General features: G+C 72.7%; 93 protein-coding genes, 1 tRNA gene and 3 pseudogenes (1 of these 97 only partly in view). 43 read left to right on the plus strand and 54 right to left on the minus strand.

Annotation, left to right across the window (positions count from 1 at the left end; all coding sequences use genetic code 11):
* The 5 genes from rbsD to ACIRS4_RS26690 all read right to left on the minus strand — a co-directional run.
* Window positions 1-24, minus strand: partial view of a D-ribose pyranase gene (gene rbsD / locus ACIRS4_RS26670; RefSeq protein ID WP_404200771.1) — the start only. It extends 366 nt beyond the left edge of the window; only the first 24 of its 390 coding nucleotides appear in the window; its start codon is at window positions 22-24; the stop codon falls past the left edge of the window.
* Entirely contained in the window at window positions 21-923 is a 903-nt protein-coding gene (locus tag ACIRS4_RS26675) for a ribokinase (protein WP_130436676.1), read from the minus strand. The genes rbsD and ACIRS4_RS26675 overlap by 4 nt, the downstream gene beginning before the upstream one ends.
* 73 nt (window positions 924-996) lie before the next feature.
* Window positions 997-2,946: a substrate-binding domain-containing protein gene (locus ACIRS4_RS26680; RefSeq protein WP_404200774.1), complete on the minus strand. Its 1,950-nt coding sequence runs from the start codon at window positions 2,944-2,946 to the stop codon at window positions 997-999.
* Entirely contained in the window at window positions 2,936-4,510 is a 1,575-nt protein-coding gene (locus tag ACIRS4_RS26685; RefSeq protein WP_404200776.1) for a sugar ABC transporter ATP-binding protein, read from the minus strand. The genes ACIRS4_RS26680 and ACIRS4_RS26685 overlap by 11 nt, the downstream gene beginning before the upstream one ends.
* A complete protein-coding gene (locus tag ACIRS4_RS26690; RefSeq protein WP_404200778.1) occupies window positions 4,507-5,535 on the minus strand; it encodes a LacI family DNA-binding transcriptional regulator in 1,029 nt (342 codons plus the stop codon). The genes ACIRS4_RS26685 and ACIRS4_RS26690 overlap by 4 nt, the downstream gene beginning before the upstream one ends.
* A 217-nt stretch (window positions 5,536-5,752) precedes the next feature.
* On the opposite strand from ACIRS4_RS26690, the gene ACIRS4_RS26695 reads away from it, so the two are divergent.
* The 3 genes from ACIRS4_RS26695 to ACIRS4_RS26705 all read left to right on the plus strand — a co-directional run bounded on the left by ACIRS4_RS26695 (window position 5,753) and on the right by ACIRS4_RS26705 (window position 10,100).
* Window positions 5,753-6,076 (plus strand): hypothetical protein, encoded by a 324-nt coding sequence (locus ACIRS4_RS26695; protein ID WP_404200780.1) that lies wholly within the window; start codon window positions 5,753-5,755, stop codon window positions 6,074-6,076.
* Between the two features lie 216 nt (window positions 6,077-6,292).
* A complete protein-coding gene (locus ACIRS4_RS26700; RefSeq protein ID WP_404200782.1) occupies window positions 6,293-8,539 on the plus strand; it encodes an ATP-dependent RecD-like DNA helicase in 2,247 nt (748 codons plus the stop codon).
* A gap of 262 nt (window positions 8,540-8,801) precedes the next feature.
* Window positions 8,802-10,100, plus strand: a complete 1,299-nt coding sequence (locus tag ACIRS4_RS26705; RefSeq protein ID WP_404200784.1) for a citrate synthase — start codon at window positions 8,802-8,804, stop codon at window positions 10,098-10,100.
* Window positions 10,101-10,870: 770 nt separating this feature from the next.
* Here the strand turns inward: ACIRS4_RS26705 and ACIRS4_RS26710 are convergent.
* The 3 genes from ACIRS4_RS26710 to ACIRS4_RS26720 form a co-directional block, all read right to left on the minus strand.
* Window positions 10,871-13,147, minus strand: a complete 2,277-nt coding sequence (locus ACIRS4_RS26710) for a heavy metal translocating P-type ATPase (RefSeq protein WP_404200786.1) — start codon at window positions 13,145-13,147, stop codon at window positions 10,871-10,873.
* A 176-nt stretch (window positions 13,148-13,323) separates the two neighbouring features.
* Window positions 13,324-13,563, minus strand: a complete 240-nt coding sequence (locus ACIRS4_RS26715; RefSeq protein ID WP_404200788.1) for a heavy-metal-associated domain-containing protein — start codon at window positions 13,561-13,563, stop codon at window positions 13,324-13,326.
* 126 nt (window positions 13,564-13,689) lie between these two features.
* Complete coding sequence (locus ACIRS4_RS26720) at window positions 13,690-14,415, minus strand: TetR/AcrR family transcriptional regulator (RefSeq protein ID WP_404200790.1); 726 nt, start codon at window positions 14,413-14,415, stop codon at window positions 13,690-13,692.
* Window positions 14,416-14,596: 181 nt separating this feature from the next.
* Between ACIRS4_RS26720 and ACIRS4_RS26725 the strand changes: the two genes are divergently transcribed.
* Both ACIRS4_RS26725 and ACIRS4_RS26730 read left to right on the plus strand, forming a co-directional pair.
* Complete coding sequence (locus ACIRS4_RS26725; RefSeq protein WP_404200792.1) at window positions 14,597-16,828, plus strand: MMPL family transporter; 2,232 nt, start codon at window positions 14,597-14,599, stop codon at window positions 16,826-16,828.
* 94 nt (window positions 16,829-16,922) lie between these two features.
* Window positions 16,923-17,966, plus strand: coding sequence for a zinc-dependent alcohol dehydrogenase family protein (locus ACIRS4_RS26730; protein WP_404200794.1), 1,044 nt, complete (start codon window positions 16,923-16,925; stop codon window positions 17,964-17,966).
* Here the strand turns inward: ACIRS4_RS26730 and ACIRS4_RS26735 are convergent.
* From ACIRS4_RS26735 to ACIRS4_RS26745, 3 genes are all read right to left on the minus strand, one after another.
* Window positions 17,947-18,510, minus strand: a complete 564-nt coding sequence (locus tag ACIRS4_RS26735) for a GNAT family N-acetyltransferase (RefSeq protein WP_404200796.1) — start codon at window positions 18,508-18,510, stop codon at window positions 17,947-17,949. The two genes, ACIRS4_RS26730 and ACIRS4_RS26735, sit on opposite strands and share 20 nt — an antisense overlap.
* A 50-nt stretch (window positions 18,511-18,560) precedes the next feature.
* Window positions 18,561-18,761: an AlpA family transcriptional regulator gene (locus tag ACIRS4_RS26740; RefSeq protein WP_130436688.1), complete on the minus strand. Its 201-nt coding sequence runs from the start codon at window positions 18,759-18,761 to the stop codon at window positions 18,561-18,563.
* A gap of 458 nt (window positions 18,762-19,219) precedes the next feature.
* Complete coding sequence (locus ACIRS4_RS26745) at window positions 19,220-20,164, minus strand: sugar phosphate isomerase/epimerase family protein (protein WP_404200798.1); 945 nt, start codon at window positions 20,162-20,164, stop codon at window positions 19,220-19,222.
* A 171-nt stretch (window positions 20,165-20,335) separates the two neighbouring features.
* Between ACIRS4_RS26745 and iolC the strand changes: the two genes are divergently transcribed.
* The 8 genes from iolC (at window position 20,336) to ACIRS4_RS26785 (ending at window position 31,828) form a co-directional block, all read left to right on the plus strand.
* The gene (iolC, locus tag ACIRS4_RS26750) at window positions 20,336-21,286 is read left to right on the plus strand and encodes a 5-dehydro-2-deoxygluconokinase (RefSeq protein WP_404200800.1); all 951 of its coding nucleotides are present in this window, start codon (window positions 20,336-20,338) and stop codon (window positions 21,284-21,286) included.
* A 167-nt stretch (window positions 21,287-21,453) separates the two neighbouring features.
* Window positions 21,454-22,290 (plus strand): deoxyribose-phosphate aldolase, encoded by an 837-nt coding sequence (locus tag ACIRS4_RS26755; protein ID WP_404200956.1) that lies wholly within the window; start codon window positions 21,454-21,456, stop codon window positions 22,288-22,290.
* Between the two features lie 7 nt (window positions 22,291-22,297).
* Window positions 22,298-23,125 (plus strand): 5-deoxy-glucuronate isomerase, encoded by an 828-nt coding sequence (gene iolB, locus ACIRS4_RS26760; RefSeq protein ID WP_404200802.1) that lies wholly within the window; start codon window positions 22,298-22,300, stop codon window positions 23,123-23,125.
* A complete protein-coding gene (iolD, locus tag ACIRS4_RS26765; protein ID WP_404200804.1) occupies window positions 23,122-24,999 on the plus strand; it encodes a 3D-(3,5/4)-trihydroxycyclohexane-1,2-dione acylhydrolase (decyclizing) in 1,878 nt (625 codons plus the stop codon). The genes iolB and iolD overlap by 4 nt, the downstream gene beginning before the upstream one ends.
* 14 nt (window positions 25,000-25,013) lie before the next feature.
* Window positions 25,014-26,516, plus strand: coding sequence for a CoA-acylating methylmalonate-semialdehyde dehydrogenase (mmsA, locus tag ACIRS4_RS26770; protein WP_404200806.1), 1,503 nt, complete (start codon window positions 25,014-25,016; stop codon window positions 26,514-26,516).
* Window positions 26,517-26,648: 132 nt separating this feature from the next.
* Window positions 26,649-29,285: a CocE/NonD family hydrolase gene (locus ACIRS4_RS26775; RefSeq protein ID WP_404200808.1), complete on the plus strand. Its 2,637-nt coding sequence runs from the start codon at window positions 26,649-26,651 to the stop codon at window positions 29,283-29,285.
* Complete coding sequence (locus tag ACIRS4_RS26780; RefSeq protein WP_404200958.1) at window positions 29,282-30,160, plus strand: ABC transporter permease; 879 nt, start codon at window positions 29,282-29,284, stop codon at window positions 30,158-30,160. The genes ACIRS4_RS26775 and ACIRS4_RS26780 overlap by 4 nt, the downstream gene beginning before the upstream one ends.
* Before the next feature lie 147 nt (window positions 30,161-30,307).
* Window positions 30,308-31,828 carry a von Willebrand factor type A domain-containing protein gene (locus tag ACIRS4_RS26785; RefSeq protein WP_404200810.1) on the plus strand — a complete coding sequence of 507 codons (1,521 nt, stop codon included), beginning with the start codon at window positions 30,308-30,310 and terminating at the stop codon, window positions 31,826-31,828.
* Between the two features lie 88 nt (window positions 31,829-31,916).
* On the opposite strand, the gene ACIRS4_RS26790 is transcribed toward ACIRS4_RS26785, so the two are convergent.
* Together ACIRS4_RS26790 and ACIRS4_RS26795 are read right to left on the minus strand one after the other, a co-directional pair.
* Window positions 31,917-32,315: a rodlin gene (locus ACIRS4_RS26790; protein WP_404200812.1), complete on the minus strand. Its 399-nt coding sequence runs from the start codon at window positions 32,313-32,315 to the stop codon at window positions 31,917-31,919.
* A 257-nt stretch (window positions 32,316-32,572) separates the two neighbouring features.
* Window positions 32,573-32,974, minus strand: coding sequence for a rodlin (locus ACIRS4_RS26795; protein WP_404200814.1), 402 nt, complete (start codon window positions 32,972-32,974; stop codon window positions 32,573-32,575).
* 323 nt (window positions 32,975-33,297) lie between these two features.
* On the opposite strand from ACIRS4_RS26795, the gene ACIRS4_RS26800 reads away from it, so the two are divergent.
* Together ACIRS4_RS26800 and ACIRS4_RS26805 are read left to right on the plus strand one after the other, a co-directional pair.
* A complete protein-coding gene (locus tag ACIRS4_RS26800; RefSeq protein ID WP_404200816.1) occupies window positions 33,298-33,525 on the plus strand; it encodes a chaplin in 228 nt (75 codons plus the stop codon).
* A 106-nt stretch (window positions 33,526-33,631) separates the two neighbouring features.
* Window positions 33,632-34,594, plus strand: coding sequence for a chaplin family protein (locus ACIRS4_RS26805; protein ID WP_404200818.1), 963 nt, complete (start codon window positions 33,632-33,634; stop codon window positions 34,592-34,594).
* A gap of 78 nt (window positions 34,595-34,672) precedes the next feature.
* Here the strand turns inward: ACIRS4_RS26805 and ACIRS4_RS26810 are convergent, their stop codons facing one another.
* Window positions 34,673-36,034, minus strand: a complete 1,362-nt coding sequence (locus ACIRS4_RS26810; RefSeq protein ID WP_404200820.1) for an ATP-grasp domain-containing protein — start codon at window positions 36,032-36,034, stop codon at window positions 34,673-34,675.
* Between the two features lie 162 nt (window positions 36,035-36,196).
* Here ACIRS4_RS26810 and ACIRS4_RS26815 point away from each other — a divergent pair, with 162 nt between their 5' ends.
* Entirely contained in the window at window positions 36,197-37,816 is a 1,620-nt protein-coding gene (locus ACIRS4_RS26815) for a glycosyl hydrolase (protein ID WP_404200822.1), read from the plus strand.
* Window positions 37,817-37,844: 28 nt separating this feature from the next.
* Here ACIRS4_RS26815 and ACIRS4_RS26820 read toward each other — a convergent pair whose 3' ends face one another.
* The 8 genes and pseudogenes from ACIRS4_RS26820 to ACIRS4_RS26855 form a co-directional block, all read right to left on the minus strand.
* Window positions 37,845-38,990 carry a GNAT family N-acetyltransferase gene (locus tag ACIRS4_RS26820; RefSeq protein ID WP_404200824.1) on the minus strand — a complete coding sequence of 382 codons (1,146 nt, stop codon included), beginning with the start codon at window positions 38,988-38,990 and terminating at the stop codon, window positions 37,845-37,847.
* A complete protein-coding gene (locus tag ACIRS4_RS26825; protein WP_404200826.1) occupies window positions 38,987-39,670 on the minus strand; it encodes a lipopolysaccharide biosynthesis protein in 684 nt (227 codons plus the stop codon). The genes ACIRS4_RS26820 and ACIRS4_RS26825 overlap by 4 nt, the downstream gene beginning before the upstream one ends.
* Window positions 39,667-40,833 (minus strand): glycosyltransferase, encoded by a 1,167-nt coding sequence (locus tag ACIRS4_RS26830; protein ID WP_404200828.1) that lies wholly within the window; start codon window positions 40,831-40,833, stop codon window positions 39,667-39,669. The genes ACIRS4_RS26825 and ACIRS4_RS26830 overlap by 4 nt, the downstream gene beginning before the upstream one ends.
* Window positions 40,830-41,588, minus strand: coding sequence for a polysaccharide deacetylase family protein (locus ACIRS4_RS26835; RefSeq protein WP_404200830.1), 759 nt, complete (start codon window positions 41,586-41,588; stop codon window positions 40,830-40,832). The genes ACIRS4_RS26830 and ACIRS4_RS26835 overlap by 4 nt, the downstream gene beginning before the upstream one ends.
* Entirely contained in the window at window positions 41,572-43,449 is a 1,878-nt protein-coding gene (gene murJ, locus ACIRS4_RS26840) for a murein biosynthesis integral membrane protein MurJ (RefSeq protein WP_404200832.1), read from the minus strand. Before murJ ends, ACIRS4_RS26835 begins: the two co-directional genes overlap by 17 nt.
* Window positions 43,446-44,759: an O-antigen ligase family protein gene (locus ACIRS4_RS26845; RefSeq protein ID WP_404200834.1), complete on the minus strand. Its 1,314-nt coding sequence runs from the start codon at window positions 44,757-44,759 to the stop codon at window positions 43,446-43,448. Before ACIRS4_RS26845 ends, murJ begins: the two co-directional genes overlap by 4 nt.
* Before the next feature lie 8 nt (window positions 44,760-44,767).
* The gene (locus ACIRS4_RS26850) at window positions 44,768-46,186 is read right to left on the minus strand and encodes a sugar transferase (RefSeq protein WP_404200836.1); all 1,419 of its coding nucleotides are present in this window, start codon (window positions 46,184-46,186) and stop codon (window positions 44,768-44,770) included.
* A gap of 230 nt (window positions 46,187-46,416) precedes the next feature.
* A pseudogene (locus tag ACIRS4_RS26855) lies at window positions 46,417-47,649 on the minus strand (glycosyltransferase); the annotation flags it as partial.
* A 411-nt stretch (window positions 47,650-48,060) separates the two neighbouring features.
* Here ACIRS4_RS26855 and ACIRS4_RS26860 point away from each other — a divergent pair.
* The 6 genes from ACIRS4_RS26860 (at window position 48,061) to ACIRS4_RS26885 (ending at window position 52,119) form a co-directional block, all read left to right on the plus strand.
* Window positions 48,061-48,303 carry a chaplin gene (locus ACIRS4_RS26860; RefSeq protein WP_404200838.1) on the plus strand — a complete coding sequence of 81 codons (243 nt, stop codon included), beginning with the start codon at window positions 48,061-48,063 and terminating at the stop codon, window positions 48,301-48,303.
* Between the two features lie 177 nt (window positions 48,304-48,480).
* On the plus strand, window positions 48,481-49,521 hold the full coding sequence (locus ACIRS4_RS26865; protein WP_404200840.1) for a hypothetical protein: 1,041 nt from the start codon (window positions 48,481-48,483) through the stop codon (window positions 49,519-49,521).
* Between the two features lie 129 nt (window positions 49,522-49,650).
* Window positions 49,651-49,929, plus strand: coding sequence for a hypothetical protein (locus ACIRS4_RS26870; protein WP_404200842.1), 279 nt, complete (start codon window positions 49,651-49,653; stop codon window positions 49,927-49,929).
* Between the two features lie 186 nt (window positions 49,930-50,115).
* Window positions 50,116-50,616 carry a DUF5949 family protein gene (locus ACIRS4_RS26875; RefSeq protein ID WP_404200844.1) on the plus strand — a complete coding sequence of 167 codons (501 nt, stop codon included), beginning with the start codon at window positions 50,116-50,118 and terminating at the stop codon, window positions 50,614-50,616.
* A gap of 170 nt (window positions 50,617-50,786) precedes the next feature.
* Window positions 50,787-51,269, plus strand: coding sequence for a tyrosinase cofactor (locus ACIRS4_RS26880; protein ID WP_404200846.1), 483 nt, complete (start codon window positions 50,787-50,789; stop codon window positions 51,267-51,269).
* Window positions 51,253-52,119, plus strand: coding sequence for a tyrosinase family protein (locus ACIRS4_RS26885; RefSeq protein ID WP_404200848.1), 867 nt, complete (start codon window positions 51,253-51,255; stop codon window positions 52,117-52,119). The genes ACIRS4_RS26880 and ACIRS4_RS26885 overlap by 17 nt, the downstream gene beginning before the upstream one ends.
* 134 nt (window positions 52,120-52,253) lie before the next feature.
* On the opposite strand, the gene ACIRS4_RS26890 is transcribed toward ACIRS4_RS26885, so the two are convergent.
* The 4 genes from ACIRS4_RS26890 to ACIRS4_RS26905 all read right to left on the minus strand — a co-directional run bounded on the left by ACIRS4_RS26890 (window position 52,254) and on the right by ACIRS4_RS26905 (window position 55,977).
* Window positions 52,254-52,574, minus strand: a complete 321-nt coding sequence (locus tag ACIRS4_RS26890) for a chaplin (RefSeq protein WP_404200850.1) — start codon at window positions 52,572-52,574, stop codon at window positions 52,254-52,256.
* Between the two features lie 138 nt (window positions 52,575-52,712).
* Window positions 52,713-53,006, minus strand: a complete 294-nt coding sequence (locus ACIRS4_RS26895) for an acyl carrier protein (protein ID WP_404200852.1) — start codon at window positions 53,004-53,006, stop codon at window positions 52,713-52,715.
* On the minus strand, window positions 53,003-54,124 hold the full coding sequence (locus tag ACIRS4_RS26900) for an HAD-IIIC family phosphatase (protein WP_404200854.1): 1,122 nt from the start codon (window positions 54,122-54,124) through the stop codon (window positions 53,003-53,005). Before ACIRS4_RS26900 ends, ACIRS4_RS26895 begins: the two co-directional genes overlap by 4 nt.
* A complete protein-coding gene (locus ACIRS4_RS26905; protein WP_404200856.1) occupies window positions 54,121-55,977 on the minus strand; it encodes a GNAT family N-acetyltransferase in 1,857 nt (618 codons plus the stop codon). Before ACIRS4_RS26905 ends, ACIRS4_RS26900 begins: the two co-directional genes overlap by 4 nt.
* Before the next feature lie 399 nt (window positions 55,978-56,376).
* On the opposite strand from ACIRS4_RS26905, the gene ACIRS4_RS26910 reads away from it, so the two are divergent.
* Window positions 56,377-56,757, plus strand: coding sequence for an S-adenosylmethionine decarboxylase family protein (locus ACIRS4_RS26910; protein ID WP_404200858.1), 381 nt, complete (start codon window positions 56,377-56,379; stop codon window positions 56,755-56,757).
* Between the two features lie 60 nt (window positions 56,758-56,817).
* Window positions 56,818-57,582, plus strand: coding sequence for a 4'-phosphopantetheinyl transferase family protein (locus ACIRS4_RS26915; protein ID WP_404200860.1), 765 nt, complete (start codon window positions 56,818-56,820; stop codon window positions 57,580-57,582).
* A 447-nt stretch (window positions 57,583-58,029) separates the two neighbouring features.
* On the opposite strand, the pseudogene ACIRS4_RS26920 reads toward ACIRS4_RS26915, so the two are convergent.
* Window positions 58,030-58,653: pseudogene (locus ACIRS4_RS26920) on the minus strand (GyrI-like domain-containing protein); the annotation flags it as partial.
* Between the two features lie 26 nt (window positions 58,654-58,679).
* On the opposite strand from ACIRS4_RS26920, the pseudogene ACIRS4_RS26925 reads away from it, so the two are divergent.
* Window positions 58,680-59,439: pseudogene (locus tag ACIRS4_RS26925) on the plus strand (phytanoyl-CoA dioxygenase family protein); the annotation flags it as partial.
* A gap of 357 nt (window positions 59,440-59,796) precedes the next feature.
* Here the strand turns inward: ACIRS4_RS26925 and ACIRS4_RS26930 are convergent.
* Window positions 59,797-59,869: transfer RNA gene (locus ACIRS4_RS26930), tRNA-Arg, on the minus strand.
* Between the two features lie 321 nt (window positions 59,870-60,190).
* Here ACIRS4_RS26930 and ACIRS4_RS26935 point away from each other — a divergent pair.
* From ACIRS4_RS26935 to ACIRS4_RS26950, 4 genes are all read left to right on the plus strand, one after another.
* Complete coding sequence (locus tag ACIRS4_RS26935) at window positions 60,191-61,801, plus strand: dynamin family protein (protein ID WP_404200862.1); 1,611 nt, start codon at window positions 60,191-60,193, stop codon at window positions 61,799-61,801.
* A 3-nt stretch (window positions 61,802-61,804) separates the two neighbouring features.
* Entirely contained in the window at window positions 61,805-64,228 is a 2,424-nt protein-coding gene (locus ACIRS4_RS26940; RefSeq protein WP_404200864.1) for a GTPase, read from the plus strand.
* A 281-nt stretch (window positions 64,229-64,509) separates the two neighbouring features.
* A complete protein-coding gene (locus tag ACIRS4_RS26945; protein WP_404200866.1) occupies window positions 64,510-65,004 on the plus strand; it encodes a single-stranded DNA-binding protein in 495 nt (164 codons plus the stop codon).
* A gap of 346 nt (window positions 65,005-65,350) precedes the next feature.
* Entirely contained in the window at window positions 65,351-66,757 is a 1,407-nt protein-coding gene (locus ACIRS4_RS26950) for a Cys-Gln thioester bond-forming surface protein (protein WP_404200868.1), read from the plus strand.
* 21 nt (window positions 66,758-66,778) lie between these two features.
* On the opposite strand, the gene ACIRS4_RS26955 is transcribed toward ACIRS4_RS26950, so the two are convergent.
* The 3 genes from ACIRS4_RS26955 to ACIRS4_RS26965 form a co-directional block, all read right to left on the minus strand.
* Window positions 66,779-67,555 carry a DUF2637 domain-containing protein gene (locus tag ACIRS4_RS26955; RefSeq protein WP_404200870.1) on the minus strand — a complete coding sequence of 259 codons (777 nt, stop codon included), beginning with the start codon at window positions 67,553-67,555 and terminating at the stop codon, window positions 66,779-66,781.
* A 14-nt stretch (window positions 67,556-67,569) separates the two neighbouring features.
* On the minus strand, window positions 67,570-67,827 hold the full coding sequence (locus tag ACIRS4_RS26960) for a hypothetical protein (protein ID WP_404200872.1): 258 nt from the start codon (window positions 67,825-67,827) through the stop codon (window positions 67,570-67,572).
* Window positions 67,828-68,061: 234 nt separating this feature from the next.
* A complete protein-coding gene (locus ACIRS4_RS26965; RefSeq protein WP_404200874.1) occupies window positions 68,062-68,310 on the minus strand; it encodes an SCO4226 family nickel-binding protein in 249 nt (82 codons plus the stop codon).
* A 256-nt stretch (window positions 68,311-68,566) separates the two neighbouring features.
* On the opposite strand from ACIRS4_RS26965, the gene ettA reads away from it, so the two are divergent.
* Genes ettA through ACIRS4_RS26980 form a run of 3 tightly spaced genes read left to right on the plus strand, consistent with a single transcriptional unit; the run spans window position 68,567 to window position 71,337 of the window.
* Window positions 68,567-70,231: an energy-dependent translational throttle protein EttA gene (ettA, locus tag ACIRS4_RS26970; RefSeq protein ID WP_404200876.1), complete on the plus strand. Its 1,665-nt coding sequence runs from the start codon at window positions 68,567-68,569 to the stop codon at window positions 70,229-70,231.
* 6 nt (window positions 70,232-70,237) lie between these two features.
* Window positions 70,238-70,648 (plus strand): acyl-CoA thioesterase, encoded by a 411-nt coding sequence (locus ACIRS4_RS26975; protein WP_404200878.1) that lies wholly within the window; start codon window positions 70,238-70,240, stop codon window positions 70,646-70,648.
* The gene (locus ACIRS4_RS26980; protein WP_404200880.1) at window positions 70,645-71,337 is read left to right on the plus strand and encodes a hypothetical protein; all 693 of its coding nucleotides are present in this window, start codon (window positions 70,645-70,647) and stop codon (window positions 71,335-71,337) included. Before ACIRS4_RS26975 ends, ACIRS4_RS26980 begins: the two co-directional genes overlap by 4 nt.
* Before the next feature lie 113 nt (window positions 71,338-71,450).
* Here ACIRS4_RS26980 and ACIRS4_RS26985 read toward each other — a convergent pair whose 3' ends face one another.
* Window positions 71,451-71,864 carry a globin gene (locus ACIRS4_RS26985; protein WP_404200882.1) on the minus strand — a complete coding sequence of 138 codons (414 nt, stop codon included), beginning with the start codon at window positions 71,862-71,864 and terminating at the stop codon, window positions 71,451-71,453.
* 101 nt (window positions 71,865-71,965) lie between these two features.
* On the opposite strand from ACIRS4_RS26985, the gene ACIRS4_RS26990 reads away from it, so the two are divergent.
* Complete coding sequence (locus ACIRS4_RS26990; protein WP_404200884.1) at window positions 71,966-73,003, plus strand: methyltransferase domain-containing protein; 1,038 nt, start codon at window positions 71,966-71,968, stop codon at window positions 73,001-73,003.
* Window positions 73,004-73,025: 22 nt separating this feature from the next.
* On the opposite strand, the gene ACIRS4_RS26995 is transcribed toward ACIRS4_RS26990, so the two are convergent.
* From ACIRS4_RS26995 to ACIRS4_RS27030, 8 genes are all read right to left on the minus strand, one after another.
* Window positions 73,026-74,807, minus strand: coding sequence for an FHA domain-containing protein (locus ACIRS4_RS26995; RefSeq protein WP_404200886.1), 1,782 nt, complete (start codon window positions 74,805-74,807; stop codon window positions 73,026-73,028).
* Window positions 74,808-74,854: 47 nt separating this feature from the next.
* Entirely contained in the window at window positions 74,855-76,201 is a 1,347-nt protein-coding gene (locus ACIRS4_RS27000; RefSeq protein ID WP_404200888.1) for a VWA domain-containing protein, read from the minus strand.
* 148 nt (window positions 76,202-76,349) lie between these two features.
* A complete protein-coding gene (locus tag ACIRS4_RS27005) occupies window positions 76,350-77,921 on the minus strand; it encodes a protein phosphatase 2C domain-containing protein (protein WP_404200890.1) in 1,572 nt (523 codons plus the stop codon).
* Window positions 77,922-77,924: 3 nt separating this feature from the next.
* Window positions 77,925-80,396 carry a tetratricopeptide repeat protein gene (locus ACIRS4_RS27010; protein ID WP_404200892.1) on the minus strand — a complete coding sequence of 824 codons (2,472 nt, stop codon included), beginning with the start codon at window positions 80,394-80,396 and terminating at the stop codon, window positions 77,925-77,927.
* Entirely contained in the window at window positions 80,393-81,715 is a 1,323-nt protein-coding gene (locus ACIRS4_RS27015) for a hypothetical protein (protein ID WP_404200894.1), read from the minus strand. Before ACIRS4_RS27015 ends, ACIRS4_RS27010 begins: the two co-directional genes overlap by 4 nt.
* Before the next feature lie 57 nt (window positions 81,716-81,772).
* Entirely contained in the window at window positions 81,773-82,804 is a 1,032-nt protein-coding gene (locus tag ACIRS4_RS27020; protein WP_404200960.1) for a glutamate ABC transporter substrate-binding protein, read from the minus strand.
* A gap of 14 nt (window positions 82,805-82,818) precedes the next feature.
* On the minus strand, window positions 82,819-84,222 hold the full coding sequence (locus ACIRS4_RS27025) for a hypothetical protein (RefSeq protein WP_404200962.1): 1,404 nt from the start codon (window positions 84,220-84,222) through the stop codon (window positions 82,819-82,821).
* Between the two features lie 414 nt (window positions 84,223-84,636).
* The gene (locus tag ACIRS4_RS27030) at window positions 84,637-85,740 is read right to left on the minus strand and encodes a mechanosensitive ion channel family protein (RefSeq protein WP_404200896.1); all 1,104 of its coding nucleotides are present in this window, start codon (window positions 85,738-85,740) and stop codon (window positions 84,637-84,639) included.
* 314 nt (window positions 85,741-86,054) lie between these two features.
* Between ACIRS4_RS27030 and ACIRS4_RS27035 the strand changes: the two genes are divergently transcribed.
* Complete coding sequence (locus ACIRS4_RS27035; protein WP_130436740.1) at window positions 86,055-86,591, plus strand: HNH endonuclease; 537 nt, start codon at window positions 86,055-86,057, stop codon at window positions 86,589-86,591.
* 67 nt (window positions 86,592-86,658) lie between these two features.
* On the opposite strand, the gene ACIRS4_RS27040 is transcribed toward ACIRS4_RS27035, so the two are convergent.
* From ACIRS4_RS27040 to ACIRS4_RS27055, 4 genes are all read right to left on the minus strand, one after another.
* Window positions 86,659-87,402, minus strand: a complete 744-nt coding sequence (locus ACIRS4_RS27040; RefSeq protein WP_404200898.1) for an ABC transporter ATP-binding protein — start codon at window positions 87,400-87,402, stop codon at window positions 86,659-86,661.
* Window positions 87,399-87,974 carry a hypothetical protein gene (locus tag ACIRS4_RS27045; protein ID WP_404200900.1) on the minus strand — a complete coding sequence of 192 codons (576 nt, stop codon included), beginning with the start codon at window positions 87,972-87,974 and terminating at the stop codon, window positions 87,399-87,401. The genes ACIRS4_RS27040 and ACIRS4_RS27045 overlap by 4 nt, the downstream gene beginning before the upstream one ends.
* A complete protein-coding gene (locus tag ACIRS4_RS27050; RefSeq protein ID WP_404200902.1) occupies window positions 87,974-89,104 on the minus strand; it encodes a hypothetical protein in 1,131 nt (376 codons plus the stop codon). Before ACIRS4_RS27050 ends, ACIRS4_RS27045 begins: the two co-directional genes overlap by 1 nt.
* A gap of 221 nt (window positions 89,105-89,325) precedes the next feature.
* Window positions 89,326-89,754 carry a hypothetical protein gene (locus tag ACIRS4_RS27055; protein ID WP_404200904.1) on the minus strand — a complete coding sequence of 143 codons (429 nt, stop codon included), beginning with the start codon at window positions 89,752-89,754 and terminating at the stop codon, window positions 89,326-89,328.
* 392 nt (window positions 89,755-90,146) lie between these two features.
* On the opposite strand from ACIRS4_RS27055, the gene ACIRS4_RS27060 reads away from it, so the two are divergent.
* The 5 genes from ACIRS4_RS27060 to ACIRS4_RS27080 all read left to right on the plus strand — a co-directional run bounded on the left by ACIRS4_RS27060 (window position 90,147) and on the right by ACIRS4_RS27080 (window position 96,194).
* Window positions 90,147-90,380, plus strand: coding sequence for a hypothetical protein (locus ACIRS4_RS27060; protein WP_404200906.1), 234 nt, complete (start codon window positions 90,147-90,149; stop codon window positions 90,378-90,380).
* Window positions 90,381-92,492, plus strand: a complete 2,112-nt coding sequence (gene malQ, locus ACIRS4_RS27065; protein WP_404200908.1) for a 4-alpha-glucanotransferase — start codon at window positions 90,381-90,383, stop codon at window positions 92,490-92,492.
* A 71-nt stretch (window positions 92,493-92,563) separates the two neighbouring features.
* A complete protein-coding gene (locus tag ACIRS4_RS27070) occupies window positions 92,564-92,845 on the plus strand; it encodes a hypothetical protein (protein WP_404200910.1) in 282 nt (93 codons plus the stop codon).
* A gap of 172 nt (window positions 92,846-93,017) precedes the next feature.
* Complete coding sequence (gene pepN / locus ACIRS4_RS27075) at window positions 93,018-95,585, plus strand: aminopeptidase N (protein WP_404200912.1); 2,568 nt, start codon at window positions 93,018-93,020, stop codon at window positions 95,583-95,585.
* Between the two features lie 120 nt (window positions 95,586-95,705).
* On the plus strand, window positions 95,706-96,194 hold the full coding sequence (locus ACIRS4_RS27080) for a DUF1203 domain-containing protein (RefSeq protein ID WP_404200914.1): 489 nt from the start codon (window positions 95,706-95,708) through the stop codon (window positions 96,192-96,194).
* Window positions 96,195-96,204: 10 nt separating this feature from the next.
* Here the strand turns inward: ACIRS4_RS27080 and ACIRS4_RS27085 are convergent, their stop codons facing one another.
* On the minus strand, window positions 96,205-97,221 hold the full coding sequence (locus tag ACIRS4_RS27085; RefSeq protein ID WP_404200916.1) for an aspartate-semialdehyde dehydrogenase: 1,017 nt from the start codon (window positions 97,219-97,221) through the stop codon (window positions 96,205-96,207).
* A gap of 377 nt (window positions 97,222-97,598) precedes the next feature.
* Here ACIRS4_RS27085 and ACIRS4_RS27090 point away from each other — a divergent pair, with 377 nt between their 5' ends.
* Complete coding sequence (locus ACIRS4_RS27090) at window positions 97,599-98,129, plus strand: RNA polymerase sigma factor (protein WP_404200918.1); 531 nt, start codon at window positions 97,599-97,601, stop codon at window positions 98,127-98,129.
* A gap of 1 nt (window position 98,130) precedes the next feature.
* Window positions 98,131-98,940, plus strand: a complete 810-nt coding sequence (locus tag ACIRS4_RS27095) for a hypothetical protein (protein WP_404200920.1) — start codon at window positions 98,131-98,133, stop codon at window positions 98,938-98,940.
* 80 nt (window positions 98,941-99,020) lie between these two features.
* Here the strand turns inward: ACIRS4_RS27095 and ACIRS4_RS27100 are convergent, their stop codons facing one another.
* Window positions 99,021-102,329, minus strand: a complete 3,309-nt coding sequence (locus ACIRS4_RS27100) for a S8 family serine peptidase (RefSeq protein WP_404200922.1) — start codon at window positions 102,327-102,329, stop codon at window positions 99,021-99,023.
* A gap of 300 nt (window positions 102,330-102,629) precedes the next feature.
* On the opposite strand from ACIRS4_RS27100, the gene ACIRS4_RS27105 reads away from it, so the two are divergent.
* The gene (locus ACIRS4_RS27105) at window positions 102,630-103,094 is read left to right on the plus strand and encodes an NUDIX hydrolase (protein ID WP_404200924.1); all 465 of its coding nucleotides are present in this window, start codon (window positions 102,630-102,632) and stop codon (window positions 103,092-103,094) included.
* 91 nt (window positions 103,095-103,185) lie between these two features.
* Here the strand turns inward: ACIRS4_RS27105 and ACIRS4_RS27110 are convergent, their stop codons facing one another.
* Entirely contained in the window at window positions 103,186-104,271 is a 1,086-nt protein-coding gene (locus ACIRS4_RS27110; RefSeq protein WP_404200926.1) for a hypothetical protein, read from the minus strand.
* 236 nt (window positions 104,272-104,507) lie between these two features.
* Window positions 104,508-107,111, minus strand: coding sequence for an aminopeptidase N (gene pepN / locus ACIRS4_RS27115; protein WP_404200928.1), 2,604 nt, complete (start codon window positions 107,109-107,111; stop codon window positions 104,508-104,510).
* A 137-nt stretch (window positions 107,112-107,248) separates the two neighbouring features.
* On the opposite strand from pepN (ACIRS4_RS27115), the gene ACIRS4_RS27120 reads away from it, so the two are divergent.
* Window positions 107,249-107,908, plus strand: coding sequence for a DsbA family protein (locus ACIRS4_RS27120; RefSeq protein WP_404200930.1), 660 nt, complete (start codon window positions 107,249-107,251; stop codon window positions 107,906-107,908).
* A gap of 285 nt (window positions 107,909-108,193) precedes the next feature.
* Here ACIRS4_RS27120 and ACIRS4_RS27125 read toward each other — a convergent pair whose 3' ends face one another.
* The 6 genes from ACIRS4_RS27125 to ACIRS4_RS27150 form a co-directional block, all read right to left on the minus strand.
* Window positions 108,194-109,570, minus strand: coding sequence for an amino acid permease (locus tag ACIRS4_RS27125; protein WP_404200932.1), 1,377 nt, complete (start codon window positions 109,568-109,570; stop codon window positions 108,194-108,196).
* Between the two features lie 112 nt (window positions 109,571-109,682).
* Window positions 109,683-110,621, minus strand: a complete 939-nt coding sequence (locus ACIRS4_RS27130) for a TauD/TfdA dioxygenase family protein (protein WP_404200934.1) — start codon at window positions 110,619-110,621, stop codon at window positions 109,683-109,685.
* 12 nt (window positions 110,622-110,633) lie between these two features.
* Window positions 110,634-111,971, minus strand: a complete 1,338-nt coding sequence (locus tag ACIRS4_RS27135; RefSeq protein ID WP_404200936.1) for an LLM class flavin-dependent oxidoreductase — start codon at window positions 111,969-111,971, stop codon at window positions 110,634-110,636.
* Window positions 111,972-112,016: 45 nt separating this feature from the next.
* Window positions 112,017-112,751 carry an ABC transporter ATP-binding protein gene (locus tag ACIRS4_RS27140; protein ID WP_404200938.1) on the minus strand — a complete coding sequence of 245 codons (735 nt, stop codon included), beginning with the start codon at window positions 112,749-112,751 and terminating at the stop codon, window positions 112,017-112,019.
* Window positions 112,727-113,572: an ABC transporter permease gene (locus ACIRS4_RS27145; RefSeq protein ID WP_404200940.1), complete on the minus strand. Its 846-nt coding sequence runs from the start codon at window positions 113,570-113,572 to the stop codon at window positions 112,727-112,729. The genes ACIRS4_RS27140 and ACIRS4_RS27145 overlap by 25 nt, the downstream gene beginning before the upstream one ends.
* Window positions 113,573-113,577: 5 nt before the next feature.
* Window positions 113,578-114,645 carry an ABC transporter substrate-binding protein gene (locus tag ACIRS4_RS27150; RefSeq protein WP_404200942.1) on the minus strand — a complete coding sequence of 356 codons (1,068 nt, stop codon included), beginning with the start codon at window positions 114,643-114,645 and terminating at the stop codon, window positions 113,578-113,580.
* Between the last annotated feature and the right edge of the window lie 105 nt (window positions 114,646-114,750).

The raw sequence follows: 114,750 nt of genomic DNA on the forward strand, positions 1-114,750 counted from the left end.
ATTGAGGATCCCCGCCTTCCTCACAGCGCGGCCACCTCCTGCGCCGTCGGGAACGACTCCTGCGCGCCCCGCCGGGTGACCGCCGCCGCCCCGACCCGCGCCGCGTACGCCGCCGCCTCGGCCAGCGACGATCCCGTCCCCAGCTTCCAGGCCAGCGCCGCCGTGAAGGAATCGCCCGCGCCCGTGGTGTCCACCGCGTCCACCGGCACCGACGCCACCCGGACCACGCCCTCGGCCGAGGCCGCCAGCGCGCCGTCCGCGCCCAGCGTCACGACCACCGACCGCGGCCCCTTCGCCAGCAGGATCCGCGCCCAGTCCTCGGGCTCGTCGCCCACCGCCGCGTCCCCGAGGATCACTCTCGCCTCGTGCTCGTTGACGATCAGCGGATCGCACGCCGCCAGCACCTCGGCGGGCAGCGGGCGCGGCGGGGAGGGGTTGAGGACGAAACGGCTGCCGGGCGCGAGACAGCGCACGACCTCCACCACCGTCTCCAGCGGGATCTCCAGCTGCGCCGACACCACCCGCGAGGCGTGGAAGAGACCGGCCGCCGCCCGCACGTCCTGGGGCGTCAGCCGGCCGTTCGCGCCCGGCGACACCACGATGCTGTTGTCGCCCGACGGGTCCACCGTGATCAGCGCGACCCCGGTCGGCGCCCCGCCCACCAGCAGGCCCACCGTGTCCACCCCGGCCGCCCGCTGCGCGTCGAGAAGCAGCCGCCCGTGCGCGTCGTCGCCGACCCTGGCCAGCAGCGCCGTACGGGCGCCGAGACGGGCCGCCGCCACCGCCTGGTTGGCGCCCTTGCCGCCCGGATGGACGGCCAGGTCCGAGCCGAGGACCGTCTCCCCGGCCCCCGGCCGCCGTTCGACGCCGATCACCAGGTCGGCGTTGGCCGACCCCACGACCAGGAGGTCGTAGTCGTACATGAAGAAACTCCCCTGAAGCGTGGCCCGGGGCGGGCGGCCCCCACCGTGGTGACCGCCCGCCCGCGTGCCGGTGTCAGCCGCTGAACCCGGCCACGTTCTGCTTGGTGACCACCTTCACCGGCACCTTCACCGTCTGCTCGACCTTTTCGCCGCGCAGCGCCTTGAGCGCGTTGTCCACGGCGATCCGGCCCAGCTGCGACGGCTGCTGCGCGACGGACGCGTACAGCGTCCCCTGTTCAACGGCCTTCAGCCCGTCCGGAGTTCCGTCGAAGCCGACGACCTGCACCGACGTGCCCGCCTTGGCGCCCAGCGCCTTGATCGCGCCGAGCGCCATCTCGTCGTTGGCGGCGATGACGCCCTGGACGTCCGGGTGCGCCTGGAGCAGGTTCGACATCACGTCGAGTCCCTTGGTGCGGTCGAAGTCGGCCGGCTGCTCGGCGAGGACCTGGATGCCGGGGAAGGCCTTCAGCCCCTTGGCGAACCCTTCCGCCCGCTCCCGGGCCGCCGAGGTGCCCGCCTGCCCCTGAAGGATCACGATCTTGCCGTTGCCGCCCAGCTTCTCGGCGACCGTCTTCGCGGCCAGCTCACCGCCGGCGACGTTGTCGGAGGCCACGAGCGCGTCCGTGGTCGCCTTGTTGACGCCGCGGTCGACTGCGATCACCGGGATGTCCGCCTTGTCCGCGGCCCGCACCGACGGTCCCGCCGCGTCCGAGTCCACCGGGTTGACGATGATCGAGTCCACGCCGGAACTGGTGAAGTTCTGCAGCTGGTTGGCCTGCTGCGAGGCGTCGTTCTGCGCGTCGGTGACCGTCAGGTCCACGCCCAGCTTCTTCGCCTCGGCCTTCGCGCCGGACTGGATCTGCACGAAGAACGGGTTGTTGAGGGTGGACAGCGCCAGCCCGACCCTGGGGTTCGCCGTCGCGGAGGAACCGCCGTGCAGGAACGAGGTCGCGCCGACGATCGCCACGGTGACCACGGCCGCGAGCCCGTACGTCGCCGCCTGCCTGCCCTTGCCGCCGCCGGCCCCGGCGGCCACCGGGGTCGCCCCGGCCTTGCGGCGCACGGTGTCCAGCAGCACCGCCAGCGCGATGACGACGCCGATGACGACCTGCTGCCAGAACGCCGACACGCTCAGCAGGTTGAGCCCGTTGCGCAGCACCGCGAGGATCAGCGCGCCGATCAGGGTGCCGGAGGCCTTGCCCGTACCGCCCGCGAGGGAGGCGCCGCCGATGACGACGGCGGCGATCGCGTCCAGTTCGTAGCCGTCGGCGGCCTGCGGCTGCGCCGAGGACAGCCGGGAGGCGAGCACGACGCCCGCGGCGGCGGCGAACACGCCGGACAGGGCGTAGATGGCGAGCTTCTGCTTCTTCACCCGCAGCCCCGACAGCCGGGCCGCCTCCTCGTTGCCCCCGATGGCGTACATCGAGCGGCCTATGTAGGTCCGGCCGAGCACGAACGCGGCGACCAGACCCATGACGATCATGACCAGCACCGGTACGGGCAGCCAGCCGCCCAGCGTGTCGCCGAGGTGCGAGACCGAGTCGGGGAAGGCGATCGGGGAGCCCTCGGAGATCACCAGCGACAGACCGCGCGCCACCGACAGCATCGCCAGCGTGGCGATGAACGGCGGGAGTTTGCCGTACGCGATGAGGAAGCCGTTCACCAGACCGCACACGACGCCGGTGACGACGGCCAGGGCGACGGCGATCGCCACGGGCACGCCCTGCTGGGTGGCGCTCCACGCCAGCACGGTCGCCGACAGGGCCGCCACCGAGCCGACCGACAGGTCGATGCCCGCCGAGACGATCACGAAGGTCACGCCGAAGGCGAGGATGGCGGTCACGGCCGCCTGGACGCCCACGTTGAGCAGGTTGTCCGTGGTGAGGAAGTCGCCCGACAGCGCCGACATGGCGACGACGAGGACGATGAGCGCGGTGAGCGCGCCGTTGTCGAGGAGCAGACGGCGGACCGCCGCGGCGCCGCCACCGGCGCCCGTGGTGCTCTTGAGCGTGTCAGCGGCCACGGCCGGCCTCCACTTCGGTCGTAGGGGTGATAGGGGTGGTAGGGGTCGTACGGGTATCGGCAGCGCCCTCGTCGCCGGGGGTGCTCACCGCGAGGGCCATCACCGCGTCCTGCGTCGCCTCGCCGGCCGGCAGTTCCCCGGCGATCCGGCCCTGGGCCATCACCAGCACCCGGTCGCTCATGCCGAGCACCTCGGGCAGGTCGCTGGAGATCATCAGGACGGCGGCCCCGGCGGCCGTCAGTTGGTTGATCAGCTGGTAGATCTCGACCTTCGCGCCGACGTCGATGCCGCGCGTCGGCTCGTCGAGGATCAGCACCCGGGTCTTCGCGAGCAGCCACTTGCCGATGACGACCTTCTGCTGGTTGCCGCCGGACAGGGTGCGCACATGCTGGCTGAGGCCCGCCATCCGCACCCCGAGCTGCTCTGCGATCCGGTCGGCGGCCTCGTGCTGCCCCTTGAGGTCGACGAGCCCCGCGCGCGTGGCCGACCTCAGGGTCACCAGACCGAGGTTCTCCTCGACGGAGGCGTCCAGCACCAGCCCCTGGCCCTTGCGGTCCTCCGGTACGAGACCGATCCCGGCCGCCATGGCCGCGTTCACGTCATGCCGCCTCAGGGCGGCGCCTTCGACCCTCACGGCTCCCCGGTCGTAGGGGTCCGCCCCGAAGACGGCCCGTACGACCTCGGTGCGACCGGCGCCGACGAGCCCGGCGACGCCGACGACCTCACCGGCGCGCACCTCGAAGCTGACGTCGTGGAAGACGCCGTCGCGGGTGAGACCCTCCACGGACAGCAGGACCTCGCCGGCGCCGGGGCGCTCGCGCGGGTACTGCTGCTCGATGGAGCGGCCCACCATGAGCCGGACGAGTTCGTCCTCGGGGGTGGAGGCGGGCACCTGGCCGACGCTCCTGCCGTCGCGGATGACGGTGACGCGGTCGCCCAGGGCGGCGATCTCCTCCAGGTGGTGCGTGATGAACACGACGCCCACGCCGTCCTCGCGCAGCCTGCGCACGATCGCGAAGAGCCTGTCGACCTCCTCGGAGGTGAGCACGGCGGTCGGCTCGTCCATGATCAGCACGCGCGCGTCCAGGCTCAGCGCCTTCGCGATCTCGACCATCTGGAGCCGGGCGATGCCCAGTTCGCGCACCCGCGCGCGGGGCGACACCTGGACGCCGACCCGCTCCAGCAGGACGGCCGCCTCGGCCTCCATCCGCCGCCGGTCGATCATCCCGAAGCGGCGCGGCTGCCGTCCCAGGAAGATGTTCTCGGCGACCGTCAGGTCGGGGACGAGGTTGAACTCCTGGTAGATGGTGGCGATCCCGAGGCGTTCGGCGTCCTGCGCGCCCTGGATGCGCACCTCCTTGCCACCGGCCAGGATCCGCCCGGCGTCGGGCGTGTAGGCGCCGGAGAGCATCTTGATGAGGGTGCTCTTGCCCGCGCCGTTCTCACCGAGCAGCACATGCACCTCGCCCCGGCGGAGGTCGAAGTCGACGCCGTCGAGCGCGACCACACCGGGGAAGGTCTTGCGTATGCCTTCGATGCGCAGCAACTCGTCCGGGTTGCTCACGACGTACTCCTTCGTACGGGGGACTGTGAGGGGCCCGGCTCGCCGCACGAGCGGCGTACGACGAGACGGGCGGTGAGGGTGACGGACAGCGGGGGCCGCCCCTCGATGCGGTCGACGAGCGCGCGCACGGCGGCTCGGCCCAGTTCGCCGGTGGGCTGGGCGATGGCGGTGATGGGCGGATCGGTGTGCACGAACCAGCGGATGTCGTCGAACGCCGCCAGCGCGATGTCGTCCGGGACGCGCAGTCCACGCGCGCGTACGGCGTCCAGCGCGCCCAGCACCATCAGGTTGTCCGCGGCGAAGACCACCTCGGGCGGCTCGGGCAGGTCGAGGAAGCCCTCGGTGACCCGCCGTCCGCTCTCGGCCTGGAAGTCGCCCTGCCCTATGTAGGCGTCGGGCAGCGGGAGTCCGTATTCGGCCATGGCGGCCCGGAAGGCCTCGACGCGCTCGCTGCCGGTGGTGGTGGCGGCCGGGCCCGCGATGATGGCGAGCTTGCGGTGCCCCAGCCCGTGCAGATGCGCGACCAGGTCCCGCACGGCCTCCCGGCCGTCCGCCCGTACCACCGGCACGTCGACGCCCGGAATCCACCGGTCGACGAACACCATCGGCGTCCCCGCGAGCGCGGCGTCCAGCATCAGCGGGGAGCCGCCGTCGGTGGGGGAGACGAGCAGGCCGTCGATGCGGCGGTCGAGCAGGTTGCGGACGTGGTGGTCCTGGAGGTCGGGCCGCTCGTCGGCGTTGCCGATGACGACGCTGTAGCCGAGCGCGCGGGCCTCCTCCTCGACGGAGCGGGCCAGTTCGGTGAAGTACGGGTTGAGCACGTCGCTGATGACCAGGCCGAGGGTGTGGGTCTGGTCGGTGCGCAGCGACCGGGCGACGGCGTTGGGGCGGTAGCCCAGCGTCTGGACGGCGGCCAGCACGCGCGTGCGTGCGTCGGCGCTGACGGACGGGTGGTCGTTCAGGACGCGCGAGACCGTGGCGACGGAGACCCCCGCCTCGGCGGCGACGTCCTTGATGCTCGCCATCGCCGGTCCACCTCCTCGTGGAACTGGATGCAGTCGTGGAATCGATTACATCGACGTGTGCGGACGATTGGAATCGATTACATGGGGGGAATCAAGTCCCTGAAGTGGCCGAAACCGAACCGTGATGAAGTCCGAAGGCGTCCGCGCCCGGGATCTAGGCTGCCCCTGTCCGATGCGGGTGGCATGCCCGCGCCAATCCATAGGGGAGCAATCAGCTATGCGCGCAGCTCGGATACTCGGTGTGGCCATGGGGGCCGCCGGCCTGGTCGGGACCTCGTTCGTCGTCGCCGGGCCGGCGGCCGCCGCGGGGTGCACGGCCAAAGCCCTGGAGACGGTGGTCATCCGGTCCACGACGAGCACGGGCGGCACGGCTCTCGCCCAGCTCAACAGGGGTCAGAGCGCGTCCGCGTCCTGCACCATGTACTACGGCAGCGCCTCGTACGAGAAGTGCGACATCGTCAGCAAGCGCTGGGTGAAGGTCACGAGAAGCGGCGTCACCGGGTATGTGGTCGGCACCTGTGTGACGATCACGGAGAACTGACCCGGCCGCCCGGCGCCGGCGGGCGGCCCGCCCTGTCGGTGCCGGGCGGTACCGTCGGATCATGTCCGACAAGGCGGGGGCCTCCCAGGCGGGAGAGCGGCGACTGGCCACGCTCGAAGGCATGCTCGAGCGGATCACATGGTTTTGACAAGCCGGTGATCGGGCTGAAGGGCGGGAGCCGCTCACGCTGTCAGAGCCGGCCGGTACCGTCGGATCATGTCCAGGCAAGAGGCAGAGTCGGACCGCCGGTTGGCGACGTTGGAAGGCGTGCTCGAGCGCATCACGTACGCCAACGAGGAGAACGGCTACACGGTCGCGCGCGTGGACACCGGCCGGGGAGCCGGCGACCTTCTCACGGTCGTCGGCGCGCTCCTCGGCGCGCAGGTGGGGGAGTCCCTGCGCATGGAGGGCCGCTGGGGCTCCCACCCGCAGTACGGCAAGCAGTTCACCGTCGAGAACTACACGACCGTCCTGCCCGCCACCGTCCAGGGCATCCGCCGCTACCTGGGCTCCGGCCTGGTCAAAGGCATCGGCCCGGTGTTCGCCGACCGCATCACCCAGCACTTCGGCACCGACACCCTGAAGATCATCGAAGAGGAGCCTAAGCGCCTCGTCGAGGTGCCGGGGCTCGGCCCCAAGCGCACCAGGAAGATCGCCGACGCATGGGAGGAGCAGAAGGCGATCAAGGAGGTCATGCTCTTCCTCCAGACCGTCGAGGTCTCCACCTCCATCGCGGTGCGCATCTACAAGAAGTACGGCGACGCCTCGATCTCCGTCGTGAAGAACCACCCCTACCGGCTGGCCGCCGACGTGTGGGGCATCGGCTTCCTCACCGCCGACAAGATCGCCCAGTCGGTCGGCATCCCGCACGACAGTCCCGAGCGCGTCAAGGCGGGCCTGCAGTACGCCCTTTCGCAGTCCGCCGACCAGGGGCACTGCTATCTGCCCGAGGAACGGCTCATCGCCGACGCGGTCAAGCTCCTCCAGGTCGACACCGGGCTCGTCATCGAGTGCCTCGCCGAGCTGTCCCAGCCGGACGAGGACTCCGGCGAACCCGGTGTCGTACGCGAGAAGGTGCCCGGCCCCGACGGCGGTGAGGAGGTCAGCGCCGTCTACCTCGTCCCGTTCCACCGCGCCGAACTCTCCCTCTCCGCCCAGCTGTCCCGTCTGCTGCGCACCGGCGAGGACCGGATGCCGGGCTTCCGTGAGGTGGACTGGGACAAGGCGCTGGCGTGGCTGAAGGGTCGCACCGGGGCCGACCTCGCGCCCGAGCAGCAGGCCGCCGTCAGGCTGGCGCTCACCGAGAAGGTCGCCGTGCTCACCGGCGGCCCCGGCTGCGGCAAGTCCTTCACCGTCCGCTCGGTCGTGGAGCTGGCCCGCGCGAAGAAGGCGAAGGTCGTGCTCGCCGCCCCGACCGGTCGCGCCGCCAAGCGGCTGGCCGAGTTGACCGGTGCCGAGGCCTCGACCGTCCACCGCCTGCTGGAGCTCAAGCCCGGCGGCGACGCGGCATATGACCGCGACCGCCCGCTCGACGCCGATCTGGTGGTCGTCGACGAGGCCTCGATGCTGGACCTGCTGCTCGCCAACAAGCTGGTGAAGGCCGTTCCGCCGGGCGCTCACCTGCTCTTCGTCGGGGACGTCGACCAGTTGCCCAGCGTCGGCGCGGGCGAGGTGTTGCGCGATCTGCTCGCCGAGGGCGGTCCCGTTCCCGCGGTGCGCCTGACGCGTGTGTTCCGCCAGGCCCAGCAGTCCGGCGTGGTGACCAACGCCCACCGGATCAACGCCGGTCAGCATCCGCTCACCGACGGCATGAAGGACTTCTTCCTCTTCGTCGAGGACGACACGGAGGAGGCCGGCCGGCTCACCGTGGACGTGGCCGCCCGCCGCATCCCGGCCAAGTTCGGGCTCGACCCGCGCCGTGACGTCCAGGTGCTGGCCCCCATGCACCGTGGACCCGCCGGCGCCGGCGCCCTCAACGGGCTGCTCCAGCAGGCCATCACGCCGGGCCGCCCCGATGTGCCCGAGAAGCGGTTCGGCGGCCGGGTCTTCCGCGTCGGCGACAAGGTCACCCAGATCCGCAACAATTACGAGAAGGGGGAGAACGGTGTCTTCAACGGCACGGTGGGCGTGGTCACCGCGCTCGATCCGGTCGACCAGCGCCTCACGGTGGTGACGGACGAGGACGAGGAGGTGCCGTACGAGTTCGACGAACTGGACGAACTGGCCCACGCGTACGCGGTCACCATCCACCGTTCACAGGGAAGTGAATATCCCGCCGTGGTGATCCCCGTCACCACCGGGGCATGGATGATGCTGCAGCGGAACCTGCTGTACACGGCGGTGACCCGGGCCAAGCGGCTGGTCGTCCTCGTCGGTTCGCGCAAGGCGATCGGCCAGGCCGTGCGCACGGTGTCGGCGGGGCGTCGCTGCACGGCGCTCGACTTTCGTCTCGCGGGCTCGTGACCTCGCCTCGCAGCCCGGTGGCAAGCCCTTGCTGAGGCCTCGGTGGAGGCACGGTGAAAAATGATCGATCAAATGAGTCGTGAAGGTCACAGAGCACTTCCGCAAGCGTGACGCAGACGGCAGGATGAGCAAGTTGGCGGCACTGAGTGCCGTCGGCAAGCCCAATGGTCGACCCCGAGTGCACTCTCCTGCGCCAAATGGGGGATGGTAGAGACAGTCAGGGCAACCTCGAAGAAGAGGCACAACGTCGGTGAGGGATGACGTGAGCGAGCACACCAACAACGCTGTAGTACTGCGGTACGGCGACGGCGAGTACACCTACCCGGTGATCGACAGCACCGTCGGCGACAAGGGCTTCGACATCGGGAAGCTCCGCGCTCAGACCGGTCTGGTGACCCTGGACAGCGGATACGGCAACACCGCCGCCTATAAATCCGCCGTCACCTACCTCGACGGCGAGGCCGGCATCCTGCGGTACCGCGGCTACCCGATCGAGCAGCTGGCCGAGCGCTCCACCTTCCTGGAGGTGGCCTACCTGCTGATCAACGGTGAGCTGCCCACCGTCGACGAGCTCTCCTCGTTCAAGAACGACATCACGCAGCACACCCTGCTGCACGAGGACGTCAAGAACTTCTACCGGGGCTTCCCGCGCGACGCCCACCCGATGGCCATGCTGTCCTCGGTCGTCTCCGCGCTGTCCACCTTCTACCAGGACAGCCACAACCCGTTCGACGAGAAGCAGCGCAACCTCTCGACCATCCGGCTGCTCGCCAAGCTTCCGACGATCGCGGCGTACGCGTACAAGAAGTCGATCGGTCACCCGTTCGTCTACCCGCGCAACGACCTCGGCTACGTCGAGAACTTCCTGCGCATGACCTTCTCGGTCCCCGCGCAGGAGTACGAGCTCGACCCGGTCGTCGTGTCCGCCCTGGACAAGCTGCTCATCCTGCACGCGGACCACGAGCAGAACTGTTCGACCTCCACCGTCCGCCTGGTCGGCTCCTCGCAGGCGAACATGTTCGCCTCGATCTCCGCCGGCATCAACGCGCTCTGGGGCCCGCTGCACGGCGGCGCCAACCAGTCGGTGCTGGAGATGCTGGAAGGCATCCGCGACTCCGGCGGCGACGTCGACACCTTCATCCGCAAGGTGAAGAACAAGGAGGACGGCGTCCGCCTGATGGGCTTCGGCCACCGGGTCTACAAGAACTTCGACCCGCGCGCCAAGATCATCAAGGCCGCCGCGCACGACGTGCTGTCCGCCCTCGGCAAGTCCGACGAGCTGCTGGACATCGCGCTGAAGCTGGAGGAGCACGCGCTCTCCGACGACTACTTCGTCTCGCGCAGCCTCTACCCGAACGTCGACTTCTACACCGGCCTGATCTACCGGGCCATGGGCTTCCCGACCGAGATGTTCACGGTCCTGTTCGCCCTGGGCCGCCTCCCGGGCTGGATCGCCCAGTGGCACGAGATGATCAAGGAGCCCGGCTCCCGCATCGGCCGTCCCCGCCAGATCTACACCGGAGTGGTGGAGCGGGACTTCGTCCCGGTCGAGGAGCGCTGAGTCCTGCGGGGCTGAGCGCGGTGGCTGTGCCGGCCGGGCCGCGAGGCTTCGGTCGGCGGCGGGCCGAGCGCACTGTTTGATCGTCCGCGGCGCCGTCGTGGCTGGTCGCGCAGTTCCCCGCGCCCCCAGGGGTGCTGCCGAACCGGAGTGAAGCGGGAGCCGTCCGTCAGGGCGGCTCCTTTGCGTGTCGGTGCATACAGAAGGCGCCCTGGTGCGCCGGTCCCCCCACGGGCCGACGACCAGGGCGCCTTCCCATGTCCCGGTGCGGATTCCCCCCACGGGATCCGGCCGGGCGCTTGTGAGGACACAGCGCCTGAATCGCTGATGCCGATATGCGGTTGTCGTGCCGACGGGAGTTGAGCAGAACGAGCGGAACTCGCCGTACTCCTGCCGTGTGCGGTCTGCCGGGACAACGCACGCTGGGAGGGCCGCTCAAAGCTTCCCGGTGTGCGTGCCCCGGCAACGCATCTCTGAGGAAGTCCCCCAAGACATCCCCAGATGTCAGGTCGCGCCCCCCAAGACGCTTGCTGACATCGTCAACTTAGACCGTCGAACCCCTTCGATGGTTACGTTCGCATCACTGTGATCTGTGTCTCTTGCGTATGTCCTGAAAGATGCGCAAGAGCCCGGATACAGCGACCGAGGCCCAAGCGTAAGGATGATGCGCGAGCCTTGTGAAGAGCTTATGTGAGGCTCGCGCCGGACTCCAGGGGGACTGTTGTTTCGAGTTGGCCTAACCGTGGGTAACTTCCGGGGTCGCCCCGGTCGTGTCAGCGGAACGTCCGCAGCCGCAGACTGTTCGTCACCACGAACACCGACGAGAAGGCCATCGCCGCCCCGGCCAGCATCGGGTTCAGCAGCCCCGCCGCGGCCAGCGGCAGCGCGGCCACGTTGTACCCGAAGGCCCACACCAGGTTCCCCTTGATCGTGGAGAGGGTCCGCCGGGAGAGCCGGATGGCGTCCGCGGCGACCCGCAGGTCACCGCGGACCAGGGTGAGATCGCCCGCCTCGATCGCCGCGTCCGTGCCTGTCCCCATGGCCAGGCCCAGATCGGCCGTGGCGAGCGCGGCCGCGTCGTTGACGCCGTCGCCGACCATCGCGACGACCCGCCCCTCGCGCTGCAGCCGCTCGACGACGGCGACCTTCTCCTCCGGCAGCACCTCGGCCACCACCTCGTCGATCCCGACCTGTGCGGCCACCGCCTCGGCCACCGCCCGGTTGTCGCCGGTCAGCAGCACCGGCGTGAGCCCCAGTGCGCGCAGCCGCCGTACCGCCTCGGCGCTGGTGTCCTTCACCGCGTCGGCGACCGCGAGCACCCCGCGCGGGGCCCCGTCCCAGCCGACGACGACCGCGGTGCGTCCGCCCCGCTCGGCCTCGTCCTTGGCGCGGGCCAGCTCCGCCGGGAGACTCCCGGCGTGCTCGGCGAGCCGCCCCACGGCCACCTCGTGGCCCTCCACGCGCCCGCGTACGCCACGCCCTGGCACGTTCTCGAAGTGCTCGGCCGCCGGCAGCCGCCCGGCCCGCTCCTCCGCGCCCGCGGCCACCGCGCGGGCGACCGGGTGCTCGGAGGCGTGCTCCAGGGCGCCCGCGAGCCGCAGCAGCTGCTTCTCGTCGACGCCCTCGGCGGCGTACACCTCGTGGAGGGTCATCCGGCCGGTGGTCACCGTGCCCGTCTTGTCCAGGACGACGGTGTCCACGCGCCGCGTGTTCTCCAGGACCTCCGGCCCCTTGATGAGGATGCCCAGCTGGGCGCCGCGCCCCGTCCCCACCAGCAGCGCGGTGGGCGTGGCGAGCCCCAGGGCGCACGGGCACGCGATGATCAGCACGGCGACCGCCGCCGTGAACGCGGCCGCGGTGTCCCCGGTGAGCGCGAGCCACGTCCCGAAGGTCGCCGCCGCGATCAGCAGCACCACGGGGACGAAGACCCCGGCGACCCGGTCGGCCAGCCGCTGCACCTCGGCCTTGCCGTTCTGCGCGTCCTCGACCAGCCGCGCCATCCGCGCGAGCCGGGTGTCGGCGCCGATCCGGGCGGCCTCGACGACGAGCCGCCCGCCGGCGTTGACGGTGGCGCCGGTGACGGCGTCGCCCGGTCCGACGTCCACCGGGACGGACTCGCCGGTCAGCATCGACGCGTCGACCGCGGACACGCCCTCGACGACGGTCCCGTCGGTGGCGATCTTCTCGCCGGGCCGTACGACGAACCGGTCCCCGACGGCCAGGCGGTCCACCGGGATGCGCACCTCGCGCCCGTCCCGCAGCACGGCGACGTCCTTGGCGCCCAGCTCCATCAGCGCCCGCAGCGCCGCTCCCGCGCGGCGCTTGGAGCGGGCCTCCAGATAGCGGCCGAGGAGGATGAAGGCGGTGACTCCCGCGGCGACCTCCAGATAGATCGCCGACGCGCCGTCCGTCCGCGAGACGGTCAGCTCGAAGGGGTGCCGCATGCCGTCCATGCCCGCGTCGCCGAAGAACAGCGCCCACAGCGACCAGCCGAACGCGGCCAGGGTGCCGACCGAGACGAGCGTGTCCATGGTGGAGGCGCCGTGCCGCAGATTCGTCCACGCCGACCGGTGGATCGGCAGGGCGCCCCACACCACCACGGGCGAGGCCAAGGTGAGCGACAGCCACTGCCAGTTGTCGAACTGCAGCGCCGGGACCATCGCGAGCAGCACGACGGGCGCGGCGAGGAGGGCGGAGACGACGAGCCGGCCGCGCAGCGCGGCCAGTTCGGGGTCGGCCGGGGCCTCGTCCGCCCGCTCGGGGTCCGGGGCGGGGGGCGCGGGCTCCTCGGCGGTGTACCCGGTCTTCACGACGGTGGCGATCAGGTCGGCGACCTCGGTCCCGGCGGGGTAGGCGATCTTCGCCTTCTCCGTGGCGTAGTTGACCGTGGCGGTGACGCCGTCCATGCGGTTGAGCTTCTTCTCCACGCGGGCCGCGCAGGAGGCGCAGGTCATCCCGCCGATGAGCAGCTCGACCTCCGTGGTTGCGCCCCCGTCGGGAAGGCTGGTGGCGCCGGCTATCGGGGTCCCTGTGGCTGTGGTGCTGGACATGTCCGTACTCCAGAGAGCGAACGGGCCGTACGGACCCGGCGACGCGGTCGGTGCGGCCCGGTGCGGGGGAGGGCGAGGGGGGGAGCGCCCGAGGCGGCCCGGGGAGCTCAAGGGGGCTCGGGGTGTGGCGCCCGGGGAGCGGGCGCCGCGGGAACGGGTGCCCGGGGAGGGGCGTCTCAGGCGCGGCCGACCAGTTCGAAGCCCGCCTCGTCGACGGCGGCGCGCACGGCCTCCTCGTCCAGCGCGTCGGCGGAGACGACGGTGACCTCGCCGCTGGAGGCGACGGCCTGCACCGAGCTGACGCCGGGAATCTCCGAGATCTCGCCGGAGACGGCGCCCTCGCAGTGGCCGCAGCTCATGCCGCTCACCTTGAAGACGGTGGTGACGGAGCCCGGGGTGTCGGTGTGGGCGGTCATGTCGTTACTCCTCGTTGGGGCGTGGGGCTGAGGGGGCCTGTGAGGGCCTCCGCTTACCACACTATACCCCTAGGGGGTATTTCTCCAAGGAACCTCGGCCCGGGCGGTGCGAGGCGGAGGGGCTCTTCAGTCCTGGCCGGGGCGGTCGTCCGTCAGCGGCCGCAGGTAGCGGATGAGCACGTCCTTCAGCTCCTCGACGTACGCGTCCCGCTCGGCGCCCTCGTGGCCGAGGACCAGTTCCAGCCCCGACTTGTAGATGCCGAGGCACATGTGGGCGGTGCGGGTGAGGGCGGCGGGCGGCGTGTCGGGCAGGAGCGAGGCGAGCAGGTCCTCGATCCGGGAGAGCAGCGTGGTGTGCAGCGCGTCGTGCTGCTCGGCCACGCGGCCCGGGATGTCGGGGCCGTGCATCAGGGCGAAGAACACCGGGTGCTCGCAGTTGAAGGCGATGAAGCGGTCGACGGCGGCGCCGACGGCCTCCTCCAGCGGGGTCGCGGGATCGACCGGGGCGAGCGCCTCGCCGTAGGTCTCGCGCATCTCGTGCATGAGCCGGCCGCCCAGCTCGATGGCGATCGCTTCCTTGTTCGGGAAGAACTGGTAGAGCGTCCCCGGGGAGACGCCGGCCTCGCGGGCGATGGCGTTGGTGCTGGCGGCCGTGTAGCCGGTGCTGCAGAAGACGGACGCGGCGGCTTCCAGGAGCTGGGCGATACGGCGCTCGCCGCGGGCCTGGCGGCGGCGCGGCTGCTCCTTCTCCTGGCTCCCGGCGGCGTCGGGTGCGGTGTCGGGCGCGGTCTCGGGCACGCGTTTTCCCCAGTTCTCCGAACGCGATTGACAAACGCGAGCGGTCGCTCGCATTCTGGGTGAGGTAAAACGCGAGCGACATCTCGTGTTCGCCAGTCTATGGCTGTGCCTGTGGCTGTGGCAGATCCATGCTGCCTGTTCGGGGCCGCCGGGGCGCGACGCGCTCCGCGGTCGCGGCGCGTCCGCCGCGTTCAGCGAGTCCAGTAGGGGAGTCAAGGTGAAGGGGCACCGCACGATGACCGAAGTCGACGGCCCACCGCGCGTCGGGGGCTGGACGCGGCGCGTGACCGCGCGCCCCCGGCTGATCCTGCTCGCCGCGCTGGTGCTCACCGCGCTCGCGGTGCTGGCCGGCAGCGGGGTGGCCGACCGCCTGGGCAGCGGCGGCTGGCAGGACCCGGCCGCGCAGTCCACGTACGCGACCGAGGCCCTGGAGCGCGAGTTCCCCGACTCCCAGCCGAATCTGCTGCTGCTCGTCGACACCGGCCGGGCCTCGGTCGACGATCCGGCGGTCGCCGCCGAAGCCGGCCGTCTCGTGAAGCGGCTGGCCGCCGAGAAGGGCGTCGTCGGCGTGGGCTCCTACTGGCAGGCGCCGGCCGGCCGGGCCCCCGCCCTGCGCGCCGAGGACGGCCATGAGGCGCTGATCGCCGCCCGGCTCACGGGCGACGAGAAGACCACGGGCGAGACCCTGGAGCGCATCGCCCCCACCTACCGGGGAGCGCACGGCCCGGTGAAGGTCACGCTCGGCGGCATGGTCGCCGTCCGGCACGAGATGCAGACGACCATCCAGGAGGACCTCCTCCGCGCCGAGATCATCGCTCTGCCGATCACCCTGGTGCTGCTGGTGATGGTCTTCGGCAGCGCGGTCGCCGCCCTGCTCCCCCTCGGTATCGGCATCGTCGCCATCCTGGGCACCAACGCGGTCCTCAGCGGCCTCGCGGAGTTCACCGACGTCTCGATCTTCGCGATGAACCTCACCACTGCCCTCGGCCTCGGACTCGCCATCGACTACGCCCTGTTCATCGTCCGCCGCTTCCGCGAGGAACTGGCCACCGGCGCCGAACCACCGACGGCCATCGCCACCACCCTGCGCACGGCGGGCCGCACCGTGCTGTTCTCGGCGCTCACCGTCGCGGTCTCCCTCGCGGCGATGCTCGTCTTCCCCCAGTACTTCCTGCGCTCCTTCGCCTACGCGGGCATCGCGGTCGTGCTGCTGGCCGCCGCGGCGGCCCTGGTCCTGCTGCCGGCCGCCCTGATCCTGCTCGGCCACCGCGTCGACGCCCTGGACCTGCGCCGCCTGTTCCGCAGGCGCGGGCCGGCGGCGAAGCCCGCAGGCGAGACCGGCCCGGAGGGCGGCGCGGCCTGGGGGCGCACGGCCACACTGGTGATGCGCCGTGCCCCCTTCTTCGCCCTGGGCACCACGGCCGTCCTCGTCCTCCTCGGCCTGCCCTTCCTGGGCGTCAGGTTCGGCACCGCCGACGACCGCCAACTGCCCGCCTCCGCCGAGTCCCACGTCGTGCAGCAGCACATCCGGGACGGTTTCCCGGGCAGCCCCGGCGGCGCCCTGGAAGTCCTCGCCGAGGGCAGGGCGAGCGCGCCCCAGTACGCGGAGTACGGGCAGCGCGTCGCCGCCCTGCCCGAAGTGGCCCGGGTGGACGGCCCGTTGGTGAAGGGCGACACCGCCTACTTCACGGTGCAGCCCGAGGGCGAGGCCGTAGGCGACTTGGCCCAGCGCCTGGTCGGCGACCTGCGCGCCCTCGACGCTCCCTTCGACACCAAGGTGACCGGCACGGCGGCCGTCCTGGTCGACTCCAAGCACGCGATCGCCGAGCGGCTCCCCTGGGCGCTGGCCGTCATCGCGATCGTCACCCTGCTGCTGGTCTTCCTGCTCACGGGCAGCGTGCTCATACCGCTTCAGGCGGTTCTGCTGAACGCGCTCAGCCTGACGGCGATGTTCGGCGCGGTGGTCTGGGTCTTCCAGGACGGCCATCTCTCCGGCCTCCTGGGCTTCACCAGCCCCGGCTCCATCGAGACGACCCTGCCCGTCCTGATGTTCTGCGTCGCCTTCGGCCTCTCCATGGACTACGGCGTCTTCCTGCTCTCCCGGATCAAGGAGGAGTACGACCACACGGGGGACCACGAAGGGGCGGTCCGCCTGGGCCTCCAGCGCACGGGCGGTCTGATCACCGCCGCGGCCGTCATCCTGGCCGTGGTGATGGTCGCGATAGGCACCTCACGCGTGACCAACACCAAGATGCTCGGCCTGGGCATCGCGCTGGCGGTCCTGATGGACGCGATGGTCGTCCGCAGCCTCCTGGTACCGGCGATCATGCGGCTCACGGGCAGGGCGACCTGGTGGGCGCCGGCGCCTCTGCGGCGGTTCCACGCCCGCTTCGGCGTCAGCGAGGGAGGACCGGCCCCGGCCGCCGAGACCGCACCCGAGCACGACACGGTGGGGGCGCGCGGCTAGCGTTCGCGGTGGTCCCGGTGTCCCGGTGATCCGGGGTGAGCCCGGTGGTCCTGGGCGCTGCGGGCGGCGACGGCGAAGGCGAGGGTGAGGGCGCATGCGGGCTGTGGTGTTCGAGCGGTACGGCGAGCCGGCCGAGGTGCGGGAGGTGGCCGACCCGAGGCCCGCCCCGCACGGAGTGGTCGTGCGCGTGGAGGCCACCGGCCTGTGCCGCAGCGACTGGCACGGCTGGATGGGCCACGACCCCGACATCACGTTGCCGCACGTCCCCGGTCATGAACTCGCCGGTGTCGTGGAGGAGGTGGGCGTCCGGGTCACCCGCCGGCGTCCGGGCGACCGGGTGACCGTGCCGTTCGTGTGCGGCTGCGGCGCCTGCCCGTCCTGCGCGGCGGGGGACCACCAGGTGTGCGAGCGCCAGACCCAGCCCGGTTTCACCCACTGGGGCTCCTTCGCCCAGTACGTGGCCCTGGACCACGCCGACGTGAACCTGGTCGCGATCCCGGAAGACCTGTCGTACGCCACCGCGGCCTCGCTCGGCTGCCGGTTCGCGACCGCGTTCCGGGCGGTCGTGCGGCAGGGCCGGGTGGCGCCGGGGGAGTGGGTGGCCGTGCACGGCTGCGGCGGAGTGGGTCTGTCGGCGGTGATGATCGCCGCGGCCTGCGGGGCGCGGACGGTCGCCGTGGACGTCTCCCCGCAGGCCCTGGACCTGGCGCGGCGGTTCGGCGCGACAGTGTGCCTGGACGCGCGGGAGACGCCGGACACCGCTTCGGCGATCCGCGAGCTGACCGGCGGCGGCGCCCACCTCTCCCTGGACGCGCTCGGCTCGCCCGCCACCTGCGCGGCGTCGGTGAACGGCCTGCGCCGCCGCGGCCGGCACGTCCAGGTCGGCCTGCTGCCCTCGGCGGACGGCACGACGCCCGTCCCGCTGGCCCGAGCGGTCGCCCTGGAGCTGGAACTCCTCGGCAGCCACGGCATGGCTGCCCACGCCTACCCGCAGATGCTGGAACTGGTCCGGGCCGGGGTGCTGCGCCCCGACCTGCTGGTGACGTCGACGATCGGGCTGGACGCCGTGCCGGGGGCGCTGGCCGCGCTGGGGACGGCGCCGGGAGCGGGAGTGACGGTCATCGAGCCGTGGCGGTGAGGGCGGCCCACTCCCGGTCCAGGAGCGCCATCAGCACCTCGTCCACCCACACCCCGCCCCGGAACGCGGCTTCCCGCCGCACGCCCTCGACCGTGAAGCCGACCTTCTCGTAGACCCGCCGGGCGCGTGCGTTGTCGCCGTACAGCTCCAACTGCACGCGATGCAGGCCCAGTCGATCGAAGGCGTGACCGACGATGAGCCGGGTCGCCTCGGTGCCGAGGCCCCGGCCGCGCCCCTGGGGCCCGATCAGCGTGCGGAAGGTGCAGGAGCGGGCGTCCGGGGCCCACTCGTGCAGGACGACCTCGCCCACGAGGAGTCCGGTGGCGCGATCGGTGACGGCGAGGTCGAGCCGGTCGGTCTGCGCGGAGCGGCCGGCGTACCAGGAACGCACGCTGTCCAGGGTGAGGTCGCCGCTCGCCGGGAAGGTGAAGCGGACCACCTCGGGGTCGCCGATGATCTCCCACATGGTCTCCGCGTCGGCCTCGGTGAAGGGCCGCAGCACGGTCTTCTCGCCGGTGAGAGTCGGCTTGACGGTGAAGTCCATGGGCAGCACTGTGCCCCACCCGAAGGCGGGGCACAGAACGCTTTTCGCTGTCAGCCCTGGCCGCGACCGCGGTTGCCGGGCCGGGACGCGACCCAGGCCCGGACGGTGTCCGCGTACCAGAACGGTTTACCGCCCTCCACGTGGTCGGGCGCGGGCAGCAGCCCGTGTTTGCGGTAGGACCGCACGGTGTCGGGCTGCACGCTGATGTGCGCCGCGATCTCCTTGTAGGACCACAGCCGTCGGTCGGTCATGGGCCGCACCTCCCTGCGCGCGCCGGGGCGGCGGCCGGAAGGCCGCCCGGGGGAGCCCGGCACTGCGTCGACGATCACCAAGCCATCGCCCGCCCAACGACACACGGCGACGGCGCGGCTACGGCTGTGGACGGCCTGTGACACTCCACCCGCAAAACAAGGACATGCGTGACAAAGACCCGACTTTGTAACAGAGCCGAGCCACCCCGAAGAAGTGCAGGGCCCAGCCCCGAAGGAGCACGGCGACCAGCCCCGAAGGAGTACGGGGCCAGCCCCGAAGGGGCGCGGAGGCCAGCCCCCGAAGAAGCGCCGGCACCAGCGCCCAAGGGGCGCGGGGAACTGCGCGACAGGCCACAGTCAACCCGCACCCGCCGAACAACACCCCCCGGCAGAACCTCACGCGCCCGGCAAACCGCCGGAGGCCCCCTCACACGCCCGGCAAACCGCCGGAGGCCCCCTCACGCCCCGCAGGATCGCAGAAACGCCCGGGTCCGCTGAGCGATCGGCAGCGGGGTGTCCGGCTCGCACGGGTACATGTCCTGCTCGACGATCGCGAACAGGTCGACGTCCAGCTTCCGCGCCGCCTCCAGCACGGGCCCCAGGGCCGGCACCCCGGACGGCGGCTCGCACATCACGCCCTGCGCGACGGCGGGGCCGAACGGCGTGCCCTTCGCCCGCACGTCCGCGAGGATCTCCGGGTCCACCTGCTTGAGGTGCAGGTAGCCGATCCGCTCCCCGTAGGTCTCGATCAGCTTGACGCTGTCGCCGCCGCAGTACGCGTAGTGCCCGGTGTCGAGGCAGAGGGACACCAGGTCGGAGTCGGTGCCGTCGAGGAAGCGGACCACGTTCTCCTCGCTGTCGATGTGGGTGTCGGCGTGCGGGTGGACGACGATCTGCAACCCGTACCGCTCCCGCACCTCCTTGCCCAGCCGCTCGGTCAGCGAGGTCAGGTTGCGCCACTGCTCGGGCGTCAGCGTGTCCGGCTCCAGCACCTCGCCGGTCTTGTCGTCCCGCCAGAAGGACGGGATGACGACCAGGTGGGAGGCGCCCATGGCCTGCGCGAGCACCGCGTTGTCCGCGACGTGCGCCCAGGTCTTCTCCCAGACGGCCTCCCCGTGGTGCAGCCCGGTGAAGACCGTGCCGGCCGACACCTTCAGGCCACGCTCGGCGGTCTCCTCGGTGAGGATCGCCGGGTCGGTCGGCAGGTACCCGTAGGGGCCCAGCTCGATCCATTCGTAACCGGACTGCGCGACCTCGTCGAGGAAGCGCCGCCAGGGCACCTGCTGCGGGTCGTCCGGGAACCAGACGCCCCAACTGTCGGGGGCCGATCCGATCCGGATGCGGGACGCGCCGGAACCGGGAGCGGGGGACTGGGGCGAGGGCTGAGGTGACAACGACGTCATGGCCGTCAGCGTGAAGTCTGGCCGTCAGGGGTGTCAAGGCCCTGGTCCGAATGTCTGGACAAAACATTGACAGGGCGCACCGTGCGGGACTAGAAAGCCGTGGAGAGCCGACACGGCGGCGCACCCGGCGACACATCCGACGAGGGTGCGGGCCGACACGAAGGGAACTCGATGGCGTACGACCTGATCACCATGGGGCGGATCGGGGTGGACCTGTACCCGCTGCAGACGGGCGTGCCGCTCCCGCAGGTCACGTCCTTCGGGAAGTTCCTCGGCGGCTCGGCCGCGAACGTCGCCGTCGCCGCGGCCCGTCTCGGCCTGGACACCGCGGTGATCACCCGCACCGGCGACGACCCGTTCGGTCTGTACCTGCACGAGGCGCTGCGCGGCTTCGGCGTCGACGACCGCTGGGTCACCTCGGTCCCCGGGCTCGCGACGCCCCTCACCTTCTGCGAGATCTTCCCGCCGGACGACTTCCCGCTCTACTTCTACCGCCGGCCCAAGGCGCCCGACCTGGAGATCGACGCCCACGAGCTCGACCTGGACGCCGTCCGCGACGCCCGCGTCTTCTGGGTCACGGGCACCGGCCTGAGCGAGGAGCCCAGCCGCACGGCGACACTGGCGGCCCTCGCGCACCGCGCAAAGGCCGGCACCACGGTCTTCGACCTCGACTGGCGCCCCATGTTCTGGACCGACCCCGACGCGGCCCGCCCCTTCTACGCCGAGGCCCTCAAGCACACCACCGTCGCCGTCGGCAACCTGGACGAGGTGGAGATCGCCACCGGGGTGCGCGAACCGCACGCCGCGGCGCGGGCCCTGCTGGACGCCGGCGTGGAGCTGGCCGTCGTCAAGCAGGGGCCCAAGGGCGTTCTCGCCGTCGACCGCCACGGCGAGTCGGCCGAGGTGCCGCCGCTGCCCGTCGACGTCCTCAACGGCCTCGGCGCGGGCGACGCCTTCGGCGGCTCCCTGTGCCGCGGGCTGCTGGCCGGCTGGGACCTGGAGAAGACCATGCGCCACGCCAACGCCGCCGGCGCCATCGTCGCCTCCCGGCTGGAGTGCTCCTCCGCGATGCCGACCCCGGCCGAGGTCGAGGCCGCGCTCACCGCCGGAGCGGTGCGGTGAGGGCGGACCGCAGGGAAGAAGCCGCCCCGCCGGCGCCCCGAACCCCCGCCCCGGGCGACAGCGCCCCCGGCGCGACCGCCGCCGCCTCGGGCGCCTCCGCCACCGCGACCCTCCCCAAGGTCGACGTCTCCGAGCTCGTCCGTCTTCGCACGCGCCATCCCGAGGCGATCGCCGAGGCCGCAGCCCGCCGCCCCCGCCGCCCGCTGATCGACGACTCCGGCCGGCTGATGATCGTCGCCGCCGACCACCCGGCCCGCGGCGCGCTCGGCGCCGGCGGCGACCGGCTCGCCATGGCCAACCGCGCCGACCTGCTCGACCGCCTCTGCCTCGCGCTGAGCCGCCCTGGCGTCGACGGCGTCCTCGCGACCGCCGACATCCTCGACGACCTGCTCCTCCTCGGCGCCCTCGACGGCAAGGTCGTCATGGGCTCGATGAACCGGGGCGGCCTGCAGGGCGCGGTCTTCGAGCTCGACGACCGCTTCACCGGCCACCGCGCCCAGGACATCGAGCGCCTGAACTTCGACGCGGGCAAACTGCTGCTGCGCATCGACTACGACGACCCGGGCTCCCTCACCACCCTGGAGACCACGGCCCGCGCGATCGACGACATGGCGGCCCGCCGACTGCCCCTGTTCGTCGAGCCGTTCATCAGCCGCCGCGCCCCCGACGGCACGCTGAAGAACGATCTCTCGCCCGAGGCCGTCACCAAGTCCATCGCCATCGCCTCGGGGCTGGGCGGCAGTTCGGCCTACACATGGCTGAAGGTGCCGGTCACCGACGACCCCGACGACATGGCCGAGGTCATGGAGACCTCCACCCTCCCCGCCGTGCTCCTCGGCGGCGAGGTCGGCGGCTCCGTCGAGGACCAGGACGCCGCGTACGAGAAGTGGCGGGGGGCGCTGCGACTGCCCACCGTCCGGGGGCTGGTCGTCGGCCGCTCCCTGCTGTACCCGGCGGACGGGGACGTCGCCGCCGCCGTGGACACCGCCGTAGGACTGCTGTGAGGGTGGCATGACGAACAAGCAGAGCGAGAACCTCCACGTTCCCGCGGGCACGACCGCCGACGGCGCCTACTCCCTCGCCATCGACCCCGAGCGGGCCGGCTGGACCCACAGCGGTCTGCGGATCGTCGAGCTGGAGCCGGGCGGCGCGCACGACCTCGCCACCGGCGACAGCGAGTGGATCGTCCTCCCGCTCGAAGGCGGATGTACGGTGCGCACGGACGGAAACGAGTTCCAACTCCTGGGCAGGGAAAGCGTGTTCGCGTCGGTCTCCGACTTCGCGTACGTTCCCCGGGACGCCCGGGTCCAGATCGCCTCCGGCGCGGGAGGCCGCTTCGCCCTGGCAGGAGCGAAGTGCGAGCGACGACTCCCCGCCCGCTACGGCCCCGCGCCGGAGGTCCCCGTCGAAGAGCGCGGCAGCGGCGACTGCGCCCGTCTGGTGCGCAACTTCGCCTCCGCCGACGCCTTCGAGTGCGACAAGCTGATCGCCGTCGAGGTGATCACCCCCGGCGGCCACTGGTCCTCGTACCCGCCGCACAAGCACGACGAGCACCGGCCGGGCGAGGAGGCGGAGCTCGAGGAGATCTACTACTTCGAGATCGACGGCCCCCGCGGCTTCGGCTACCAGCGGGTGTCCCCCTCGCGGGAGGGCGGCGCCGACGTCCTCGCCGAGGTCCGCTCCGGCGACGCCGTCCTCGTCCCCGACGGATGGCACGGCCCGTCGATCGCCCAGCCCGGCCACGCCATGTACTACCTGAACGTCATGGCGGGTCCGGGCGAGACCCGGGAGTGGCGGATCTGCTTCCACCCGGACCACGCAGAAGGGGGTTACCGATGACCACCAGGCTCACCGTGGCCCAGGCACTGGTGCGCTTCCTCGCCGCGCAGCACACCGAGCGCGACGGCGTACGGCAGCGGCTGATCGGCGCGACCTGGGGCATCTTCGGCCACGGCAACGTCGCCGGCCTCGGCCAGGCGCTCGTCGAGTACGCGGACGACATGCCCTTCCACCAGGGGCGCAACGAGCAGTCGATGGTCCACGCGGCCGTCGGATACGCCCGCCAGTCCGGCCGCCTGTCCACGCACGCCGTGACGACGTCCATCGGCCCCGGCGCGACCAACCTGGTCACCGGCGCCGCGCTCGCCACGATCAACCACCTCCCGGTGCTCCTCCTGCCCGGCGACGTCTTCGCCACGCGGCCCGCGGACCCGGTGCTCCAGCAGCTCGAAGTCCCCTACGCGGGCGATGTGTCCGTCAACGACTGCCTGCGGCCGGTGTCCAGGTACTTCGACCGGATCACCCGCCCCGAGGCCCTGATCCCGGCCGCCCTCCAGGCGATGCGCGTGCTCACCGACCCCGTGGAGACGGGCGCGGTCACCCTCGCCCTGCCCCAGGACGTCCAGGCCGAGGCCTACGACTGGCCGGAGGAGTTCTTCGCCGAGCGCACCTGGGCCGTACGGCGCCCGGGGGCCGATCCGGCCGAACTCGCCGAAGCGGTCCGGGCGATCAGGTCGGCCCGGCGGCCCCTGCTCGTCGCGGGCGGCGGCGTCCACCACAGCCGTGCCGAGGAGGCCCTCGCCGAGTTCGCCGGCGCCACCGGCATCCCGGTCGCCTCCACCCAGGCCGGCAAGGGCTCCCTGCGCCACGACCACCCGCAGGACGTCGGCGGCGTCGGCCACACCGGCACCGCGACCGCCGACGAACTGGCCCGCACCGCCGACCTGGTCATCGGCGTGGGCACCCGGTACACCGACTTCACCACCGCCTCCAACACCCTCTTCGCCGCCGACGGCGTCCGCTTCCTCAACCTCAACATCGCCCCCTACGACGGCCACAAGCTCGCCGGCCTGCCGCTGGTCGCGGACGCCCGCAGCGGTCTGCAGGAGCTGACCGCGGCGCTGCTGACGCACGGCCACCGCGTCGCGGAGGAGTACGCCACCCAGTACACCGAGGACAAGGAGCGCTGGGAGCAGCGCGTCGACGCCTGCTACGAGGCCGAGGAGCCGGACGTGCGCCCGACGCAGCCGCAGGTCCTCGGCGCGCTGGACGCACTCGTCGACGAGTCGGACGTGATCATCAATGCGGCCGGTTCGCTCCCCGGCGACCTGCACAAACTGTGGCGGGCGCGCTCGCGGGACCAATACCACCTGGAGTACGGCTACTCCTGCATGGGCTACGAGATCCCCGCAGCGATCGGCGTGAAGCTCGCGGCTCCCGAACGTAACGTCTGGGCGCTGGTCGGCGACGGCACCTACCTGATGATGCCGACGGAGATCGTCACGGCGGTGCAGGAGGGGATCGCGATCAAGATGGTCCTCGTGCAGAACCACGGGTACGCCTCGATCGGCGGGCTGTCGGAGTCGGTGGGCGGCGAACGGTTCGGCACCGCGTACCGGTTCACCTCCGACGACGGCACGTTCACCGGCGCGCCGCTGCCCGTCGACCTGGCCGCGAACGTGGCCAGCCTGGGCATGCGGGTGCTGCGCGCGAAGACCGTCCGCGAGCTGCGCGAGGCGCTCGCCGAGGCGCGCGCCGCCGACACTCCCACTTGTGTCTACGTCGAGACCCAAACGGCAGACACAGTGTCGGGCCCGCCTCCGGCGCAGGCCTGGTGGGATGTACCCGTGGCCGAGACCGCGACCCGCCCGTCGGCGGTCAAGGCCCGTGAGCTGTACGAACGGCACGTCTCAACCCGACGCCGCCATCTGTGAAGGAGCACTCGGTCATGACGAAGATCGTCAACCACTGGATCGGCGGCAAGTCCGTCGAGGGCGCGTCGGGTACGTTCGGGCCGGTCACCGACCCGGCGACCGGCGCGGTCACCACCAAGGTCGCGTTCGCCTCTGTCGACGAGGTCGACGCCGCCGTCGCCGCCGCCAAGGACGCCTACGTCACCTGGGGCCAGTCCTCGCTGGCCCAGCGCACGTCGATCCTGTTCAAGTTCCGCGCGCTGCTGGACGAGCACCGCGACGAGATCGCGGAGCTGATCACCGCCGAGCACGGCAAGGTGCACTCCGACGCGCTCGGCGAGGTCGCCCGCGGCCTGGAGATCGTCGACCTGGCCTGCGGTATCAGCGTGCAGCTGAAGGGCGAGCTGTCGACGCAGGTCGCGAGCCGCGTGGACGTCTCCTCGATCCGCCAGCCGCTGGGCGTGGTCGCCGGCATCACGCCGTTCAACTTCCCGGCGATGGTCCCGATGTGGATGTTCCCGATCGCCATCGCGACCGGCAACACCTTCGTGCTGAAGCCGAGCGAGAAGGACCCGTCGGCGTCGCTGAAGCTCGCCGAGCTCCTGTCGGAGGCCGGGCTGCCCGACGGCGTCTTCAACGTCGTCCACGGCGACAAGGTGGCCGTCGACCGTCTGCTGGAGCACCCCGACGTCAAGGCGGTGTCCTTCGTCGGCTCCACCCCCATCGCCCGCTACATCCACACCACGGCCTCCGCGAACGGCAAGCGCGTCCAGGCTCTCGGCGGCGCGAAGAACCACATGCTGGTGCTGCCGGACGCGGACCTCGACGCGGCGGCCGACGCCGCGGTGTCCGCCGCGTACGGCTCGGCGGGCGAGCGCTGCATGGCGATCTCCGCGGTCGTCGCCGTCGGCGCCGTCGGCGACGAACTCGTCGACAAGATCCGCGAGCGCGCCGAGAAGATCAAGATCGGCCCCGGCAACGACCCCACGTCGGAGATGGGCCCCCTGATCACCGCGGCCCACCGCGACAAGGTGGCGTCCTACGTCACGGGTGCGGCGGCCGAGGGCTCGGAGGTGATCCTCGACGGCACCGGCTACACGGTGGAGGGCCACGAGGACGGCCACTGGATCGGCATCTCGCTCCTCGACAAGGTGCCCACGTCGGCGAAGGCCTACACGGACGAGATCTTCGGCCCGGTCCTGTGCGTCCTGCGCGTCGACACCTACGAAGAGGGCGTCGCGCTGATCAACAGCTCCCCCTTCGGCAACGGCACCGCGATCTTCACCCGCGACGGCGGCGCGGCCCGCCGCTTCCAGCTGGAGATCGAGGCCGGCATGGTCGGCGTCAACGTCCCGATCCCGGTCCCCGTCGGCTACCACAGCTTCGGCGGCTGGAAGGACTCCCTCTTCGGAGACCACCACATCTACGGCAACGACGGCACCCACTTCTACACCCGGGGCAAGGTCGTCACCACCCGCTGGCCCGACCCGGCCGACACCCCGACCGGAGTGGACCTGGGCTTCCCCCGCAACCACTGACGCCGGCCGCCCGACCGCCCCGGCATACCGCGCCCGCGGTATGCCGGGGCGGTCGTGTCCGCCTTCAGGAGCATCTCGGCTTCGGTCTTCGGTCGACAACTCCCCGACAGGTTGACCCCGTACCGTTGGAGCATGGATCTTCGACTGCTCGGGCGGTCCCGGCGTGCGCTCGTCGGCGCCGCTGCCGCCGTCGTCGTGCTCGTCGGTGCGGGGACCTGGACGGCCGTCGCCGACGACGACCCGCCGAAGGTCCGTCGCGCCGAGCAGGTCATGGACATGGGCGGCGGAGTCCGGCTCGACACCTCGTACTTCACCGCCGGCGGCGACGGCCGCCGGCCCGCGGTGCTGCTCGCGCACGGCTTCGGGGGCAGCAAGGACGACGTGCGGCGGCAGGCCGAGGATCTCGCACGGGACGGGTACGCCGTGCTGACCTGGTCAGCGCGCGGGTTCGGCGCATCCACCGGGCGGATCGGGCTCAACGACCCGAAGGCCGAGGTCGCCGACGTCTCGAAGCTGATCGACTGGCTGGCCAAGCAGCCGCAGGTGCGGCTCGACAAGGCGGGCGACCCCCGCGTCGGCATGGCCGGCGGCTCCTACGGCGGCGCCGTCTCGCTGCTGGCCGCCGGGCACGACAGCCGGGTCGACGCCATCGCCCCGTCGATCACCTACTGGAACCTCGCCGACGCCCTGTTCCCCGACGGCGTGTTCAAGAAGCTGTGGGCCGGCGTGTTCTTCAACAGCGGTGGGGGGTGCCACCGGTTCGAGCCCGCGCTGTGCGCGATGTACCAGCGGGTCGCCGAGTCCGGTGTCCCGGACGAGGCGGCACGCCGACTGCTCGAAGCGCGTTCGCCGTCCGCCGTCGGCGATCGCATCAAGGTGCCCACCCTCCTTTTCCAGGGGCAGACCGACTCCCTCTTCACGCTCGCCCAGTCCGACGCCGCCGCGAAGGCGATCAAGGCCAACGGCGCCCCCGTCGACGTCGACTGGATCGCGGGCGGTCACGACGGCGGGGACATGGAGAGCGGGCGCGTGCAGGCCCGCGTCGCCGACTGGTTCGACCGGTACCTCAAGGACGACAAGAGCGCCGGCACCGGCCCGGCCTTCCGCGTCACCCGCACCCTCGGCACCGGCACCGGCGACGGCGAACCGCGTCTGCGCGGCGTGAGCGCCGACAGCTACCCCGGCCTGGAGGGCAAGCCTCGCGCGGTCCCGCTCAGCGGCCGCGAGCAGCGCGTCGACAACCCGGCCGGCGCCTCCCCGCCCGCCGTGTCGGCCCTGCCCGGCCTCGGCGCGGGCAGCGGCCTCTCCCAGCTGTCCTCCCTCGGCGTGGGCGTCTCCCTCGACTTCCCCGGCCAGTTCGCCGCCTTCGAGTCGGCGCCCTTCCGCGACGACGTCCGCATCACCGGCTCGCCCGAGGTCACCGTCCATGTGAAGTCGACGGCCGACGACGCCGTCCTCTTCGCCAAGGTGTACGACGTCGGCCCCGGCGGCCAGCGACAGCAGGTGCTGCCGTCCCAGCTGGTGCAGCCCGTCCGCGTCACGGGCGCCAAGGCCGGCAAGGACGTCACGGTGACCCTCCCCGCGATCGACCACGAGGTGGACGACGGTCACCGCCTGCGCCTCGTCCTCGCCTCCACCGACCTCGGCTACGCCTCCCCGACGGCCCCGGCGACGTACACCGTCTCGCTGAAGAGCGACCTGACGGTGCCGACCGCCCTCAGCGAGGCCGACCCGCCGCCCGCGCTGCCCGCGTGGGTGTGGTGGCTGCCGCTCGCCGGCGCGGGCGTCGCCCTCGCCCTGCTGCTGACCGCCCGCCGCCGCACCGCCGCGCCCGCCCCCGCGGACCCCGCGCTGGCCGACGTGCCCCTCCAGATCACCGGTCTGAGCAAGCGATACGCCAAGGCGGCCGACCGCTACGCCGTCAAGGACCTGTCCTTCCGCGTCGAGAAGGGCCAGGTGCTCGGACTGCTCGGCCCCAACGGCGCCGGCAAGACGACCACCCTGCGCATGCTGATGGGGCTGATCAGGCCGGACGGCGGCGAGATCCGCGTCTTCGGGCACGCCATCGCGCCCGGCGCGCCGGTGCTGTCCCGGGTCGGCGCGTTCGTCGAGGGCGCGGGCTTCCTCCCGCACCTCACCGGCCGCGAGAACCTCGACCTGTACTGGCGGGCCACCGGCCGCCCGCCGCAGGACGCCCACCTCGAAGAGGCCTTGGAGATCGCGGGACTCGGCGACGCCCTCGCCCGCGCGGTGCGCACCTACTCCCAGGGCATGCGCCAGCGCCTCGCCATCGCTCAGGCCATGCTGGGTCTGCCCGACCTGCTCATCCTCGACGAGCCGACCAACGGACTCGACCCGCCCCAGATCCGCGAGATGCGCGAGGTGATGATCCGCTACGCGGCGGCCGGCCGCACGGTGATCGTCTCCAGCCATCTTCTGTCCGAGGTGGAGCAGTCCTGCACACATCTGGTCGTCATGGACCATGGGCAGCTCGTCCAGGCCGGCCCGGTCGCCGAGATCGTCGGCTCCGGCGACACCCTCCTCGTCGGCACGGCGACGCCCGTGGAGGACCCGGTCGTCGACAAGGTCGCCGCGCTGCCGGGCGTGGCCTCGGCCGTCCGCGCCGACACCGGTCTGCTGGTCCGCCTCGACGCCGGCGGCAGCGCGTCGGGCCTGGTCGCCGAACTCGTGCGCCTGGAGGTGCCGGTGGAGTCGGTCGGCCCGCACCGCCGCCTCGAAGACGCCTTCCTCACCCTGATCGGAGACTGAAGTTGAGCACGGTGACCGACCGCGCCGAGCCCGTCGAGGTCGCCGACGGCTACCGCGCCGCGCGCACACTGCCCCTCCGGGTCGAACTGGTCCGCCAGCTCAAGCGCCGCCGCACCATGGTCATGGGCGGCGTCCTGTTCGCCCTGCCGTTCGTGCTGCTCGTCGCCTTCCAGGTGGGCGGCGGCCCCGGCTCGGGAAACAACCGCGTCAACCTGATGGACACGGCGACGCTGTCCGGCACCAACTTCGCCGCGGTGAACCTGTTCGCCGCGGCGGGCTTCCTGCTGGTCATCCCCGTCGCGCTGTTCTGCGGCGACACCGTCGCCTCCGAGGCCGGCTGGTCCTCGCTGCGCTACCTGCTCGCCGCCCCCGTGCCCCGCGCCCGCCTGCTGTGGTCCAAGCTCGTCGTCGGGCTCGGCCTCAGCCTGGTGGCGATGGTGCTGCTGCCCGTGGTCGCCCTCGCCGTCGGCACTGCTGCCTACGGCTGGGGCCCACTTGAACTGCCCACCGGCGGCTCGATGCCCGCGGGCACCGCCGCCCAGCGCCTGGCCGTCACCGTGGCGTACATCTTCGTGTCCCAACTGGTGACCGCCGCCCTCGCGTTCTGGCTCTCCACGAAGACCGACGCCCCGCTCGGCGCGGTCGGCGGCGCCGTCGGGCTGACCATCGTCGGCAACGTCCTCGACGAGGTGACGGCCCTCGGCGACTGGCGCCACTTCCTGCCCGCGCACTGGCAGTACGCCTGGCTCGACGCCGTACGGCCCCAGCTCGACTGGACCGACATGATCCAGGGCATTTCCCTGTCGATAACGTACGCGCTCGTGCTGTTCGCCCTGGCCTTCAGGGGTTTCGCCCGCAAGGACGTCGTCTCCTAGGTCAACGGAAGATCACCCGCCGGTCTCGACGGGTGTCCGCCGTGCCCTCTTCGAGACCCTTCCGCAACGCCCCGTGACGCACGTATCGGGCCCCCGTGCCGTCACAGTCACGTACGGCGACGTCAACGGACCAAGGGGGCACGGGAGATGGACCACCACCGGACGCGACGACTGATCGCTGGCGCGGCCGCCGCGCTGGCGCTGCTCACCGGCTGCGCCGCGGGCGGCTCGGGCGCCCCGGACGGGAGCGGCGCCCAACGGGCCTACCACGAAGGCGGCTTCCCGGCCCCGAGCGCGCCCCGCCTCGAGGGCGAGGGCGCCGCCCGGGGAGACGACCCGTCCGCCGGCCGCCTGTCCACCTTCGCCCTCGACGTCGACACCGCCTCCTATGGCTACGCGCGCCGCGCCCTCGCCGACGGCGAGCTGCCCGAGCCGTCGACGATCCGCCCGGAGGAGTTCGTCAACAGCTTCCGCCAGGACTACGAACGCCCCGACGGCCACGGCTTCTCCGTGACCGTCGACGGCGCCCGCACCGGCGAGGACGACTGGTCCCTGGTCCGTGTCGGCCTCGCCACCCGCACCGCGAGCACGACGGGCGAACGCCCGCCCGCCGCCCTCACCTTCGTGATCGACATCTCCGGCTCGATGGCCGAACCCGGGCGCCTCGACCTCGCCCAGCGGGCCCTGGGCACGATGACCGACCGTCTGCGCGACGACGACTCCGTCGCCCTCGTCACCTTCAGCGAGGAGGCCGAGACCGTCCTGCCGATGACCCGGCTCGGCGAGGCGAGCGACCGCGCCCGCGTCCACGACGCCATCGACAGTTTGGAGCCCGCCGACTCCACCAACCTCGGCGCGGGCGTCGAAACCGGCTACGCCACCGCGGTCGAGGGGCTGCGCGCGGGCGCCACCAACCGCGTCGTCCTCGTCTCCGACGCCCTCGCCAACACCGGTGACACATCCGCCGATTCCATCCTGGAACGCGTCTCCACGGCCCGCCGAGAGCACGGCGTCACCCTTTTCGGCGTCGGCGTCGGCAGCGACTACGGCGACGCCCTCATGGAACGCCTCGCCGACAAGGGTGACGGCCACACCGTCTACGTGTCGGACGAGACGGATGCCGAGAAGGTCTTCGCCGGGCAGCTCCCGCGTCACGTCGACCTCACCGCCCGCGACGCCAAGGCGCAGGTCGCCTTCGACCCGCACACGGTCGAGGAGTTCCGCCTCGTCGGCTACGACAACCGCCGGGTCGCCGACGAGGACTTCCGCGACGACAGCGTCGACGGGGGGGAGGTCGGCCCCGGCCACACGGTCACCGCCTTCTACGCCGTCCGCACCACGCCGGGCGCACGGGGCCTCCTCGCCACGGCTACCGTGCGCTGGCTCGACCCCACGACCCGCGCCCCGCACGAGACCTCGGGCCGCCTGGAGACCGCCGCCCTTCACGACTCACTGGCCGACGCCCCCGTCCGCTTCCAAGTCACCGCTATCGCCGCTTACTTCGGCGACGCCCTGCGTCGAGGGCCGGGCGGAAGCGGCACCTTGCCGGCCGCACCCCCCCTGAGCCGGCTGAGGGAGCGCGCCGACGACCTGGTGAGGAAGACCGAGGACGAGGAAGTACGGGCCCTCGCCAAGGCCATCGGCGAGGCGAGCCGGCTCCGTTCGTAGAGCCTGATTGGCGGGCCGATCGGAGGCGGACACCAGAACGGCGGGGCACCGGGTGACCGGTGACCCGCCGTCGTGGCGCCGAGGCGGCTCAGCCGTTGCCCGCGCCGTTGCCGGTCAGGAGCGAGACGTCGTCCAGGATGTGCGACAGCGGCTCGTCGCCCTTGGCCTGGGTGGAGTTCTCGACGCACTGCTGGTTCTGCGGGGCCGAGAGGATCGGGACGTCCTGGGCGCCGATCGCCGCGGGCACCTGGTTGTTGAGCTTCACGGGAATGCCGAGGCACGGCTTGTTCAGCGAGCCCTGGACCAGCGAGAGCTGCGGGCTCATGTCGCCGGACGTGGCCGAGTTGCCGAACTCGGACCGGGCGCCGTTGCCGCTGGCCGAGGTGGTGCCGCTGTCGTCGCCGATGGCGAGAGCCTGGGGGGCGGTCACCGCCGTGAATCCGGCGAGCGAGGCGGCGACAGCCGCGGTTGCCCACAGCTTCTTCATGTTCGTTCCCTTCGAAAAGCGGACTCCGGTGAGGAGTTGCGTGCTGGTCAACGCCAGGACACCGGCCCGGGTTGCGTGCTGTGCCCCGATCGGCCCAGCGCATCGGCCGCGCCGCGCACGCGCCCCTCGTCGACGCGTGAGCGCGCACACGAAGGAGCGGGCCGCCGGTCATCGGCGGCCCGCTGCCGGGGCCCGCAAACAGCCCCGAGGGCTCGGAGGGCGAGCCCGTTCACCTCGTCGGTCGTACGGTCAGGCCGTCACTCGTTCTCGACCCCGTTGCCCGAGAAGAGCGCGAGGTCGTCCAGGATGTGCGACAGCGGCTCGTCGCCCTTGGCCTGGGTGGAGTTCTCGACGCACTGCTGGTTCTGCGGGGCGGACAGGATCGGGACGTCCTGGAGGGCGAGCCCCGTGGTCGCCTGGGTGTTGAACTTGGCCGGCAGACCGATGCAGGGCTTGTTGAAGGAGCCCTGGATGAGCGCCATCTGCGGGCTCATGTTGCCGTAGGTGGCCGAGTTGCCGAACACCTGGGAGGCGCCGTTGCCGCTGGCGGACGTGGTGCCGCTGTCGTTGCCGATGGCGAGCGCCGGGGCCGCCACCGCGACGGAGGCGCCCATGGCGGAGGCGGCGACCGTGACGGCGGCCAGAACCTTCTTGATCACTTGCTTGTCCCTTCTGGAAAAACCCCGTCCACCGGAGCGTCTTGGTCAACTCGGCCGGGCGGGCTTGGTTGCTCTGATTCACCCCGATGGCTCACACCGGACCGCCGATCCGCCGTCCGTCCGCCGCTGAATCGTTCCCCCCTCGGGGGGACCAGTCGTATGAACGCCGCGAACGCGTTCGGGTGAATTGACCTGCGGCCCGCGTTCGCAGGCTTCCTCCACCGTCTATCTGTCGTGTGCAGCCTGCAGGTCATGGTGCGAGCTGATCCGGCTGCGCTCGCTCGGTTTCGACCGCCAGGCATGACCGCACAGAAGGGAACGACATGAAGAAGACCGCCGCCGTCGTCGCGGGCCTGATCCTGGGTCTGGGCGGAGCCGCCCCTGCCTTCGCGGACTCCACTGCCGAAGCCGTGGCCATCGGCTCCCCCGGATTCCTCTCCGGCAACGTGACGCAGTTCTCGCTCCACACCCAGATGAACGTCTGCGGGAACACGTTCGGCGCGACCGGCCTGCTGAGCCCCGCCTTCGGCACCCTCTGCGTCAACGACTGACGATGCTCCGCCACCAGCCCACGGCTGGGTCGAGGCCGGCCTTGGACGACTGCTCCACTGTTCCAGGGTCGGCTTTCCCCGTTTCTCCCACCAGGAAGACGATCAGATGCGACAGACCCTGACCAGGGGAATGATCGCGGCGGCCGCCGCGACGAGTCTTCTGTCCCTGTGCGGCGGCGCCGCCTATGCCGACTCGTCCGCGGACACGACCACCGCGGGCTCTCCCGGCGTCGTGTCGGGCGACGACGCCCAGGCCCCGGTGACCCTGCCGGCGAGCCTGTGCGGCAACACGGCCGGCCTCGCCGCCGCGTTCGGCCAGGCCTTCGGCGACTTCTGCACGAACACCTCCGACGAGACGAACACCTCCGAGGAGACGAGCACCTCCGACGCCGCGGGCACCTCCGACGAGGCGGCCACCGCCGAGGACGCGGGCACATCCGCCCCGGCCGACGGCGCGGCCCGCGCGGACGAGGACTCCTCCGCCGAGGCCGACACTGACACCGACAAGAGTGACGGCGACCCGGGCTACGGCGACCCGGGCTACGGGGATCCCCAAGGAAACGCACATCACCAAGACGACGACTCGGGCTACGGCGGCTCGGGCCAGGGCGGCGACGAGGATCCGGGCTACGGCGGTCACCACGACGGCGACCCGGGCTACGGCGGTGACGAGGGCCCGGGTTACGGCGGTGACGACGACTCGGGTTACGGCAGCGACGACGGTCCCGGCTACGGCGACGACGGCCCGGGCTACGGGGACGACGACTCCGGTTACGGCAGTGACGACGGCCCCGGCTACGGGGGCGACGACCCGGGCTACGGGTCGACGCCGCCGCCCCCCGGCGGACCCGTCACGCCCCCGGAGGGCGGGCACACCACGCCGCAGAACCCCCCGCCCCCCGGTGACGACGATCACGGCACTCCGCCCGGCGAGGAGAACAACGAGCCTCGTCCGCAACTGCCCGAGACCGGCAGCGAGAGCCTGCTCGCCGCTTCCGGCGTGAGCGCGGCGCTGATCACCGCGGGCGCGCTCCTCTACCGACGGGGACGGGCCGCCTCCCGGCGCTGACCGTACGGGCGTCGGCCGCCCCCGCGTCCGGCACCCTCGACGCACCTTCGACCCCTTCACATGACGAGGCGGGGAGCTTCAGCGGCTCCCCGCCTTCTCGTCGTCCGCGTGACCGCCCGCGTCCGGCACGCCGGGCAGCCCCGCCTGCGGCGAACCCTCACGGGCCGCCCCCTGCCGGATCACGCGCGGAGGAACCTCGCCACAGGCCTTCGCACCGGCGTCCGCGACGGCGACCGCACCGGAGCCGGCGTCCGCCCGCGCGCCGGAGCGACGCAGCCGCCCCCACAGCCGCCGGGTGACATGGGCGCACCACAGCGCCCACATCGCACGGCCCGCAGCGGCGTCGTCCCCCGCGTACCAGGCCAGCTCCCGGTCGGTACGGACCCGGCGCAGCGCCGACAGCGGCGCGTAGTTCTCCACCACGAACGCCCGCCCGGCCCGCGCCTCCCCCTCCGGCAGGGGACGGTGCGTCAGGTCCAGATGCTGCGCGCGTACGACGTCCAGCCCGGCGGTGTCGGTGAAGAGCCGGAACTGCGCCCCGGGCCGCGGGTTGAAGTCGAGCAGGTGATAGCGGCCGGTCGTGCCGCAGCGGCGGTAGTCGAGGTCGAGGATGCCGCGGTAGCCGAGCCGCTCGGCGAGCCGCTCGGACTGCTCCCGCACCGCCCCGTTCGTGTCCCATTCGCCCACCGCCGTCAGACCCGCCCCGCGCGGCCAGGCGCTCAGCTTGCGGCCCGTGCCGCCGGCGCGCATCACGCCCGAGCGGTCGGCGTACCCGTGGAAGAACCAGTCGCTGCCGGCGCCCGGCGGCAGGAACTCCTGGAGCAGCAGCCGGCTGCCGGCCTCCTCGCCCCGCAGGTACAGCTCCCGCACCTCCCGAGAGGAGCGCAGCACCGACGTGCTGCGCAGTGCCGAACCGGTGGGCAGCAGCCAGGGCCGGCTCCACTTGGCCACCAACGGGAATCCGAGCCGCCAGGCGGCGGAGACGGCCTGCCCGGCGCTCTCCGGGATGAAGGTGCAGGGGTGAGCGACGTCCGCCGCCGCGCACATCTGTGCCAACTCGCTCTTGTCCGCGACGCGTTCGGGCAGCGTCGGGGGCTGCTGGGGCAGCAGGTAGGCGGGGGTCAGCTCCGTGCGCAGCCGGCTCACGGCGACGGCGCCGGCGTCGTCCATGGGGATCAGCACGGCGGGCCGTTCGATGCGGGCGGCCACCCGCAGCAGCAGGGTGGCGATCTCCTCGGGGGTGGCGCCCGGCGCCGGCGGGGGGTGCAGCCGGCGCACGTGGCGCGACTTGCGGATCGGGCTTCCCGTCATCTCGGCGACCACGTGCACGTCCGCACCGGCTCGGCCGAGGGAACGGACCGCGCCCAGCGTTCCGTGGTGAAAGGGGTTCCGGTCGATTCGCAGCAGTACGGCGGGGACTCGGGTGTCGAGCAGCGACACGGGGCTTTTCCTTCGGGTCGGTTCACCGGTGCGGCCGATCAGTGCACTCGAAAGCCGTAACGGCGGTGGCGTGTTTCCTTTTCATCTGACTTACATATGACTGAGTGTCAGTCATCTGAAATCAGCACGCGGGACCGCGTGAGAGTGGAGAAAGGAGCAGGTATGGCCCCACAGCAGCGACGCGCCCCGTCCCGACGGCTCGCCGTCGTGACGGCGGCGGTGGCGATGACGGCGGCGCTGGCGTCCGGTCCTGGATTCGCCGCGGGCGCGGGGGTGACACGGGTCGCCGCTCCTTCCCCCGGACCCGTCCCCGAGCCGGCCGCCGCGCCGACCGTCGGCCAAGGCGCGGCTCCGCACCCCGGCCCGACGGACGGGCAAGCCGCCGCGCCCACCACCGGGCCGGCCCTCGTGGCCGCCGCCGAGCCGCCCCCAGAGCCGCCCGCCGCACCCGCAGCACAGAGTCCCGCCGCACCCATCGCCGAGCAGAGCCCCGCCGCCCCCCAGAGCCCCGGCGCGGACCCGGCGCAGAGCCCCGCCGCTGCCGCCCCGGGCGCGAGTGCAGCACCGGCGTCGCCCGTCGCGTCCGGCACCGCCTTTGGCGCCTACCTCGACTACGGCCCCCTGGGCGTGGCCCGGATCGCCCAGCTCAGCGCCTGGCTGAACGGCACCGAACTCCGCGTCGGCCACACGTACCTGCCGGGCGACCGGTGGAGCAACATCGAGGGCCGGCCCGGCTTCCTCGACGCGTGGGCGAACTGGCGCGCGGGGAAGGACGACCGGATGCTCGTCCTCAACGTCCCCATGCTGGAGCGCAACGAGGCGGGCGTCTCCGACAGCGAGGTGCGGATGCTGCTGCGGCTGGGCGCGGCCGGCGCCTTCGATCATCACTTCCGCCGGCTGGCCGAGCGGCTGGTCGGGCTGAACGCGCCGGACACGGTGATCGTGCTCGGCTGGGAGATGAACGGCAACACCTACACCCATCGCTGCGGGCCGGACCCGGAGGCGTGGAAGGCCTACTGGAACCGGATCGTCACCGCCATGCGGGCGGTGCCGGGCCAGAAGTTCAAGTTCGACTTCACACCGAACCGCGGCCTCGACGCGGTCGCCTGGACCCGGTGCTACCCGGGTGACGACACCGTCGACATCATCGGAATGGATTCCTACGACCAGCCGACCGGAATGCCGTTCGACCAGCAGGTGGAAGAACCCTACGGACTCCAGGCGCATGTGGATTTCGCCGAAAGCCACGGGAAGCCCATTTCCTACCCTGAATGGGGTCTGTTCCGCAACGGCGACAATCCCGAGTACATGCGGAGCATGCTCGGCTGGATCGGTCGGCACAGGCCGCTGTACAACACGCTGACCGACTACTGCCCGCACGGCGTGTGGCAGTGCGGACGGAACCCGATGGCGTCGCACGTCTACCGCTCGCTGCTCTCCGGCCGCCCCGAAGGACCGACCGCGGGACCCACCGCGGGACCCACCGCGGGGCCTGCCGGACCGACCGCAGGACCGGTCGCCGGACCGGCCGGATCGACCGCAGAACCGGCCGCAGGACCGACCCCGCCGATCCCCCTGATCTCGCCGCTCCCCGGCACGGCCCAGGAGACCGCACCGGTGGCGCCCACCCGGGAACCGGCGCAGGAGGCGCCGCAGACGCCGGCGTCGGCGACCTCGCAAACCGTCTCCGCATGCCCGCGGTTGGACCTCGGGGACTGGGTGGAGCGGTGGATCGGCGGCAAGCTGTGCCTCCCCGCGGTCCGGTGGTCGCGCGGCCGCTGAGCGGGGCCTCGGCGGCGGCCGGCCCGTGTCAGGACCTGCCGCCACCGTCACGCCCCTTCTCCGCCCGCTGCCTGCGCTGCTCCCGCTGCTCCTCCCAGCGGCGCAGCAACTCCTTGCCCCGTCGCCGCGCCGCGACGTCGCCCGTCACCGCCGAGATCAGCGGGGCGGTGCGCCGACGGGCCAGCAACAGCCGCTGGTTGACGACCGGTTCGGGACGCCAGTGGTGCTTGTACGGCTCGTTGCCGCGCAGCAGGCTCAGCGTGCCGCGCCCGCCGCCACGGGTGTGCTCGGCGCACGCGTCCAGCAGCATCACCGCCACGTCCGCCTTGCACTCGCGCAACCGGGGATGCGCGCCGTAGAGATAGCCGCCCGCCAGGCGGCGCGACAGCAGGGTCAGGTCGACGGCCACCACGTCGTCGTCGAGGCGGAACTCGGTGACCACCGCGTCCCCCGAGCGCACCATCGGCCCGACCGAGCGCACCAGATGCTCGCGGAATCGCGACTGGAGGTGCTCGCCCGTCACCTTGCGCCCCTGCCACTGCAGCCGGTGCAGGTCCAGCAGCCGCCGTACCGCCGGTTCGACGCCGTCGGCGCGCACCACCCGGCGTTCGACGCCGAGCGCGGTCAGCTTGCGCAGTTTGGCCCGCACCCGCTGGGCCTTCGCCGACGGCAGCCGGGCCACCAGCTCGTCCATCGCGACGGCCGGCAGCTCCAGGCACACCGAGTCGCTCACCCGCCGCCGCGGCCCGCGCCAACGCTCGTACACCTCCTCCACCGCGCCGCCCGGCCGCACCTCGCGGAAGTCGATCAGCGCGGTGCGGGCGACCGCCGAGAGCCCCTCGGTGAGCGCCTCCACGGCCGTCTCGCCGCGCTCGTCGTCGACCAGCACGTCCCCGTAGTCGGAGATCGCCCCGCCGAGCGGCACCAGGGTGGGCAACGGGCGGCGCACCGCCATCAGCGGGGCCACGGCGAGGAGTTCACCACTTCCGTCGCGCACGGCCAGCACCCGCAGCCGGCCGCGCCTGCCGTACGACAGCCACCACGAGTGCAGCCAGGCGTGGCTCTGGAAGGGGGTGGCCGCGGCGCACCGCCGGTACAGCTCGCCCCAGGCGGGGGCGAGGGCCGCGAACGCCTTCTCGTCGGTGATGACCTGTGTCGTGTACGCCGGTTTCACAGCGCTCCGCGGGTGTCGCCGGCGAGCGCGGGACCGGGCATCGGGGCCGGACGGCCGGGCTCCTCCCGGTCCCCTTCCAGGTCGTCCGCCCGTTTCCGCTTCGGCCGCACCAGCAGGGCCAGCCCGCCGAGCAGCCCGCCCGCGCTCGCCCCGACCAGAGCGGTCACCGTCGGCGACGCCGAGGACGGCTCGGTCGGCTTGACGGCGCGCGCGAACTGCTGGAGCTCGACGTTGGTGGCGGCCATCGAGTCCTTCGCGTGCCGGGTCACCGCACGGGACACCGCGTTGGCCATGTCGGCGGCCTGGTCGGGGCGGGAGGAGGTCGCGGTGATCGCGACCATGGGCGCGTCCGGCGAGGTCGCCGTCTGCACGCTGTCGCGCAGCGTCCGCACCGGCACCCCCGCCCACACCTGGGCGTCCCCGAGCACCGCGAGCTGGGTGGCGACCCGGCCGTAGGCCTGGGCGAAGCCCAGCGCGGACGCCGGGTCCGACTTCGTTGTGGGGACGGCGACGACATAGGCGGTGGCCGTGTACACGGGCGGCTTCAGGGCGCCGTACGCGCCGCCGGCCAGGCCGCCCGCGAGGGCGCCCACGGCGAGCAGGGACCAGGGCGGGAGCGCCCTGGAGCGGCGCGTGGCGGCGCCGGCCGGGCGGGTCGGGCGGACGGAGTTCTCGGTCATGCGGAAGTGACTCCCTGAGAAGAAGGGGACGACGGGGACGACAGGGGCTTGCGGGCCAGGGCGGCCGCGTACACGTCCATGAGGAGGGCGGCGCTGCGGGTGATGTCGTAGTGGCGGGCGGCCTCGGCGACCGTGCGCGGGCGCGGGCCCCGGGCGTGCGCCTCGGCCAGCGCCCGCGTGAACGCCCGCTGCCCGCCGGCGACGCGCCGGGCGTCGGGCGCGCTGCGCGCGGGCAGGTCCTCCAGCGCGGGGCAGGAGGCGTACACCGCGGGCAGCCCCGACGCCAGCCCTTCGACGACCGCCAGACCGAACGCCTCCTCCGGGGACGGGGCGGCGAGCAGGTCCATCGCGCAGGTGAGGGACGTGAGGTCCGGGCCGGTGCCGCCGTCGGGGACGTAGGGGCGCTCACCGGCGAACAGGACGCGGCCGGCGACGCCGCACTCGTGCGCGGTGCGGCGCAGCGCGCTCTCCTCGGGGCCGCCGCCGACCAGCAACAGCCGCACCTGGGAGGGAAGTTCGGTGAGCGCGCGGATGGCGACGTCGAAGCGTTTGCCCGGGTGGAGCCGGCCGACGCAGCCGACGACGTAGGCGTCGTCCGGCAGGCCGAGCTGCCGCCGGGTGCGGTGGCGGCGGGCCGGATCGAAGCGGAACCGGGCCAGGTCGATGCCGTTGGGGACGACGCCGACGCGGGCCGGCGGGACGCCCCAGCGGTGCAGACGGCCGGCGACCGTGGGGGAGACGGCGACCGTGGCGTGGCCGAGGCGCTCGCCGGCGAGGTAGAGCGCGCGGACGCCCCGGGTGAGCGGGCGGCCCTCCATCTGCGAGTCGCCCAGGGAGTGTTCGGTGGCGACGACGGCGCGCACGCCCGCGAGCCGCGCGGCGAGACGGCCGTACAGACAGGCGCGGTACAGGTGGGTGTGGACCAGGTCGTAACCGCCGGAGCGGACGAGGCGGGCCAGGCGGGGCAGGGCGGCCAGGTCGCGGTTGCCGGTCATGCCGAGGTGGACGACGCGCACGCCGTCCTCGGTCAGCCCGTCGGCCACCGCCCCCGGGTTGGTCAGCGTCACGACGTCGCAGTCGACGGGCAAGTGCCTCAACAGCAGGCGAAGTTGCTGCTCGGCTCCGCCGACGCCGAGCCCCGTGATGATGTGGAGGGCCTTCACCGCAGCCCCTCCACGGGACGCCGGCGCAGCCGGTGCAGCCGGTACTTCAGGAACAGACGGGCGGAGGTGTCGTTCTGGCCGACATGCACCCGGGGCAGGGCGTGCACCCCGTTCAGGGGGCCCGGGTCGATCGCGCACGCGTACGCGTACCCCGCCTCGCGCACGGCGTCCACGGCCCGCCGGTCGACGGTGCCGTACGGGTAGCAGAAGCCGTCGACGTCGACGCCCAGGAGCTCGGCCAGCGCGATCCGGCTCTCCACGGTCTCCGAGGCCAGCGTGGGCTCGTCGGCCTTCGTCAGGTCGACGTGGACCAGACCGTGCGAGCCGATCTCGACGCCCTCGGCGGCGGCCTGCCGGACGCCGTCGGCGGTCAGCAGCGGCTTGCGCGGGCCCAGCGGGTCCCAGGCGTTGTCGCCGCCGTACCGGCCGGGCAGCACGAACAGGGTGGCCGTGCAGGAATGGCGGCGCAGCACGGGCAGGGCGCCGGTGAGGAAGTCGGCGTATCCGTCGTCGAAGGTGAGGCCGACCAGGTCGCGGCCCTCGCCACGCGCGCGGGCGGCGAGCAACTCGCGCACGGACACGCCCTTCAGGCCCCGCCGGGTCAGCCAGGCCAGCTGCCGGTCGAGGCGGTCGGGGGTGACCGTGATGCGGTAGGGGTCGTCGGAGCAGTCGCCCACGGAGTGGTACATCGCCACCCACGGGACCGGGCCGGGAGACGGGGCCGGTCGTCGGGCGGTGTCAGCGGGAACGGACATGCGGGAGCCTTCGGGTCGCGGAACGGACGAAACGGAGTGCGGTGTCGACGCCCTGGGCGTTCAGGGCCCGGCCGACCAGCAGGAAGACGGCGGTGACGGTGAGCGTTCCGGCGGCGAGCGCGGGTATCGCGCCGTCGATCCGGCTCGCGGCGAACGCCCCGGCGGGTGTGGCGAGCGCCGCCGCCCGCAGCGGGCGGCTCAGCTCGCCCAGCACGGGCCGGACGCGGATCGGCACACAGCGCGGGAGGCCGTGCCGCCCCGAGCGCCGCCCGGGCAGCGCGGCGGGCGCGCCGGCGAGCAGCACCAGGGCGGTGACGGTGATCCCGGCCGCGTTGGCGGCGGCGATCCCGTACACGCCCCACGGGCCGACGGCCGGCACGCCGGACCAGGCGGTCACGACGATGCCGACGGCCATCGCGCCGAACGGGTACCAGGCGGCGCGGCCCGCCGAGAAGTACGAGCGGGCCAGCACACCGACCATGGTCTGGCCCAGCAGCCCGAGCGCGTACACCCGCATCACGCCGGCCGTGGCCGCCGTGTCCCGACCGGTGAACGCGCCCCGCTGGAAGAGGAGTTCGATGATCTGCGGTGCGCAGGCCACCACCACGGCCGTGCCCAGCAGGACCACGCAGACGGCCAGCGCCAGATCGCGCTCCACCCGGTCCCGGGCCCTTTCGACGTCCCCCTCGGCCAGCGCCCGCGCGACCACCGGGTAGGTGACCGTGCACAGCATCACCGACAGGATCATCGGCATCTGTGCCACTTTCTGGGCGTAGTTGAGATGGGAGATCGCCCCGGACGGCAGATGCGAGGCGAGGAACCGCTCGACCAGGACCTGCGACTGCCGGCACAGCGCGAACAGCAGCACGGTCGCCACCACGGCCCCGCCGAGCGCCCGCGGCTCCTCACCTCCCCCGCCGGCGGGCCCGGACGCACCCCGCTTCCGTAACTCCCTGATGAGCGAAGGCAGTTGTACGGCGACCATCAGGAACCCGCCGGCCGCCACCCCGGCCGCCGCCGACCGCACCCCCCAGCTCCCGCCGAGGACGAACATCCCCGTGACGATGCCGACGTTGTACGCCACGTAGATCGCCGCGGGCGCCACGAACCGCCGGTGCGCGCGCAGGGCCGCGCTGCAGTACCCGGCGAGCCCGAAGCTCACCGCGCAGGTCGCGGTGAGCCGGGTGCAGTCGACGGCGAGCCCGGGGTCGGGCAGGCCGGGGGCGAGCACCTCGACCAACTGCGGTGCCAGACCCACGAGCAGGGCGCCGACGGCGACGAAGGCGAGCGAGAGCCGCGGCAGCGTCCCGGCGACCAGGGCGCGCACCGGGTCGCCCGGCGCGCCCTCGGCCCGGCGGGCCAGCGCCACGCTGAACGCCGGGATCAGCGCGAACGCCAGGCCGTCCTCGATGAGCAGCGTGGCCGCGAACTCGGGCACGGTCCACGCCACGAGGAACGCGTCCGTGTCCCGCCCCGCCCCGAACAGCCGCGCCAGCGCCTGGTCCCGCACCAGCCCGAGCAGCGCCCCGGCGACGGAGAGAACGGCGGTGACGAGAGCGGCCTTGGCGAGGAAACGCCGGGAGGCCGGGGGCAGTTCCGGGCCGGTCCGGCTGCCCTCGGTGGGCGGGGCGGGCTCGGGCGGCTTCTCGGGACGCGGGTCGGTCCGGGCCGGCGGGGGCGTCCGGGAGGCGGCGTCGTGGACTTCGGCGGCGTCTTCCACGCGGGGCGCCGGCTGCCCCGGCACGCCGTCGCCGTCCTGGCCGCCGCGGGCGGTGGACGCGGTGGCGCCGCCGGCGGGGGAGCCGGCGGCTTCGGCCGCGGTGGGGTGCGGGCCCGGTGTTCTGGGAGGGGTCACCGTCATCGGGAGGGCGCCTCCCCGGGGGTGCCGGGCGCGGCCAGGGCCCACCAGGCGGCGAGGCCCAGACAGATCGCGGTCAGCACGGTGGAGGGGCCGCCGATGTCGGCGTACAGGAAGTCGGTCAGCTGCCAGATCAGCAGACCGCAGGCGACGAGCGCGCAGTCGAGACCGGGCGAGCCGAGCCGGCGCACCCGGAACAGTCCGTGCAGCGCGCAGCCCAGCAGCGCCAGCCAGCTGCCCGCGAGGGCGAGCAGTCCGACGAGCCCCTGCTCGCCGAGAACCAGCAGGTACATGTTGTGCGGGGACAGCAGCGGCTGCCTGACGAAGCCCGATCCGGCGCCGGCGGTGTCGCTGCCGGCGGACAGCGCCAGCGAGGCGTGCGCGTCCCGGTGTTCGGGGAAGCCCTTCAACCCCACTCCGGTCAACGGCTGTTCACGCCACATGCCGAGCGCCGCCGCCCACATCGTGTACCGGTCGGTGACCGACTGGTCGGGGGCGTCCGCGACCTGGGTGATGCTGCCGACGCGTTCCTGGAGCATCGCCGAGCCGACGCCGAAGCCGCCCACCAGCACCACGCCCAGCGCGGCCGCCACCGCGGCCGCCTTCAGCGCCCGCCGCATCCCGGCCAGCACCAGCTGCGCCGAGCAGGCCACAGCGGTCGCGATCCAGGCGCCCCGGCTGAACGACAGCGCGAGCGGCGCCAGCAGGGCGAGCGCGGACAGACCGGCGACGGTCCGCTGCCGAGCGGTGCCCCGCCCGAGCGACAGCCCCACCGCGCAGACCAGCCCGAAGGACACCACCGTCGCCATGCCCATCACGTCCTGCGGACCGAAGGTGCCGACGGCGCGGATGTCCTCGCCCTGGTAGGAGGCTCCGGTGCCGGTGACGAACTGGTGCACGCCGACCGTCCCCTGCCACCCCGCCAGCCCCACGAACGACCAGGCCAGCAGCCGGAAGTCGGGCCGGTCACGGATGAGCAGCAGCACGGCCGCGGGGACGATCACGAAGATCTGGAGGTACCGGCCGAGGCCGGCGGCCCCCGCCCCCGGCGAGCCCGCGCCCATCGCGGCGAGCGCCAGCCCGGCCACCGGCAGTCCGAGGACCACCGCGGCCGTACGGGACAGGGGGCGCCGCCGCTGCCGCAGCAGCCGGACCGCGCAGAACAGCACGACGAGCGCGGACAGCGCGTCCGCCGGCCCGGCCCCGCCCTCGCCCCCGGGGGAGACCGGCAGCGCGAGCAGGGCGACCACGGCGACGACGGGCAGCACCGGCGACAGGCTCCGCAGGCGCGGCGGCAGCAGGGCGTGACTCATCGGACGGCTCAGCTCCCGGTCGGTCGCACGAGGGCGGCCGCGGTGCGCAGCAGGATGCAGACGTCCTGCCACAGCGACCAGTTGTCGATGTACGCGTTGTCGAAGCGGGCCCGGTCCTCGATGGAGGTGTCACCGCGCAGCCCGTGCACCTGGGCGAGCCCGGTGATGCCGGCCCGCATCCGGTGCCGGGAGGCGTAGCCGGGATAGGTCTGGCTGAACTGCCGTACGAAGTAAGGCCGTTCCGGCCGGGGGCCGACCAGGCTCATGTCACCGCACAGGACGTTCCACAGCTGGAGCAGCTCGTCCAGCGAACTGCGCCGCAGGAAGCGGCAGAAGCGGCTCATCTGCTGCTCGTCCGCCACGCTCCAGCGGGTCGCCGACTCGCGGGCGTCGGCCGGCCGATGGGTGCGGAACTTCAGCAGGGTGAACGGCCGTCCGCCCCTGCCGACGCGCTCCTGCCGGAACACCACGCCCGGCCCGCTGGTGAGCCGCAGCACCAGCGCGAACACCAGCAGCAGCGGGCTGATCGCGAGCAGCAGCGTCCCGGAGACGACGATGTCCAGCAGCCGCTTGGCACGGCTGTCCGGGTAGCCGACGCCCATGTCCAGGCGACGGCACGCGAACCCGGCGAGCTGCTCACGGCTCGCGAAGGAAGGGCTGTCCGCGTCGAGCTCCCACACCGTGCAGCCCGACTCGGCCAGCGCCCGCAGCAGCGGGCCCTGCGTGGAGCGCACCGCGGGGTCCACGCACAGGACGTCACGGACGCCGTTCTGGATGAGCGCCCGCTGCACCTCCTGACCGGTGGTCAGCACGGGAAGCCCGTCGGCGTTGTCGTGGTGGTGGCGGGCGACGACGCCGACGGGTTCGATGCCGTACCGCGGCAGCCGCAGTATGGCCTCGGCCACGCGCCGTGCCGTCGGGACCGGGCCCACGACGAGCGCCGCGTGCGGCCGGCGCAGCATCGTCCGGCGGCGCCGCTGGTGCACGAGGGCCCGCCCGAGGCAGCAGACCAGGGCCTGGGCGGCGGACCCCATGAGAAGGGTGCGCCAGGACAGCGCGTGGGCCGGCGTGGACGCGGCGACGAGCGCCGCGAGCGTCAGCCAGGCCATCGCGATCCGGCCGCACACCGCGGGCAGTTCGTCCAGCACCCCGTGCACGGGGCGCGGCCGGTGCGTGCGCAGCAGCAGCGTGGTCGTGACCAGCGCGGCGAGCAGCAGCGGCTGCTGCTCGGCCCCGGCCAGGACCGGTACGCCCGCCAGCGCGCCCAGGCCGTCGGCCAGCAGGAGGGGGAGAGGAGAGGCGGCCCGTGCCGGGGGCCGCCGGACAGGGAATCGGAATCCGGCTTGGTCGTCGTGCCGCGGGATGACCGCGACGGGTGAGAATCCTGGCTGCGTTCCGGGCGTGGAGAAGGTGCTTTCCGCAGTCACGAGTGGATTGACTCCCTGCGCTCGTTGGAGATGTCGTCGGTGGACCGCCCGGCGGGCGGCTCGGCGGTGGGGCGCGCGGTGGTGGGCGGTGCGGCGGTGGGGCGCTCGGCGGGGCTGTCGGTCGAGGGGCTGTCGGCCGACGGGGCGGGGGCGTTCGCCGGGGGGTGGCCGGGTGGTTCGGGCGCTTGAGGTGAGTGCGGCGCTCGGGAGGGACCGTCGGGATCGGGACGTCGGATGGATGGGGAGTGGTCGGTGAGGTCGGTCGGATCGGAGGGGTCGGTCGGTCCGGCGGGGTGCGCGGCGGACGGGGGTTCGGTGACGGGGGAGGCGAAGGGCCGCGGGACGGTGAGCAGTTCGCGGTACAGGTCTGAGATCGCGGCCGCGGTGCGCCGTACGTCGTGCGCGTCGACGACGTGGCGGCGGCCCTCGTGGCCGAGGGACTCGCGCAGCAGCGGGTCGAGCAGCAGATGGACGACCGCCCCGGCCAGCGCCGCCGGGTCGTCGGGCGGGACCACGCAGCGGGGCGCGAGCGCGGACGGCATGCTCTCCCGGGCGCCGTCCACGTCGGTCACCACCGCGGGCCGCCCGCAGGCCAGCGCCTCCAGCGGGGCCAGCGCCATGCCCTCCCAGCGGGACGGCAGGACGACCAGGTCGGCGGCCTGGTACCAGGGGACGGCGTCGGCCACCGAGCCCGCGAAGACGACCGACTCCGGTGCGCGGGAGCGCAGTTCCTCGCCGTCCGGACCGTCGCCGACCAGCGCGAGCCGGGCGTCGGGCAGCCGGCGCAGCACGGCGTCCCACGCCCGCAGCAGCACGTCCTGCCCCTTCTGCCGGCACAGCCGTCCCACGCACACCACCAGCGGCGCGGTCGGGTCGACGTCCGGCAGCAGCGCGGCGCGCACGGTGTCCACCGGGGCCGGATGGAAGCGGTCCAGGTCGATGCCGTTCGGTACGACGCTCCACTGCCCGGCGATCCCGGCCCGCCGGCCCGTCGTACGCTCCGCCTCGCTCACGCACACCAGCCGGTGAGCCCAGCGTGCCCCGAGCCGCTCCCAGCGCAGGGCGAGGGCGGCCGTGGAGCCGCCGACCGCCTCGAAGGACCAGGCGTGCGGCTGGAACACGGTCGGGACGCGCCCCCGCACCGCGAGCCGTCCGGCCAGCCCGGCCTTGGCGCTGTGCGCGTGGACCAGGTCGGGTCGTACCGCCGTCAGCATCCGTCCCAGCCGCCGGACCTCGCCGGGAAGGGAGGGGCCCGGCGCCCGCGTCGCCTCCCACCGCCGTACGTCCGCGCCGAGGGACCTGAGGTCCCGGGCGAGGCCGCTCTCGGGACACGCGACGGTGACGCGCATCCCGGCGGCGAGCTGAGCCCGCGCCAGATCCGTCACCACGCGGGCGACTCCGCCGTCCACTGGTTGGGTGAGGTGCAGGACCCGCGGTGCGAAGTCGGGTTCTGGCTGATGCATCGCGCGGTTTCCTCGCTCACAGGCCGACGCCGGGGTACGGGCCGAAAAACGAGCTGGAAGGCCCGCTGGTCACCGCCTTTCTCGAAACCCGCGCGCGGTATCGAACAGGGCCGATCGGGTGCCGAGGGGTGGTCGTGCGCCGGAACGCGCGCCTCCGCGGACCGCCCGACGCGCTGAGCGTGGGGTTCGCCGGAGCGACTGCCGGAATGGAAACGTCCGTTAACGCGTCGGCGGCCGGAAGGGCGCGGTGAATCACCCGAACGGCCGCGCGTACGTCCGTTCGATCGTCAAGTTCGCGCCTCTCTTGGTTCACTCCAACGGCGGCACAACTCCGGGGCGTGTCACGCGTTGACAGAGGGTCGGGCATCCCCGCCCGAGTGTTGTGATCGAAACCTCAAGGAGCACCTCTCCATGTCGCGTATCGCTAAGGGCCTGGCCCTGACCTCCGTTGCCGCCGCGGCCGTCGCCGGCGCCTCAGGGATCGCCGTCGCCGACAGCGGCGCGAACGCCGTCGCCGAGCACTCCCCGGGTGTGCTGTCGGGCAACGTCATCCAGGTCGCGCCCCACATCCCGCTCAACCTCTGCGGCAACACCCTCGACGCCGCCGGCCTGCTGAACCCCGCGTTCGGCAACACCTGCGTCAACAGCGACTGACGTCACCTCGATCGAGGCCGACCTCGACGCGGTCGTATGCGGCCGCCCTTCCGACGGAAGGGCGGCCGTTCGCGTTGCCGGACCGCCCCCGTCGCCCCGAACGGTGGCGGGCCTGTTGCGGAGTGTGACGGCCCCTCTCACGGTGGAGGTGACCCGGCGTACTTCGGAAGGAACCTCATGCGTGGTCTGCCCCCCGTGCGGCGTTTGGCGTCCTGCGCGCTCTGCGCCACCCTCGTTCTCGGCATCGCCGCTCCCACCGCACTCGCGGTGGACGGGGACGCGACCCCTGAGCCCACTGTCGCGGCGACCGCCGTCCCCGGCGTCGACGGCGTCGACGTGCTCCTCCGCCGGCTCGACGGCCTGAGCTCGCTGGGGGCCGTGCTCACGCCGGTCACCGGCCTGCTCACCTCGGCACTGCCCGCCGACCAGCGTCCGATGACACCTGATCAGGTCAAGCAACTGAGTGACGCGGTGCGTCAGGCGCTCGACATGATCACGATGGTGAGCGGCGGGACGACGTCGACATCCACATCGACGTCGACATCCACATCCACATCCACATCCACGGCGACCTCGGTCGTCTCCGGGGGCGGCGTGGTGACCTCCTCCATGGTGATGTCCTCGGGGGGCACGGCTGCCGGCACGCCGCCCGTCGACATGGCGGCGCCCGCGACGCAGACACCCGTCGCCGCGGTGCCCGGCCCGGCGGCCGTGCCCACCGCCGTGCCGCCCGCCGCCGGGCCGCCCGTCGACGCGCTGCGCGGTCTCACGCCGAGCGGCGATCCTTCGGCGGCGACGGCGAGGGCGCAGCACACGGCCGCGGACAGCAGAGCCGACGCGCTGGCCGACCTGCGGGCGGCGCTCGACGCGCTGCTCGCCGTGATGACCGTCGGTGACGTCGGTCAAGTGGTGTCGGCGGCCAGGGACGTGGTGGGCGGCCTGGTCGACCTGGTCGAGGCCACCTTGCTCGCCGACGAGCTCCCCGCCCCGACCGAGGTCGGCCTGGCGGTACCGCCCGCCTTCCCGGCGGAGCCCCAGGCGCCCACCGGAGCGAGCGCGGCCACCACGCCCACGGAAGCGGCCGCTGCCACCACGCCCACGGAAGCGGCTTCTGCCCCCGGTGTGGTGACGCCTTCCGCGCCGTCCGCCCTCCCGGCGGCCCCGTTCCTGCCGGCCGTCCCACCCGCGCGGCCGACGGAGGGACTGCCCGCCGCGTGACGCGCGCCTGCCCGCGCCTCGTCACGGCGCGGGCAATTCGCGTGGACGGGGTTTCCGCAGGCCGTGGGGATCGTTAGACAGGGCGTCACATTTCTCCTGGTGACTGAAGTCGCCGCAGAAAGGAACCCGATGAAGTCCCTGAAGGCCGCCGCTGTCGTTGCCGGGTCGATGGTGATCGCCGGCGCCGCCGCCCCGGCGTTCGCCCACAGCACCTCCGACCTCACGCCCTCCAGCCTCAACGGCGCCGTGAACACGCTCACCAAGGGCCCCGTCGACGTGATGCCGGTGCAGCACCAGTCGCACGCGCTCGACACCGAGAACAAGGGTTCCGCGCTCAACGCCGTCAAGGGCGCCACCGGCGCCCTCAACAGCACCCCGCTCCTCGGCGGACTGCCGCTGCAGGGCTGACCGCCCGCCTGGAGGCTCCCGAAGGGCCGGTTCCATGACGTACGACGGCGTACGGGACCGGCCCTCGCCGCTGTTCGAGCCGAGTGCCGCACGCGTCCCCCCGTTCGTGTGGAGCACCCGTCCGGCGTCCTCCGCGCGGGTGAGAAGCCGTCAGGCCGTGCGCTCTCGCGCCTATATGGTCACGCGATGACCTCAACCCCCAGCGCCACCCGCCTCCCCCGCGCCGCCGACCTGGGCACCCTCGTCGTCGTCCCGTGGAGCGGCGAGGCCCCCGACGGCGGCGACATGCCGTACCTCCTCGCGTACTCCCTCGGGGACGCCGCCGACGGCCCCGAAGCCTCCGCCGCCGCCATCGAGCACCTGCTGACCGAGAACAAGCTGCCCGTCGGAGGAGACCTCGTCGACGGCATGGCCAAGCCCAGCCTGCCGGTCAGCCTGCTGGTGGAGTCGGGCGCGGCCGTCCTCACCCTGGGGGGCCTGACCGCGCAGTGCGTGCCGCCGGCCGAGTGGCTCGCCGCCGCCGAAGCACGCGGCTACGCCTACCTCGTCGTCACCACCCGCCCCTGGCCCGAGGCCGCCCCCGGCACGTACATCGGGCCCGAGGCGCTGGCGGCGTTCGCGGGCGCCGAGGAGACCCTCACGGCTGCGGCGCACGTCATCCTGCCCGCCCGCCGCCTGCGGAGCTGAGACCGCCCGCGCCGTCCGACCGCCGGATCGAGCGGGCCCGGACGGCCTCTGTCCGGGCCCTCCCCCTGTCCGTGTCCCTCCTCCGGCCCTGCCCGCAGCCGTTCTACGTGACCCCGCGGCCCGTCGGCCGGTTAGCGCTGTGGACAACCGAACCGGACGAGGAGCAGGCCATGGTCAGCGTCGACGGAGTACCCGTGACGGCAGCGCCGGTGGGCGCGACAGGACCCGCAGCACGGGGCAGAACACGGCGGGACGTCCTGCGCGGACTGCTCGGCGCGGCGGCGGCACTCGCGCTCGCCCCGGTGGTCGCCGCCTCCCGGCCCGCGCCCGGGACCGACCTTCCCGGGCCGGACACGGACACCTCCTTCGACGAGACCTACCGGGGCCGGCGCCTGCAGGGCGTCCTCATGGCGTCGGGCCGCGCCGTCGGCGACGAGCGCTGGAGCGTCACCGTCGACGGCCGCCCGCTGCACCTGATGCGCCGCGCCGACGGCACGTGGCTGAGCATGGTCGACCACTACGCCTCGTACGCCACCCCGCTGGAGGCGGCCCGCGCCGCGGTCGACGAGCTGGGCCCCGGGGAGAAGCTCCGCGACACCGGTTCCGCAGCTGGGCACATCCACAGGGGGGAACACCATGGCGTACACCCGTAAGAACGTCAGCGCGCTCACCGCCGCCGAGCGCAGACGTTTCGTCAAGGCGCTGCTGGAGGTCAAACGACGCGGCGAGTACGACGAGTTCGTGCGGACGCACATCGAGTACTACGTCTCCGACGGCGAGGGCGGTCTGCGTACGGCGCACATGGCGCCCTCGTTCCTGCCCTGGCACCGGCAGTTCCTGCTGGACCTGGAGAAGGCGCTGCGCCGGGTCGACTCCTCGGTGACCATCCCGTACTGGGACTGGACCCGGGACCGCTCCGCGACCTCCGCGCCCTGGACCGACGACCTGCTCGGCGGCAACGGGCGGCGCTCCGACCTCCAGGTGACGACCGGGCCGTTCGCGTACTCCACGGGCAACTGGACCATCAAGGACGGGGTGACCGACCGGCGGTTCCTCACCCGGGACCTGGGCCGCGCCCGCGACCCGATCGAGCTGCCCAGGCAGAGCGACCTGGACTGGGCGCTGGCCGACCCGGTCTACGACACCGCCCCGTGGGACTCCACGTCCCGCCGGGGCTTCCGCAACAAACTGGAGGGGTGGGGGAGCGGCGGTGGCAGCGCCGCCTGGCGCAACCACAACCGCGTGCACCGCTGGGTCGGCGGGGTGATGGTCGGCGGCGCCTCCGTCAACGACCCCGTCTTCTGGCTGCACCACGCCTTCATCGACCTGCTCTGGACGCGCTGGCAGCGACGTCACCGCGAGCACCGCTACCTGCCCGCCGAGCCGCCCGCGTCGGGCAGCAGGCAGTACCGGCGGGTCGTCGCCCGGCACGAGAAGCTGCCCCCGTGGGACGTGACCCCGGACCGGCTGGAGGACGTGGGCCGGATCTACCGGTACGCCTGAGACGGTCGAAGGCCGTCGGCCGGTCCGTGTCCGGCGGGTCCCGGCCGTACGGCGTCGGGCCGGTGCGGAGACGGGCGGAGCCCCGGCGCTCGAGGTGCCGGGGCTCCGTCGCGTGCTGCGCGCGGTACGGGGTGTCAGCCGCCGTAGCCGTGCCCGCCGTTGTCGTGGTGGTGGCCCTTGTCGCTGTCGTCCTTGTCCCGGTCCGAGTCGTGGCCGCTGACGTTGGCGCAGGTGTTGCCGAAGGCCGGGTTGAGCAGTCCGCCGGCGCCGATGGTGTTCCCGCAGGCGTTGATCGGGAGGTGGAGCACACCCTGGACGACGTTGCCGGACAGGAAGCCCGGCGAGCCCACGGCCGCGGCTTGCGCGCCCGCGTCCGCCATGGCCAGGCCGGCGCCGCCGGCCACCATGGCGCCGGTTCCGAGGGCGACTACGGCTGCCTTCGCGATGCGAGACATCACGTTCTCCTTAAACTCACTCGGTTCACGCGGCAGCAGGACACGCCACCGCACTCCCCCTTCAACGCCGTGCGCCCGGCCAGGTCACGGCGGAACCGCGCGGATCACCCGTTGCGAACAGCGGTGAGCTCGAAGGCGTCAGCCGCGCTTGACGTGATCGGTGACGAAGTCGGCGAGCGTGGCGATGGACTGGAGGCTGTCCAGGCTCAGGTCCAGCGCGGCGACGTCCACCCCGAAGCGGCTGTGGACCGAGCCCAGCAGGGTCACGCCGGCGAGCGAGGTGAGGCCGATCAGCGGCCCGAACAGCTCGGTGTCGGCGGGGAGCCGGTCGACCGCGGCGGGGTCGAGACGGGCCGCCTCGGCGATCATCGAACGGAGTTGCCTTTCCACCGTCGTCCGGTCCGTCGAGGAGGGGGTGTGGGCGTCCGTCACGCTGGGGTGTCCTTTCGGGAGGCCGGGGCGGGGTCCGGGTTCGTATTGGCGGTGACGTGCAGCCAGGCGGGGGACTGCGGGAGGTCGCCGTGCAGGGAGCGGCCGAGGACGGCGACGGCGTCCGCCGCGTCGTCGCCGGCGAGGGGGGCGTCGTCGACGCGGCGCATGCCCGCCTGGCGGAGCAGCATCCGCATCTCCAGGTTGGCGTCGGTCGGCCGCAGGACGACCCGGAACTCCCGCGCGCCGGCCTCCCGCGCCCGCTCCATCAGCCAGAACAGGAAGGCTGCGGCGGCGCCCCGCCCGGCGACCCGGCAGGACAGGGCGAGCAGCGGGACCGACCAGACGCCCGGGCCGGTCCGGTCCACCAGGGCCGCGCCGATGATCCCGTACTCGCCGAAACGGTCGCTCATCCGGGCGGTGTACAGCTCGTGCCCCTCCTCGCAGACCAGTCCGCTCAGCCGCTGCGGGCCAAGCCCCGAGGAGTTGAGACGATGGGTGCGGGCGGCGAGCTCCAGCGCGCGGGGCACCTCGTCGGGTTCGGCGACGCCGACGGTGAGCCGCATCCCGCACCAGCGCAGGAACTCCTCCCGGGTGCCCTCGAAACGCTCGCCCTCCGCCCGGCGGGTCTCCTCCGTGCGGTAACGGCGCACCCGTTCCCGCGACTCGGGGGTGACCTCCCGGCCCTCGAACGCCGCCAGCAGCGCGGGCACGTCCTCGGGGGCGAGGGTGCGCACGCCCGGCAGCAGCGCCTCCACCTCGGCGCGCTCGTAGGGGGAGTCGTCGACCAGGACGAGCGCCTCCACGGCGATCCCCAGATCCTGGGCGATCCTGCGCAGCGACTCGCTCTTGTCCTGCCAGGACACCTGCGGCGCGAGGAAACGGTCGCGCAGCTCCGGTACGGCGTTCAGCCGGTCCAGGACCGCGGGGGCGCTGCGGCTCGCGAGGCTGCTGAGCACTCCGCGGCCCGCCAGCGCGTCGATCGCGGCGAGCATCCGGGGCCGGGGCACGGGCAGTTCGTCGGTGGGCGCCTCGACGGCGATCTCGTCCCACAGGGTGCCGTCCAGGTCCCAGACGACGCACTTGATGCGGTCGGGGTCGTAGCCGGTCGCCCCGCTCATCGGGTGCTCTCCTCCGCGAGGCGCAGCTTCATGGTCAGGATGGCGGGGTCGAAGCCGAACTTGCGGTAGACGGTGCGCATCGGGACGTTGCCGACGTGGACCCGCCCGACGACCTCCGTGATGCCGTTCGCCAGGCAGAACTCCAGGCCCGCGGTGAGCAGCAGCTCGGCCACGTCGGCGCGGTTGTCGAGCGGGGCCACGGCGAGGGAGCGGAAGTTGGCGTAACGGTCGCCGGTCATCGCGTTCTGGTTGATGCTCACCCAGCACCAGCCGACCGCCGGCTCGCCCGGCCGGTGCGCGACGATCATGCCCTCCTTCGACTTCTCCATGGCCCGGCCCAGCCGGGACGCCCAGCGGGCGGGGTCGTCGACGGCGTCCTCGCCGAAGGAGACGCGGGCGATTTCGGCCTCGAACTCGCCGATGGCGGGAAGGTCGCGCTCGTCGGCCTGACGGGTGAGGTAGGGCTGCGCCCGCTCGGCGAGGGCGGCGCGGGCCTCGGGGGCCGGGGGGTGCCAGGCGGAGCGGGGGGAGGCGGGGGCGGCCGCCGCGGGGGCCGGGACTCGGGGCGCGGCTGAGGCCGGGGCCGGGGCCGAGGCCTGGGGCTCGGCCGGGGTCGGGTCTCCGGCCGGGGGTGCGGTGGGTGCCGTGGCCGAGAGTGCGGTGGGTGCCGTCGCCGGGGACGCTGCGGGTGCCGTCGCCGGGGTTTCCTCCTCCACCGAGACCAGGCGGCCCGGCCGGAAGGGGCCCTTGCCGCACTGGGGGCAGCCGTCGGCGCGCAGGGCGGCGACGGAGGTCCAGCGGGCGCCGGGACCGACGCGCAGCTCGGCGGCGCAGGCCACGCACGTGTACTCGCGCTGCCGGGTCCGCTTGTCGCCGGTGTAGAGGGGGCCGCCGTAGTCGCCCTGGCGGGAGGCGGTCGAGGTGGTGGTGAGCAGGTGCTGGAAGAAGCCGACCCCGCCGAGGATGCCGCTGCCCTCGTACTCGTTGAAGTTGCGGATGTAGCCGTTGGTGACCAGGCCGAGCGCCATGATCTCCCGCTGGACCTCCAGCATCTCGTCGGGGCTCTTGCCGCCGAAGGAGAAGAAGACGCTGTGCGCGGGGCCGGGCCGCAGGCCCTCCACGGCCCGCGACAGGAACAGCCGGGCGCCCTCCGGGGTGTACGGCGGGTCGGTCATCGCCACGTCGAAACCGCCGAGCAGGTCGGCGGGCAGCGGCCGGCGCAGGTCGTGCTCGACGGTCTCGACCCGGGTGCCGAGACCGGCGGACACCTTCTTGACGTAGGCGAGGATCTCGGGGGAGATGTCGACGACGGTCACCCGCTCGACGATCGGTCCGCCGAGGACGTCCCCCACGACGGCGACGGCCAGGGAGATCAGGTCGTCGTCGCCGATCAGCAGCAGGGAGCCGCCCGGCAGCGCGCCCGCCGTGAGCAGCGCGAGGACCCGGCGCACCTTGGTCTCGGGCGTGCAGTGGGACTGGTCGATCGCCATGTCCGCGGCCGGCCCGGTCTCCATGATCGCGCGCAGCCGCCGCACCGCCTCGTCCAGCACCTCCGGGACGACCAGTTCACGTCCGTCGCAGGTGGTGCAGGTGGCGTCGAGGGTGAGGTCCATCCCGAGCCGGGCGACGAGGTCGAGGCCGGCCGGGGTGAGCCGCGAGGGACGTTGCTCGGTCAGCAGGCCCCGACGGCGCAGCTCGTTGCCGAGGGCGGCCACGATGGGCACGGGCAGGCCGGTCGCTCGGCTGATGTCCTTCGTGGAGGCGGGAGCCAGGCGGCGCAGGGCGCGCAGGACGGACCGCACGCCGGGCGGGCCCTCCTGCAGCCTGACGGCGTCCGCGACTTCCGTGAGCACTTGATCGACGGTCGTACTCCGACGGTGTCGAGGCGCGTTTTTCACAATGCTGCTCCGGGCGGGCTGTATGGAATCCAGGAGTATCGAGTATACGGGCTGCTCACGGACCTCCCCGACCGGCCGATGAAAAGGAAAAGGGAGAAGGGGGACGGAATTTCCGGCATATCGAATTCGGTGCCGCCCCGCACGGCGATTCGTGTGAATTCGACACGTGCGGGGGAGGGGGGAGCGGGCGGGCAAAGACGCCGACTACGCGCGAGCCGCGGAGCGCCCCGGATGCTAGGCTGGGCGACGCCGAGTGCCGGTTATCGGCCTCGCGACCTTCCGCTTAGGCACACGGACCAGCGCAGATCTATGTGAAAGGAGACGGGGGCGGCGGTTCGCCTTCCCTGATTCCCCATGACTGATTCCGCCAACCTCGCCACCGAGGGCATAAACGTCGACGATCTGTGCTCGTACGCCGTCGACGTGTGGGTGAGCGACCACAGTATCCTGACCGACGAACAGCGCCTCCTCAAGGTGTTGCGCACGGCCGCCGAAAAGGGAAACGCCCAGGTTCTCGGGGAGGCTTCGCATGTTTTCCCGAATGGTGCGGTCACCGCGATTCTGCTGCTTTCCGCTTCCCATCTGAGTATTCACACCTGGCCGGAATTCAGCCTGGCCAACGTCGACCTGCTCGCCTACGGCCGCCTGAACGGCGAGCGGATGATGCAGAGCGTGGAACTCGGCCTCTCCCCGACGAAAATCAATGTGACGCGCATGCTGCGCGCGGTGCACTGAAGTTCTTTTCCCGGACGAAGAGGCGCGGGCCGGTTCGGCGGTGACGGGGTGGCCGGTGAGGTGAGCGTCGGGGTGTGGTGGGCGAGCCTGCGGGACGCCCGGGCGGCGGCCCGGCTCCCCGCGTTGCTCGACCCCGTCGAACGCGCCCGCCACGAGGCGATCGCCCGGGCCGACGACCAGGGGCGGTTCCTGCTGGGCTGCGCCCTCAGCCGCATCGCCCTGGGGGAGCTGCTCGGCGTGTCGCCGGCCGAGGTCCCGCTGCGCCGCGTGTGCCCGCGCTGCGGCGGCCCGCACGGCAAGCCCCGGCTCGCGGTGCCGCACGGCTCCCCGTTCGCCGGCGTCGACTTCTCCGTGACGCACAGCGGTGACGTCGTCGGCGTCGCCGTCGTGCACGGGGCAGTCGTGGGGCTCGACGTCGAGGAGGCCGGCGCCGCGCTCGACGTCGACACGGTGGCGCCCGTAGCGCTGTCCGACGCCGAGTTCGCCGCCCTGAACGCCCACCCGCCCGCCGAACGGACGTCGGCCTTCCTGCGGGTGTGGACACGTAAGGAAGCCGTACTGAAAGCCCTCGGCGTAGGCCTGACCGTGCCGCCCCGCCGCCTCGAGGTGTCCGTACCCACGCGGCCGCCGACGGTCCTCGCCTGGCCCGACCGGCCGACCGCGCCGCGAGACCTCGCCATGGCCGATGTGGACGTCGTGACGGGGCCGGGGCGCCCGCCGGCGATCGCGACGGTAGCCGTGGCCGGGGCGACCGCCCTGCGCGTCCACCACCGCGACGGCACAGCAGCGGTAACGGCGTACGCCGGCTCGACACCACCGCCCTGAGCGATGGGGGGCCGGGCGTTGGGGGGCTGGGCGTTGGGTGGCCGGGCGATGGGTGGCCGGGTGTTGGGTGGCCGGGCGTACTTCAGGCGCCGGGCGGCAGGAGGTCTCTCGTCAGGGCGAAAGCCGAACTCGCCGTTGCGAGGGGGGCGTTGATCCGGCGGAGGATCCGGTCCGCCCTGGCCGGACTCTCCGTCTGGACCGCCTCCGCCAGATCGTCGGCGTATTCCTGCGCCCGTGCGGCCTCGCCGGGATCCGCACTGCGCGGGTCCTGCCTCAGTGCGTCGATGAGGTGTCGGTGGGAGACGTCACGCGCGTCGGCGCTGTTGCCGCGGCCTGGAGGGCCCCGTCCGCCCGCGGGCGTTCGCAGCGGAAGGCCGGGCCGCCGCCAGGCACTCGTGCACGCCCGCCCCGGTTTTCCGACTGCTCTCTCATGCCGAGCGGCCCGGATCAGTCGGCCTCCCGTTCCACCGGCAGCCACAGCTCGGCATCCGCCTCCCTGCCGTCCGCCGACATCCGCGTACGAAGGATCTCCGGCCCGGGGCGGCTCCGGTACGGGTTCGACGGGAACCACTGGGTGAACACGTCCCGCCACAGCACCTGGATCGCCTCCGGCGCCGGCCCCGAAGTGGTGAAGACCGCCCATGCCCCGGCCGCCACGGGCAGCGTGGCCATGCCCTCCGGCGCGGCCGCCGAGGTGACGACCCCGTGGTAGTAGTCGAGGTCGGTGCCCTCCGCCCGGCTGGGATCGAGGTCGTCGCAGACCGCGAGCGTGCCGTGCGGCTCCTGGTCGGACAGCGTCTCCAGCGATTCCTTCGCCCGGTCCCCGATCCCGCGGACGAAATCGATGATCGCCTGATTCGGCCCCGAGTGCACGAGCGGGACCCGGGCCTTCGCCCCGACGACGCTGAACCCCGGCTTGTGCACGACGCGATAGCGCATGCTGCTGCTCCCGTCGACGATGAGGCGGAAGGTCATCCGGGGCTGGGAGCTGAGCGCCGCGCCGGTCCGCCGTGCCTCACCGGGGCCGACGCCGTGCACCGAGCGGAACGCCCGCGCGAACGCCTCGCCCGCGTCGTCGCGCCCCGCGTGGCCGCGAGCGGCTGCTGTGGCGGGAGACAGGCTGCGATCCGGACGACCCCAAGACGTGGACGCAGCCCGTGCACCGGGGTCGGCGGGATGGCCCAGGGACCGTTCGCCGCCGCACCCAACTCCCCGGCGCTGCACCAAGCGTATGACCTGCTGGTCGGGCCCGGGCGCTGGGAGCCGCGCTACTCGCTCGGCACCTTCCCACTGCGCTTCCCGCACGAACAGGAGCCCGGCGACGCGGGTTGGCACATCGAGGGCAGCTATGCGGTGGAGGGCGAGACCTGGCCCTTCACCAATCTCCGCTCACGCGGCCGGGCCCTGCTGATGCTCTTTCTGTTCAGCGAGGTGGGGGAAGAGGACGCCCCGACTCGCATCCGGGTCGGCTCCCACCTCGACGTGCCGAAGGTGCTGGAGCCGTACGGGGAGGAGGGTGCGAGCGGCCTGGCCATCGCGCCGGACCTCGAAGCGGCGTCCGCTCACCGGCCGCTCGCCCTCGCCACGGGTTCCCCGGGTGACGTCTTCCTGTGCCATCCGTTCCTGGTGCACGCGGCACAGCCGCACCACGGGGCACGGCCGCGCTTCATGGCCCAGCCGCCGCTGATGCCGGCCGCGCCGTACGAACTTCAGCGGGCCGACGGCGCGTACTCACCCGTGGAGATCGCCATCCGCCGGGGTCTGGAACAGGCTGCCTCCGGCCCCGACGAGGAGGACGCCGGCCCCGCCGACCAGAATGCCCGCCCCTGCCGAGAAGAGCGCTCATCCGCCGAATAGCGCGCTCTGCCACACCGGCGCCCGGTGCTCGACCGCCCCAGCGGCTGCGCAAGTCCCCGGGGAGCCGTAGCCCTGCGGGTGCAGGACGTGACTACTCCGGAGGTCGGCAAGCAGTGGACCGGCACCGGGGAGATCCATGAGGAGCGTGACCTGAAAGGCCGGGCCGAGGGCCAGACGGGCGGCGTCTCGCGGGTTCGGTCATCCCCCGGGCGTGGCGCAGCGCAGGTAAGGCCGTCCTGCTCCGGCACGCCCTCGAGTCGCCCGCTGGGAGGCGGGTGGTGTCCGGGGCTTCGTCGTTCCGGGTGAAACGTGCTCCAGCCAGCGAAAACGCCCTCCCAAGGGGAGGGCGGAGACTTGCGCCCCCGGCAGGACTCGAACCTGCGGCCAAGCGCTTAGAAGGCGCCTGCTCTATCCACTGAGCTACGGGGGCCGGGTGGGTGGCCGCGTACCTGGTGCCCTGGTGTGGGCTGATCCGTGACGTTGCCGGGGACAAGGATAGGGCTCCCGGTTCCTTGTCCTGAGTGCTTCGCCTCCGTGGCTCGATGTGGAGGTTCAGTGAAGCGGTCCTGATAATCGCAGGCAGGTGCGAATCGTGCATCGCTTTTGGGTCCCCGGGGCCCCGGGTGTTGTGCACTCGTTATGCCTGCGCTGCGCCTCTGTCCCAGTCATACCTTCCGTCCCTTGTGTCCTATCGGCGCGCAGGCATGTCTATATGCTTCATAAATCCCCCGAAATTGGGCATTCTTCGCATGTGGTGACCTTGGACGTACGGCCTCAGCTGCTCGACGCACTCTCCGCCCTGCGCGACCGTGTCGCCGCCGCACGCTTCCCGCTGCCCCTGGCGGGGGCTCCACGCGCGCGTGCCAACCGCGACGAACTACTGGCCCAGCTGGACGACTACTTGGTGCCCCGGCTGCGGCAGCCCGAAGCGCCGTTGCTGGTCGTGGTGGGCGGTTCCACCGGCGCCGGCAAGTCGACGCTCGTCAACTCCCTCGTCGGACGGCGCATCAGCGAGGCGGGCGTGCTGCGGCCGACGACACGGACCCCGGTGCTGGTGTGCCACCCGGAGGACCATCACTGGTTCAGCGGCATGCGGGTGCTTCCCGACCTCACCCGCGTGTGGGTGCCCCATCAGGAGCCGAGCGACGATGACCTGTTGCTCCCCGGACAGGACGCCAGACGGGTCCTGCGCATCGAGACCGCGGAGACCCTCCCGCCCGGCCTCGCCCTCCTCGACGCGCCCGACATCGACTCCTTCGTCGCCGACAACCGCTTCCTCGCCGCCCAGCTCATCTGCGCCGCCGACATCTGGGTGATGGTCACCACGGCCGCGCGGTACGCCGACGCCATCCCCTGGCATCTGCTGCGCACGGCCAAGGAGTACGACGCGACGCTCGTGACCGTCCTGGACCGGGTGCCCCACCAGGTCGTCGGCGAGGTGTCCCGCCAGTACGCGGCCCTGCTCACGAAGGCCGGACTCGGTCACATCCCGCGCTTCACGGTGCCCGAGCTCCCCGAGTCCGCCTGGGGCGGCGGGCTGCTCCCCGCCACCGCCGTGGCCCCGCTGCGCACCTGGCTCGTCGAACACGCCCAGGACGCCGCCGCCCGCAACGCGGTGATGGCCCGCACGGCGTACGGCGTCCTCGACTCGCTCAAGTCCCGGATGCCCGAGCTGGCCGGCGCCGCCGCCGCGCAGTACGCGGCCGCGCTACGGCTCACCTCTGCCGTCGACGGGGCCTACGACGGCGAGTACACGCGCGTGCGGGGCCGGCTGCAGAACGGGTCCGTGCTCGCGGGCGACGCGCTGAAGCGCTGGCGCGCCTTCCCGCTGGACTGCACCGCCGGCGAACTCCTCGACGCCCTCATGGAGAGCCTGGCCGCGCTCCTGGTGTGCGCCGTCACCGCCGCCGACGAACGCGTCGACGAGGCCTGGCGCCGCGAACCGGCCGCGGCCGCGCCGGTCCTGCTGGACCGCGACGCCTCACCGGAGACCGCCGAGCACCGCATCGGCATGGCCGTACGGCGCTGGCGGCGGGAGCTGGAGGAGTGCGCCGAGGACGAGGTGCGCCAACTGGACCGCCGGGCCGCCTGCGATCCCGAGACGGTCGCCGCCCTCGTCGCCACCGCCCTTCTCGGCACCCGCAGGGCTCGCACGGCGGGCGAGAGCGTCGCCGAACGACTCGGGGCGCACGGCGCGCTGCGGCTGCGCGACCGGGCCGGACGGCTGCTCTCCGAGTACCTCGACCGAGTGATGCACAACGAACGCGAGCGCCGCCTCGCCCCGCTCGACGGCCTCGACGTCCATGTCGAGCCGCAGGCCGAACTCATCGCCGCGCTGTCCGTACTGCAGAAGGAGAGGTGACCGGTGACCGCCGTCACAGACCAGGACCACACGGGAAACGCCGATCACGGTCCGGCGGGGTCCGGCGAAGGCGCACCACCCGCGCAGGGCGAGGAAGCGCACACGAGAGACGCGGGCGAAGGGGCGGTCTCCGACGGCGACGGCGGCGAGGGCGCTGCGGACGCCGAGGGGCCGTCAGGGACGGCGGAGGACGCCTCACCGACCGCGGACGATCCGCCGTCCTCACGCAAGGGCAAGGAGCAGACCCGGGGACGGATGAGCGTCGGGTGGGCGCGCTGGCGTGAGGGCGACCGTGCCGCACGGAAGGGCGCGGGCGACCGCAAGGCCCGGACTCCGGCTGCCGACCGCCCGGAGCGGACCGACCGCCCGGAGCGGACCGACCGCCATGAGGAGCGCTCCGCACACGCGCGGGATGACGACGGTTCGGTACGCGCCCGGGGCGACGACCGCCACGCACGCGCGCGTGAGGGGGACGGCGACGTACGCATGAGGGATGACAGCGGCGGCGGGCACGTGCGGAAGGTCGAAGGCGGCGTCCGCGCGCGGGGAGGCGCTTCCTCCCCCCGTGGCCGGAGCGACGAGCGCCCCGCGCGCGTGCGCCAAGGCGGCGGGCGGGTTCCCGCGGCGGGTCCGTCCGCCGGGGACGCCTCCACGCCCCAGGACGGCGGCGAGTTCTGGGACGACGGGCTGATCGCCCGCCGGGTGAACGAGGCCACGGCCGCGGAGCAGACCGCCGCCGTCACCGCCCCCGGCATCGGCGAGGTCCGTCCCGGCGGCGGCCCCCAGGCCGTCCCCCCGCTCGCCTACGACGGCCACCTGCGCTCCCGGCTCGACGCGCTGGGGGAACTCGTCGGGCTCTCCCGCGCCCGGCTCGACAGCAAGACGCTCGCCGAGGCCGGCCGGGTCCTCGACGAGGCGGCGGCGCGCCGCAAGCTGTCCGGGCAGCACACGGTCGTCGCCATCGCCGGAGCCACCGGCAGCGGCAAGTCCCAGCTGTTCAACACGCTGGCCGGGGTGACCATCTCCGAGACGGGCGTCCGCCGGCCGACCACCGCCGCGCCCATCGCGTGCAGCTGGAGCGACGGCGCGGCGAGCCTCATCGACCGGCTGGGCATCCCGGGCCGGCTGCGCAGGCGTCCGGTGCAGAGCGCGGACGCGGAGGCGCAGCTGCAGGGGCTCGTCCTGATCGACCTGCCCGACCACGACTCGGCGGCGGTGCAGCACCGCGAGCAGGTCGACCGGATCCTGGCACTCGTGGACGCCGTCATCTGGGTCGTCGACCCGGAGAAGTACGCCGACGCCGTCCTCCATGAGCGCTATCTGCGGCCCATGGCGGGTCACGCGGAGGTCATGTTCATCGTGCTCAACCAGATCGACCGGCTGCCCGGCGAGGCCGCCGAGATGGTCCTCGACGATCTGCGGCGGCTGCTCGACGAGGACGGCGTGGCCCTCGGCGAGTACGGCGAGCCGGGCGCGACCGTCCTCGCGCTGTCCGGGCTCACCGGGGACGGCGTCGGGGAACTGCGCGAACTGCTCGGCCAGTTCGTCACCGAGCGCGGCGCCGCGGCACGGCGTATCTCCGCCGACGTGGACGCCGCCGCGGGGGAGCTGAGGCCCGTGTACGTGACCGGCCGGAGCACCGGGCTCAGCGAGGAGGCGCGGGACGAGTTCGCCGCCCGGCTCGCCGACGCGGTGGGCGCGGTCGCCGCGGGCGAGGCGGCCGAACGCGCCTGGCTGCGCAACGCCAACCGGGCGTGCGGCACGCCGTGGCTGCGGCTGTGGCGCTGGTACCAGGACCGGTGCGACGCTCCGACCGGACGGATGCCGTTGCGAGCGCAGGCCGACGAGGAGGCGACGGCGCGGCAGCGTGTCGAACAGGCCGTGCGCACGGTGTCGGAGCGGGCCTCGGCGGGCCTGCCCGCGCCCTGGGCGCAGGCGGTACGGGAAGCGGCCGTGCGCGGTGCGCAGGGGCTTCCGGAGGCGCTGGACGAGCTCGCGGCGCAGGCCGGGCTGCCGCCGGGGCGCCCGCCGCGGCCGGGGTGGTGGCCGGCGGCCGTGATGGCGCAGGCGTCCATGACCATCCTTCAGGTCATCGGCGGCCTGTGGCTGTTCGGCCAGATCGTCGGGGTCATGTCCCCGAACCTGGGCGTGCCCGTGCTGCTGATGCTGGCCGGGATCATCGGCGGGCCGCTGGTGGAGTGGGGCTGCCGGATGGCGGCGCGCGGCCCGGCGCGCAGATACGGCCAGGACGCGGAACGCAGGCTGCGGGAGGCCGCCGCGAGTTGCGGCCGGGCGAGGGTCCTGGACTCCCTGGCCGCGGAGTTGCTGCGGTACCGGGAGGTCCGTGAGCAGTACGGGCGGGTGACGGGAATGGCGGGTGTGACGGGGGTGACCGGGGTGACGGGAGTGGCTGCCGGGGCGGGGTGAGCGCGCTCCTGATGCCCTCCTGGGCGCGGGGAGCTCTGGTTCCACCGCTCGATCCCTCGATCGGGTGAGGGAGTTGTCCACAGGCGGGCGGTGGTCCACAGACCTCGGCGGGCCCGGCTCGACGGAGGCAGTCTGGCTTTCGCGGCGGTCGCGGTGACACGGCCGTCGCGGTGGGTGCGTCAGCCGCGGGAGTGTGGCTGACGCGGCCGGACGCTTTCCGTACGGGACGGGCCCGTACGTGTGCCGGCCCGGCGTGAGCGCCGGGCGAGGGAGGGGTTCGCATGAACGAGACGATGGTGTGCGCGGTGGGGAACGTGGCGACACAGCCGGTGTTCCGGGAGTTGTCGGCGGGGGCGTCGACGAGGTTCCGGCTGGCGGTGACCTCGCGCTACTGGGACCGCGAGAAGAGCGCCTGGACGGACGGGCACACCAACTTCTTCACGGTGTGGGCCAACCGCCAGCTCGCCACGAACGCGATGGCCTCGCTGAACGTCGGCGACCCGGTGATCGTGCAGGGCAGGCTGAAGGTGCGCACGGAGATGCGCGAGGGGCAGCAGAGCTGGACCTCGGCCGACATCGACGCCGTGTCGATCGGCCACGACCTCGCACGGGGGACGGCCGCCTTCCGCCGCTCGGTCAGGACGGATCCGGCGGGCGCGGTGGCGGGGATGCCGGGGCCGGTGGCAGCGCAGCCCGAGCCCGAATGGGAGACACCGGCCGCGGACCACACGGAACGAGACGGCGCCCGACGCCGTGAACCGGCGGCGGTGACCTGAACCGGCGGCGCTCACGCGAGCGGGCGGCGGTGACCTGACCGGCGGTGGTGACCTGGACACGCGGCGGTGACGTGATGTCAGCAAGGACCACCGTCTGACCGCACACGAGTGAACAGCGGCTTATCGACCGGTCCGTACCCTCCAGCTCCGGTGGATTTGTCGATAAGCCAAGCCTGTTGACGATCTTCGGGATAACGATTCCGAGTCGGATCGCCCATCGGATGACCTTGTCGGGAAGGGTGGTGCGCCGCGTCCTTAGGATGCCGAACAAAGCTCAAGGGGCTCCTGATTCTGCTGGTGGGACCGTACCCCCCACGACAACCGGTCCTGCTCGAAGGGGAATTGCGTGATTTCTTCGTTCGCCGCGCCGTTCACACGAGGTCGGGGCGCGGTGCGCCTCGCCGCAGGGACGCTGGTCTCCGGTGTGGTCGCCGCCGGTGTCGTCGCCACCGCCGCGGGCACGGCGGCCGCCGACGAGACCCCGCAGAGCCAGGGCGGAGCGACGGCGACCATGGGAGGACTCAAGACCTACGGCACCGCCGTCCTCCATGACGAAGGTGGGGACCAGGAGGTCCCGGCGGGGCTGTTCGAGATGTCCGTCGAGGGCGGCGGCACGCTGCAGACGTACTGCGTCGACCTGCACACGCCCACGCAGCGGGACGCCAAGTACGGCGAGACGCCCTGGAGCGGCACCTCGCTCGGCGTCAACAAGGACGCCGGCAAGGTCCGTTGGATCCTGCAGAACTCCTACCCCCAGGTCAACGACCTGGCCACGCTGGCGAAGAAGGCCGGGATCGGCGGTGGCCTCACCGAGCAGGACGCGGCCGCCGGCACCCAGGTGGCCATCTGGCGCTACTCCGACGGCGCGGACGTCGACGCCGTCGACCCGCAGGCCGAAAGGCTCGCGGACTACCTCCAGAAGGCCGCCCGCGACGCGGCCGAACCCAGGGCCTCGCTCACCCTCGACGGGGCCGCGGTCTCCGGCCGCCCCGGCGCACCGCTCGGCCCGGTGACCGTGCGCACCGACGCGAGCGCGGTCACGGTCGCGCCGCCGCCGGACGCAGCCATCAGCGGGGTGCGGATCGTCGGCAAGGACGGCAAGGCCGTCACCTCGGCGCAGGACGGCAGCCAGCTCTTCTTCGACGTGCCCGCCGACGCCGCCGCCGGGACGGCCGAGCTGACCGTGCAGGCCTCCACCACCGTCCCCGTCGGCCGCGCCTTCACCTCGGAGAGCCGCAGCCAGACACAGATACTGGCCGGCTCCAGCGAGTCCACCGTGTCCGCCGAGGCGAGCGCGACCTGGGCCGCCGGCGGTCCGATACCGGCGCTGTCCGCGGCGAAGAACTGCGCCGCGAACGGCGTCGACATCGCGGCCGCCAACCAGGGCGACGCGCCGTTCACCTTCGAACTGATGGGCTTCGAGTACACGATCCCGGCAGGCGCCTCGCGGACGGTGACGATCCCCCTCCAGGAGGACCAGGCCTACGACTTCACCATCCGCGGCACCCGCTTCACCGGCGTCCTCGACTGCCGGACCCGGTCCGCCGAGACCAAGACAGGCCTCACCACCCAGACCCTCTCCCAGCCCAGCCCCGCCACCGTGGGCGGCGGTTCCATCACCGCCACGAACCTCGCCGAGACGGGCAGCTCCAACGCCACCCCCTACATCGCGGGCACCGCGATAGGCCTGGTGGTGATCGGTGGAGCAGCCCTGGTGCTGGTCGGCCGCAAGGAGAACCAGGCGCGGGACTGAGCGGGCCCTCGCGCCTGGGCGCTACGGACGGTGTCGGGGGCGGGGTGCGCTCTGCCGTGGCGCCAGGGTCAGGGTGATCTGCCGGACGAGTTGCTGGAGGCACGCCAGGCACGCGAGGGCGGGCAGGGCGGCCGCGGCGACGCCGGTGAAGGTCCTGTCGGCCTGGGCCACGCACAGCATCATCGCGACGGAGGAGAACATCAGCACGATCAACCAGGAGTGCCAGGCGCGGCGCTGGTGCAGGGCGGTGCGCAGGATGGAGAGGGAGGCCACCGTCCACGGCCCGTACACCAGGAGCGGCCACCAGGGGGTGACCCCGCTCTCCGGGTCCGACGTGATGTTCTGCAGCGGTCTGTAGGCGACCACGCCGCAGAAGACGCTGACCGCCGCCGCGATGACGGCGACGAACGCGATGATCACCAGGCTGCCCGTCTGCAGCCAACCGCGCCGGAGCCTGTGCACCCGGATCTTGCGATGCCCCGCGGGGGAACGCCGGATGGGCGGCAACTGGGCGGTGATGTGCGCCAGGTTCTCCATCGGGTCGGCGCTGTCGACGCCGGGCGTCGACTCGCTGCGAGGAGCCGGCACCGTGGCCGTCTGCTCGGCCGGAACCGCCTCTTGCAAGAGATAGGCGAGTTCCTCGACCGGGTCCCAGCCCGGGTCGGGAGGAGTGAGGGGAGTACCCGTGTGCGGCGCGTCGACAGGGCCGCCGGGCTGGCCGATGCCCGGCCCGTACGAATACGGGTCGGCATACCATTCATTCCGCAGAAAAGAGGGATCCGCATACTCGTGGTTCATGCACATCCGCCCCGTTACACGTGGTCCGCGCGGCAGCCGGAGTTCCCCTGCCCGTTCCACCGCTGATCGAGTTCGTTCTGCGCGGCCTCCAGCAGAGCCATGAACTCGCGGAGCAGCGAATCGGTGACCTGCGGTTCGGTCCGCGCGGCGCTCCCGCGCAGGATGCCGCACGCCTGGAGCGCCGAGCGCGTCACATCGGCGTACGCACGTCTCCCGGCCGCCGCGTCACGGGTCGCGGGCAGATCGCCCTCCCTCACCCCCCGGTGAGGCAAGCCATGGAACCTAGCTTTCGTCATGCCCCGCTAACGCCGCCCGCTCGGCTCCGGATACGTGGCGAATGAGTGACCCTGACGGTGAAAACATTGAGGATAGCGTTTCTTCATTAATGTCAGATTCACCGCCAGTAGGCCCGTTCCGTAGAAGATCCTCAGGTATGAGGCATGCCCAGTCCCGGCCGCCCACCGGGACCGCCGGGGCGCCCTCCAGAACCGGCCGGGGGCGCGTGTTCACACGGTGAGGGGGACAGGGTGGAACTCGTCGGCCAGGTGACCGGTGCGTTCGTGAATGCGCTTGACCGCTTCGGCCGAGGGCGCCTCGGAGAGGCAGTAGACCGTGCCGGACTCCGGGTCCGCCCAGGCCCTCTGGAAGTGGACGCCTTCTTCCCCTTCGATGGCGCGGTTGTCTTGGTAGGCCTCCCTCAGCTGGTCGGCCGTGATGTCCTTCATCCCGTGGTGGACGTCCATGAACTGGGGCATGGCGCCGCACCTCCTTCCGACTCCCGTGTCCCGGCGTTGCGCAGGGCCGACCCGCTTGCCGGCCGTCATCTCCATCCTGTGCCTGCACGACCGCGGCGGCGACCGCACGGGCCGGCCGCATCATGCCGCAGTGGCGAGCAGTGAAACCCCCAGGTCAGCGCCCCTCACTCGGACGGGTTTCCCCCCAGGGGCGGCCGTCCGGCAAGATGGGGTGTATCTGCCCACTGCCAGATTTCAAGCTGCCGGACGGTTTCTCTTGGCTGAGTACATCTACACCATGCGCAAGACGCGCAAGGCACACGGCGACAAGGTCATCCTTGACGACGTCTCGCTGAACTTCCTGCCCGGCGCGAAGATCGGTGTGGTCGGCCCGAACGGCGCCGGTAAGTCGACCGTTCTGAAGATCATGGCGGGGCTGGAGCAGCCCTCGAACGGTGACGCGTTCATCTCGCCCGGTTACAGCGTCGGCATCCTGATGCAGGAGCCCAAGCTGAACGACGAGAAGACCGTCCTGGAGAACGTCCAGGAGGGCGTCGCCGAGGTCAAGGGCAAGCTCGACCGGTTCAACGAGATCGCCGAGCTGATGGCGACCGACTACTCCGACGCGCTGCTCGACGAGATGGGCAAGCTCCAGGAGGAGCTCGACCACGCCAACGCCTGGGACCTCGACGCCCAGCTCGAGCAGGCCATGGACGCCCTCGGGTGCCCCCCCGGCGACTGGCGGGTCGTCAACCTCTCCGGTGGTGAGAAGCGCCGCGTCGCGCTCTGCAAGCTCCTGCTGGAGCAGCCCGACCTGCTGCTCCTCGACGAGCCCACCAACCACCTCGACGCCGAGTCCGTGAACTGGCTGGAGCAGCACCTCGCCAAGTACCCGGGCACCGTCGTGGCGATCACCCACGACCGGTACTTCCTCGACAACGTCGCCGAGTGGATCCTGGAGCTCGACCGCGGTCGCGCCTACCCCTACGAGGGCAACTACTCCACCTACCTGGAGACCAAGCAGACCCGTCTGAAGGTCGAGGGCCAGAAGGACGCCAAGCGCGCCAAGCGGCTCAAGGAAGAACTGGAGTGGGTGCGGTCCAACGCCAAGGGGCGTCAGGCCAAGTCCAAGGCGCGCCTCGCCCGCTACGAGGAGATGGCGGCCGAGGCCGAGAAGATGCGGAAGCTGGACTTCGAGGAGATCCAGATCCCGCCGGGCCCGCGCCTGGGCAGCGTCGTCGTCGAAGTCAGCAAGCTGAACAAGGCCTTCGGCGAGAAGGTCCTCATCGACGACCTGAGCTTCACCCTGCCGCGTAACGGCATCGTCGGCGTCATCGGCCCGAACGGCGCCGGCAAGACCACGCTGTTCAAGATGATCCAGGGATTCGAGACGCCCGACGCCGGCGACATCAAGGTCGGCGAGACCGTCAAGATCTCCTACGTCGACCAGAGCCGCGAGAACATCGACCCGAAGAAGACGCTCTGGGCGGTCGTCTCCGACGAGCTCGACTACATCAACGTCGGCCAGGTGGAGATGCCGAGCCGCGCCTACGTCTCGGCCTTCGGCTTCAAGGGCCCCGATCAGCAGAAGCCGGCCGGCGTCCTCTCCGGCGGTGAGCGCAACCGCCTCAACCTCGCGCTCACCCTCAAGCAGGGCGGCAACCTGCTGCTCCTCGACGAGCCGACCAACGACCTCGACGTCGAGACGCTGTCCTCCCTGGAGAACGCGCTGCTGGAGTTCCCCGGCTGCGCCGTCGTCGTCTCCCACGACCGCTGGTTCCTCGACCGGGTGGCCACGCACATCCTCGCCTACGAGGGCGACTCCAAGTGGTTCTGGTTCGAGGGCAACTTCGAGTCGTACGAGAAGAACAAGATCGAGCGGCTCGGACCGGACGCCGCGCGCCCGCACCGCGCCACCTACAAGAAGCTGACCCGGGGCTGATCGGTCTTGCGGCACATCTACCGCTGCCCGCTGCGCTGGGCGGACATGGACGCGTACGGCCACGTCAACAACGTGGTCTTCCTCCGCTACCTGGAGGAAGCCCGTATCGACTTCCTGTTCCGCCCGGAGAAGGACTTCCAGCAGGGGTCCGTGGTGGCGCGCCACGAGATCGACTACAAGCGGCAGCTCGTCCACCGGCACACGCCCGTGGACATCGAGCTGTGGATCACGGAGATCAGGGCGGCGTCCTTCACCATCGCCTACGAGGTGAAGGACGGCGACCACATCTACGTCACCGCCTCGACGGTGATCGTGCCGTTCGACTTCGCGGCACAGCGCCCGCGCCGCATCACGGCCGAGGAGCGGGAGTTCCTGGCGGAGTACCGGGACGACGCGGAGGAGGCCGTCGCCGCATGACGGTGCTCCACCTCGCCGACGAGGGGGAGGCGGCGGACTTCGCGGCCTTCCTCTCCCGGCTGCTCCACTACGACCGTTCAGCCGCGGTCCGCCTCCAGGCGGCCGGCACCGCGCTCGCCGTCTTCGGACGGCCGCCGTCCTTCGAGGTGCTGGCGGTGCGCGCGGTGGGGCTGGCGAAGCCGTACGAGAGCGGGCTGGACGTCACGCTCGACGTGACGGTGTCCGCCGGTGAGCTGCTGGAGGGAGTGGCGGAGACGGCGGCGACCGCGGCCGTGCCCGCCGCGGTCACCGGACCGCCGTGGGCGGGCGTGCTGCCGCCGCGCGGCGACTGGCGTCCCGAGGCGGGGCTTCCGGCGACCGGCGAACTGCGGGCGATGGTCGGCGCGGCGGTCGGCGAGTTCCGGCGGCGCACGGAGGAGTTGGCGCCCGAGCGGCGGACCCGGGCCGAACTCGACCGGATCGGCCGCGAGATCTGGTCCCGGACGGTCGGCGACACCGGCCTCCCCGTGCGGGCGGTGCACGCCGCCCAGTCCCTCGGCTTCCTGCGGCCTGCCGCAGGCGGGACACGGGGCGCGGCGCAGGACGCGGGACTCTTCTCGTCCGGGGCGTGGCTGCGGCTGCGGACGCCGTACGGGTCGATCGCCGTTCGGCGGGCGGGGACCGGGGGACTGGGCCTCAGCGTGCGCTGAGGCGGGTGCCGCCGGGTCCGTTCAGCCTCAACCGAGTCCGGCCGGCCCCGAGTCCGTCCAGTCCGGTCCGTTCAGTCCCGTCCGTCGAGTCCGGTCCGTTCAGTCCGGGGTGTTCAGTCCGGGGTGTTCACCATCGACGCCGCCGCGTACGTCAGGTAGTTCCACAGCGTCTGCTCGTGCTCCTCGGAGAGCCCGAGGTCGTCCACCGCGTCCCGCATGTGCTTCAGCCAGGCGTCGTGCGCCGCCCGGTCGACGGTGAACGGGGCGTGGCGCATCCGCAGCCGGGGATGGCCGCGGTTCTCGCTGTACGTCGTCGGGCCGCCCCAGTACTGCATCAGGAACAGCACCAGGCGCTCCTCCGCCGGGCCCAGGTCCTCCTCGGGGTACATGGGCCGCAGGAGCGGGTCCTCGGCCACTCCCGCGTAGAAACGGTGGACCAGCCGGCGGAAGGTCTCCTCCCCGCCGACCTGCTCGTAGAAGGTCTGCTCCTGAAGCGTGCCGCGCCGAATCTCTTTCACGCCCTCCATGCTCTCAGACGCGCCGACCGAGGTCTTCAGCCCTAGGACTTGCCCGTCGCCACGGGGCTGCGGCGCTCGCCTGGGGGCGGCTGCCGCAGGACAGTGGAGGCATGGGCATGGACGCGCTCGGCGGTGACGGAGGGGAGTTCGCGGTGCTCGCCGCGGCGGAGCGGGCGGCGATGGTGCGGCGGATCGAGGCCGACGGCGCCTTCGCCGCCGACCCGGGGTGGACGGAGGCCTTCGCGGCGGTGCCGCGCCATCTCTTCGTGCCGTACTACTACGTGAGCGGTCCGCGCGGCTACGAGCGGCGGTGGGCCGGGAGCCCGGACCCGCGCAGCCGTGAGCGCTGGCTGCGGGGCGCGTACGAGGACGTCCCGCTGGCCACCCGGGTGCGCGACGGCGAACTGCTCTCCTCCAGCAGCCAGCCCTCCCTGATGGCGCTGATGCTGGCCGCGCTGCGGGTCGGGGAAGGCGACCGGGTGCTGGAGATCGGCGCCGGCACCGGCTACAACGCGGCGCTGCTGTCGTACCGGCTCGGCGAGGAGAACGTGACCACCGTCGACCTGGACCCGGAGATCACCGAGTCGGCGCGCCGGCATCTCGCCGACGCCGGCCACCACCCGGTCGTCGTCACCGGGGACGGGGCGGGCGGGGTGCCGGAGCGGGCGCCCTTCGACCGGATCATCGCGACCTGCACCCTGACGACGATCCCGCGCGCGTGGACGGCCCAGTGCCGTCCGGGCGGACTCGTGCTCGCGCCGCTGGCCACCGGCCTGGTCGCGCTCACGGTCCACGACGCGGCGCACGCCGAGGGGCGCTTCCTGCAGACCCCGGCCTACTTCGTGCCGTTGCGCGGGGCCGGGCGGCCCGAGCCGGAACCGGTGCCGCTGGGCGGGGTGCCGCAGCGGGCCCGGGAGAGCGACCTGTTCCGGTTCCTGCTGACCCTGACCCGGGGCGCCCTCGATCCACAGGCGGCGCACGCGCTGTGGGAACGGGAGGACAGGCCCGGGCGGGAGCGGTACGGCGTCACGGTCGGCGGCGAGCACGTGTGGGCGTGGCTCGACGCCCCCGACGGGCCGTACTCCTGGGCCCTCCCGGAACCGCTCGCGCCGGAACCGGTCGCCGCACCGGGGCCAGGCCCCGGATAGGGACCCGGCCCCGGAGAGGGGCCTAACCCCGGCGGACCGTGATCGTCGTCCACGCGCCGACGTGCACGCGGTCGCCGTCCCGCAGCGGCACCGGCACGAACGGCTGGATGGGCTCCTCGCCGCCGTTGACCGTCGTGCCGTTCGTCGAGTTCTGGTCGACGACCGCCCAGCTTCCGTCCGGCTGCTGCACCAGCACCGCGTGCTGGTGCGAGACGCCCGGGTCCTCCGGCGGCACCGACAGGTCGATGTCGGGGGTCTCGCCGGTGGAGTGGCGCCGACGGCCGATGGTGATCTGGTTGCCGGTGAGCGTGCGCTGCTGCTCCGGGGAGTACGCGGGCAGGTTCAGGCCGGCGGCCTCGGGACCCGAGCGGTGCATCATCGCCATGAAGTACTCGCGGTCGGGGCCTATCGTCGCCGTCCACGTCGCCGGCTGCTGCGGGAACGCCGGTCCGGACGGGGGCGGGGCCTGCGTGGCTCCGGTCTGGGGGTAGCCGTAGCCGCCGCCCTGCGCACCGCCGGGACCACCGGGGCCGCCGGGTCCGTTCGGGCCGCTGTGCGACGGCGGGGAGATCACCCAGTCGTCGTCACCGCCGCCGAAGGACTGTCCGGGGGGAGCGGACGGACCGCCGCCCGGCTGCGTCCGGCCGGTCTCCTGCGGGAAGCCGGACGGCTGGTACGCCTGCGGAATGCCGTGGCCGCCGGGACCGCCGGGACCCGCACCCGGGCCGCCCGGACCACCGGGAGCGCCGAAGCCGGACGGACCGCCCGGACCGCCGCCGGGACCGGGGGCACCCGCGCCGCCGGGCGGACCCGGAGGACGGCCGCCCGGACCGGACGGCTCACGCCCGAAGAGGTCGCCGGACGGGCCGCCCGAGGGCTCCCGCCGGAACGGGTCACCGGGAGAGGCGGCGGAGGGCTCACGACGGAACGGGTCGCCGCCCGGACCGCCGGAGGGCTCCCGCCCGAAGGGGTCGCCGGAGGGGCCGGACGGGCCGGCGGGGCCGCGCCCGAAGGGGTCGCCCGCAGGCTCACGGCCGAACGCGCCGCCGCCCTGGCCGGAGGGCTCACGGCCGAACGGAGGCTGTCCGCCGCCGGGGCGGCCGCCCTGGCCCTGCGGACGCGACGGCTCGCCGCCGAACGAAGGACCCGGCGGGATCGGCTCGGCGGGACGGTTCACCTGGGAGGGACGGGAGCTCTGGTACTCGAAGGAGTCGCTGCCGCCGAACGACGGGGGCGGCGGCTGGAACCGCTCACCCGGGCCACCGCCGGGCCCGCCGGGCCCGCCGGGCCCACCGGGACGCCCGGGACCGCCAGGCCCCCCGGGTCCACCTGGCCCGCCGAAGCCGGGGCCGCCAGGGCCACCGGGTCCACCTGGCCCGCCGAAGCCGGGGCCGCCAGGGCCACCGGGCCCAGGAGCGCCGAAGCCACCGCCGGGCCCCCCGCCGGGGCCGCCCGGACCCGCGGGACCACCAGGCCCGCCCGCGCCACCGGGACCGCCCGGGCGCGGTGCGGCCGGGGTGTACGAGGTCGCCGTGTTGGTCAGGAAGTTCCAGCGGCACTCCTCGCAGAACGGCGCACCGCCCTCACGCGGCGTGCGGCACTGCGGGCACAGCTCGGGCTCGGCATTCGGCACGCCGGGCTGCTGACGGCCGCCGGGGCCGGGCGGGGGCGGCGGGAAGCCGTACCCCCCGCCGGGCGGAGGGGGCGGGGGCGGAGGCGGGGGTACGGCACCGGCCATGCGGTGACCGCAGACCTCGCACCAGTCGTCGGAACCCGACTGGTGTCCGTTCGGGCAGGTCGGCATGTCGGCGCGTCCCCCTTCCTTCTGCGTCCTACTGGCGTCGCACTAGGTCACTTCTTCACACGGACAGTCTTGGTGGACCGGGTTTCGAGGGTCATCTCGTCGGCCTCCGCGACCTTCGTCTTCAGTCGCACAGTACCTGTCGTGGCATCGACCACGTCCACCACCTTCGCAAGCAGTTTCGCAGTATCCGCGTTGCCCGACGCGCTCGCGAGCTGGACCGCCCTGCCCAGTTTGGCCGTCGCTCCATCCATATCGCCCGCTTTGCGCAGATCCAGACCCTGCTGGATGGCCTGCGCCAGTTCCGCCTGCCCCGTGTAGTGCGCGACCTGCGGGTTGATCGAGGTGGAGGCGGCCATGTCGTCGGTCCAGACCGCTCTCACGAGGCCCTGTGCGCCCAGGCTCTGCGCCACCCCCTCGGGCTGCGGGATGACCAGGGAGACCCGGGCGGCCAGCATCTCCTGGCCGAGGTGGGCGGCCGGGACCTCGACGCAGACGTGGTAGTCGCGGGACTCGTCGCCCCAGGAGCCGGTGGGGTAGTCCCCGGAGCGCGGGCCGGACTCGGTGCGACGGTCGGTCAACTCCACCACCGTCGGAGCGACTTGCTTGACGAACTTGATCGCGGTGCCGACCGGGGTCCACAGCCGCAGGGCGACGTCCGCGACCTCCTTGCCCATCGCCGTCTCCATCATCTGCGTGAAGTCGGCGGCGAGGCCGGCCGGGTCGGCGACGATGTCGGCGGTGCCGAGCAGGGCGGAGGCGATCCCTGTGACTTCTTTCACTTCCCAGTCGGTGCCCACGCCTCGTGCGTCACAGGTGAAACGGCCGGCGCAGGACTCCAGGGCCGCCTTGAGGTCCTGCGGCGACTCGTGCTCGTTGCGGCCGTCGGTGAGCAGGATGCCGTGCCGGATGGCGACGTCGGCGGTGGACAGCAGCCGGTCGGCCAGCCGCAGCCAGGTGCCGATCGCGGTGCCGCCGCCCGCGCTGAGCCGGCGCAGGGCCTTCTTGGCCTCCTCGCGGGTGCGGGCGTCGGCGACGGCGAGCCGGCCGCCGCCCGGGTACACCTCCTTGGCCACGTGCGTGCCGCCGATCACCGCGAAGTGCACGCCGTCGCGCAGGGTGTCGACGGCGGCGGCCGTGGCGTCCCGGGCGTTGCGCATCTTGGTGGGCGGGTAGTCCATCGATCCCGAGCAGTCGACCATGATCGCCACGGCGGCGGACGGGCCCTCGCCGGGCGAGTACAGGTGCGGCGCGGAGACGGCGGTGCCGATCGTGCCGCCGCCGGTGGCGCTGACCGTGACGATCGCGTTGACCTCGCGGCCGCCCTCCGGCAGGTACTCGTTCTGGTAGACGTCCACCGAGAACTGCGGCACGTTCGACTTCGAGAAATTGGCCATGCCTACTCACATCCCCCTCGCGAACCCCACGGCCGTGGGGTGACGACTGTGGGCGGACCGGTCCCCTCCGGTCCGCCCGGCTTCCCCGTGTGATGAGCCGGGTGTCCGGCTCCGTGCGCCGAGTACGCCAAGTGCGCCCAGCGCGGCCTCAGGCGGATCCTGCCCCCTGGGCGGGGGCGGGGAACGGGACGACGGCCACTGTTACGTTGTCGTGCCCGCCCCCGTCGAGCGCGTGACCGACCAGGACCCGGGCGCTGTGCAGCGGCCGTGCCGAGGCGTCGAGGGGCAGCGCCCCGGCCATCTCCTCGGCGGCCTCCGCGTAGTTCCACAGGCCGTCGGTGCACACCACGACCACACCGGGCCGGTCGGGCTTGAACGCGGCCGTGTGCGGCTCCAGTTCGTAGGCGTCCGCGCCCAGCCAGCCGGTGATCGCGTGGGCGCGGTCGTCGGCGTACGCCTCGGCCTCGCTCATCAATCCCGCGGCGACCATCTGCGCGGCCCAGGAGTCGTCCTCGGTGAGCCGGGCCGGGGGCGAACTGCGGTCCGCGGGGACCCAGTAGACGCGGCTGTCGCCGACCCAGCCGACGACCAGCAGGCCCGCGGTGACGATCGCGCCGACGATGGTGCAGGCCGGGGCGTTCTGGTGCGGGGCGTGCTCGCGGGCGGTGGCCGGTTCCTGGGCCAGGGCGTTGACGGCGTGGGAGGCGGCGACGATCGCCTCGTGCATGGCCTGCTGAGGGTGTGTGCCCTGGGGCAGGGCGGCCAGCACCGAGCGGCTGGCCGCCTGGGAGGCGGCGAGCGAGGCGTCGTCGGGGCGGGTCGCGGAGGACACCCCGTCGCAGACGATCGCGACGAGCGCGGGGGCGCCGTCGGGCAGCGCGGTGCGGCCGATGCCGAAGGCGTCCTCGTTGCGGTGGTGGCGCAGGCCGCGGTCGCTGACGGCGGCGACCGGACCCGCCTCCTGCTCCATGTGGTCGCGCTCGCGGGGCTGGGCGTGGCCGCAGTTCTCGCAGTAGCCGTCGTCGTCGACCCGGCCCGCCCGGCAGGCCACGCACACCTTGACGGGCTCGGCGGCCACCCGGGGATCGGGGGCCTGCAGCGGATACTCCTCGGGCTCGGCCGGCCGGTCGAACCGCACCCCGGAGCCCTGCCCCGCGGCCGGCGCGGCCGGGTGGGAGGCGCCGGGCGCGACGGGGGCCCCGTCCGCCCCCGGGGACACGTGCCCGCCGTGCGGCACGGCTCCGCCGGGAGACCTGTGCGGCCCCGGCTCCGCCTGCGCGCCGGCCGGCGCCGGGGAGGCAGGCGGCATCGGCGCGCCGCCCCGGGGGGACCCGGCTCCCGGCGTGCCGGGCGGCCCCGCTCCCGGGAACGGCTCGCCGTTCCCGTCCGCAGCCGACTGAGCCAAGCCACTCACCTCCGACCCTGCCGACGGCGCCGGGGCGGAGCCCGTCCCCGCCGCGTTCTGGGACACGTCCCGAAGTTCCGCCCGCGCCGCCGGCACGCCCCGGACCTGGAACTCCGCGCCCACGCCGGGCGGCGCCCCGTCGAACCCCCTGCCCGCTCCCCGCTCGTTCATGGTCAACGTCGGGTTGTCGACCGCGTGAGGTGGCGAGGAGGACAGGTCGAAGCCGCAGGCGCCGCAGAAGCGGTCGGTCGCTTCGAGCGGCTCCGTGCAGCTCGGACAGGTCGGCAGGGCGGCCTGCCGGGGCATCTGGGACATCAACTACACCCACGTCCGGGGGCGGTAACGGTTGGCACGTTCCACCAGGTCGATTCTCTCCTCACCGCCGGTCGCCAGCCGGGCCAGCGTGCGGTACGAACGCTCCAGGCCGAAGCGGAGTCCTCGCTCGTCCAGGTCGCTGCCGAGCAGCACCCGCCGTGCGCCGGGGCCGCCCTGGCCCCCGGAGAGTATCCAGTCCAGGGCCGAACCGAGCACTTCGGCCGACAGCTGCTCGCGTCGCGTCGCGTCCAGCCCGTACGCGTTCAGCGCCTCGACCTGTGCCGCGGCGGCGGTGAGGTCCTCCAGGAAGGGTACGTCGGATGCGGCCGCCGTCCGTTGCCGGAGGCGGGCCCGCACGGCCGCGACCCGGGCGGCGGTGTAGTGGATGGAGGACTCGGGCACCGACTCCAACGTCCGTACCGCGCGCCCGCGGTCGCCCGCCGCGAGCTGCACGCGGGCCAGCCCGAACGCCGCGCTCACATAACTCGGGTCGGTCGACCAGACGAGGCCGTAGTACTCGGCGGCGTTGTCCAACTGGCCCAGCACCTCCGCGCACAGCCCGAGCGCCAGCTTGGGCGCGGGCTCGCCGGGGAAGGCGTCGTAGATCGCGTCGAAGGCGAGCGCGGCGCCCTCGTGGTCGCCGGTGACCAGAGCGGCCACGCCCCGGTACCACACCACCCGCCAGTCGTCGGGCCGTTCGCCCTCCAGCTGGGTCAGGGCGGCGACGGCGGCGTCGAAGTCGCCGTTCTCCAGCCGGGCCCGGACCTGGCGCAGCCGGGTCTCCACGGACGGCGCCGGCGCGGCCGCGAGGGCCGTGATCAGCTCACCCGGGGCGGAGGTCAACAGGCCTGCCAGGAAGCCGGCGTTGGGGTCGGAGGGGTCGACGTGCGGGACGGGCAGCGCGAGCGCGGCGGCGGGCGCGTCCACGGCCCGGACCAGAGACGGCGCGACGGCGAGGCCGGCGCCGGGCCCGCCCGGGGACGCCTTCGCGCGCGCCCCCAGCCGGCTCACCTCCCCGTCCAGCCGCGGGAACAACTCCGTGTCGGTGGCCCTGATCTCGGACCCGAACAGGGTGGACAGCGCGGGCCTGGCCCGCCCGGTCTGCAGCGAGACGACCTCGCGCAGCACGCCCGTCAGCTGCTCGGCCATCTCCTGCGCGGAGGCGAACCGGCGGGCCGGATCGGGGTCGGTGGCGCGGACCAGCAGCCGGTAGAACGACTCGTACCGGCGGAACACCTCGATGGTGTCCGGGTCGGGCAGCGAGTCGGCGTAGGCGGTGGTGTAGCCCTGGAAGTCGAAGGTGAGGACGGCCAGCGTACGGCCGACGGTGTGCAGGTCGCTGGCGACGGACGGGCCGACGTCGGCGACCTCGGGCGCCTGGTAGCCGACCGTGCCGTAGATCGCCGACTCGTCGTCGTCCATGCGGCGCACCGCGCCCATGTCGATCAGCTTGAGCTGGTCCTCGGTCTGGATCGCGTTGTCGACCTTGAAGTCGCAGTACAGCAGGTTGCGGCTGTGCAGATGACCGAGGGCCTCCAGGGCCTCGATGCCGTACGCGCACGCCTGTTCCACCGGCAGCGGGTCGCGCTTGCCGTCCACCGTGCGGCGGCCGTTGGCGATCTCCTTGAGGGACTTGCCGCCGACGTACTCCATGACGATGTAACCGTCGAGCGAGCCGGTGCGCTGGTCTAGGTGCTCGACGAAGTTGTAGATCCGCACGATGTTGGCGTGCTCGATCTCGGCGAGGAAGCGCCGCTCGGAGATCGCGGCGGCCATCGCGTCCTGGTCGCCGGTGTCCAGCAGGCCCTTGAGCACCACCCAGCGGTCGGAGACCGCGCGGTCCACGGCGAGGTAGATCCAGCCGAGACCGCCGTGCGCCAGACAGCCCACGACCTCGTACTGGCCGCGCACGATGTCGCCGGCCTTCAACTTCGGGACGAAGGAGTACGGGTGGCCGCACTTGGTGCAGAAGCCCTCCGTGCGCCCGGGCCGCTCACCGCGCGAACGGCCCACCGGGGCACCGCAGTCGGAGCGCGAGCAGAACCGCTTGCGCTCGGGCACCTCGGGGTTGTCGAGGACCATCGCGCGCGGGTCCGGCCTCGGCACCTGCGGCACCGCGACCAGCCCGACGCCCAGCCGGGCCCGTCCTGAGGAGCCCGCCGTGGAGCCGGAGCTGCGCACCGACACCGAGCGGCCCGTCGCCGCCCCCGACAGCGAGCGGGAGAGCCGTCCGGACACCGAGCGGCGCGACTTCGACGACTGCGAGGACGTACGCGAGCTGCGGGCGCTGCGCGCGCTGGAGCGCGAACTGCCGCTCCCCGCGGAGCCCTTGCCGCCGCCCGCCGAGGACACCGGGGAGCCGGCCGAGACGACGGGGGCCAGACCGCAGGTGTCGCAGTACAGTTCGCCGCCGCCCACGTCGTCGTACGATCCGTCGCAACCCGGCCGCTGGCATGTCTGGCCTGCCTGACTCATGACCTCGCCCCCCTGTGGTCCTCGGGCTCGCCCTGCTCCGGCACACGCGGCGCGGCGAGCAGTTCGGCGGCCGCCTGCTGGTAGCGCAGCACGGCCTGTTCGGCGACGCGCAGATCGCAGGGCGCGCTCCACAGCATCCGCCGGGCCGCGTCGTAGCGCTCGATGAGGAACGGGTCCTCCGCGAGGCCGTGCCGGGCGACCTTCGCCTTGTACGCGTCGAGACGGCCGCGCAGCTCCGCGCGGACCGCCAGCGGTGCGGTGACCGCGGTCAACGATTCGCGGGCGCGCAGCAGTTCGTCGTCCGCCTTCTCCTCGAGCGACTCCAGCAGCGGGGACAGCCGGTTCCACTGGGCCTGCCTGCGGTACTCGGCGGCCGCCGCCAGCTGCTCCTGGAGCACGGTCGGCGGGCCGCTGACCACCGGCACCTCCGTCGCCGCGATCTTCGCCAGCACCTCGCCCCGCGCGGTCCGCGCCTCCGCGAGCGTGCGGTCCGCGCGCGAGAGGACGTCCCGCAGTCGCACCAGCCGCTTCTCCGCGTCCTGGCGGACCGTCAGCACGGCGTCGATCTCCCGGCGCACGTCCTCCAGCGCACGCGCCTGACGGTCGTAGACCGTGGTGTCGGGGCGGCCGCCGCCCGGCGCCGAACTGCCCTGCGCGGGCGTCCAGTAGGCCAGCGGGTCGCTGATCACCTGCTCGCGCAGGTGCGTCAGGGTGCCGGTGATGCGCTCCAGGTCGTCGCCCGCCGGATGCTCGCCCGGGCGCACGCCGACGGAGTGCGCGAGCTGCCGGGTGCGCTGGAGCTCGGCGGCCAGCAGATCGATCCGGGCGGGCAGCGCCGACCACACCGCGTCCGCGGCGACGACCATGTCGAGCGAGGAGGCGTACAGCTCGTTCATCCGCTCGACGAGCGCGGTCAGCGAGAAGCTCTGGCTGAGCCGGCCGGCGCCCTGGAGCGTGGGGGCGGAGGCCAGCGCCGCCCCCGCCACGGTGACGGACTCGCCGCGCAGCAGCTCGGTCAGCTCCACCAGGTCCTCACGGCTGGACCAGCGGCGCCGCGAGCGGATCTCCCGGGCGGAGCGCAACGCGTCCGTGTACGCGTCGAAGTAGGCCCACAGCAGCGTGATCGACGCCTCCGCGGCCGTCCAGCGCTCCTCGGTGACGCCGGTGAGGCGCGCGCCTTCGAGGAGCCTGCGGCCCGCGTGGTCCTGCAGGGCGAGGAGGGAGGTCTCGATCGCCTCGTGCTCCGCGCCGAGCCGCGCCAGCGCACGGTCGACCTCGTCCCGGTCCATCACCGGCCCGGGGGGTCCCGTGACGCCCATCGATCACCTCTCGCTGCTGAGTCGGTCGTTCACTCGGTCCGTGCCGCGGGCGGCCGGTCAGGCGGTGCGCAGGTACTGCGTCGGCGCGGGCGGCGTCGACGTCGCCGCGTTCGCCCCCAGTGTCGCCGAGAGCCACTTGTCGTACGACGCCTGCCAGCCGTCGGCCCGGTACCGCTCGAGGATCTGGTTGACCCGGCGCACCAGGTCGTCGGCGTCCTTCTTCATCGCCACCCCGTAGTACTCGGCTGTGAAGGGGCCGCCCTTGAGTTCCACCGTCGGATCCTGCGCGGCCTGGCTCGCGGCCAGCGCGCCGTCGGTGACCACCGCGTCGACCTCGCCGAGCTGCAACCGCACCAGACAGTCGAGCTGGTTGGGGACGGTGGTGGAGATGTCGGCGCTCGCGGCCGGCCGGCCCGCCCGGAGGTCGTCGGTGAGCTTGGTGTTGGCGGTCGAACCGGCCGCGGTGCAGATCCGCTTCTTCGCCAGCGAGGCGTCGTAGCCGGTGATCGTCGAGGACTTGGGGGCGAGCACCTGCTGACCCGTCCTGAAGTACGGCGCGGAGAAGGCGACGTCCTTGATGCGCGCGCAACTGATCGTCATGGTGCGCACGACCATGTCGACCCGGCCCTCCTGGATCGCGGGGACGCGCTGGTTGGTCGGGATCGCCTTGAACTGGACGGCGTTCGGGTCGCCGAGGACGTCCTGGGCGATCCGGCGCACCAGGTCGATGTCGAAACCCTCGAGCGCGGCACCGGAGTTGTTCGGGTCGCGGTAACCCCACCGGTAGCTGTTCTGGTCGATGCCGACGACCAGCTTGCGCTTCTCGCCCTGCCGGGCCTTGATCGCGGTGATCGTCGGTCCGTCCGCGGCCGACGGCGCGAGGGTCTGCTTCTCCGGGTCCTTGCACGCCGCGTCGGCCGCCGGGCCGGCCTCGGCCAGGCCGCGGCCGCCCGCCCCGGCGGCGCCGTCGCCGTGGGACTGGGTCCACGGCAGCAGCAGAGCGAAGGCCAGCGCCAGGGCGCACACGATCGCCATCGCGCCTACTCCGCCCCAGCCCTTCAGGCCGGCCCGCATCCGTCGCACATGCATCGTCACGCCCCCTTTCACCGGTACTCCGACAGCCTGCGGCCGATGCCGAGGACGGCGCCCGCCGCGCCCAGGACGGCCAGGACGGCCGCGCCCAGCGGCAGACCGCCCATCGCGTCGAGGCCGTCGCCGGCCGCCTGCCTGAACTCGTTCTGCTCGTGGGCGAGCGCGCTCGCCAGGTTGGCGTCGACGCTGTCGAAGCACTCGCCCGTCGCGCCCTTGGCGCCGATCACCAGGGCCAGGGCCTGCTCGTAGTTGCCGTTGTCGTCCTGGGCGCGGGCCGCGGTGTGGCGCTTGCGCCACTCCGCCATGTTGCCCTCGGCCGAGGCGACCGGCTTCTCGCCCGCCTGGTCGTCGGCGAGTCTCGCCGCGGCGGCCAGGCCCTTGCCGAGAGCGGTGATGTTCTCGGTGAAGCCGTGGTCGTAGGCGTCGAGCGTCAACTCCTCGCCGTCCGCGGTCACCTTGACGGTCTCGGCGCCGCGGGCCACCAGGGTGAGGTTCTCGTCGCCGCGCGCCTTGAGGGAGGCGATGCGGGCGTCGTGCAGGACGTTCAGGGAGCGCACGCCGTGCTCGTAGGAGTCGTTCAGACCCGCGCGGGCCAGGCTGTGGCCGACGACCAGCCACAGCAGCACGACGGTGGCGGTCGCGGTGGCGGCGACCAGCCCGTGGTTGAGCACCCGGTTCGTACGGCGGTAGGTGCGGGCCTGCGCCCACGCCAGCGCGGCCAGCGCGAGGACGCCCAGCGCGATCGCCGCCCACGGATAGGGCCGGGCGTCGGCGTAGTCGTCCTGGAGGCGCTGGTTCTCCTTCTTGTAGAGGTCCTCGGCCGCCGGGAGCATCTCCTGCTGCATCTTCTGGTTGGCGTAGCGCAGGTAGGCGCCGCCGACGGGGAAGCCCTGCCGGTTGTAGGTGCGGGCGCGCTCGACCAGGCCCTTGTACTCCGGGAGCAGCTTGTTGAGCTTGGTGATCGCCGCGGTGGAGGGGGAGCCGGGGTCGGCGTTGCTCGCGGCGGTGACGAGTCCCGCGGCGGCGGTGTCGATGTCGTCCTCGTAGCGCTTGCGGGACTCGGCGCTCTCCTGACCGCCCGCCAGGAAGCCGCCGGAGGCGGTGGTGTTGGCGTCGGCGAGGGAGCGGTAGATGGAGGCGGCCGCCGAGGTCAGCGGCTGGCTCTTGTTCAGTACGTCGTCGGCGGCGGCCGCGCGCTCCGTCATCTGCCAGGCGGTGACGGCGCCGAACGCCACCACCAGGACGGCGAGCACGGCGCCGATGATCCGCAACCGGCCCGGCTCGGTCGTCGCGGCGGCGCGCACCCGGTCGACGCCCTCGGCGAACGCGGTACGGCGCGCGGGCGCCGCCGGCGGCCGGGCGGTGGCGGGCGTGAGGGGCTCGCTGGGCCCCGGTTGGGGCGGGATGGCCGGCATGGTGGGCACACCGGATCCCGGTGGCGCCGTGCTGCTCTTCGGCGGGTGTGTCACTGGCTGACCTCCCCCATGGTCATGTGTCGCCGCAAGTATCGCCACAAAGCACGGCAGCGCGCACCGGGCTTGGCTGGATCTTGATCAGATCGCAAGTCACCGCTAAGAGCTCCGAACAAAAGTGGAGCCCGGCTCGCGGCGTTCGGCACGCACGCGAGCCGCGTTGCCGAAAGCCCCTGGTAGCTCCGCTACGAGGAGCTTCCGGCGCCTTGCGATCGCACGCACCAGACGCCGCGAGCTGATCGGACTCCACTTTTGTTCGGAGCTCCAAGGGTGAACACGCGGTGAGCGGGAGTTCGGTTCCGGGCGCGGGGGAGGAGCGCCGGGTGCGAGGGCCCCGAACGAGCGTGCCGCCCTACGTCACTTCAGCGGGGCCGTCACTCCCGGCTGGGCGATCGGGGTGGCCGCCTGGGCTTGCGCGGAGGCGGTGTTGGCGTACACCGAGGGGGCCGCGACGGCGGCGGCCGGGTCGGCGTCGGGGTCGGCTTCCGGGGGGACGGTCGCGCCGCCGACGATACGGATGTCGGCCGCGTCGAAGGCCCGCTTGATCCGCCAGCGCAGCTCGCGCTCGACCGTGAGGGACTTGCCGGGCATGGTCTTGGCGGAGACCCGGACCACCATCGAGTCCAGCAGCACGCTGTCCAGGCCGAGCACCTCGATCGGGCTCCACAGGAGCTCGTTCCAGGGCTCTTCCTTGCTCATCTTCTCGGCGACCTCGTCCAGCGTGGCCTTGACCCGGTCGAGGTCCTCGCCCGCCTTCACGGTCACGTCGACGCCGGCCGTCGCCCAGCCCTGCGAGAGGTTGCCGATGCGCTTGACCTCGCCGTTGCGGACGTACCAGATCTCGCCGCTGTCGCCGCGCAGCTTGGTCACCCTGAGGCCCACCTCGATGACCTCGCCGGTGGCGACGCCCGCGTCGATCTGGTCGCCGACGCCGTACTGGTCCTCCAGGATCATGAACACGCCGGAGAGGAAGTCGGTGACGAGGTTGCGGGCGCCGAAACCGATGGCCACGCCCGCGACGCCGGCCGACGCCAGCAGCGGGGCCAGGTTGATCTCGAACGTGCCGAGGACCATCAGCCCGGCCGTGCCGAGGATCAGGAAGCTCGCCACCGAGCGCAGCACCGAGCCGATCGCCTGGGAGCGCTGGCGGCGTCGTTCCGCGTTGACCAGCAGCCCCCCGAGGGCCGTGCCGTCGACCGCCTGGACCGTGCGGTTCATCCGGTCGATCAGCTTGGTGATCGCCCGCCGCACGACCACTCTCAGGACCCCGGCGATGACGACGATCAGCAGGACCCGCAGACCGATCGCGAGCCACGTCGACCAGTTCTGCTCGACCCAGCTCGCGGCGTTCGTCGCGCTCTCCTGGGCGTCCTGGAGCGTCGGGACCGTCACCGACGGCGACTGCGAGGGAGTCGGCGAGGGCGACGGGCCGGCGGCCAGTAGGACGGCGGACAAGGACACGGCAGGTACCTCCAGGTGCTGCACTGCTCCGTCCGGCGCGGCGGTCATGGTGGTCTAGGTCACGAAAGGGTCACCGAGCGGGCAGGGTCACCACACTAACGGGGCATTGTGTGTGCATCGCCCGAATGCTCGAAGGAGAGACCGTGCTCACGCGCGCTTGAACAGGTCGCCGGGCTGGGGATGTATCGGGTGTGGTCGAAAACACTCCCAGCCCGTTACCGGGAGATGGTGGCGCGTCCACCGGCCATGAGGGGAGACTGACTGCAGATCGTCCCGGCGCGAGCCACGCGCCGCCGACGCCCGAGGAGGCATCCGTGCCGCATGTCCTGGTCCTGAACGCGTCGTACGAGCCGCTCGGCGTCGTACCGCTCCGCCGCGCGCTCGTCCTCGTCCTGGAGAACAAGGCCGTCTCCCTCGAGGAATCCGGCGCCTTCATGCACAGCGCGACCGTCACAGTCCCCGCACCCAGCGTGGTCCGGCTCAAGCGATTCGTCCGGGTCCCCTATCGGGGGCCCGTTCCTCTGACCCGACGGGCGCTGTTCGCGCGGGACGGCGGCCGGTGCATGTACTGCGGCGGCGTCGCGACCAGTGTCGACCACGTCGTCCCGCGCAGCCGCGGGGGCCAGCACGTGTGGGACAACGTCGTGGCGTCCTGCCGGCGCTGCAACCACGTCAAGGCCGACCGGCATCTCGTCGAGATCGGCTGGCGGCTGCGCCACAAACCGGCCCCGCCCACCGGTCTGGCCTGGCGCATCATCGGGACCGGCCACAGGGACCCGCGATGGCTTCCCTACCTGCAGCCGTTCGGCGCGGACGACGCCATGGCCCGGATCGACGGCATTTCGGCCTGACGATCCGGGCCTTCGTGCAGGTGCCCGGGGCCGACCGTGACGTCGGCCCGGGCAGGCCGCGGGTGCGTCAGGAAGCGACGTCGTGGCTTCTCAGCAGGGCGGTGTAGGCGGCTTCGGCGGCGCGTCCCTCGAGGGTCCCGGCCGGGGTGTGGGCCAGGAACGTGCCGGTGTCTCCGTGCTGCAGGACCCTCCCCCCGTACATCACCGTGACGTGGTCCGCCTCCTCCGCGAGGTCGGCGACGTCGTGCGTGGACAGCAGGACCCGCACGTCGTCGGTCAGCCCGCGCAGGATGTCGCGGAAGACACGGCGCTGGTAGGGGTCCATGCCCGCGGTGGGCTCGTCCAGCAGCAGGACCCGGGCGCCGTGGACGAGCGCTCCGGCGACGCCGACGCGGCGCAGTTGCCCGCCCGAGAGCTGGCTCGTGCGGGCGTCGGCCTTGTCGGTCAGCTCCACCCGCGTGAGGGCCTTGCGGGCCTGCTTCCAGGCGTCCGAGCGGTTCATGCCCTTGAGCCAGCCGACGTAGGCGACGTACTCGCGCGCCGTGAGCGTGGGCATGGGCACGATGTCCTGCGGCATCCAGGCGACCGCCTGCCGGTACGCCGAGGTGCCCGCAGGGGCGCCGTCCAGGGACACGCGCCCCTTCTGCGGCCTGGTCACCGAAGCCGCGAGCTTCAGCAGGGTGGACTTGCCGGCGCCGTTCGGGCCGAGCAGGACGGTGAGGCCCTCCGGCAGGGTGTAGGAGAAGTCCCGCAGGACCGGTGGCTTCCAGCGGCGGTAGCCGTAGGTGCAGTTGCTGAGTTCGAGTGTCACGCTGGTTTCCTCGACGAGCGGATCTGGGCGGCGAGGCCGAGGGCGAACACCACCAGGGAGGCGGCCGCCGCGAACAGGTCGTCCGCGGGGAGCGCGATGACGGTCCAGGACCGGGGGACGTTCCCGCGGAACCCGATGACTGCGACGGTGACCAGCCATCCCACGGGGAGCATCACCGCTCCCTGTCCGGCCCAGGCGCGCCCGAGCAGCATCAGGCCGGTCAGGAACAGGGCGTTGCGGCCCCCGGTCGTGGCCGTCGCGGTCCCCTGGAGGGCGGCGACGGCCACGCTGCACACCACCGCCGCCGCCATGACCGCGGTGACGAGCGCGCTGTCGAGCCGCGCCACGGACCGGACGCCGGAGGCCTCCGCCGCGGGCAGCCGGGATTCCAGCATCGCCATCAGGATCGCGAACAACGGCACGGGGACGAACAGGGAGAGCGCGACGCGCGGGCTGCCGGTGATGGCCGGCAGCAGCACCGTGTGATCCTGCACCGAGCAGAGCGCGGCGGTGAAGACGGCAAGAGCGACCGGTAGCAGCGTGTGCCCCCGGCGGACCTTGAACCACCACATCACGACGCCTTCGCCTCGCAGCCCTGGAGCGTCTGCCTGATCCACGCCGTCTGCTCGGCCGGCGATTCCTTCAGCACCCGGGCGACGTCGGCCGTGACCTGCCGCTCCAGCTCCCGGGCCGTGGGGTCCAGGCCCTCCTGCTCGCGGCGCATCCGGTACGCCTTCTCCTGGCCGGTCTTCATGGCGCCCCACAGCCAGGCGGAGTGCGCGGTACGGACGTCCACCTCCTCGCAGCGGAACTTCAGCGCCCGCACCACGATCTGGTACACCGCGTCGCCGCGTGGCACCTGGTCGGTGAGCAGGATGTGCCACTCGGTGTCCGTGGAGGTCTTCTGGCGGCGGCCGTCGACATAGCCGTCGGTGATCAGCTGCGGCCGTGCCGAGGTCGCCCCGGCCTTGCGCAGCACGTTCAGCGCCTCGGCGGTGTCGCGCTGCACCTTCGGCAGGTAGCGCGCGTTGAACTCCGGCACGCACATGCGCGGCGCGCTGCCCGTGCACGCCATCGCCACGTTCCCGGTGGTGATCGGCGGGGTGGCCGACCAGTTCGCGGCCGTGCGCTGGGCGCCGAGCACGCCTCCCACGGCGACCACGGCCGCGAGGGCGATCCGCACCACACGCCAGCCGAAGGGCAGCCAGAGGATCATCAGCCCGACGGCGACGCCTCCCGCCAGCATCAGCGGTACCGCGGCCGTGACGAACTGCGGCACCTCGCCGAAACCGACGCTGCCGTACTGACCGGAGACATGCCGGGGCCAGTAAGGGAGCATCGCCCTGGTGAAGGCGACGAGAAGCCAGTCGCCCACGGCCAGGATCGGTGTGCCGATGACGCGGGGGACCCGCAAGCCGACGGCGAAGCCGAGGACGGCGTGTGCGACGCAGATCACCATCGCCGCGAGCGGCAGGCGCAGGCTGTCGAGGCTGGGGAGGGTCGCCGAACGGGCCAGTGAGACCGCCGCGGGCAGGAGCAGGACCAGCCATGAGAGCGCGATCACCGGAGCCAGGACATTTGCGGCGATCCGGTAGCGCGAACGGGCCGGGGCCAATGCCCAGATTCGTGCGCTGTTCAGCCGTCCGCTTTCCCAGCAGGCGAGTCCCGCGGCCGTCGCGTACGCCAGCGCATAAAGCGTCATCAGTGGCTCGGCGACAATGGTCGGAGCGTAATGGTGATAACTGGAGAGCGAGGCTTTCTGTCCCACGACATAATAGAGGAATGTCAGCAGGAGAATAATGGGGGCAGCCCACCGCACACTACCGCTGCGCAGAGTGGTGCTGAATTTCATGCAGTCTCACCGAACCACTTGTCGGCCTGAGAGGGGCGCCCCGCGTGGAGGCGCCCCTCAGGGCTGGTCTGTCAGCCGTCTGCCTTGGTGGTGTCCACCGACACGGTGCTCACGGTCAGCTGCGGGCCGAAGGTGGAGCCCGCGATCTTCGCGAGCTTGAAGTAGTAGTCACGCTTGCCGGACGGCAGGTCGGTCCACTCGCCGTTGCTGGTGCCGCCGCCGAAGCAGGCGGTGAACGTCTTGTTGTCGTAGGCCTCGTCGGGCTGGAGCGAGATGTCGGCCCATATGCGGACGTCGGTGCTCTGCGTGGCGAGCGCGTCGGTCTTGCAGTTGGTGAACTTCACCTGCGAGTACAGCTCGTCCGACCAGCGCCGCGACTCGAAGCCCACGCTGGCGGCGGTGATGGAGCTGCTCCAGTTGGCCTCGGCGACGGGCGCCAGCGCCAGCGTGATCACCGCGGCCGTGCCGACAACGGTGGAAATACGCGAACCGCGCTTCATTTTCTCCCCTTGTTCCATGCGTGCAAGCACGGGATCAGGAACTCGTGAGATACTTGTGAAACTAAATACACAGAACCCCCACACCCCCCGTCCCCCGTGCGGCTGATTAACTTTCAGCCATGACGTGAAGCTAGCAGTCCGCTTCGTAAAGCGTCAACTTCCCATTAATGCCGGGCTGTTGGCGTATCCAATTCCCGTGTGCCTTGTTTTGGGCTTTCGGCGGCGATATTGCCTCAGGGGTCCGTATTGGCCCGGTTGATCTTGACGAGATGGTGGTCGAGGGCCCCGGGCCCGGCTCCGCGGGGGGACGCGGCGACCGAAGATGTGAGTCCTCGCGTCCACTGGGTAGGGCTCAAGTAACCCGTCAGAATCCATACGACAAGGAGGCCACCGTGGTCGCATCGACGTACCCTCTGCTCCCGGCCGCCCGTTCCAAACGCCCGGCGGATGTTTCCGCCGTCCTCGAAGAGCCCCGCGTGTGCGTGTTCAGCGCGGAGGGAACCTGCGCCGAGGCCCCGCTGACCAGCGAGCCGCCGCTGCCCTACGCCGAACCGCTGACCAGCGAACCGCCCCTCACCAGCGAGCCGCCCCTCGCCGCCGCGGACCCCGACTTCATGAGGCCGTAGATGACCGCACCCCGGCCGGCCGAACCCTGCGACGAAGACCTGGCCCGCCTCGCCGGACTGCACGGCGTCGCGACCTCCTACCGGCCCTCGCCGGACCGCACGGTGACGGCCCCGGCCGCCGCGGTGGTCCGCGTCCTGACCGCCCTGGGCGTCGACGCGGGCACCCCGCAGGCCGCCCGCGCCGCGCTCGCCGCCCGGGAGAGAGAACTCGCTCGACGACTGCTGCCGCCGACCGTGGTGCAGTGGAGCGCAGGCGGGGACCACGGGAGAACCGCGGTCCCCGCCGCCGTCGCCGGACTTCCCGGGGGGACCCGGCTGGAGGTCGGGACCGAACAGGGCGAGACCCGGGCGTCGACCGACCGGCAGGACGTCCTGGACGGGCTGCCGCCCGGTGTCCACACCCTCACCGCCGTGGCACCCGACGCACGCACCGCCCGGGCCCACCTCGTCGTGGCCCCGCCCCGGCTGCCCACGCCCGCCGGACGCTCCCACGGCCTGCTCGTCCAGCTCTACTCCCTCCTCTCCCACCGCTCCTGGGGCATGGGCGACCTCGGCGACCTCGCCGAGCTGACCGCTTGGGCCGGCCGGACGCTCGGCGCGGGATTCGTGCAGGTCAACCCGCTGCACGCGGCCGTGCCCGGCGCCCCCACCGACCCCTCCCCCTACCGGCCCTCCTCACGCCGCTTCCCGGATCCGGTGCACCTGCGCGTCGAGGACGTGCCGGAGTTCGGCCACGTCGACGCGCCCGACCAGGTGCGGGCGCTGCGCGAGAGGGCCGGGCGGCTGCGGGAGAGCGTGCTCGACGAGGGCGCGCTGATCGACCGGGACGCCGTGTGGGAGCTCAAGCGCGAGGCCCTCGAACTCGTCGCCGGGGTGCCGCTCGGCCCCGGCCGGCGCGCCGCCTACTGCGACTTCCTCGCCGAGGAGGGCCAGGCGCTGGAGGATCACGCCACCTGGTACGCCCTCGCCGAGGCCCACGGCCCCGACTGGCACCGCTGGCCCGCCGCCCTGCGCGACCCCCGCTCCCCTCAGACCGCCCGCGCCCGCTCGGAGCTGAGGGAACGCGTCGACTTCCACTCCTGGCTGGCCTGGCTCACCGACACCCAGCTCACCGCGGCCCAGCGCACCGCGCGCGAGGCGGGCATGCCGCTCGGGGTGGTGCACGACCTGGCCGTCGGAGTGCACCCCGGCGGCGCCGACGCCTGGGCCCAGCAGGAGTACTTCGCGGCCGGCATGTCGGTCGGCGCGCCCCCCGACGCCTTCAACGCGCGCGGCCAGGACTGGGGCCTGCCGCCCTGGCGCCCCGACCGGCTGGCCGCCTCCGGTTACGAGCCGTTCAGACGGCTGCTGCGCGCCCTGTTCCGCTACGCAGGCGCCTTGCGCATCGACCACGTCATGGGCCTGTTCCGGCTCTGGTGGGTCCCCCAGGGCGAGCCGCCCACCGAGGGCGCCTACGTCCGCTACGACGCCGAGGCCATGCTCGCCGTCCTGGTGCTGGAGGCCGCGCGAGCGGGCTCGGTGGTCATCGGCGAGGACCTGGGCACCGTCGAGCCGGGCGTGCGCGAGGCGCTGCGCGAACGCGGGGTGCTCGGCACGTCCGTCCTGTGGTTCGAGCGCGACTGGGAAGGCGACGGGCGCCCGCTGCCGCCCGAGGACTGGCGCGCCGACTGCCTGGCCACCGCCACCACGCACGACCTGCCTTCCACGGCCGCCCGGCTCACCGGCGAGCACGTAGCCCTCCGCGACCGCCTCGGCCTGCTGACCCGCCCGCTGGAGGTGGAGCGCGCGGAGGCCGCCGCCGACACCGCGGAGTGGCTGGAGGCGCTCGCCCGGCTCGGCCTCCTCCCCGGCGCGGGCGGAGGCGGCGACTCTTCGGAGGAGGCCGAGATCCAGGCCGTCCACCGCTTCCTGCTGCGCACGCCCGCCCGCATGATCGGTGTCTGGCTCCCGGACGGCGTCGGCGACCGCCGCCCGCAGAACCTCCCCGGCACCTGGGACCAGTACCCGAACTGGCGGCTGCCGATCGCCGACGCGCAGGGCCGTCCGGTGACGCTGGAGGACCTGGCGGCCTCACCGAGACTGCGTGCGTTGATGGAGGTGCTGCGGGGGTGAGGGGGGTGTCCGGAGCCGGGATAAGGCACCCCGGACGCGCGTCCTCCCCCCGCGTTCGCTACTTTTGCACCGTGGACAAGAAGAACGCCCTGCGCGCCGGCACCCTGGCGGCCGGTACGACGCTGATGATGCTGCTCCTGTCGTCCCCCGCGCTCGCTGTCACCCGCGACGACGGCGACGACCCCGGTCCGGGCCTGAGCGTCGGCGAGACGCTGGGCCTCTACGTGCTGGCGCCGCTCGCGCTGTTCGCGGTCATCACCGGCCTGGTGTGGGTCCTGGACCGGTCCAAGGACCGTCAGGACGACACCAGCTCCAACATCACGGTCAAGGGCGAGGCGAGCGCCAAGGCCTGAGCCGCACCGGTCCGCAAGCCCCTTGGCGGACCCGCTGGACGCTTCCCGAGGGCCCCGGAGCCGCGCATGTCACGCGTGACCCCGGGGCCCTCGGACGTGCCCGCGATCGTCGCCCCGGGCGGTGCCTCCGTGGAAGGATGACGCAACCCACTCATATCGAGGAGATGACCGCGTGCCTGGCACAAACCTGACCCGCGAAGAGGCGCAGCAGCGGGCGAAGCTGCTCACCGTTGACTCGTACGAGATCGATCTCGACCTCTCCGGCGCGCAGGAGGGCGGCACCTACCGGTCCGCGACCACGGTGCGCTTCGACGTCTCGGAAGGCGGCGCCGAGTCCTTCATCGACCTGGTCGCCCCCACCGTCCACGAGGTGACGCTGAACGGCGAGGCCCTGGACCCGGCCCAGGTCTTCGCCGACTCCCGGATCGCCCTGCCCTCCCTGCTGGAGGGCCGCAACATCCTGCGGGTCGTCGCCGACTGCGCCTACACCAACACCGGTGAGGGCCTGCACCGGTTCGTCGACCCCGTCGACGAACAGGCCTACCTGTACACCCAGTTCGAGGTCCCGGACGCCCGCCGCGTCTTCGCCTCCTTCGAACAGCCCGACCTCAAGGGCACCTTCCAGTTCACGGTGAAGGCGCCGAGCGGCTGGAGCGTCGTCTCCAACTCCCCGACGCCCGAACCCAAGGACGACGTCTGGGTCTTCGAGCCGACGCCCCGCATCTCGACGTACATCACGGCGCTCATCGTCGGGCCGTACCACTCCGTCCACAGCGTGTACGAGAAGGACGGGCAGTCGGTGCCGCTCGGCATCTACTGCCGGCCCTCCCTCGCCGAGTTCCTCGACTCGGACGCGATCTTCGAGGTCACCCGGCAGGGCTTCGACTGGTTCCAGGAGAAGTTCGACTTCCCGTACCCCTTCGGGAAGTACGACCAGCTGTTCGTGCCGGAGTTCAACGCGGGCGCGATGGAGAACGCGGGCGCGGTCACCATCCGCGACCAGTACGTGTTCCGCTCGAAGGTGACGGACGCGGCGTACGAGCTGCGCGCCGAGACCATCCTGCACGAGCTGGCCCACATGTGGTTCGGCGACCTGGTCACCATGGAGTGGTGGAACGACCTGTGGCTGAACGAGTCGTTCGCCACCTACACCTCCATCGCCTGCCAGGCCTACGCGCCGGACAGCCGCTGGCCGCACTCCTGGACCACCTTCGCCAACTCGATGAAGACCTGGGCCTACCGGCAGGACCAACTGCCGTCCACCCACCCGATCATGGCGGAGATCAACGACCTGGACGACGTCCTGGTCAACTTCGACGGCATCACGTACGCCAAGGGCGCGTCCGTCCTCAAGCAGCTCGTCGCCTACGTCGGCATGGACGAGTTCTTCAAGGGCGTGCAGGCCTACTTCAAGCGCCACGCCTACGGCAACACCCGGCTGGCCGACCTCCTCGGCGCGCTGGAGGAGACCTCGGGACGTGACCTCAAGGCCTGGTCGAAGGCGTGGCTCGAGACCGCCGGCATCAACGTCCTCCGTCCCGAGATCGAGACAGACCCCGACGGGGTCATCACCTCCTTCGCCGTCCGCCAGGAGGCCCCCGCGCTGCCCGCCGGCGCCAAGGGTGAGCCGACGCTGCGTCCGCACCGCATCGCCGTCGGTTTCTACGGCCTCGACGAGGGCAGCGGCAAGCTGCTGCGCGAGGAGCGCGTGGAACTGGACGTGGACGGCGAACTGACCGCCGTGCCGCAGCTGGTGGGCAAGCGCCGCCCGGACGTGGTCCTGCTCAACGACGACGACCTGTCGTACGCCAAGGTCCGTCTCGACGAGCAGTCCCTCGCCTTCGTCACCGAGCACCTCGGCGACTTCGAGGCGTCCCTGCCGCGCGCGCTGTGCTGGGCCTCGGCCTGGGACATGACCCGCGACGCCGAACTGCCCACCCGCGACTACCTGTCGCTGGTGCTGTCCGGCATCGGCAAGGAGTCCGACATCGGTGTGGTCCAGTCGCTGCACCGGCAGGTCAAGCTCGCCGTCGACCTGTACGCCGACCCCGCCGCCCGCGAGACGCTCCTGACCCGGTGGACCGACGCCACGCTGGCCCACCTGCGGTCCGCCGAGGCGGGCAGCGACCACCAGCTGGCGTGGGCCCGCGCGTTCGCGGCGACCGCCCGCACGCCCGAGCAGCTGGACCTCCTCGACGCCCTGCTGGACGGCTCGCAGACCATCGAGGGCCTCACGGTCGACACCGAGCTGCGCTGGGCGTTCGTGCAGCGGCTCGCGGCGGTCGGCCGGTTCGACGAGAGCGAGATCGCCGGCGAGTACGAGCGCGACAAGACCGCCGCCGGCGAGCGCCACGCGGCGACCGCCCGCGCCTCCCGTCCCACGGCGGAGGCCAAGGCGGAGGCGTGGGCTCAGGTCGTCGAGTCCGACAAGCTGCCCAACGCGCTGCAGGAGGCCGTGATCGGGGGCTTCGTCCAGACCGACCAGCGTGAGCTGCTCGCGCCGTACACGGACCGGTACTTCGACGTCGTCAAGGACATCTGGGAGGAGCGCTCGCACGAGATCGCCCAGCAGATCGTCGTCGGCCTCTACCCGGCCCTCCAGGTCTGCGAGGAGACCCTGCGCAAGACCGACGCCTGGCTGGCCTCCGCCGAGCCCGGCGCGGCCCTGCGCCGCCTGGTCTCCGAGGCCCGCGCGGGCGTTGAGCGCGCGCTGAAGGCCCAGGCGGCGGACGCGCGCTGAACGCCTCGCCGTCCTGACCGGCCGGGAGGGCGCTCCCACCGGGGCGCCCTCACCGCCCGGCGGAGCACGACGTCCGGATCCCGCCGGTGGCGCGCGCCGACGGGCGGGAGCCTGGGGTGCATGACCTTCACACTCCAGACGTACACCGTCCGGCCCGTCCCGGCCGGCGCCCTTCAGGAGCTGCGCGTCACGGACGACGCGGGCCGCCCGGCCGAATCCTTCACCGACGGGGAGGGCGGCGACCCGCTCCGCTGCTGCCTGCGCCGCAGCGAGCCGGGCGATCGGCTCGCGCTCGTCTCCTACGCTCCTCTGCGCCGCTGGGCAGCCGGGACGGGCGCGGATCCCGGGCCCTACGACGAGCAGGGCCCCGTCTTCGTCCACGCCGACCCCTGCCCTGGCCCGGCGGCAGGCGAGACCCTCCCCTTCGGGGACGCCCACCGCACGCTCCGCCGCTACTCGGCCGAGGGCCGCATCCTGGGCGGCGCCCTCGTGCCGGCCGGTGGTCTGGCCGAGGCCCTGCGGAAAGCGTTCGACGACCCGGCCGTGGCACTCGTCCACGTCCGGGCCGTCGAGTACGGCTGCTTCCTCTACGAGGTGCGCCGAAGCTGAGGACCGTGCGTCAGCCCCTCAGTTCGGCCGCCACCAGCTCCGCGATCTGGACCGCGTTGAGGGCCGCGCCCTTGCGGAGGTTGTCGTTGGACAGGAACAGCGACAGGCCGTTCTCCACGGTCTCGTCCTCGCGGATGCGGCCCACGTAGGAGGGGTCCTTGCCGGCCGCCTGCAGCGGGGTCGGGATGTCGGTGAGGACGACGCCCTCGGCGTCGCCGAGGATCTCCGTCGCGCGTGCGGCGCTGATCGGGCGCGCGAAACGGGCGTTGACCTGGAGGGAGTGGCCGGAGAACACCGGCACGCGCACACAGGTGCCGGAGACCTTCAGCTCCGGGATCTCGAGGATCTTGCGGGACTCGTGGCGGAGCTTCTGCTCCTCGTCCGTCTCGTTCAGGCCGTCGTCGACGATCGAGCCGGCGAGCGGGACGACGTTGAAGGCGATGGGCCGCTGGTAGACCTGCGGCTCGGGGAAGTCGACGGCCTCGCCGTCGTGGGTGAGCCGGTCGGCGTCGGCGATCACCTTCTGCGCCTGGCCGTGCAGCTCGGCGACGCCCGCGAGGCCCGAGCCGGACACCGCCTGGTAGGTGGCGACGACGAGGGCTTCGAGGCCCGCCTCCGCGTGCAGCGGCCGCAGCACCGGCATCGCGGCCATCGTCGTGCAGTTCGGGTTGGCGATGATGCCCTTGGGGCGGCGGGCGATCGCGTGCGGGTTCACCTCGGACACCACCAGGGGCACGTCCGGGTCCCGGCGCCACGCCGAGGAGTTGTCGATCACGACGGCGCCCTGCGAGGCGACCTTCTCGGCCAGCGCCTTCGAGGTCGCGCCGCCCGCCGAGAACAGCACGATGTCCAGGCCGGAGTAGTCGGCCGTCGCCGCGTCCTCCACCGTCACGCCGTCCAGCTCCGAGCCCGCGGAACGGGCCGAGGCGAACAGTCGCAGCTCGGTGACCGGGAAGTCGCGCTCCTTGAGGATCCCGCGCATGACCGTGCCGACCTGACCGGTGGCTCCGACGATTCCGACCCTCACGACGACTCCCTGTCTGTTCACGGCTTGCTGCCGCCTTCTACGGTCCTCTGCGGCGCGGCGGCTCTTCACGGACCGCACGGCGTGGCCGAGGCTTTTCCATCATGCGGCCGACACCGGCCCGCCTGTCCAGTTCTTTGCCCCCGGCGCCCGAGGAATGGGACGCGGCGGGCAGGACCCCGGTTGCGGAACTGCGGTGCGCACCCCGCCCGAGCTGGAGAAATTCGCCCACGGGCGGGCCCGCGCCGCAAGCTCGCCTGCCCGTCCCGCCCCCTCTCACACAGCGGTGTGACGTACGCCTCGACGGCATGTGAAAGACCCGCTCGAACGTTCCCCAGCCTCCCCGCGTCCTAGGAGAAACGTGGTGGAGGGGGTGGCGTGTGCTGCGCGGAAGAGGGCGGCGCGGGCAGGGGGCGCGCGCGGACGACGACCCGCTGAACGCGGCGCAGGAACGCCGGGTGCGGGCGGTGCTCGCGCTGGGCGGGGTTCCGCAGTCGGACCTGCCGGACGGGGTGCAGCAGGTCCGGCTGCGGCTGCTGGAGCGGGCGGCGAAGGGGTACGAGGCGCCGCGGGACGTCTCCGCGTGGGCGGCCGTCGTCGCCTCCAACCTCGCCATGGACTGGCACCGCGCCAAGCGCCGGCAGGAACGCGTCGGCGAGCGCCTGGCGTCCCTGCGCCAGCACGAGCACCCCTCCGGCGAGGACACCAGCGTGCTCTCCCTCGCCGTCGCCCGCGGTCTGGACGAGCTGCCCGACGCCCAGCGTCAGGTCCTCGTCCTGCGTTTCTACGCCGATCTGCCGGTGCGCTCCATCGCCCGTGAGCTGGGCGTCCCGGAGGGCACGGTCAAGAGCCGCCTGCACACGGCGGTCCGGGCCCTGCGCGCCCGCCTGCACGAGGACGAGGTGGTGTGACATGAGCGCCGGACGCGAGAGCGACGAGACCTTCGGCGAAGTCGACGGCTACGACGGTACGGACCCCCTGATGGCCGCGATCCTGGACACCCCCCTGCCCGAGGGGTCCCGCGCCGACCCCGCCTTCCTGGCCGCGCACCGGGCGGCGACGGCCGACCTGGCGGTGCTGCGCGAACAACTGGGCGTCATCGCGGATGTCCTGACCCGGCCCGCGGAGCGCCCGCAGGACGCGCTGATTGTCGAGCCCGCTCCCGTACGGCGGCCGCGCCCCGCTCGCCGCGCCGCGCGGGTCCTCGCTCTGGCCGCCGCCGGTGCGATCGTCGCCGGGGCCGGATGGCTGGTCGTGCAGGCGGGCCAGGGGGTGAGCACGCTCAGCTCGGCCAAGGGCGCCGACAGCGGCGCGGCCGACACCGCGGCCGATGGTGAGACGGGCGCCGCCGAGTCCGGCGCGAAGTCGACCGCACCGGCGGACGACAGCCCGCTGGGCGACCCGGGCTATCTCGCCTGCGCCCGCTTCGTGGTCGAGGGGGAGGTGACGGACGTCGTCCCGGTCGCCGGCGCCGGAGGGGAGCGGGTCACGCTGCGGGTCACCCGCTCCTACCTGCCGGGGCGGCCGGCGGCCGGCGAGGTCGACGTCGTGCTGGCGCCGGACGTGGACCCGCTGGTCGCCGAGGGCGACCACGTCCTGGTCGGTCAGGCGCGGGAGTCGGCGTCGCCGGAGGTGTGGGCGGTCGGCGCGGCCGGCATCGCCGCCGAGCGGGCGGCGATCGAACGCGCGCTGCCCCGCACCGACGGAGTGAGCTGCGAATGACGAAGGGGCGGGCGCCCTCACGGACGCCCGCCCCTCGCACGAGGGCGGTCACTCGGTGACCGTCACACGCTGTGTGCCGGTTACGGCACGACCTTCTCGATCGCCACGCTGCCCGTGCCCGCGACCGTGCCGCGCGCGTTCTTCAGCTGGACCTGGCCGAAGAACGCCCGGCCCTCCGGCGCGGGGGCCAGGGCGGTGACGGTCGCGGAGACCGTCGCCGTGGCGCCCGTGGCCAGCTTGACCGGCGTCGACTCGTCGACGGCGACGGCGCCGAGCGCCGAGGAGAAGAACACGTCCAGGTAGTCGTAGGCCGTGGTGCCGGCCGGGACCGAGTAGCCCGCGACCTCGATGGTGTACGTGCCGGCGGCGGGCGACGGGATGGAGACCGCCTCCTCCGAGTCGCCGTCGGCCTGCTGCGCGACCTGGTTGCCGGCGGCGTCGAACACCGTCAGGTCGAGGTCGGCGGAGGCGTCGGAGACGTTGCCGATGGAGACGTCCAGGGACTTGGCGCCCGCGGGCACCTCGACCGTGGTGGTGTGCGTCTCGTGGTTGGCGATGGTCGGCCGGGCCGCCTTGGAGGAGCCCAGCGGGCCGCCCGCCAGCTTGCCGTCGAACGCCGCGAAGTTGTTCTTCACCTTCCAGGAGACGGCGGCCGGCGTGCCGACCTTCGCCTCGGGCACGGTCACCGTCGCCGGGTCGAACGCGGCGCCGAAGACGGTGACGTCCAGCTGGTAGGGGTTGTCGAGCAGCGGCGAGGTGCGGCGCGACTCGACCTCGATCTCCCAGACGCCCGGCTGCGGGTCGGCGTAGGAGCGGGCGTCCGGCTTGCAGCCGTTGCCGTTGAGGTAGTTGTTGTAGCAGTAGATCGTGGCGCTGTCCTCGACGGCGACACCGTACGGGTGGATCGAGATGAACCGGGTCTGGCTCTTGTCCTTCAGACCGCCGATCGCGACCTCCAGGGAGGTGGCGCCCTCGGGCACGGTCAGGAAGTAGTGCTCCGAGCTGTTGCGCTGCACGCTGCTCTTCGCGGTGAAGGTGTGCGCCACCGGCGTGGAGGCGACGACCGTGTTGAGGATCTGCTTGTCGACGCCCTCGGTCGCCGGGTCGTCGACCTCGAGGATCGCGCTCTTGATGCCGACGGCCTTCGCCCGGGCCTGGATCTGGACGGTCACCGGCTTGTTCAGCGGCAGCGTCACCTCGTCCGGGCCGAGGATCTTGAAGGTGTGGTCCGCGTTGTTCTTCAGCTCGAGGCTGTGGCGGATCGCCTTGTCGGCGCCGGTGGTGCGGGTGACGGTGACGTCGTAGACCCTCTTCTCACCGGTCTTCAGGCCGCCCTCGCGGTCGTAGATGCCGGTGCCGAAGCCGGGGGTCTTCAGCGCGGAGTCGATCGCGGTGTCGACCGGGGCCTTGACCGTGTACTCGTGGGCGGTGGCGCCGTCCTCGATGGCGTCCCAGGCGTCCACGATGTCGATGGCGCCCGCGCCCTCCTCGTAGGCCTGGAGGTCCTTGATGTGGTGGGCGGTCGAGGTGAGCGCCGTGCGCAGGTCGGCGGGCGTCAGCTTGACGCCCTTCGCCTTGGCGGCGCTCAGCAGCAGCGCCGAGGCGCCGGCGGCCTGCGGGGAGGCCATCGAGGTGCCCTGGAGCATGGCGTAGCCGGCCGGCAGGGTGTAGCCCGACTCGGCGACCGGGGCGCCCGGCAGCCAGGTCTGGATGGTGTTGATCGCGGCGCCGGGGGCGACGAGGGTCGGCGTGAAGCCGCCGTCCTCACGCGGGCCGCGCGAGGAGAACGGCAGCAGCGCGTACTTCTTGTCCACCTGCGAGCCGTAGTTGGCGGCCCAGGTCTTCTGGGAGATGGCCGCGCCGACGGAGATGACCTTGTCGGCCAGGCCGGGGTCGCCGATGGTGTTGGCGCCGGGGCCCTCGTTGCCCGCGGAGATCACGAGCTGGACGCCGTAGGTGTCGATGAGGCGCGTGTAGAGCTCGGCGCGCGCGTTGTTGCCGTCGTTGAGCGCCGGCAGGCCGCCGATCGACATGTTGACGATGTCGACGCCGCGGTTGACGACGAGGTCGATCATGCCTTCGGTGAGCGCGACGTTGGTGCAGCCGGGGCCGAAGACGCAGGCGCGGGAGGAGACGATCTTCGCGCCGGGGGCGGCGCCGTTCATCTTCCCGCCGAACAGGCTGTTGGCGGCGGTGATGCCGGCGACGTGGGTGCCGTGCTCGCTGGAGATCATGCCGATGTTGACGAAGTCGGCCTTCTTGCCGACCCAGTCCCCGCCGAACGGGTCCATGGGCACGTCCTTGCGGATCTCCACCACGAACGGGATCCGCTCGGCGACGTCGGTGGCCGGGTCGTCCGTGCCGAAGTAGCCGATCTGGAAGCCGTTCTTGTACGGCTTCATGGCGGTGTCGTCGGTGAAGTCGCCGTTGTTGTTCAGGTCGACGGTGACCGTGCCGGCGGCGGCGTTGTAGAGGACGCCCCAGGCGTCGGTCTTGTCGCCGTCGCGGTTGACGTCGCCCTGCTGGTCGCCGCCGGCGGTGGCCGACTCGCGGAACAGGTTGATGGAGTACGTCCCGGCCGGCGCGGTCCAGGTGCGGCCGCCGTAGACGAAGCTCGGGCCGGAGACGGAGTTCGTCATCGGGCGCCAGCTGAGGTCGTTGTCGGCGATCGGGTCGGTGGAGGTGACCCAGTCGACGATCTTGCGCTCGCCGGTGGTGGTCTTCTGCAGCGCGGGGTGCGAGAGGTCGACGCCGGAGTCCAGGACGCCGATGGTGACGCCGCGGCCGTCCCACTGCGCGTGGTCGTCGACGAAGTCGACGGCGCCCGTCTCGAAGGACGGGTTGTAGGGGTTCTCGGCGGGCGTCTGCTTGCCCGGCGCCGGGTAGGGCTTGGGGGCCTTGGCGGCGCTCGCGCCCTTCGCGGTGTCCGCGCTGGGCGTCGGATCGTCGAGGACGATGTCCTGCTTGAGGTCGATCGCGTGCACCGAGGACAGCTTCCCGGCGGCGGCGATCACCGAGTCCGCCTTGGCCGTGGGCACGGTGGCGCGGACATAGCCGAGCTTGTCGTAGGAGCGGCCCACGGAAGCGCCGTCGACGGCGTCCAGCTTCTCGGCGACCTGCTCGGTGCTGCCGGGAGCGGTCGCGACCATCAGCGTGACGTTCTTGTCGCCGGCGGCCTTGGCTTCGGCGAGGAGGTCGGCGTCGTCGGAGCCGAGCTTGTCGGCGGCCGACTTCACGCCCGGGTCGGCGGCGGCCGAGGGCTGGTCGGCGGAGAAGGCCAGGGGTATCGGCCCGGCGGCCGACAGCGCGGCCACCAGGCCCGCGGCCACGGCTATGCGGGCCGCGCGTCTTGCGCCCGGTATCGGTTCGCGCTGGGGGGTGTGGGTCATCGGCATCCCTTGTCGGTAAGGAACGATCAGCGCGCGACCAGGTCCGTTCCCCGTCCGGTCGCGCACGTCCGGAACGCGATCCCGGACGAGCACGCAGCTTTACGCAAGGGATGGATGTTTGGGGAGAGTTGACCGAATCGATATGGACGTATGGGGAAAACCCCCGATGGCCATTGCGGAGATGAGCGCCGAACACGGACGAAACGCCCCTCGGCGGCTTTAAGGTCCGCCGAAGCCCCTGCCTGCGCCAAGTCCCTCCCTCGAAGCGTCCGTTCGCCGGCGCCTGGGTAACCTCCTTCGATGCGCGAGAAGTTGAGGGTGGCGGCCTACGCCGTCTGCGTCCGTGACGGCCGGCTCCTGCTCGCCCGCTCCCCGGTCCCCGACGGCACGTTCGAGTGGGTGCTGCCCGGCGGCGGAATGGAGCACGGCGAGGACCCGTACGACACCGTCGTGCGCGAACTGGAGGAGGAGACCGGGTACCGCATCGAGGTGACGGGCCTTCTCGGCCTCGACTCCTTCCGCCAGGTCCTCCGCGGGGAGCGGCTGCGCGCTCCCGTCGACCACCACGGTGTGCGCATTGTCTACGAGGGCCGGATAGCCGGCGGGGAACTGCGCGACGAGATCGGCGGCTCCACCGACACGGCCGCCTGGCACGACCTGGCCGACGTGCCCGCCCTCACCCGGGTGCCGCTGATCGACACGGCGCTGCGCCTGTGGCGGGAACGCCCGGCGGACGGGCGGGTGTCCGCGACGCCCGGCCGGTGACACGAGGAGGGGCCGCCGGCCTGAGGGTGCGAACGTCCCTCGGGCCCGGCGGCCCCTCCTCTCCCCTCCTGCTGCCGGCTCCGTCGCCCCACTACTGGGGAAGCACCACGACGTACGCGGCCGGATCGCGGTCCCCCGAGGCCATCAGGGCCGTGCGCACCACCGCCGCCTGCTGTTCCATGCACTCCCGCAGCTTCCTCGGCGTGATGTGCACGACGGTGATGCCGAGCCGCTCCAGGTGCTCCCGCTTGCGCGCGTACTCGGACCACATCGCGTCGTCCTCGTGCCCGGCGTCCGGCCCGTCGTCCGGCCGTCGCCGGGGCCGGGGCGCGCGGGTGTCCAGCTCCACCGCCACCGCCTGCTCCGGCCAGTACGCGTCCACCCCGCCGAGGTGCGGGCCGCCCGGCAGCCGCAGGTCCACGTTCCACACCGGGTCCGGCAGGCCGTGGTGGCGCACCATCGCGTACAGGCGGTCCTCCGCGATCGACCGCCCCTCGGCCAGCAGCGCGTCCACCGCGGCCACCACGTGCGGCCGCCCCAGCAGTTTGGCCAGCTTCAACTCGCGTACCACCGCGGCCGGTTCGCAGTGTCCCCCGCGCACCGCGTCGGACAGCAGCCGCCGGACCGCCCCCGCGTCCGTCAGCCGTGCCACCGCGTCCGCCAGCGCGCGCGGCACCGGCGCCACCGGGAGCCCGGTGGCCTCCTCGGCGACGGGCAGATCCGGCGTGCGGACGAGGTGGGCGCAGCCCGCCGAGCGCAGCCGGCGCCGGCAGGGGACCAGGACGTCGATCTGCTCCAGGGAGGGCAGCGGGGGCGCGGAGGGGAAGCCGTGCAGCGTCAGGGCCGCCAGGCCCGTGATCATCGCCTCCGCGTACAGCGGGCGGTGCGGCTCCCCGGCGCCCGGCTGCGCCGGCACCCCGGAGGACGACGACTCGCGGGCCGCGTACAGCAGCACCGAGTGCAGCCGCTCCTCGCTGGTCGGCGGTCCGGGGTGGAGCAGGAACACGCCTGGCAGGAGCTGCTGCCAGGGGCCGCCGGGGCGGCACTGCTCGCTCGCTGCGGCGGGGGAGACGCCGTGCGCGCGGAGCTGGGCCGCCGTCATGACCCGGCGCTGGACGTCCGAGAGGTGACGCAGGGGGCGGGGGGATGCCGGGGGGAGGGGGGTGTTGTGGTTCATGCCTGGGAGGTTCCCGCGCCGGATCCGTCCTGTAACCGCTGTTACACGCTCGTCGACAAATGCGGACAAGCCCGCACTAAAGGACGGGTGTTCGGATGCCGAGTAGGCGCCGGAAACCCCTGGTCCGAAAGACGGAGGCCAGGGGTTACGGGTCGGATTGCCTGAATTCCGTAACGGTCACGGACCGCCGGATCTCAGGCCAGAGCTTGGGCTGCCACGACAGCACACCCCCGGCGTCAGCCGGTGCCGGCCTCGGCGGCCGCGTCGCAGGCCTGGCCGCGCAGCGCCCGTGCCAGGTCGTCCCGCGCCTCCAATACCAGCCGGCGCAGCGCCGGCGGCGCCGACTCGTGCGCCGCGAGCCACGCGTCCGTCGCCTCCAGCGTGCCGGGGAAGTCCTGGAGGTCCGGGAAGAGCCCCCTGACCACGTGCATCGCGATCTGGATGGACCGCTCCTCCCAGATCCGCTCGATCACCTCGAAGTACCTCGGCGCGTACGGCGCGAGCAGCTCCCGCTGCGAGGGCTGCGCGAAGCCCGCGATCGTCGCCTCCACCAGCGCGTTCGACAGCGCGTCCGACTCCACGAGCTGCGCCCACGCCTGCGCCTTGACCGCCGCCGAGGGGCGGGCCGCCAGGCAACGGACCTGGTGCCGCTTGCCCGACGCCGTGTCGTCGCGGGCCAGCTCGGCGGCGAGCACGCCCTCGTCCACGACGCCGTGCGCGGCCAGCGGCTCCAGGAACGCCCAGCGCAGCTCCTGGTCCACGTCCAGGCCGTCGATCTTCGCGGTGCCGTCCAGCAGCCCCCGCAGCAGCTCGAAGTCCTCCCCCGAGGAGGCCACCGACGCCAGGAACCGCGCCCACGCCAGCTGGTGTTCGCTGCCCGGCCCGGCCGACCGCAGCTCGGACAGCGCGCCCTCGGCCAGCAGCCGCTCGCCCACCGGCCGCCACGCGGGGCTCACGTAGTGCGCGAGGGCCGAGCCGGCCCACGCGTGCAGCATCTGGAGCACCCCGATGTCGGACTCGCGCCCCGCGAACCGCAGCACCAGGTCCACGAAGTCCCGCGCCGGCAGCAGCGCGTCGCGGGTCAGGTTCCACAGCGCGGACCAGCACAGGGCGCGCGCCAGCGGGTCGGTGACGTCCCCGAGGTGGCCCTTGAGGGTCGCCAGCGAGGTGTCGTCGAAGCGGATCTTGCAGTACGTCAGGTCCTCGTCGTTGACCAGCACCAGCTCCGGCGCCTCCGCGCCCGCCAGCTCCCTCACCACCGTGCGCGGACCGTCGACGTCCGCCTCGGCGCGGGCGTACCGCTCCAGCCGGCCCTCCGGCAGGCGGTACAGGCCGATCGCCACCCGGTGCGGGCGCAGCTCGGGATGCGACTCGGCGGCCTCCTGGAGCACCGCCAGCTCGTCGATCCGCCCCGAGGCGTCCAGCAGCACCTGCGGCGTCAGCGAGTTGACCCCGGCCGTCTGGAGCCAGGACCGCGCCCAGGCGCCCATGTCCCGCCCGCTGGTCTCGGCCAGCACCGACAGCAGGTCGCCCAGGCGCGTGTTGCCGTACGCGTGCCGCTTGAAGTAGCGCCGCGCGCCCTCCAGGAACGCGTCCTGACCGACGTAGGCCACCAGCTGCTTCAGGACGGACGCGCCCTTGGCGTAGGTGATGCCGTCGAAGTTGAGCTTGGCGTCCTGGAGGTCGCGGATGTCGGCGGTGATCGGATGGGTGGACGGCAGCTGGTCGGCGCGGTAGGCCCAGGCCTTGCGGCGGTTGGCGAAGGTGATCCAGCCGTCGGTGAAGCGGGTCGCCCCGACCATCGAGAAGGAGCCCATGAAGTCGGCGAACGACTCCTTCAGCCACAGGTCGTCCCACCACTGCATGGTGACCAGGTCGCCGAACCACATGTGCGCCATCTCGTGCAGGATGACGTTGGCCCGCGCCTCGTACGACGTCCTCGTCACCTTGCCCCGGAAGATGTACTCCTCGCGGAAGGTCACCAGCCCCGGGTTCTCCATCGCGCCGAGGTTGTACTCGGGGACGAACGCCTGGTCGTACTTGCCGAAGGGGTACGGGTAGTCGACGTGGTCGTGGAAGAAGTCCAGGCCCTGCTTGGTGATCTCGAAGACGTCGTCGGCGTCGAAGTGCGGCGCGAGGCCCTTGCGGCACAGCGCGCCCAGGGGGATCTCCAGCCGGGTGCCGTCCTCGAACGTCCGCTCGTAGAGATCCGTGACGTAGTGGTACGGGCCCGCCACCACGCAGGTGATGTACGTCGAGATCGGCTTCGTCTCCGCGAACCGCCACACCCCGTCGGTGCGCTCGCCCACGCCGTTGCTCCACACCACCCAGTCCTCGGGCGCCCGCACCTCGAAGCGGAACGGAGCCTTCAGATCGGGCTGTTCGAAGGTGGTGAGGACCCGCCGGGAGTCGGCCGGCTCGTACTGCGTGTAGAGGTAGACCTCGCCGTCCTCGGGGTCGACGAAGCGGTGCAGCCCCTCGCCGGTGCGGGAGTACGCGCACTGCGCGTCGACGACCAGCTCGTTCTCCGCGGCCAGGTCCTCCAGCAGGATGCGGGAGCCGTCGAAGACCTCGCCGGGGTCCAGATCGCGCCCGTTGAGGGTGACCGCGGTCACGCTCGGGGCGACGAGGTCGGCGAAGCTCGACGCGCCCGGCTCGTTGCAGCGGAAGCGGATCGTGGTGACGGAACGGAAGGTGCGCGGACCCTCCCCGGCCCCGTCGCCGCCTCCCGCCGGGTCGTCCACCGCCGACCGCACGTCGAGGGACACGTCGTACCCGTCGACGGACAGCAGGGCGGCCCGCTCCCGGGCCTCGTCGCGGGACAGGTTTTCACCGGGCACGGGCGGTACTCCCTCGGGCGTTGGCGCAAGTCGCAGGACAGCACCGATCCTGCCATGCGCCCCTGACCGGGAGCACCGGGGAATGACCTGCCCGGGCGGCGCGTTCACCCCGGAAACGCTTCCTGCCGAGGAGAGACATGTCCGAGAGCGCCACCGCCGGCAAGACCCCCGTCGACTTCTGGTTCGACCCGCTGTGCCCCTGGGCCTGGATGACCTCCCGCTGGGTCCTGGAAGTGGAGAAGGTCCGCGACATCGAGGTCCGCTGGCGTGTGATGAGCCTCGCCGTCCTCAACGAGGACAAGCTCGACGAACTTCCCGAGGAATACCGCGAGATGCTCGCCACCAAGGCGTGGAAGCCGATCCGCGTGGTGACCGCCGCCTGGCAGAAGCACGGCGCCGACGTCCTCGGCCCGCTCTACACCGCGCTCGGCACCCGTATCCACAACAACGGCGAGGGCCCCACCCCGGAGGCCATCGCCGGCGCGCTCGCCGACGTCGGACTGCCCGCCGATCTCATCGACTACGCCGACCAGGAGGACTTCGAGTTCGACGCCGAGCTGCGCGCCTCCCACAAGGAGGGCATAGAGAAGGTCGGCCAGGACGTCGGCACCCCGGTCATCGCGGTGCCCGGCCCCGACGGCGAGCAGATCGCGTTCTTCGGCCCGGTCGTCACCCCCGCCCCGAAGGGCGAGGAGGCCGCCCGCCTGTGGGACGGCACCCTCGCGGTCGCCTCCGTCCCCGGCTTCTACGAGCTCAAGCGGACCAGGACGAAGGGCCCGGACTTCAGCAATCTGTGAGGTGCGGCCCTCAAGGGGGCCTGAGACCGGCGACCCCCGCGAGTCACGTCCTCGCGGGGGCCGCCTTCTCTCCGCCCGCCGCCGTGAAGGGTGAGAAGACGATCACGAGGCAGGACGTCTCACGCAGCTTATTGCGAGCTGCTTGCAACTGCACGGTAGCAACAAACAGCCCGGTGCGAACAGCACCCGACGCTCCCGTCCGCCGCGGACGGCACCGGCCGCCGGCAGAAGGGCGAGGCCCCCATGCCGGTCGCATGAGGGCCTCGCGGGTGGGGGGAGGGCGCGTCAGGGCGCGGCGCGCCTGCGCTGCCAGAGGTAGCCGGCCACCGCCAGGAACGCCGTCATCGCGCCCGTCGAGTACAGCTGCACGCGCGTGCCGGGCTCCCGGGCCATCAGCACCAGCACCGCCGCCATGCCCGCCAGCGCGACCCAGGTCAGCACCGGGAACGCCCACATCCGCACCGCCAGCCGCTCCGGCGCCTCCCGCTCCAGCCGGCCGCGCAGCCGCAGCTGGGAGACGGCGACGAACGCCCACACGACCAGGATCACCGCGCCGATCATGTTCAGCAGCCAGGGGAAGACGTCGTCGGGCCGCCAGTAGCTGAGCAGCACGCACACGAACCCGAACGCGCACGAGGCGAGGACGCCGACCCGCGGCACACCGCCCGAGACCCGGCCCAGCGCCTTCGGGCCCTGCCCGCGCCGCACCAGCGAGTAGGCGATCCGCGAGGCGCCGTAGACGTTGGCGTTCATCGCCGACAGCAGGGCGGCCAGGACCACGACGTTCATCAGCTGCCCGGCGCCCGGGATGCCCAGCCGGTCCAGGGCGGCGACGTAGGGGCCGTTCTCCACGACCTTCGGGTCGTTCCACGGGACGAGGGTGACGACGACCGCCATCGAGCCGATGTAGAACAGCGCGATGCGCCACATCGCCGTGCGGACCGCGCTCGCCACACCGCGCACCGGGTCCGGCGACTCGGCGGCGGCGATGGTGACCGTCTCCAGGCCGCCGTAGGCGAAGACCGAGGCGAGCAGGCCCACGACCAGGCCCTCCCCGCCGTTGGGGAAGAAGTCGGCGAGATGCGCGGTCCCCGGGGAGTCCGTGCCCGGCAGGACCCCGGCGATCGCCAGCACGCCCAGCACCAGGAACAGGGTGATCGCGCCCACCTTGAGGGCCGCGAACCAGAACTCGAACTCGCCGAAGTTCTTCACCGCGGCCAGGTTCGCCCCGCAGAAGACCACCATGAACAGCGCCACCCACGCCCACTCCGGCGTGCCCGGCAGCCAGCCGGTGACGATCTTCGCCGCGCCGATGCCCTCCAGGCCGACGGCCGTGCACAGCAGCACCCAGAACGACCACCCGGCGGTGAAGCCCGCCCACGGCCCGATCGCCCGCTCGGCGTGTGCCGAGAAGGAACCCGACGACGGGTACGCGGCCGACATCTCGCCCAGCATCCGCATCACCAGCATCACCAGAAGGCCGGAGAGGGTGTAGGCGAGGACGATCGAGGGGCCGGCGGCGGCGATGCCCTCGCCGGAACCGACGAACAGCCCCGCGCCGATGACCCCGCCGAGGGCGATCATCGACAGGTGGCGCTGTTTGAGGCCGTGGGTCAGGGCGGCGTCCGACTCCGGGGGAGTGTCGACGGTGGTGCTGGGCATGGGCGCGGCTCGTCCAATGCGTAGAGGACAAAAAACGTCGCCAGTCTGGTCGGCCCCCGCGCACCGGCGGAGGGGCCGACCACTATCCGGACATCTGCCGGACCGAGCGTGTCTACGCCGCTACGGTCGCCGCCTCCCGGGCCGCCGGAGCCGGCACGGAGGCGGCCACGGGCGTGTAGTGCGCCGCGTCCCCCTCCACCGACCTGCTCTTCTCGCCGTCGACGCCCACCGGGACGTCCCCGGCGAGGGTCACCCGGTGCAGCCGGCGCGGCTGCCCGTCGTAGTTGTCGACGGCGTAGTGCTGGGTGATGCGGTTGTCGAAGATCACCAGCTGGTTCGGCGACCAGCGGTGGCGCAGGACGTTCTCCGGGCGGGTCACGTACGACTGGAGCAGATCCAGGATCTTGCGGGACTCGCCCACCGACAGGCCGACGATCCGCTGCGCGAACCCGCCGATGAACAGCCCCCGTTCACCCGTCAGCGGGTGGACGCGCACCACGGGATGGGCGGTGCGGTACTTGATCGAGGTGAACCGGGCGCGCTGGGCGGCCCGTTCCTCGTCGACCGCCTCGTCCGGGACGGCGTAGTCGTAGTCGTTGGTGTGTTCCGCCCACAGTCCGTCCGCCAGCCGGCGCAGCGGCTCGGGCAGGTCGCGGTAGGCGGCGGCCGAGCTGGCGATCAGGGTCTCGCCGCCGTACGGCGGGACGGTGACGCTGCGCAGCGTGGTGGCCTGCGGCGGGTTGAGCACGAAGGTGACGTCGGTGTGCCAGTGGTTGGCGCGGCCCCGCTCGCTGTCCACGGGCAGCACGTTCGGCGACCCCTCCACCGCGCCGACCGTCGGATGGGCGGTGGTCAGGTCGCCGAAGTGGCGGACGAAGGCCTGATGGCCCTCGTCGTCGAGGTTCACGTCGTCGAAGACCAGCGCCTTGTGGACGTTGAGGGCCTCACGGACGGCGGCGACGCTCTCCTCGTCGAGGGGGCGGGAGATGTCGAGGCCCGAGACACGGGCGCCGATGTCGGCGGTGACCTTGGTGATCCGGATGTCGCTCATGGGGGTGTCCTTTCAGACCAGGGCGGGGGTGGGGAGGTACTGGTTGGCGGGGCGGGGCAGGCCGTAGCGCTCCCGCAGGGTCCGGCGGCCGCCGTACTCCGTGCGGAGCAGACCGCGGGCGCGAAGGAGCGGGACGACGTGGTCGACGAAGGCCTCCAGACCGGAGGGCAGGACCGCGGGCATGATGTTGAAGCCGTCGGCGGCGCCCTGGGTGAACCAGGTCTCGATCGTGTCGGCGACCTGTTCGGGCGTCCCGGGGACGGTGAGGTGACCGCGGCCGCCGCCGAGCCGCCCGATCAGCTGCCGCACGGTGAGCCGCTCGCGCCGGGCCAGCCCGACGACGAGCGTGTAGCGGCTCTTGGCGCCTTCGACGGCGTCCTCGGAGGGCAGGCCGGCGGGCAGCTGGTCGTCCAGCTCCAGTGTTCCGGGCTCCAGCTGGAGCAGCTGCTCCAGCCGCTGGACGCCGTGCTCGTGGACGATGTGGTCCTCCAGCAGCCGTTCGTTCGCCAGCGCCTCGGCCTCGGTGGAGCCGAGCACCGGCACGATCCCGGGCAGCACCTTGATGTGCTCGGGGTCCCGGCCGGCCGCCGCCGTGAGCGACTTGAGGTCGGCGTAGAAGGCCCGCGCCTCCTCGATGGTCTGCTGGGCGGTGAAGACGGCCTCCGCGTGGCGGGCCGCGAACGCCTTGCCGTCCTGGGAGGACCCGGCCTGCACCAGCAGGGGGTGCCCCTGGGGCGAGCGGGGGACGTTGAGGGCGCCCTCGACGCTGAAGTACCGGCCCTTGTGCCGGGGCGGATGGATCTTCGCGTCGTCGCCCCACACGCCGGCGGCCTTGTCGGCGACGATCGCGTCGTCCTCCCAGCTGTCCCACAGCTTCAGCGCCACGTCGAGGAACTCGGCGGCGCGGGCGTACCGCTCCGCGTGGGCGGGCTCGGCGTCGAGCCCGAAGTTGCGGGCGGCCTCGGCGCCCGCGGTGGTGACGATGTTCCAGCCGGCCCGGCCGCCGCTGATGATGTCCAGCGAGGCGAACTTGCGGGCCAGGTTGTAGGGGGAGTTGTACGAGGTGGACGCGGTCGCTATCAGGCCGATGTGCTCGGTCGCCGTGGCCAGCGCGGTGAGCAGCGTGAGCGGCTCCAGCGCGCCGGCCGGGCGCTGGGCGACGTTGCCCCACAACTGCGGACCGTCGGCGAGGAAGAGGGAGTCGAAGGTGCCGCGTTCGGCGGTTCTGGCGAGCCTGACGTAGTGGCCCAGCTCGACGTGGGCGTACGGATCGCTCTCGGGGAGCCGCCAGGAGGCCTCGTGGTGGCCGGTGTTCATCAGGAAGGCGTTGAGGTGCAGTCGCCGGGTCATGGGTGTCCCTTGCGTGGTGGAGGTGTCAGGCCGTACGAGCCGGGGTCAGCGGACGTCCTCGGTGACGCCCAGCGCCGCCAGCAGCCGCTCGCGGTACTCCCCGAGCAGCGGGTCCCGGTACGAGCGCGGGTGCGGGCGGTCGATGCTCAGGTCGACGGCGATCCGGCCGTGCTCCAGGACGAGGACCCGGTCGGCGAGCACGATCGCCTCGTCCACGTCATGGGTGACCAGCAGCACCGAGGGCCGGTGGCGCTCCCACAGCTCGCGCAGCAGGGCGTGCATCCTGATCCGGGTGAGCGCGTCGAGCGCGCCGAACGGCTCGTCGGCGAGGAGCAGTTCAGGCTCGCGGACCAGGGATCGGGCCAAGGCCGCCCGCTGTGCCTCGCCGCCGGACAGCTCGCTCGGCCAGGCCTGCTCCCGTCCCGCGAGGCCGACCTCGGCGAGGGCGGCGCGGCCCTTCGCCTCGGCGTCCTCGCCGTCGAGGCCGAGCAGCACGTTGGGCAGCACCCGCCGCCAGGGAAGCAGCCGGGAGTCCTGGAAGACGACCGACACCCGTTCGGGCGCGCTGAGCCGTCCGCTGCCGGTGACCTCGTGGTCGAGTCCCGCGACCGCCCGCAGCAGAGTGGACTTGCCGGAGCCGCTGTGTCCGAGCAGGGCGACGAACTGTCCGGCGGGGATGTCCAGGTCGATGCCGTCGAGGACGGTCCGTCCGTCGAAGGAGCGGGTGAGCCGGCTCAACCGGACGGCGGGGCGGGTCAGCTGCTCAGTGTGCGGCGCCACGACAGCACCCTCCGTTCGATGAGGCGGACGGCGCTGTCGGAGATCAGGCCGAAGATCCCGTAGACGACCAGGCCGACGAGGATGACGTCCGACTGGCCGTAGTTCGTGGCCTGGAACATCATGTAGCCGAGGCCGCTGGTGGCGTTGATCTGCTCCAGGACCACCAGTCCCAGCCAGGAGCCGGTCACGCCGAGCCGCAGCCCGACGAAGAAGCCGGGCAGGGCGCCCGGGATCACGATCTGCCGGATGAACCGGAGCCTGGACAGCCCCTGCACCTCGGCGAGTTCGACGAACCGGTGGTCGATGCCGGCCAGCGCGGAATGCGTGTTGAGGTAGATCGGGATGTAGACGACGATGGCGATGATCGCGATCTTGAAGGTCTCGCCGATGCCCAGCCAGAGGATGAACAGCGGGATCAGACCGAGGGTCGGGATGGCCCGGTTGAGGTTGACCGTCCCGTCGATCAGCGCCTCCCCGGTGCGCGAGAGCCCGGACGCGAGCGCCAGCGTCACGCCGGCGGCCAGGCCGATCGCGAAGCCGGAGCCGGCCCGTCGCAGCGAGGTGAGGATGTCGGTGGTCAGCGTCCCCTCGGTCCACAGCCGGGCACCGGTCTCCACCACCGTCCAGGGCGCGGGGATCGCGCCGGGGTCGAGCCGTCCGGCGGCGGAGGCGGCGGCCCACAGGGCGAGCAGCAGCAGCGGGCCGGTGAGCCGGGCGGCCGGCAGCTGTTTGCCGGGGGCCAGCCTCCGGCGGCGTTCCCGGGGGCGCTCGTCGGCGACGGCGGCGGGTGCGGTGGGCGTGTGCAGCGTGGTGGCGGTCATGGCGGTCACTTCCGGTACTCGGCCGGCACGGACTCGGCGGCGATGTGTTCGAAGCGGTGGTCGAAGAGCTCGGCGACGTCGAACTCCTTCACGAACCCGCCCTCGGCGAGCAGATCCGCGGTCTCCTGCTCCCACTTGATCGCCTCGCTCCAACTGGGGGAGAAGAGAGGCTTGTTGGCGAGGGCGGTGATCGCCTTGGCCTGTTCGAGGCTCAGGTTCTGCGTCTTGACGTAGAACTCCTCGTTCCAGATGCCGGGGTTCTCCCACTGCCAGACCAGGCCCCTGGCCCACTGCGGGATGTACGCGGCGATCGCGGCGGCCTTGGCCGGGTCGTTGAGCACGGACACCGGCGCCCACAGCAGGTTGAGCAGGTCGACGACGTCGGTGGCGATGGTGTGGGCGCCCTTGGTCCCGTACTGCTTCAGATAGGCCGGGGCCTGGCTGTTGGCCAGCGGCGCGATGTCCACCTGGCCGGACTGCAGCGCGGTGAGGAACTGGTTGCTGGTCAGCGGCACGAGGTCCACGTCGTCGTACTTCAGGCCCGCCTTCTTCAGCGCCCGCAGCAGGACGACCCCCTGCGCCTGGCCCTGCGAGAACGCCAGCTTGCGGCCCTTGAAGTCCGCGACGCTCCCGATGTCGCTGCCGGGCTTGGTGGCGAAGAGGTAGTTCGGCTTGCGCGTGAGATTGATCGCCACGATCTTCGCGTCGAAGCCCTGGTAGTGCGCCTGGATCGGCGGAATGCCCGCGTTGTTGGCGAGGTCCAGGGACTTCGAGCGGAACGCGTTGATGACGTCGGGGCCGGCGCCGATGTTCAGCCAACTCGACACGGTGAACGGCAGCTCGGGCAGTCTCGCCAGTTCGAACTGGAGCTGCTGCACGTTCTGGAAGGAGGCGATCTTCAGGCTGGTGCCGGCGGGCACCGTCGCCGGGAGCGCGGCGGTGGAGGCGGCCTCGGACCCGGTGGCCGCGCTGCTCTCGGCGCATCCGCTCAGACCGGCGGCAGCGGCGGTGGCGCCGAGCAGAGAGGTGAGGAAGAGACGCCGGTCGAGGCCGGACGCACGGGAAACGGGCATGGGAGGACCCCCAGGGGAAAACAGTGGAAAGGCAGGGACACTGCACATGGAATTCCGGACGCGAAAGGGCCCGGTAAAAGAATTCACACAGAATTGATCAGGCGT

The organism is Streptomyces sp. NPDC101166 (assembly GCF_044768125.1).
Classification (GTDB): Bacteria; Actinomycetota; Actinomycetes; order Streptomycetales; family Streptomycetaceae; genus Streptomyces.

Excerpts from the sequence above, each read along its gene's own strand:
- ACIRS4_RS27000 (WP_404200888.1), bottom strand. The coding sequence starts at position 76,201 with ATGGCCAATTTCTCGAAGTCGAACGTGCCGCAGTTCTCGGTGGACGTC.
- ACIRS4_RS26715 (WP_404200788.1), bottom strand. The coding sequence starts at position 13,563 with ATGACCGCCCACACCGACACCCCGGGCTCCGTCACCACCGTCTTCAAG.
- ACIRS4_RS27095 (WP_404200920.1), top strand. The coding sequence starts at position 98,131 with ATGAGCGCCGGACGCGAGAGCGACGAGACCTTCGGCGAAGTCGACGGC.
- malQ (WP_404200908.1), top strand. The coding sequence starts at position 90,381 with ATGACCGCACCCCGGCCGGCCGAACCCTGCGACGAAGACCTGGCCCGC.
- ACIRS4_RS26890 (WP_404200850.1), bottom strand. The coding sequence starts at position 52,574 with ATGTCTCGCATCGCGAAGGCAGCCGTAGTCGCCCTCGGAACCGGCGCC.
- ACIRS4_RS26945 (WP_404200866.1), top strand. The coding sequence starts at position 64,510 with ATGAACGAGACGATGGTGTGCGCGGTGGGGAACGTGGCGACACAGCCG.
- ACIRS4_RS27020 (WP_404200960.1), bottom strand. The coding sequence starts at position 82,804 with ATGCATGTGCGACGGATGCGGGCCGGCCTGAAGGGCTGGGGCGGAGTA.
- ACIRS4_RS26725 (WP_404200792.1), top strand. The coding sequence starts at position 14,597 with ATGACCGAAGTCGACGGCCCACCGCGCGTCGGGGGCTGGACGCGGCGC.
- ACIRS4_RS26700 (WP_404200782.1), top strand. The coding sequence starts at position 6,293 with ATGTCCAGGCAAGAGGCAGAGTCGGACCGCCGGTTGGCGACGTTGGAA.
- ACIRS4_RS27110 (WP_404200926.1), bottom strand. The coding sequence starts at position 104,271 with ATGAACCACAACACCCCCCTCCCCCCGGCATCCCCCCGCCCCCTGCGT.
- ACIRS4_RS27130 (WP_404200934.1), bottom strand. The coding sequence starts at position 110,621 with ATGAGCGACATCCGGATCACCAAGGTCACCGCCGACATCGGCGCCCGT.
- ACIRS4_RS26720 (WP_404200790.1), bottom strand. The coding sequence starts at position 14,415 with ATGCGAGCGACCGCTCGCGTTTGTCAATCGCGTTCGGAGAACTGGGGA.
- iolB (WP_404200802.1), top strand. The coding sequence starts at position 22,298 with ATGACGAACAAGCAGAGCGAGAACCTCCACGTTCCCGCGGGCACGACC.
- ACIRS4_RS27015 (WP_404200894.1), bottom strand. The coding sequence starts at position 81,715 with ATGGGCGTCACGGGACCCCCCGGGCCGGTGATGGACCGGGACGAGGTC.
- ACIRS4_RS27145 (WP_404200940.1), bottom strand. The coding sequence starts at position 113,572 with ATGACCGCCACCACGCTGCACACGCCCACCGCACCCGCCGCCGTCGCC.
- ACIRS4_RS27050 (WP_404200902.1), bottom strand. The coding sequence starts at position 89,104 with ATGACGCTTTATGCGCTGGCGTACGCGACGGCCGCGGGACTCGCCTGC.
- ACIRS4_RS26870 (WP_404200842.1), top strand. The coding sequence starts at position 49,651 with ATGAAGTCCCTGAAGGCCGCCGCTGTCGTTGCCGGGTCGATGGTGATC.
- ACIRS4_RS26690 (WP_404200778.1), bottom strand. The coding sequence starts at position 5,535 with ATGGCGAGCATCAAGGACGTCGCCGCCGAGGCGGGGGTCTCCGTCGCC.
- ACIRS4_RS27045 (WP_404200900.1), bottom strand. The coding sequence starts at position 87,974 with ATGTGGTGGTTCAAGGTCCGCCGGGGGCACACGCTGCTACCGGTCGCT.
- ACIRS4_RS26965 (WP_404200874.1), bottom strand. The coding sequence starts at position 68,310 with ATGCCCCAGTTCATGGACGTCCACCACGGGATGAAGGACATCACGGCC.
- iolD (WP_404200804.1), top strand. The coding sequence starts at position 23,122 with ATGACCACCAGGCTCACCGTGGCCCAGGCACTGGTGCGCTTCCTCGCC.
- ACIRS4_RS26885 (WP_404200848.1), top strand. The coding sequence starts at position 51,253 with ATGGCGTACACCCGTAAGAACGTCAGCGCGCTCACCGCCGCCGAGCGC.
- ACIRS4_RS26675 (WP_130436676.1), bottom strand. The coding sequence starts at position 923 with ATGTACGACTACGACCTCCTGGTCGTGGGGTCGGCCAACGCCGACCTG.
- ACIRS4_RS26955 (WP_404200870.1), bottom strand. The coding sequence starts at position 67,555 with ATGAACCACGAGTATGCGGATCCCTCTTTTCTGCGGAATGAATGGTAT.
- ACIRS4_RS27005 (WP_404200890.1), bottom strand. The coding sequence starts at position 77,921 with ATGTCCCAGATGCCCCGGCAGGCCGCCCTGCCGACCTGTCCGAGCTGC.
- murJ (WP_404200832.1), bottom strand. The coding sequence starts at position 43,449 with ATGACGGTGACCCCTCCCAGAACACCGGGCCCGCACCCCACCGCGGCC.
- mmsA (WP_404200806.1), top strand. The coding sequence starts at position 25,014 with ATGACGAAGATCGTCAACCACTGGATCGGCGGCAAGTCCGTCGAGGGC.
- ACIRS4_RS26815 (WP_404200822.1), top strand. The coding sequence starts at position 36,197 with ATGGCCCCACAGCAGCGACGCGCCCCGTCCCGACGGCTCGCCGTCGTG.
- ACIRS4_RS26800 (WP_404200816.1), top strand. The coding sequence starts at position 33,298 with ATGAAGAAGACCGCCGCCGTCGTCGCGGGCCTGATCCTGGGTCTGGGC.
- iolC (WP_404200800.1), top strand. The coding sequence starts at position 20,336 with ATGGCGTACGACCTGATCACCATGGGGCGGATCGGGGTGGACCTGTAC.
- ACIRS4_RS26880 (WP_404200846.1), top strand. The coding sequence starts at position 50,787 with ATGGTCAGCGTCGACGGAGTACCCGTGACGGCAGCGCCGGTGGGCGCG.
- ACIRS4_RS26695 (WP_404200780.1), top strand. The coding sequence starts at position 5,753 with ATGCGCGCAGCTCGGATACTCGGTGTGGCCATGGGGGCCGCCGGCCTG.
- ACIRS4_RS26745 (WP_404200798.1), bottom strand. The coding sequence starts at position 20,164 with ATGACGTCGTTGTCACCTCAGCCCTCGCCCCAGTCCCCCGCTCCCGGT.
- ACIRS4_RS26775 (WP_404200808.1), top strand. The coding sequence starts at position 26,649 with ATGGATCTTCGACTGCTCGGGCGGTCCCGGCGTGCGCTCGTCGGCGCC.
- ACIRS4_RS26875 (WP_404200844.1), top strand. The coding sequence starts at position 50,116 with ATGACCTCAACCCCCAGCGCCACCCGCCTCCCCCGCGCCGCCGACCTG.
- ACIRS4_RS27055 (WP_404200904.1), bottom strand. The coding sequence starts at position 89,754 with ATGAAGCGCGGTTCGCGTATTTCCACCGTTGTCGGCACGGCCGCGGTG.
- ACIRS4_RS26710 (WP_404200786.1), bottom strand. The coding sequence starts at position 13,147 with ATGTCCAGCACCACAGCCACAGGGACCCCGATAGCCGGCGCCACCAGC.
- ACIRS4_RS27010 (WP_404200892.1), bottom strand. The coding sequence starts at position 80,396 with ATGAGTCAGGCAGGCCAGACATGCCAGCGGCCGGGTTGCGACGGATCG.
- ACIRS4_RS26735 (WP_404200796.1), bottom strand. The coding sequence starts at position 18,510 with ATGGACTTCACCGTCAAGCCGACTCTCACCGGCGAGAAGACCGTGCTG.
- ACIRS4_RS26730 (WP_404200794.1), top strand. The coding sequence starts at position 16,923 with ATGCGGGCTGTGGTGTTCGAGCGGTACGGCGAGCCGGCCGAGGTGCGG.
- ACIRS4_RS26825 (WP_404200826.1), bottom strand. The coding sequence starts at position 39,670 with ATGACCGAGAACTCCGTCCGCCCGACCCGCCCGGCCGGCGCCGCCACG.
- ACIRS4_RS27120 (WP_404200930.1), top strand. The coding sequence starts at position 107,249 with ATGTCCGAGAGCGCCACCGCCGGCAAGACCCCCGTCGACTTCTGGTTC.
- ACIRS4_RS26985 (WP_404200882.1), bottom strand. The coding sequence starts at position 71,864 with ATGGAGGGCGTGAAAGAGATTCGGCGCGGCACGCTTCAGGAGCAGACC.
- ACIRS4_RS26790 (WP_404200812.1), bottom strand. The coding sequence starts at position 32,315 with ATGAAGAAGCTGTGGGCAACCGCGGCTGTCGCCGCCTCGCTCGCCGGA.
- ACIRS4_RS27150 (WP_404200942.1), bottom strand. The coding sequence starts at position 114,645 with ATGCCCGTTTCCCGTGCGTCCGGCCTCGACCGGCGTCTCTTCCTCACC.
- ACIRS4_RS26900 (WP_404200854.1), bottom strand. The coding sequence starts at position 54,124 with ATGAGCGGGGCGACCGGCTACGACCCCGACCGCATCAAGTGCGTCGTC.
- ACIRS4_RS27100 (WP_404200922.1), bottom strand. The coding sequence starts at position 102,329 with ATGACCCACACCCCCCAGCGCGAACCGATACCGGGCGCAAGACGCGCG.
- ACIRS4_RS26740 (WP_130436688.1), bottom strand. The coding sequence starts at position 18,761 with ATGACCGACCGACGGCTGTGGTCCTACAAGGAGATCGCGGCGCACATC.
- ACIRS4_RS27080 (WP_404200914.1), top strand. The coding sequence starts at position 95,706 with ATGACCTTCACACTCCAGACGTACACCGTCCGGCCCGTCCCGGCCGGC.
- ACIRS4_RS26835 (WP_404200830.1), bottom strand. The coding sequence starts at position 41,588 with ATGTCCGTTCCCGCTGACACCGCCCGACGACCGGCCCCGTCTCCCGGC.
- ACIRS4_RS27025 (WP_404200962.1), bottom strand. The coding sequence starts at position 84,222 with ATGCCGGCCATCCCGCCCCAACCGGGGCCCAGCGAGCCCCTCACGCCC.
- ACIRS4_RS26865 (WP_404200840.1), top strand. The coding sequence starts at position 48,481 with ATGCGTGGTCTGCCCCCCGTGCGGCGTTTGGCGTCCTGCGCGCTCTGC.
- ACIRS4_RS26980 (WP_404200880.1), top strand. The coding sequence starts at position 70,645 with ATGACGGTGCTCCACCTCGCCGACGAGGGGGAGGCGGCGGACTTCGCG.
- ACIRS4_RS26995 (WP_404200886.1), bottom strand. The coding sequence starts at position 74,807 with ATGCCGACCTGCCCGAACGGACACCAGTCGGGTTCCGACGACTGGTGC.
- ACIRS4_RS27105 (WP_404200924.1), top strand. The coding sequence starts at position 102,630 with ATGCGCGAGAAGTTGAGGGTGGCGGCCTACGCCGTCTGCGTCCGTGAC.
- ACIRS4_RS26990 (WP_404200884.1), top strand. The coding sequence starts at position 71,966 with ATGGGCATGGACGCGCTCGGCGGTGACGGAGGGGAGTTCGCGGTGCTC.
- ACIRS4_RS27135 (WP_404200936.1), bottom strand. The coding sequence starts at position 111,971 with ATGACCCGGCGACTGCACCTCAACGCCTTCCTGATGAACACCGGCCAC.
- ACIRS4_RS26845 (WP_404200834.1), bottom strand. The coding sequence starts at position 44,759 with ATGAGTCACGCCCTGCTGCCGCCGCGCCTGCGGAGCCTGTCGCCGGTG.
- ACIRS4_RS26805 (WP_404200818.1), top strand. The coding sequence starts at position 33,632 with ATGCGACAGACCCTGACCAGGGGAATGATCGCGGCGGCCGCCGCGACG.
- ACIRS4_RS26860 (WP_404200838.1), top strand. The coding sequence starts at position 48,061 with ATGTCGCGTATCGCTAAGGGCCTGGCCCTGACCTCCGTTGCCGCCGCG.
- ACIRS4_RS27125 (WP_404200932.1), bottom strand. The coding sequence starts at position 109,570 with ATGCCCAGCACCACCGTCGACACTCCCCCGGAGTCGGACGCCGCCCTG.
- ACIRS4_RS26785 (WP_404200810.1), top strand. The coding sequence starts at position 30,308 with ATGGACCACCACCGGACGCGACGACTGATCGCTGGCGCGGCCGCCGCG.
- ACIRS4_RS26910 (WP_404200858.1), top strand. The coding sequence starts at position 56,377 with ATGACTGATTCCGCCAACCTCGCCACCGAGGGCATAAACGTCGACGAT.